At 53.9% G+C, this 104,972-nt stretch carries 100 protein-coding genes, 1 other RNA gene and 2 pseudogenes; 42 read left to right on the top strand and 61 right to left on the bottom strand.

Translation table 11 applies throughout. From position 1 onward, the window contains the following. Positions 1-284: 284 nt before the first annotated feature. Positions 285-527, bottom strand: coding sequence for a helix-turn-helix domain-containing protein (locus OB87_RS19745; protein ID WP_072025439.1), 243 nt, complete (start codon positions 525-527; stop codon positions 285-287). A gap of 105 nt (positions 528-632) precedes the next feature. Between OB87_RS19745 and OB87_RS06200 the strand changes: the two genes are divergently transcribed. Both OB87_RS06200 and OB87_RS06195 read left to right on the top strand, forming a co-directional pair. Next, positions 633-887, top strand: a complete 255-nt coding sequence (locus OB87_RS06200; RefSeq protein WP_033568574.1) for a helix-turn-helix domain-containing protein — start codon at positions 633-635, stop codon at positions 885-887. 84 nt (positions 888-971) lie between these two features. Beyond that, entirely contained in the window at positions 972-1,220 is a 249-nt protein-coding gene (locus tag OB87_RS06195) for a helix-turn-helix domain-containing protein (protein ID WP_033568564.1), read from the top strand. 504 nt (positions 1,221-1,724) lie between these two features. Here the strand turns inward: OB87_RS06195 and OB87_RS06185 are convergent. The 17 genes from OB87_RS06185 to OB87_RS06105 all read right to left on the bottom strand — a co-directional run bounded on the left by OB87_RS06185 (position 1,725) and on the right by OB87_RS06105 (position 19,337). After that, the gene (locus OB87_RS06185) at positions 1,725-2,195 is read right to left on the bottom strand and encodes a hypothetical protein (RefSeq protein ID WP_033568563.1); all 471 of its coding nucleotides are present in this window, start codon (positions 2,193-2,195) and stop codon (positions 1,725-1,727) included. A gap of 1 nt (position 2,196) precedes the next feature. Continuing rightward, on the bottom strand, positions 2,197-2,685 hold the full coding sequence (locus OB87_RS06180; protein WP_033568562.1) for a hypothetical protein: 489 nt from the start codon (positions 2,683-2,685) through the stop codon (positions 2,197-2,199). Between the two features lie 250 nt (positions 2,686-2,935). Next, positions 2,936-3,433, bottom strand: coding sequence for a GNAT family N-acetyltransferase (locus tag OB87_RS06175; RefSeq protein WP_033568561.1), 498 nt, complete (start codon positions 3,431-3,433; stop codon positions 2,936-2,938). Then, entirely contained in the window at positions 3,430-3,723 is a 294-nt protein-coding gene (locus tag OB87_RS06170) for a type II toxin-antitoxin system TacA family antitoxin (protein ID WP_033568560.1), read from the bottom strand. Before OB87_RS06170 ends, OB87_RS06175 begins: the two co-directional genes overlap by 4 nt. A gap of 326 nt (positions 3,724-4,049) precedes the next feature. Beyond that, entirely contained in the window at positions 4,050-4,550 is a 501-nt protein-coding gene (locus OB87_RS06165; protein WP_033568559.1) for a serine acetyltransferase, read from the bottom strand. Positions 4,551-4,576: 26 nt separating this feature from the next. Then, positions 4,577-5,971, bottom strand: a complete 1,395-nt coding sequence (locus OB87_RS06160) for a DUF4832 domain-containing protein (protein WP_033568558.1) — start codon at positions 5,969-5,971, stop codon at positions 4,577-4,579. 38 nt (positions 5,972-6,009) lie between these two features. Continuing rightward, positions 6,010-6,417 (bottom strand): hypothetical protein, encoded by a 408-nt coding sequence (locus tag OB87_RS06155; RefSeq protein ID WP_033568557.1) that lies wholly within the window; start codon positions 6,415-6,417, stop codon positions 6,010-6,012. A gap of 18 nt (positions 6,418-6,435) precedes the next feature. Then, positions 6,436-7,548, bottom strand: a complete 1,113-nt coding sequence (locus tag OB87_RS06150) for a glycosyltransferase family 4 protein (RefSeq protein WP_033568556.1) — start codon at positions 7,546-7,548, stop codon at positions 6,436-6,438. A 2-nt stretch (positions 7,549-7,550) separates the two neighbouring features. Beyond that, the gene (locus OB87_RS06145; RefSeq protein WP_033568573.1) at positions 7,551-8,762 is read right to left on the bottom strand and encodes a glycosyltransferase family 4 protein; all 1,212 of its coding nucleotides are present in this window, start codon (positions 8,760-8,762) and stop codon (positions 7,551-7,553) included. A gap of 9 nt (positions 8,763-8,771) precedes the next feature. Next, the gene (locus OB87_RS06140; protein ID WP_033568555.1) at positions 8,772-9,761 is read right to left on the bottom strand and encodes a glycosyltransferase family 2 protein; all 990 of its coding nucleotides are present in this window, start codon (positions 9,759-9,761) and stop codon (positions 8,772-8,774) included. Next, positions 9,754-11,136 (bottom strand): hypothetical protein, encoded by a 1,383-nt coding sequence (locus tag OB87_RS06135; RefSeq protein ID WP_033568554.1) that lies wholly within the window; start codon positions 11,134-11,136, stop codon positions 9,754-9,756. Before OB87_RS06135 ends, OB87_RS06140 begins: the two co-directional genes overlap by 8 nt. Continuing rightward, positions 11,133-12,344 carry a lipopolysaccharide biosynthesis protein gene (locus tag OB87_RS06130; protein ID WP_033568553.1) on the bottom strand — a complete coding sequence of 404 codons (1,212 nt, stop codon included), beginning with the start codon at positions 12,342-12,344 and terminating at the stop codon, positions 11,133-11,135. Before OB87_RS06130 ends, OB87_RS06135 begins: the two co-directional genes overlap by 4 nt. After that, the gene (locus OB87_RS06125) at positions 12,341-14,473 is read right to left on the bottom strand and encodes a GumC family protein (protein ID WP_033568552.1); all 2,133 of its coding nucleotides are present in this window, start codon (positions 14,471-14,473) and stop codon (positions 12,341-12,343) included. Before OB87_RS06125 ends, OB87_RS06130 begins: the two co-directional genes overlap by 4 nt. Positions 14,474-14,475: 2 nt before the next feature. Continuing rightward, a complete protein-coding gene (locus tag OB87_RS06120; RefSeq protein ID WP_033568551.1) occupies positions 14,476-15,033 on the bottom strand; it encodes a polysaccharide biosynthesis/export family protein in 558 nt (185 codons plus the stop codon). Position 15,034: 1 nt separating this feature from the next. After that, a complete protein-coding gene (locus tag OB87_RS06115) occupies positions 15,035-16,321 on the bottom strand; it encodes an outer membrane beta-barrel protein (protein ID WP_033568550.1) in 1,287 nt (428 codons plus the stop codon). After that, positions 16,311-17,717, bottom strand: a complete 1,407-nt coding sequence (locus tag OB87_RS06110) for an undecaprenyl-phosphate glucose phosphotransferase (RefSeq protein ID WP_081977354.1) — start codon at positions 17,715-17,717, stop codon at positions 16,311-16,313. Before OB87_RS06110 ends, OB87_RS06115 begins: the two co-directional genes overlap by 11 nt. A 420-nt stretch (positions 17,718-18,137) precedes the next feature. Then, on the bottom strand, positions 18,138-19,337 hold the full coding sequence (locus OB87_RS06105; protein WP_033568549.1) for an L-talarate/galactarate dehydratase: 1,200 nt from the start codon (positions 19,335-19,337) through the stop codon (positions 18,138-18,140). A gap of 270 nt (positions 19,338-19,607) precedes the next feature. Between OB87_RS06105 and OB87_RS06100 the strand changes: the two genes are divergently transcribed. After that, positions 19,608-20,630: a LacI family DNA-binding transcriptional regulator gene (locus OB87_RS06100; RefSeq protein WP_033568571.1), complete on the top strand. Its 1,023-nt coding sequence runs from the start codon at positions 19,608-19,610 to the stop codon at positions 20,628-20,630. Positions 20,631-20,659: 29 nt separating this feature from the next. On the opposite strand, the gene cadR is transcribed toward OB87_RS06100, so the two are convergent. Next, positions 20,660-21,091 (bottom strand): Cd(II)/Pb(II)-responsive transcriptional regulator, encoded by a 432-nt coding sequence (gene cadR, locus OB87_RS06095; protein WP_033568548.1) that lies wholly within the window; start codon positions 21,089-21,091, stop codon positions 20,660-20,662. A gap of 70 nt (positions 21,092-21,161) precedes the next feature. Here cadR and OB87_RS06090 point away from each other — a divergent pair, with 70 nt between their 5' ends. Then, positions 21,162-23,516, top strand: coding sequence for a heavy metal translocating P-type ATPase (locus tag OB87_RS06090; RefSeq protein WP_033568547.1), 2,355 nt, complete (start codon positions 21,162-21,164; stop codon positions 23,514-23,516). 33 nt (positions 23,517-23,549) lie between these two features. On the opposite strand, the gene hpxO is transcribed toward OB87_RS06090, so the two are convergent. From hpxO to OB87_RS06075, 3 genes are all read right to left on the bottom strand, one after another. Continuing rightward, positions 23,550-24,704, bottom strand: coding sequence for an FAD-dependent urate hydroxylase HpxO (hpxO, locus tag OB87_RS06085; protein ID WP_033568546.1), 1,155 nt, complete (start codon positions 24,702-24,704; stop codon positions 23,550-23,552). Positions 24,705-24,770: 66 nt separating this feature from the next. Beyond that, entirely contained in the window at positions 24,771-25,739 is a 969-nt protein-coding gene (locus tag OB87_RS06080; RefSeq protein ID WP_033568570.1) for a PDR/VanB family oxidoreductase, read from the bottom strand. 53 nt (positions 25,740-25,792) lie between these two features. Then, a complete protein-coding gene (locus OB87_RS06075) occupies positions 25,793-26,827 on the bottom strand; it encodes an aromatic ring-hydroxylating oxygenase subunit alpha (RefSeq protein WP_033568545.1) in 1,035 nt (344 codons plus the stop codon). A gap of 136 nt (positions 26,828-26,963) precedes the next feature. Here OB87_RS06075 and OB87_RS06070 point away from each other — a divergent pair, with 136 nt between their 5' ends. From OB87_RS06070 to uraH, 3 genes are all read left to right on the top strand, one after another. Continuing rightward, entirely contained in the window at positions 26,964-27,902 is a 939-nt protein-coding gene (locus tag OB87_RS06070) for a LysR family transcriptional regulator (protein WP_033568544.1), read from the top strand. A 271-nt stretch (positions 27,903-28,173) separates the two neighbouring features. Next, on the top strand, positions 28,174-28,674 hold the full coding sequence (uraD, locus tag OB87_RS06065) for a 2-oxo-4-hydroxy-4-carboxy-5-ureidoimidazoline decarboxylase (protein ID WP_033568543.1): 501 nt from the start codon (positions 28,174-28,176) through the stop codon (positions 28,672-28,674). After that, entirely contained in the window at positions 28,671-29,003 is a 333-nt protein-coding gene (uraH, locus tag OB87_RS06060; protein ID WP_033568542.1) for a hydroxyisourate hydrolase, read from the top strand. Before uraD ends, uraH begins: the two co-directional genes overlap by 4 nt. On the opposite strand, the gene OB87_RS06055 is transcribed toward uraH, so the two are convergent. Continuing rightward, a complete protein-coding gene (locus tag OB87_RS06055; protein WP_033568541.1) occupies positions 28,988-29,668 on the bottom strand; it encodes a DapH/DapD/GlmU-related protein in 681 nt (226 codons plus the stop codon). The two genes, uraH and OB87_RS06055, sit on opposite strands and share 16 nt — an antisense overlap. Before the next feature lie 291 nt (positions 29,669-29,959). Here OB87_RS06055 and OB87_RS06050 point away from each other — a divergent pair, with 291 nt between their 5' ends. After that, on the top strand, positions 29,960-30,790 hold the full coding sequence (locus OB87_RS06050; protein WP_033568540.1) for a DUF1868 domain-containing protein: 831 nt from the start codon (positions 29,960-29,962) through the stop codon (positions 30,788-30,790). A gap of 209 nt (positions 30,791-30,999) precedes the next feature. On the opposite strand, the gene ahpF is transcribed toward OB87_RS06050, so the two are convergent. The 5 genes from ahpF to OB87_RS06025 all read right to left on the bottom strand — a co-directional run bounded on the left by ahpF (position 31,000) and on the right by OB87_RS06025 (position 36,118). Then, complete coding sequence (gene ahpF, locus OB87_RS06045) at positions 31,000-32,562, bottom strand: alkyl hydroperoxide reductase subunit F (protein ID WP_033568539.1); 1,563 nt, start codon at positions 32,560-32,562, stop codon at positions 31,000-31,002. 73 nt (positions 32,563-32,635) lie between these two features. Next, the gene (ahpC, locus tag OB87_RS06040; protein ID WP_033568538.1) at positions 32,636-33,199 is read right to left on the bottom strand and encodes an alkyl hydroperoxide reductase subunit C; all 564 of its coding nucleotides are present in this window, start codon (positions 33,197-33,199) and stop codon (positions 32,636-32,638) included. Between the two features lie 104 nt (positions 33,200-33,303). Continuing rightward, entirely contained in the window at positions 33,304-34,302 is a 999-nt protein-coding gene (locus OB87_RS06035) for a FecCD family ABC transporter permease (protein WP_033568537.1), read from the bottom strand. Next, positions 34,299-35,240: an ABC transporter substrate-binding protein gene (locus OB87_RS06030; protein ID WP_033568569.1), complete on the bottom strand. Its 942-nt coding sequence runs from the start codon at positions 35,238-35,240 to the stop codon at positions 34,299-34,301. Before OB87_RS06030 ends, OB87_RS06035 begins: the two co-directional genes overlap by 4 nt. A 47-nt stretch (positions 35,241-35,287) precedes the next feature. Further along, on the bottom strand, positions 35,288-36,118 hold the full coding sequence (locus OB87_RS06025) for an ABC transporter ATP-binding protein (RefSeq protein WP_033568536.1): 831 nt from the start codon (positions 36,116-36,118) through the stop codon (positions 35,288-35,290). 240 nt (positions 36,119-36,358) lie between these two features. Here OB87_RS06025 and OB87_RS06020 point away from each other — a divergent pair, with 240 nt between their 5' ends. After that, positions 36,359-36,589: a hypothetical protein gene (locus OB87_RS06020; protein ID WP_033568535.1), complete on the top strand. Its 231-nt coding sequence runs from the start codon at positions 36,359-36,361 to the stop codon at positions 36,587-36,589. Positions 36,590-36,730: 141 nt separating this feature from the next. Here the strand turns inward: OB87_RS06020 and OB87_RS06015 are convergent, their stop codons facing one another. From OB87_RS06015 to OB87_RS05975, 10 genes are all read right to left on the bottom strand, one after another. Then, a complete protein-coding gene (locus OB87_RS06015) occupies positions 36,731-37,354 on the bottom strand; it encodes an HD domain-containing protein (protein ID WP_033568534.1) in 624 nt (207 codons plus the stop codon). A gap of 421 nt (positions 37,355-37,775) precedes the next feature. Then, a complete protein-coding gene (locus tag OB87_RS06010) occupies positions 37,776-39,500 on the bottom strand; it encodes a methyl-accepting chemotaxis protein (protein ID WP_033568533.1) in 1,725 nt (574 codons plus the stop codon). 370 nt (positions 39,501-39,870) lie between these two features. Then, a complete protein-coding gene (locus OB87_RS06005; protein WP_033568532.1) occupies positions 39,871-40,629 on the bottom strand; it encodes an SDR family oxidoreductase in 759 nt (252 codons plus the stop codon). Positions 40,630-40,671: 42 nt separating this feature from the next. After that, positions 40,672-41,391 carry a 4'-phosphopantetheinyl transferase family protein gene (locus tag OB87_RS06000; protein ID WP_033568531.1) on the bottom strand — a complete coding sequence of 240 codons (720 nt, stop codon included), beginning with the start codon at positions 41,389-41,391 and terminating at the stop codon, positions 40,672-40,674. A 98-nt stretch (positions 41,392-41,489) separates the two neighbouring features. Then, complete coding sequence (locus tag OB87_RS05995; RefSeq protein WP_033568530.1) at positions 41,490-42,317, bottom strand: TatD family hydrolase; 828 nt, start codon at positions 42,315-42,317, stop codon at positions 41,490-41,492. A gap of 40 nt (positions 42,318-42,357) precedes the next feature. Next, positions 42,358-42,546, bottom strand: coding sequence for a CsbD family protein (locus tag OB87_RS05990; protein WP_023637579.1), 189 nt, complete (start codon positions 42,544-42,546; stop codon positions 42,358-42,360). A gap of 133 nt (positions 42,547-42,679) precedes the next feature. After that, a complete protein-coding gene (locus OB87_RS19740) occupies positions 42,680-42,841 on the bottom strand; it encodes a DUF1328 domain-containing protein (protein ID WP_072025438.1) in 162 nt (53 codons plus the stop codon). A gap of 130 nt (positions 42,842-42,971) precedes the next feature. Continuing rightward, complete coding sequence (osmY, locus tag OB87_RS05985; protein ID WP_033568529.1) at positions 42,972-43,592, bottom strand: molecular chaperone OsmY; 621 nt, start codon at positions 43,590-43,592, stop codon at positions 42,972-42,974. Between the two features lie 338 nt (positions 43,593-43,930). Next, positions 43,931-45,520 (bottom strand): peptide chain release factor 3, encoded by a 1,590-nt coding sequence (gene prfC / locus OB87_RS05980; RefSeq protein WP_033568528.1) that lies wholly within the window; start codon positions 45,518-45,520, stop codon positions 43,931-43,933. A 386-nt stretch (positions 45,521-45,906) separates the two neighbouring features. Beyond that, positions 45,907-46,605, bottom strand: coding sequence for a YtjB family periplasmic protein (locus OB87_RS05975; protein ID WP_033568527.1), 699 nt, complete (start codon positions 46,603-46,605; stop codon positions 45,907-45,909). Positions 46,606-46,733: 128 nt separating this feature from the next. Between OB87_RS05975 and serB the strand changes: the two genes are divergently transcribed. The 3 genes from serB (at position 46,734) to nadR (ending at position 50,495) form a co-directional block, all read left to right on the top strand. Further along, entirely contained in the window at positions 46,734-47,711 is a 978-nt protein-coding gene (serB, locus tag OB87_RS05970; protein ID WP_033568526.1) for a phosphoserine phosphatase, read from the top strand. 62 nt (positions 47,712-47,773) lie between these two features. Continuing rightward, a complete protein-coding gene (gene radA, locus OB87_RS05965) occupies positions 47,774-49,159 on the top strand; it encodes a DNA repair protein RadA (RefSeq protein WP_033568525.1) in 1,386 nt (461 codons plus the stop codon). Positions 49,160-49,262: 103 nt separating this feature from the next. Continuing rightward, on the top strand, positions 49,263-50,495 hold the full coding sequence (nadR, locus tag OB87_RS05960) for a multifunctional transcriptional regulator/nicotinamide-nucleotide adenylyltransferase/ribosylnicotinamide kinase NadR (protein WP_033568524.1): 1,233 nt from the start codon (positions 49,263-49,265) through the stop codon (positions 50,493-50,495). Positions 50,496-50,532: 37 nt separating this feature from the next. Here the strand turns inward: nadR and OB87_RS05955 are convergent, their stop codons facing one another. From OB87_RS05955 to zapA, 3 genes are all read right to left on the bottom strand, one after another. Then, positions 50,533-51,147 (bottom strand): 5-formyltetrahydrofolate cyclo-ligase, encoded by a 615-nt coding sequence (locus tag OB87_RS05955; protein ID WP_033568523.1) that lies wholly within the window; start codon positions 51,145-51,147, stop codon positions 50,533-50,535. A gap of 52 nt (positions 51,148-51,199) precedes the next feature. Then, positions 51,200-51,382: non-coding RNA, 6S RNA (gene ssrS, locus OB87_RS19735), on the bottom strand. Positions 51,383-51,464: 82 nt separating this feature from the next. Continuing rightward, positions 51,465-51,794, bottom strand: a complete 330-nt coding sequence (gene zapA, locus OB87_RS05950; protein WP_012883229.1) for a cell division protein ZapA — start codon at positions 51,792-51,794, stop codon at positions 51,465-51,467. A gap of 318 nt (positions 51,795-52,112) precedes the next feature. Between zapA and OB87_RS05940 the strand changes: the two genes are divergently transcribed. Genes OB87_RS05940 through ubiI form a run of 4 tightly spaced genes read left to right on the top strand, consistent with a single transcriptional unit; the run spans position 52,113 to position 56,475 of the window. Further along, the gene (locus tag OB87_RS05940; RefSeq protein WP_033568521.1) at positions 52,113-52,697 is read left to right on the top strand and encodes a YecA/YgfB family protein; all 585 of its coding nucleotides are present in this window, start codon (positions 52,113-52,115) and stop codon (positions 52,695-52,697) included. 40 nt (positions 52,698-52,737) lie between these two features. Continuing rightward, on the top strand, positions 52,738-54,066 hold the full coding sequence (gene pepP, locus OB87_RS05935; protein ID WP_033568520.1) for a Xaa-Pro aminopeptidase: 1,329 nt from the start codon (positions 52,738-52,740) through the stop codon (positions 54,064-54,066). Beyond that, positions 54,063-55,241: a 2-octaprenyl-6-methoxyphenyl hydroxylase gene (gene ubiH / locus OB87_RS05930; protein WP_033568519.1), complete on the top strand. Its 1,179-nt coding sequence runs from the start codon at positions 54,063-54,065 to the stop codon at positions 55,239-55,241. The genes pepP and ubiH overlap by 4 nt, the downstream gene beginning before the upstream one ends. A gap of 22 nt (positions 55,242-55,263) precedes the next feature. Beyond that, complete coding sequence (ubiI, locus tag OB87_RS05925) at positions 55,264-56,475, top strand: FAD-dependent 2-octaprenylphenol hydroxylase (protein WP_033568518.1); 1,212 nt, start codon at positions 55,264-55,266, stop codon at positions 56,473-56,475. A 38-nt stretch (positions 56,476-56,513) separates the two neighbouring features. On the opposite strand, the gene OB87_RS05920 is transcribed toward ubiI, so the two are convergent. Further along, positions 56,514-57,548 carry a hypothetical protein gene (locus OB87_RS05920; protein WP_033568517.1) on the bottom strand — a complete coding sequence of 345 codons (1,035 nt, stop codon included), beginning with the start codon at positions 57,546-57,548 and terminating at the stop codon, positions 56,514-56,516. A 409-nt stretch (positions 57,549-57,957) separates the two neighbouring features. On the opposite strand from OB87_RS05920, the gene OB87_RS05915 reads away from it, so the two are divergent. From OB87_RS05915 to OB87_RS20995, 8 genes are all read left to right on the top strand, one after another. Then, the gene (locus tag OB87_RS05915) at positions 57,958-58,500 is read left to right on the top strand and encodes a YagU family protein (RefSeq protein WP_033568516.1); all 543 of its coding nucleotides are present in this window, start codon (positions 57,958-57,960) and stop codon (positions 58,498-58,500) included. A 205-nt stretch (positions 58,501-58,705) separates the two neighbouring features. Further along, a complete protein-coding gene (locus OB87_RS05910) occupies positions 58,706-60,346 on the top strand; it encodes an ABC transporter substrate-binding protein (RefSeq protein WP_050515643.1) in 1,641 nt (546 codons plus the stop codon). After that, the gene (locus OB87_RS05905) at positions 60,324-61,289 is read left to right on the top strand and encodes an ABC transporter permease (RefSeq protein ID WP_033568515.1); all 966 of its coding nucleotides are present in this window, start codon (positions 60,324-60,326) and stop codon (positions 61,287-61,289) included. Before OB87_RS05910 ends, OB87_RS05905 begins: the two co-directional genes overlap by 23 nt. Beyond that, complete coding sequence (locus tag OB87_RS05900) at positions 61,279-62,160, top strand: ABC transporter permease (protein ID WP_033568514.1); 882 nt, start codon at positions 61,279-61,281, stop codon at positions 62,158-62,160. The genes OB87_RS05905 and OB87_RS05900 overlap by 11 nt, the downstream gene beginning before the upstream one ends. Next, positions 62,157-63,857, top strand: a complete 1,701-nt coding sequence (locus OB87_RS05895; protein WP_033568513.1) for a dipeptide ABC transporter ATP-binding protein — start codon at positions 62,157-62,159, stop codon at positions 63,855-63,857. Before OB87_RS05900 ends, OB87_RS05895 begins: the two co-directional genes overlap by 4 nt. Positions 63,858-64,065: 208 nt before the next feature. Beyond that, positions 64,066-64,545, top strand: a complete 480-nt coding sequence (locus OB87_RS05890; protein WP_033568512.1) for an Hcp family type VI secretion system effector — start codon at positions 64,066-64,068, stop codon at positions 64,543-64,545. A gap of 64 nt (positions 64,546-64,609) precedes the next feature. Next, on the top strand, positions 64,610-65,128 hold the full coding sequence (locus OB87_RS19730) for a DUF2778 domain-containing protein (protein ID WP_072025437.1): 519 nt from the start codon (positions 64,610-64,612) through the stop codon (positions 65,126-65,128). A gap of 85 nt (positions 65,129-65,213) precedes the next feature. Continuing rightward, complete coding sequence (locus OB87_RS20995) at positions 65,214-65,372, top strand: hypothetical protein (RefSeq protein ID WP_235425245.1); 159 nt, start codon at positions 65,214-65,216, stop codon at positions 65,370-65,372. A 651-nt stretch (positions 65,373-66,023) separates the two neighbouring features. Here the strand turns inward: OB87_RS20995 and rhaR are convergent. Further along, positions 66,024-66,878 (bottom strand): HTH-type transcriptional activator RhaR, encoded by an 855-nt coding sequence (rhaR, locus tag OB87_RS05875; protein WP_033568509.1) that lies wholly within the window; start codon positions 66,876-66,878, stop codon positions 66,024-66,026. 37 nt (positions 66,879-66,915) lie between these two features. Continuing rightward, entirely contained in the window at positions 66,916-67,752 is an 837-nt protein-coding gene (rhaS, locus tag OB87_RS05870) for an HTH-type transcriptional activator RhaS (RefSeq protein WP_033568508.1), read from the bottom strand. A gap of 313 nt (positions 67,753-68,065) precedes the next feature. Here rhaS and rhaB point away from each other — a divergent pair, with 313 nt between their 5' ends. The 5 genes from rhaB to OB87_RS05845 all read left to right on the top strand — a co-directional run bounded on the left by rhaB (position 68,066) and on the right by OB87_RS05845 (position 74,069). Further along, complete coding sequence (gene rhaB / locus OB87_RS05865; protein WP_033568507.1) at positions 68,066-69,538, top strand: rhamnulokinase; 1,473 nt, start codon at positions 68,066-68,068, stop codon at positions 69,536-69,538. Then, complete coding sequence (locus OB87_RS05860; protein ID WP_033568506.1) at positions 69,535-70,791, top strand: L-rhamnose isomerase; 1,257 nt, start codon at positions 69,535-69,537, stop codon at positions 70,789-70,791. The genes rhaB and OB87_RS05860 overlap by 4 nt, the downstream gene beginning before the upstream one ends. Positions 70,792-70,800: 9 nt before the next feature. Further along, the gene (gene rhaD / locus OB87_RS05855; protein WP_033568505.1) at positions 70,801-71,628 is read left to right on the top strand and encodes a rhamnulose-1-phosphate aldolase; all 828 of its coding nucleotides are present in this window, start codon (positions 70,801-70,803) and stop codon (positions 71,626-71,628) included. A gap of 181 nt (positions 71,629-71,809) precedes the next feature. Further along, positions 71,810-72,124 (top strand): L-rhamnose mutarotase, encoded by a 315-nt coding sequence (gene rhaM, locus OB87_RS05850; protein ID WP_033568504.1) that lies wholly within the window; start codon positions 71,810-71,812, stop codon positions 72,122-72,124. 355 nt (positions 72,125-72,479) lie between these two features. Continuing rightward, positions 72,480-74,069 carry a methyl-accepting chemotaxis protein gene (locus OB87_RS05845; protein WP_033568503.1) on the top strand — a complete coding sequence of 530 codons (1,590 nt, stop codon included), beginning with the start codon at positions 72,480-72,482 and terminating at the stop codon, positions 74,067-74,069. A 109-nt stretch (positions 74,070-74,178) separates the two neighbouring features. Here the strand turns inward: OB87_RS05845 and OB87_RS05840 are convergent, their stop codons facing one another. Together OB87_RS05840 and OB87_RS05835 are read right to left on the bottom strand one after the other, a co-directional pair. Next, positions 74,179-74,985: an IclR family transcriptional regulator gene (locus OB87_RS05840; RefSeq protein ID WP_033568502.1), complete on the bottom strand. Its 807-nt coding sequence runs from the start codon at positions 74,983-74,985 to the stop codon at positions 74,179-74,181. A gap of 217 nt (positions 74,986-75,202) precedes the next feature. After that, a complete protein-coding gene (locus OB87_RS05835; RefSeq protein WP_033568501.1) occupies positions 75,203-75,913 on the bottom strand; it encodes an HD domain-containing protein in 711 nt (236 codons plus the stop codon). A 382-nt stretch (positions 75,914-76,295) separates the two neighbouring features. On the opposite strand from OB87_RS05835, the gene OB87_RS05830 reads away from it, so the two are divergent. The 3 genes from OB87_RS05830 (at position 76,296) to OB87_RS05820 (ending at position 79,124) form a co-directional block, all read left to right on the top strand. Next, positions 76,296-77,528: an MFS transporter gene (locus tag OB87_RS05830; protein WP_033568500.1), complete on the top strand. Its 1,233-nt coding sequence runs from the start codon at positions 76,296-76,298 to the stop codon at positions 77,526-77,528. 389 nt (positions 77,529-77,917) lie between these two features. Beyond that, positions 77,918-78,448, top strand: a complete 531-nt coding sequence (locus OB87_RS05825) for a chorismate mutase (RefSeq protein WP_033568567.1) — start codon at positions 77,918-77,920, stop codon at positions 78,446-78,448. Positions 78,449-78,620: 172 nt separating this feature from the next. Then, entirely contained in the window at positions 78,621-79,124 is a 504-nt protein-coding gene (locus tag OB87_RS05820; protein WP_033568499.1) for an Lrp/AsnC family transcriptional regulator, read from the top strand. Between the two features lie 60 nt (positions 79,125-79,184). Here OB87_RS05820 and OB87_RS05815 read toward each other — a convergent pair whose 3' ends face one another. The 8 genes from OB87_RS05815 to OB87_RS05780 form a co-directional block, all read right to left on the bottom strand. Then, entirely contained in the window at positions 79,185-80,201 is a 1,017-nt protein-coding gene (locus OB87_RS05815) for a 1-aminocyclopropane-1-carboxylate deaminase (protein WP_033568498.1), read from the bottom strand. Between the two features lie 245 nt (positions 80,202-80,446). Beyond that, positions 80,447-81,379, bottom strand: coding sequence for a LysR family transcriptional regulator (locus tag OB87_RS05810; protein ID WP_033568497.1), 933 nt, complete (start codon positions 81,377-81,379; stop codon positions 80,447-80,449). Positions 81,380-81,771: 392 nt separating this feature from the next. Continuing rightward, positions 81,772-83,190, bottom strand: coding sequence for a M20 family metallopeptidase (locus OB87_RS05805; RefSeq protein WP_033568496.1), 1,419 nt, complete (start codon positions 83,188-83,190; stop codon positions 81,772-81,774). A gap of 83 nt (positions 83,191-83,273) precedes the next feature. Then, the gene (locus OB87_RS05800) at positions 83,274-84,137 is read right to left on the bottom strand and encodes an ATP-binding cassette domain-containing protein (RefSeq protein ID WP_033568495.1); all 864 of its coding nucleotides are present in this window, start codon (positions 84,135-84,137) and stop codon (positions 83,274-83,276) included. Continuing rightward, on the bottom strand, positions 84,134-85,159 hold the full coding sequence (locus OB87_RS05795) for an ABC transporter ATP-binding protein (protein ID WP_033568494.1): 1,026 nt from the start codon (positions 85,157-85,159) through the stop codon (positions 84,134-84,136). Before OB87_RS05795 ends, OB87_RS05800 begins: the two co-directional genes overlap by 4 nt. A gap of 31 nt (positions 85,160-85,190) precedes the next feature. Further along, the gene (locus tag OB87_RS05790; RefSeq protein WP_033568493.1) at positions 85,191-86,117 is read right to left on the bottom strand and encodes an ABC transporter permease; all 927 of its coding nucleotides are present in this window, start codon (positions 86,115-86,117) and stop codon (positions 85,191-85,193) included. A gap of 9 nt (positions 86,118-86,126) precedes the next feature. Then, positions 86,127-87,044: an ABC transporter permease gene (locus OB87_RS05785; RefSeq protein WP_033568492.1), complete on the bottom strand. Its 918-nt coding sequence runs from the start codon at positions 87,042-87,044 to the stop codon at positions 86,127-86,129. 46 nt (positions 87,045-87,090) lie between these two features. Next, positions 87,091-88,623, bottom strand: a complete 1,533-nt coding sequence (locus tag OB87_RS05780) for an ABC transporter substrate-binding protein (RefSeq protein ID WP_033568491.1) — start codon at positions 88,621-88,623, stop codon at positions 87,091-87,093. Between the two features lie 553 nt (positions 88,624-89,176). Between OB87_RS05780 and OB87_RS05775 the strand changes: the two genes are divergently transcribed. Together OB87_RS05775 and OB87_RS05770 are read left to right on the top strand one after the other, a co-directional pair. Next, positions 89,177-90,337: an AAA family ATPase gene (locus tag OB87_RS05775; RefSeq protein ID WP_033568490.1), complete on the top strand. Its 1,161-nt coding sequence runs from the start codon at positions 89,177-89,179 to the stop codon at positions 90,335-90,337. Continuing rightward, positions 90,334-90,957: a DUF4276 family protein gene (locus tag OB87_RS05770; RefSeq protein WP_081977353.1), complete on the top strand. Its 624-nt coding sequence runs from the start codon at positions 90,334-90,336 to the stop codon at positions 90,955-90,957. Before OB87_RS05775 ends, OB87_RS05770 begins: the two co-directional genes overlap by 4 nt. Before the next feature lie 59 nt (positions 90,958-91,016). Here OB87_RS05770 and OB87_RS05765 read toward each other — a convergent pair whose 3' ends face one another. Together OB87_RS05765 and OB87_RS05760 are read right to left on the bottom strand one after the other, a co-directional pair. Then, positions 91,017-92,408 carry an MFS transporter gene (locus OB87_RS05765; protein WP_033568566.1) on the bottom strand — a complete coding sequence of 464 codons (1,392 nt, stop codon included), beginning with the start codon at positions 92,406-92,408 and terminating at the stop codon, positions 91,017-91,019. Between the two features lie 140 nt (positions 92,409-92,548). Beyond that, positions 92,549-93,859, bottom strand: a complete 1,311-nt coding sequence (locus OB87_RS05760; RefSeq protein WP_033568488.1) for an MvaI/BcnI family restriction endonuclease — start codon at positions 93,857-93,859, stop codon at positions 92,549-92,551. A 238-nt stretch (positions 93,860-94,097) separates the two neighbouring features. Between OB87_RS05760 and OB87_RS05755 the strand changes: the two genes are divergently transcribed. The 3 genes from OB87_RS05755 (at position 94,098) to OB87_RS05750 (ending at position 96,842) form a co-directional block, all read left to right on the top strand. Continuing rightward, positions 94,098-95,525: a DNA cytosine methyltransferase gene (locus OB87_RS05755; RefSeq protein WP_033568487.1), complete on the top strand. Its 1,428-nt coding sequence runs from the start codon at positions 94,098-94,100 to the stop codon at positions 95,523-95,525. A gap of 7 nt (positions 95,526-95,532) precedes the next feature. Then, positions 95,533-96,012 (top strand): very short patch repair endonuclease, encoded by a 480-nt coding sequence (locus OB87_RS19720; protein ID WP_072025435.1) that lies wholly within the window; start codon positions 95,533-95,535, stop codon positions 96,010-96,012. Positions 96,013-96,215: 203 nt separating this feature from the next. Then, the gene (locus OB87_RS05750; RefSeq protein WP_033568486.1) at positions 96,216-96,842 is read left to right on the top strand and encodes a LysE/ArgO family amino acid transporter; all 627 of its coding nucleotides are present in this window, start codon (positions 96,216-96,218) and stop codon (positions 96,840-96,842) included. A 207-nt stretch (positions 96,843-97,049) separates the two neighbouring features. Here the strand turns inward: OB87_RS05750 and OB87_RS05745 are convergent, their stop codons facing one another. Further along, on the bottom strand, positions 97,050-97,850 hold the full coding sequence (locus OB87_RS05745; RefSeq protein ID WP_033568485.1) for a hypothetical protein: 801 nt from the start codon (positions 97,848-97,850) through the stop codon (positions 97,050-97,052). 133 nt (positions 97,851-97,983) lie between these two features. Then, positions 97,984-98,616 (bottom strand): hypothetical protein, encoded by a 633-nt coding sequence (locus tag OB87_RS05740; RefSeq protein ID WP_033568484.1) that lies wholly within the window; start codon positions 98,614-98,616, stop codon positions 97,984-97,986. Between the two features lie 571 nt (positions 98,617-99,187). On the opposite strand from OB87_RS05740, the gene OB87_RS05735 reads away from it, so the two are divergent. Next, positions 99,188-99,526 carry a hypothetical protein gene (locus tag OB87_RS05735; protein WP_033568483.1) on the top strand — a complete coding sequence of 113 codons (339 nt, stop codon included), beginning with the start codon at positions 99,188-99,190 and terminating at the stop codon, positions 99,524-99,526. Between the two features lie 172 nt (positions 99,527-99,698). Here OB87_RS05735 and OB87_RS05730 read toward each other — a convergent pair whose 3' ends face one another. Next, the gene (locus OB87_RS05730; RefSeq protein ID WP_033568482.1) at positions 99,699-101,087 is read right to left on the bottom strand and encodes a DUF6880 family protein; all 1,389 of its coding nucleotides are present in this window, start codon (positions 101,085-101,087) and stop codon (positions 99,699-99,701) included. A gap of 159 nt (positions 101,088-101,246) precedes the next feature. Continuing rightward, positions 101,247-101,771, bottom strand: a pseudogene (locus tag OB87_RS20990) (type II toxin-antitoxin system HipA family toxin); the annotation flags it as partial. A gap of 162 nt (positions 101,772-101,933) precedes the next feature. Between OB87_RS20990 and OB87_RS05720 the strand changes: the two are divergent. Continuing rightward, positions 101,934-102,254, top strand: coding sequence for a type II toxin-antitoxin system RelE/ParE family toxin (locus tag OB87_RS05720; protein WP_024104360.1), 321 nt, complete (start codon positions 101,934-101,936; stop codon positions 102,252-102,254). Next, positions 102,244-102,528, top strand: a complete 285-nt coding sequence (locus OB87_RS05715; RefSeq protein WP_033568481.1) for a helix-turn-helix domain-containing protein — start codon at positions 102,244-102,246, stop codon at positions 102,526-102,528. Before OB87_RS05720 ends, OB87_RS05715 begins: the two co-directional genes overlap by 11 nt. A 248-nt stretch (positions 102,529-102,776) precedes the next feature. On the opposite strand, the pseudogene OB87_RS05710 reads toward OB87_RS05715, so the two are convergent. Further along, positions 102,777-103,592: pseudogene (locus OB87_RS05710) on the bottom strand (tyrosine-type recombinase/integrase); the annotation flags it as partial. A gap of 541 nt (positions 103,593-104,133) precedes the next feature. Here OB87_RS05710 and OB87_RS05705 point away from each other — a divergent pair. Further along, complete coding sequence (locus OB87_RS05705; RefSeq protein WP_019843650.1) at positions 104,134-104,406, top strand: type II toxin-antitoxin system TacA family antitoxin; 273 nt, start codon at positions 104,134-104,136, stop codon at positions 104,404-104,406. Then, the gene (locus OB87_RS05700) at positions 104,397-104,876 is read left to right on the top strand and encodes a GNAT family N-acetyltransferase (RefSeq protein WP_033568480.1); all 480 of its coding nucleotides are present in this window, start codon (positions 104,397-104,399) and stop codon (positions 104,874-104,876) included. The genes OB87_RS05705 and OB87_RS05700 overlap by 10 nt, the downstream gene beginning before the upstream one ends. Positions 104,877-104,972: the final 96 nt, after the last annotated feature.

Raw genomic sequence — 104,972 nt, 5'->3', positions numbered from 1 at the left:
CAATTTTAATTACACCCTCCGTTTTTAGCGACGTTAACCGCTAAAACACCGATCCATCGTGACAACCATCACAAAAACAAAGCGATTTTTTATGGGGGCTTTCGTGGGGGCGCTGTTTACTATAAATAACAATAAAACCAATGATAAACAGCATTTTAATCGTGGATACGATTCCGAGTCCGGCACCACTAATTCAGAAAAACCAGCCTACGGGCTGGTTTTTTGCTTTTCAGCTTGCGGACTCTTCATCGAACTGTGTTCGATAACTCGCTTCTACGAAGGGACTATTGCGTCTCCCCTTCCCCATGATGTGGGCTCATACCCTGATAGCGTGACGGCCAGATATCTTCAGGCTGCTTTCCCAATGCACCAGCAATTAGTCTCTCACCTTTCGGCCAATGTCTTATCAATGCGTTAGCGAGTGTTGAAGACGCTAATCCAGATGCTCTTGATACCGCCGCCAGTGTTGTGCCTCGCTTTCTTAACCCGGCAATGATGTCTGCCGGATGCCAATCGTGCTTATCCATTTATCTAACCTCTCCCTCTAGGTGAATTAACCCAATTATCCCATTTTGGGATAAAAAAGAAAATGGTTGATATTCGATTTTGGGATATCACTCAAGGTCACCAAAATGGCATCGATTTATTCATTAGAATATCAATCAGTTATAAAAATTTTGCGGGAGGCCAGAATCAAACAAGGCATAACCCAAGAAAACTTAGCCAACGCTTTAGGTCGACCTCAGTCTTTTGTAGCCAAAATCGAGAGTGGGGAACGTAGGCTGGATGTTGTCGAGTTTGCCCACATAGCCCACCTGCTATCTGTAGATGCATCCACAGTTTTAGAAAAAATAGTGCATAAAATACAGGAAGATAACATTAAGTAATCAACGCAAACGTCTAATCATCCCATTTTGGGATAAAGCATTAAGCAACTGATATTTGATCCCAAATGTTATGGGGTTGAATCGATGGCTTCTATTTACTCTGATGAATATCAAATCGTTATCAAGGCATTGCGTGAAGCACGGATTGCCAAAGGCATCACACAGGGAAACTTGGCGCTCGCGCTGGATCGCCCTCAATCGTTCATCGCTAAAGTTGAGAATGGAGAGAGAAGGTTAGATATTGTGGAATTTATCCACATCGCCCGTTTGCTTTCTCTCGACCCCTCCGGCATTGTTGCCAAGATCCCTATAAAATATAAAGCGCTTGGATAAAAAGGGGTGCGGTAATGAAACACCGAATTAGCATTTCCGTAAGCAACGAAAATTATCAGTCTACTAATGATAAATCGGATCACCTGTCTGAGAAAGTGAATAAGACGTTGTTTCCGCAGATCCGCATCGACGGCGAAGATTATCGGCTGATGACCACTGAACTATCGAGCATTCCAGTGGGGTCATTAGCGAAACTATCGCGGATCATGGCGAGTATACCGATGAGATAAAGGATGCTATTAATCTGATTTTTGAGGGATTTGAGGGGCACTAATAGTACTCAGTGAGTCGAATTTTTCGTATAGCAATCTCGGAAAATATACTTTTGAAATATATCTCAAAAAATGGATGGTGTAGTTTATCAGAATACTTACATTACCACGGTTCAGAAGAGCGTTGGCTCTTACAGTACCCTCACAACAACCGCCCTTCAAGACGGCCCTTGTGTATCACAGATGACAGTCAAAAAACGTAATGTCAAAGACAATGTAGGTTTATCAACAATCATCCTCGCTTATTGCCCGCACTTAAGGTTTCAAAAACTGTCACATCTTCGGATTCAACTCTTGGCTTCTTATCTCCCCTTGTCATAGGAGAATAATCATTACTTGACTCTCTTTCTCCAAATGCAACATCAGATAATACATTAACCAATATTTGAATCTCATATCTGATCTCAGTCGCTTTTTTACCAGGCGTAAGGCAATAAACAGCTTTATGATGAGCATCCTTCATGCAAGACTTATAATCATCTAATTTCTTACAAAGTACTTCTTTCTCTTTCTTTAAAATATTTGATGTGGTTTTTCTATCAAGACCGCTAATAAAATCAGAGACAAACATATATATGAGTATGTAACACGCATACACACCACAAGCTAGTTTCAAATCAATGGCGTAGCTAGATATAATAAAAAAAATAAGTGTTGTAAGCATCGTATTCAATATAAATATTAGAGCCTTTGACCATGTCATGTCACGACTCCCTGATATCTGAGATGATCTCCCAGAAAGCATCAGGGGATGAGGATAATATATTCATACTCACCACAATTTTATCTTTTGTTATTTCTTCACCAACAGATATCATTTCTAATGAGAATTTTATTCTTGCAGATGAAGATTCAATTAAATCTATGGATGCCTTTATTCCAATCCTCGTTTCATTTAATTTATCCACTGCCTTGAACAACTTAAACTTTTCATATCCTCTATTTAACTTAAAATTAAAAACTGTTGATATTTGATGTAAGCCCATAACATCTGATGTACAATCCATGAAGCTATATTCATGTCCCTCAAAATCAAAATAACCATAAATGAATTTTGCATATTTAGTATTTTTAGAAAACTTAGCTCCCTTAATATTGGATATATCTTCATCCTTAACTTTTATATTTGAGAATGCTTTTGTTGCTTTTATAACTGGTGTTATTGAAGATATTTCTTTTTCTACTTTACTCATGATATGCCTTAGATAACCATTATTAATGACGTATTTATTTAAAATAATATTAGAGTCATTTAAGGTTACCACATACTTTAAGATTCTTCATCAATTTTAAAAAAGGTATCGATTAAATTAATATTCCACTGTCACCAGCCATCCTCATCAACCACAGAATCCACATTCTCCTACACATTTTTCAAAATGGGTATGTGTAAGTACCCCTGTAAAACAAACCATTCATTTTTTGAAACTCACGAACGCAATCTCAAATTACATACAGGCTCCCCACCAAATCCCCCAACGTCACCATCAGCATCATCGGGTCTATTGACGAAGGCTCAAACCCCACTCGCAGGTAAAATTCCCGCGCTTCATCAGACAGCGCATGAACCAACATCCCTCGAATGCCGATAGTATCCGCCACCTGAATCACCCGCAGCCCCGCATCACGCACCAGCGCTCGGCCAATGCCTTGACCATGCAATGATGTATCTACCGCCAAACGTCCCAGCACAACGACAGGAATCGGATCGGGCATATTGCGGCGAAAGCGTCCGGGAGCGGCATTCGTTGCCACGGCACTGGAAGCCAATGAGTAATACGCCAACACTTTTGGGCCATCGCAACTGACGAAAGTTCGTGATGCGCCAGTGACCTGATTTTTCATCGCCCGCTGTTTCAGCCAGTTGTCCATAGACTCCATGCCGCAACAGAATGAAGATAGTACATGTTCGGCGCGAAGGGGCTCAGGGGCGGAGATCATTTTTTCTGTTCCCACGGTGCAGGTGTCTGCATGGTTTTGCGCAGCGCGGCATTCGGTGCAGGAGCCTGATCTAGACGGGAAAGGAATTCCTGATAAGCATCGGGATCTGCCATGATGATGCGTTGATCGATCAACGCTTCCTCTGCGGCGGCGCGAGCAGCTTCGAGGACAAAATCAGTGCGATTTTTCCCCCTGGCCTTCGCGGCACGATCAATAAGGTCGCGATCGGCGGGCCTGATGCGTAAATTCAATGTTTCGCGTTTCGTAGAAACGCTGTTCGTCGCTGGCATGATGTTCCTCCGGCCTACACTCTGGATATTAATCATACAGGCATCGTAACGCTAATGTCATTACGATTTATCGACATCATAGGGAACCGAACCGAAGGAATGAGCCGGATGTTTGTCGCGCACATGAAAACTATCCTTTTGATATAACAATGAAAATATGATGCACACCACAGTACTGACAACAGTCGTGGTTAAAATTCATGCTACATTTCAACTTAATAGAAAACTGAATGTTCCCGAGTCCGTCATCATTATTTAGCCCATAGACGATCACTACCGTCTGTAACCTTCCGTCTCATTACACCCGCACAAAAATAAGCGCACACTCAATTCAATTCCCTAACCCCAGCCCCTACAACCACCTTTCCCGCAGCCAGGCTCTTGGTGACCACAGTTCCGGCCCCCACTTTTACGTTATCGCCTAATGTAATATCACCCAACAGAATAGCATTGGCCCCCAGCTCCACCTGATTACCCAGCACCGGACTTTTCGTGACCTGACCTTCACGGTTTATTACGCTGCCAATGGTTACCCCCTGGCGTAACGTACAGTTTTCCCCAATAACGACGTCAGCATTCACCACAATGCAGTGTGGATGATATATTTTTAGCCCAAAGCCGATTTTGGTTTTGTGCGGAATTTCCACACAAAACAGCCATTCATTCATCACTTTATTCAGGGCAACAAAAGGAATGCTGATAACTTTCAGCAGCGTATTTGATGACTGATAAAGGGTTGCAAGGCGGAACAGTAATATCACCAGTTTGGATTTAATACTGCCCGCCGTTTTTACTTCTCGCCATACATGGCTAATATTGTTCAGCATATCATTATCTGTTTATTATTCCGTGCTCAGTGCACCGTTACTGTGGAAATCCGATACCAACCGTCGGACTGTTTACCCTCGTTGGCGAGATTAATTCGTGATACGCCCTTTTTATCCAGCATTGCCACATCGATATTATATCGCCCGGCTGGCAGTGATTCCGGCATTGCCAATTGATAGACGGACGTATGCGTCCCCGGTAACCAGGCGCGAATATCATCAGAGGCTTTTCCCATGCTCATCACGCTGCTGTCGTCATTCACCACGCGATAGGCCACATCATATTTCCGATAAATAGGTGCTACGCCATCGTTCACCCACTGATTATTTAGTGTCAGACTCTGCCCTTGCATCAATTCGGACTCATGCGTCAACGAAGCCAGACGGAAGCGATAGCCGAGCCTGGTCAGCGCATTGTCTACAATATCCCGATACATCCTCGGCACGCTACGCGACTTAAGATTAATGGTACTGGCGTGTTGTGCCAACGCCCAATCAAAGGTTGCCTGCACTTGCACACGCGTATAGTGCTGAACGCTCCGCCACTCTGACATATAGCCACAAATTTCCAGGCTCACCGGCGCACGTTGCCACGCAGTAGTAAAGGCTGGATAAAGCGCTGCCGCATTTTGTAACCGCTGGGGATAATCATCCTGCATATGGCTCCACGTTGTCGAAAAATTATGCCAGTCGCCCAGGCAGTCAGCGCGCCATCCTGCTCCTTGCTTCACCGCGTTTGCCAGGGTATCACCACCATTAATCAGCATGACTTTGGGGCTGTTGGGAAAGGCCGCAAAATACATGTTTACGTACTGACCTAGCTGGGCTGAGGTATAACGCTCAAGCAGCGGCTTAATGGTCGGGAAATTACTGTTGTGCCATTCCCCCCATGACCCCACCAACCCAATATCGATATAAGCCAGATTTGAATTACCGTCATAGCGTTGACCAAAAGCATTGAGCAAACGCTGGCTGTATTCGATAAATACCGGGTCATCCCAATCCGGCACAAAGGTTTTTTTGTCCGGCGTCCATTCGCCTTTAATGCCTTTTTGTATCAGCCAGTCAGGAATTTTAGAGCCACTGGCTGGCTCATCAAGCGCCATAAAACGCAGCCCCACACTCATTGCCGGTTGATGCTGGCTCGCCAGTTCGAATATGGCATCCACCAGTTGAAAGTTATACTGGCCTTCTACCGGCTCCAGCTCACTCCAGTACAGGCGATCATATTCAATGCCGGTGTCGGGATAATCAGCCAGCGACAATGTTGCACCATTACCTTGGTTAAAACTGGCAATGCCATTGCCAGGGTTTGTTAACGGACCATTTAGTTCTTTGGGCGTGACAGTTGTCATCGTGCCACCAGCCACACCCACTACAGAAAATAATAAACCTCCTACCGCAACCATTTTAAGATTCATCTAAGACTCCTTATTTCCACGTCAGTAGAAACCGGAGGTCAGTGATCCTTCAGTCTGAGCCACCAATCCCAAATCCCTAAGTGGAAATGTGGGAAAATATCAATACCCAAGGCAGACTTAATCATGTACAGCGTTAATAGCGCCGCAAGCGTACAGAACAGGCAGGTAAACAGAATCAACGCCGTCATCAGTATGCAAAACAGCGTCGATTCTTTACGAGGACGTTTACGGTGATCCTGGCCAAATAAAAAGACGAAATAATAGCGTCGGCTAAAGAAAGGGAAACTCTTACGCACGTCGACCCAGTGCATTGACGCTGCTGTGATCGACAACACCGCCTGTTCAACCGCCTGCCGTTGTTCCAGGTTAAGTTCTGTGTCGATGTTCCCATCAAGGGCTTCATAGAAGCGTTCAATGACTAACGGACGTTGATTCGATTCGTTCACTATTTACCTATTGATTTATTAACTCATTGACCTATTGACTGAGGTATAAACCGCCATTGTTTGTTGCGCGATTTTTTTCCAATTATACCTTTGTAAATATTCAGAGTAATCAACAGCAAATGATTTAGAGCGCTGTGCAATTTTTTCGGATAAATCCGCCACGTCTCCAACATTAAAATAGGTGTCTGGTGCTAATTTCACCTCCAGATTAGCGGGAATATTGCTGACCACGACAGGTAATGAAAACGACATGGCCTCCAGCAACGCAATGGGTAACCCTTCATGGTATGAAGGCATCACAAAGAGTTTAGCCTGTGAAAAGACAGTTTGCAGTTCATGACCTTGTAAAAATCCGGTTAAGACCACATTGGGGGTGTCATGAGCTAACTGTTTTAACCGCATACTATACGCGGTGGGGTGATCAGCATCGCCAACCAAAACCAAGGGCATCGAAATACCTGATTGCTTATAGGCTGCAATGAGATCGTGCAGGCCTTTTTCTTCCACGAAGCGGCTCACCGCAACCAAATAATTTTGTGGCTGAAGAGAAAAACGCACCAGTGTTTGAGTGATAACATCCGGTGTTAATCGCTGAGATAAATTCACACCGTTATAAATAAGATGAGCATCATTTCGGCCATATTTTTGTTTGATCATATTATTAATAACTTCGGAGATCACAATCACTTCATTGGCATATTTCACGGCCACCTTTTCACCCAGCAACAACACTTTCTTTGCCAGGAATCCCCACTTTTGGCGGTCATAGTCCGGGCCGTGATGCGTAAAAACCACTTTTTTACCCAGCAAACGCAGAAGCGGCACCACCAACCCTGGGCCAATCGCGTGGACATGCACTACCGTGGAATGATCAAAGCAGGTGATAAATGCCGCCAGTACCGAATGGACGATGGCTTCTAATGAACGTTTCTTCGGCGCTAATAACGCGCGCGTCATAACGCCCTGATACTGTGATGCTTTATAATTAACATAAGGTGAACGTGCGAGAACGCAAATATCCACGTCAAATTGCTGTTTAATAGTCGGGTATAAATTTTGGCAATGCGTTTCCACACCGCCTAACACGTTTGGAATGCCACGTGTTCCCAGAACGGTAATTTTCGTAGTCATAATTATTTTTCGGTTAATAATTCCTGATAGAGTGCCAATAAAGATGCTGTGTGTTTACGTAGTGAATATTTTTCGCTAAGACGCTGACGCGCATTTAATCCCATTTCTCTGGCTTTCAGCGGATTCAATGCCAGGTAATCCAGGACATCGGCTAATGCCTGCACGTTACCGGGTTCGAATAAAATGCCGTCTACATTATTGCGAATTTGTTCGGGAATGCCGCCAATACGCCCGCCAACGACGGGTTTAGCAAACGCCATCGCTTCCAGTACCGACATTGAGCAGTTCTCATAATATTCGGAAGGAACTACCACCGCGCGTGCACGTTTAATCAGCTGGTTGAGTTCTTCGCCCTGTTGTTTATAGCCGAGGAATTCTGCATTCGGAAATTGTGCGGCCAGCTCATCATACAGCGGCCCGCTGCCTGCAATTTTTAGCGGAACCTGATTGTGCATTTGCTGGTGCGCTCGGGCTAACGTTGCCACGCCTTTTTCCCGGCTCAGGCGACCAATAAAAAGAAAATAGCCATCGTCTTCAACATCCGTCACTGGCAGGCTGTCATCAATGCCGTTCACCATCACGTCGATACGGGCATTCGGCAGCTTGCGAATTAATTGGCTACGCAAAAATTCGCTGGGTGAAATGATCGCATCCAACACCGGATAATTTTTGGCGACATTCTGCCAGGCCCCCTCTAGCGAAAGCAGCAGGCTTTTCGAGGCTGAGCCTTGCTGGCAACGATATTTAAAAGCGTTAAATACCGAGCCGGTTAAACAGGCGTCACAGACCTTGCCATCGCGCAGCATGGTGTACGACGGGCAGATAATCTTATAGTCATGAGCCGTTAACACAGTTTTACACCCAAACTGACGGGCAATTTTAATCAATGACGGTGTGAGCTGGTGATAGATATTATGGAAATGAACAATATCCGGCTTTTCTTTACGCAATAACGCCAGTAACTTCTTACCTGCTTCAGCGTTATGAATAAAGTTCACTGCCGTTTTTATTGCACCGACCACGCCGCTATTTTGATGATAATCCACCTTATCAACGAAATAGGATGAGTAGTCTGACGGGAAGTTATTTTCATGCTGCATTGAGAAATCAATCACCTCAACGCCAGCCTTTTTCAGCATATCGATTTCCTGAAAATAAACCGTCTCCGCGCCGCCCTTGATATAGAAGAATTTATTGACTAATAAAACTTTCATCATACCTGCCTATTCATGAATAACCTTGCTCGCTGGCGATGTCATCGGGTTACGCACAGGTCTGCTTAACCCTTTGATCAATCCGGCAGAAAATGCAGTCAGGTTCATCACGCTGTGTAATCCGTTCAGCAGTGAACGGTTCTTTATCGTTTTTAAGGCAATAAAAGCGAATAACGGCAGCAACGCTACGCCAATCATGCTGACATTGAACGTTAACAAACTCATCAACAGCACCAGCAGATAAACTGCAAACACGGCCTCGTTTTTAACGATGTGTAACGCTTCGCGAAAATAGGGCTTCCCCCATGTACTACGTAACAGCTCACCCGGTGCCCAGAGAAAACCGTTGGTCCAACGATAGCGCAGCATTTTATATGTCGGCATGGTGTACGAAGTGTGGCGAAAATAAGGCACATTAAGGCGATGCAATTTATATTGGGCATAACGAAGACGAATGCCTAATTCAGCCTCTTCATACCCATGTAAGCTGCGGTTGGTGAGATAACCTATTTTTTCAATTGCCGAACGGCGATATAACCCCCCACCGCCTAAATGACCACAGTCGCCCAGCGGGTATATTTTATGAAGGCGCTGCTTGCGGGATGTAAACTCATAGTTTGCTGCGCCATCCATCTCTACCGTTCCAGCCACACCGGCGTAGTCTGGATGCGCCGTTAAAAATGCAATACCCTGCTCAATAAAGCCATCTTCCAGCACCATATCGCCGTCCATCAGCAGGAGATAATCGCCCTGGCTGTACAGATAGCCGAGCTGATGCCCCACGCCGCAGCAGCGTTCAGACGGCTCCGTCAGCGACACCACGGTTACCCCTTTGGCGCTGGCCAGTTGCTGCGTGTTGTCGGTGGATAAACTATCAGCCACAATAATTTTATGGGGATAATCCGCAATATGGCGGCGAATACTATCGATAGTTTGTTCGATGCATTCCGCCTCATTGAATGTCTTAATACTCACTGAAATAAAAGGTTTATCACTCATACGATTTTCCGGTATAACGGCACACAGCATGGCGAATCACCAGACTTGAGCCCAGAGACAAATAAAACAGGAATTGCAGCATGGGAATAATCATCAGGATCTGGCTATAAGGCAGGCTCAGCAGGCACCCAACCGCAAAAACATTAAATGCTGGAGAAAAACTCAACAGTTGCAGGTCCTGTCGGTCTATTTCATGACGCGACAGCACCGGCGTTGGGCGCGCAATAATTAAGATATAAATAATTAACCCGATAAAAAACAGCGTACCGATCACGCCCACTTCCCATAGCAGTACACTGAGCGACGTCGAATCGATAATCAGGTTATAAATAATATTTAAAAAACCCGGAGAAACGGCGCTACCACTGTTGGTGGCATTTAACCCGTAACCAAATAGCGTACCGGAAAGCCCCCACATGTCGTGATTTTTCAGCCAGAAAAATATCGTCGTGAGACGGCCAAGCTCACCGGAATCCATAATGTAATTGGTATCAAAAATATAGCCTAGCGAATCCATAAATACGCTTAATGCGCTTTTCGTCGGGTCGCTACCAAATGCCGAGGAGTAACCCGAAGCCAGAATAGTAATCGCCACGGTAATGAGTAACGCCATGCCGATAAAAATCAGTAAAATCGCTTTCAGGTTTACGTTATTCATACCTTTGATGTAGCTCGGCATTAACCACACCCAGGCCAGCAATAACGGAGAAACCAGGATCACGAACTTCACTTCCCCCAGAATACACAGGCCAAATCCCAAAACGATATGTATCGCTGTGGATTTAAACGACGTCAAACCATGTTTAAATTCTGAAACTTTCAGCAGCATAATCAGCAGACAAAACAGCCCCATTGCTGCGGTATTGCCACCGCCCATTGGGTCGCCGCCAAACGTGCCGACCACGGAGTCCCATTTTTCGTCTTCACCACGCAGCGCTACACGCCGCGGCAACACAAACAACACCTGATAAATCACAACAGGAAACTGCGCGTAGAACACCCAATATAAGCAGCGGGTCACGCGATAAATTTGTGACTCGCGGCAAAACCCCAGCAACAGGCAAAATATTATCAACGACAAGGCAATTTCGTTTTTAAAACCAACAATCGTGACCGTTATTCCGCCCTGCAACAGGGTAGATACCCCCGCCATCGCCAAAAAAGAGAGGTACAGCGTGAGTACCACCCACTCCTGTGTATCCAAATGCAACGCATCGTAGCGGGTCTGCATAATCAGTAACCCCACCATGATCAGCGCCAAAATAAAAGGCAACCACAACACCGCCAGCAGACCGGTGAAATATTGCGTCAACCCGCAGAATGCCAGCGTGATAACGACATAAACCTGCAGGTAAAGCCCGGTATTCAGAATCATGACGCTACCGTCATACTGTTCAGCAAGCTGGCGCGTTTATTCACTTTGAGATAAATAAACGCATAGCGCACAAACGTCAGCACGGAAAACAGAATCATCGACGTGGCATAGTGATGATAAAAATAAGGCACAATCACAAAGGCGACGACCACCACCGCCAACTGCTCTAACTGAATACGTAGAAAATAGCGATGAGAGCCAAAGATGAGTTCAATCACCGTTAACGGGCACACCGCCAGCGCAGGGAATAAATAAGGAAGCATATAGCGAGACGTGGGAATGGAGTTAATCCACTCTTCGCTGAAAAACAAACGCATCACCAGCGGATAGAAAATAAATACCCCCAGCGTGCAGACAACCCCGGCCATCAATAATACCAGGCGAACTTTTTTAAACTCCGCATAGTTGAACTGCTTATTTCTGAAATCAGCCGACCACGTTGAAAAAATAGAGTTACGCACCGCATTACCGATGATCACCACCGGTGCCAGACAAAAGCGGCTCACCACCGAGAAATAACCCGCCGTCAACGCGGAAAACCAAAAGTTAATCAGCATCACCGGTAGATTGCTACTAACCATCGCCAGCACTTCGGCGCTGCCAACCCGGCTGAGGTGATGAACATGCTGATGAAAGAAAGCCACATTACGCTGCGGACTAAAATGTCTGAGCGTCACGGTGTGAATATCGAACGAATGTAAAATACAGCTGCTAATAAGCACCATCATGGCGCAGGCCCAGGACCAATAAAATGCGCTGGTATGTGACGAGAACACCACCGAAAGCACGACAACGACCGAGACAGCGAGCCGCTGAAAAGCCAGGAAACGGTAATTACCCTCGCGTAGCGATAAATTCTCCGCGATCAACACCCACGCATAGGCCAGTGTCAGCAGGTAGAGAAAGAATACATTTCGCTGGAACAGCCATGCGGTCAGCATCGCGTAAGGCACAGCGATAAGCAGACTTTGCAGCACGCTGAACACCACACTCTGCGCCAGCTCACTGTCTGGCTGTTTTGGAATCAGCAATTGCGATGCAAAGGTACAGACCTGCGCTCCCACCAACACGATGCTGTAACTCAGCGCGTAGATTCCCACCTCGGCCATATCGTATTTATGTGAAATCAGCCAGATAGACAGCGCGCCAATCAGTTGTGAAAGCACCGACGACCCCGCAATGGTAGAAACGCTTTTTAATAAACTCATAGGTGGCCCGTACTGTTGATTAGCGTATTCATGTGTTGGTTCAGGGAGCGAACGCCCTCTTTGGTTTCGAGGTTCTTATCCGCCACCCGATTGATGACCGCGCCGATCAACACCGCGCGGTGGTGCTGCACGTTTTCAATGGCATTCAGCACATCGCCTGCACGCCACGCACCCGCTTTCAGCACAAAAACCAGCCCGTCTATCACCCGGCTAATTAATTGAATATCCTGGGTTTGATTCACCGCGGCCACGTCAACGATAATTCGCTGATAGCGCGTTTTCAGCTCAGCCATCAACGTCGAAAAATGCGTGGACGACAGCATCAATAAAGAAGACGTCGAGGCATGACCCCGCGGCAGGAAGCTTAAATGTTCATTGATTGTCACCAGCGCGGCATCCAGCGGTGATTGACCTTGTAGTAGTTCCGCCACGCCAACCGCGGCCGGGTGTGCCAACTCTTGCGTTAGCCCGCCGTCGTTAAAGAAATCCAGATCGATAAGCAGCGTTTTTTGGTCAGCACTGAAGGAAGTCGCCAGCAGATGCGCCAGCAATGAACGCCCTTCACCGCGCTCGGTCGAGCTGACGGCAAGGGTTTGGCAGGAGGGATGCGATAACAAAATGTGGGTTCGCATACTGTGGACAATATCGACATCCAACGGCGATTCGGTGATCAAACGCACCACCTGAGCGCGCGTCACCCCTTGGGCAAAGGTGCGAATTTCACCCACTGGCACCACATTCAGGCGCTTTTTCATCTGGCTGATGCTGTTGATGGAATTATCCAGCGCGGCTTTCACGATGAAGTAAACCACGGAGAACATCAGGGTTAGCATGACAACCATCACCAGCAGCATCGTTTTATTGGGCTTTGAAGGGCGGTCTGCTGGCACCGCCGGGTCGTAAAGTATCGCGTCCGGCTCGAAATAGTTCCCCGCGAGCGTCTGCTCCTTCGTGCGTTGGTAAAGCGCCTTATACAGTTCTTTGGTTTTATCCAGCGCGGTGGTCAGGTTGTTGTATTCATCACGTTTAGACGCCAGCGTTTGAAAATCCGCTTTCTGTTGATTCAACAGCTGCTGATAGTATTTTTCATCCTTCAACGCCGCCTGATACTGCTTATTCAGCCCGTCCTCCAGTTCAAATAACACCGTGCGGGTCTGTTCCTCAATCGCCTGCACCTGGGCTTCGGCTTCGAGGATTTTGGTGTGTTTCAGCCCATAGCGCTTACGCAAATCATATAAAGAACGCCGGGCCTGAATCAGCGCGATACGCAAATCCTGAATCTGGGCATGATTAGAAATATCAGGCAGGGAAATCACGTTTTCCAGCGACTTACCCGCGTTCAAGCGCACGCTGTTGTAATTCGTTTCTGCTCTGATACGACGCTGGGTCGCATCCGCCAACTTCGTGGTGACGATCCCCAGCTGTTCAGTCTCAAAGCCATCCACACCACGAAACGTGAGCAGCCCTTCTTTCTTCAGAAACTGGTCGATAGCCGCCTGTTGCTCAACAACTTGCTGCCAGACTTCTTCCATCTGTTTTTGGTTCAACGCTTTGGCTTTCAGCGTTTTGAGGTGCTTTTGCTTCGCCGTATAGTCAATAAACGCCTGCGCCACACCGTTAGCGATGTCGGCCGAAAGCGCAGGCGATGCCGATTCGTAGGAGATCGTAGCGAGATGCGTGGTGCGAACACCGTTGATAGTGAGGTTTCTCGCTATCGCATTCAGCGCGTTATCGACCCGCTGCTGTTCATCGGCATGGTTATCTACGTTTTTGCCGGTATCACCATTAAACGCGGGGTTTTGGTCCAGCCGGATGTCCCGCACGGCTTGTTCCAGCACAATGCGTGACTGCATCAACGCATACTGGGTTTCGTAATAGCCGCTGCGGGTGGAGTCATAGCCATCAACCTGCGGCAAAGGCGATACGTTATCCTGCTGTGCTTTCAGCAGCACCGTTGCCGTCGAAACATATTTGGGCGTGATCATGCTGATCAGCGGGTAGGCCACCAGCGCGCTCATCAAGCCAGCCAGAATGATCTTCCAACCGTTCTGTTTGATCTTTTGAGCAAATCTGGAGAAATCGATCGTGCTTTCCAGTTTTCTGCCATTTTCCACTATAGATAGGCTCATGGTCAGAAAAAGCTCATACCGACAATCACGGTATCACCGGGGTGAACAGCGCGTCTTACATCAACATTTTCAATCAGTTGATTGCTGTTCGACAGGCGAACACTCACATCTTTACGGTCGGCACGATCGGTAAATCCGCCAGCCAGTGCCAGCGCTTTTTCAACGGTTAAGCCCGGCTCGTAGGCATATCCGTTCGGCTTCTCCACTTCACCGGTGATATAGAATTTCCGGAACTCGGCGATGCTGACCGTCACCATTGGGTTTTGCAGATAGTCACCACGCAGGCGATGGGCCAGCTCTTCACCGACCTGCCCCGGTGTTTTCCCTTTCAACACCAGTTGACCGATATAGGGGAAGTTAATCGCGCCACTTTTATCCAGCATAAAAGTCATTGTCATTTCCGGCTCGCCGTACACCAGAATATTGACAGAATCGCCCTCATCTAATTGATAACCAGTTGTTTCATTGTCGGTTTTTTCCAGTTGCTGCGGGGTAGACAGCGAACATCCCGCCAACCAGACGCTCAGGCACAGAAAAATGCACAGTTTTATGACTTTCACGTTAGATCTGTACCTTAGCTGTCAACATAATCAGGGAGTTATCGTGGCCCAGCGTTCTGACAACCTGGCGATTGCCATCAGGGCCAATGAAGAAAGAGTCGGTATCTTGATTGGAACGTTGCGTGTTCAGTTGATACCTGGCTTCAACGTTAATCGAGGGTCTGACGTTATAACTGACGGCAAAGGTGAACACCCTATTTCTGTCTTGGCGATCCTTCGGGTAATTCTTGTAACCCTCGCTCAGGTATGAATAGTCAAACCGGGTGGAGAAACGATCGGCAAGCCAAAAATGCTGATAGGAGATGCCGTATTTAGACGCCATGATATAGCCGCCGACTTCCGACGGATCTTTAATCTGCTGCGACGTATAGACCGTAAATACGGATTGTTCGAGCGGTTTCCACTCGGCCTGAATATCCCAGTTTACCCCGCTAAAATCCCTGGCATGTGGGTTATTATCGAACGTTTTATATAGCCAGGAGACGTTGGCATCTACGCGGGTTTTGCCCGTCAGCTGCGATTGAATACCGTATTCCAGGTAATACTCGTCCGTGTCTTTTTGCGCATCGACCTCATAACGCCGCTGATGATTCATAAAGCGGTAGCGAAAGCGTGTTGCTGACGAGTATTGATCAGATAATTCAGCGATCAGACCATTCTCGTGCCATTCCTGCCCACGGACATAGTTATAAAAATCAATATCCGTATTTTTAATATCGTCCGTATGGTTTAAACGCAGTTTTTTAAACAGCAAAGCGAGTTCGGCTTTACCACGCCCTTTCGGTGCGCCATAGCTGTAGCGTAATTCACTGTTCAACAGTTCGCTGTTCAACGGCGCATGAATACCGAAGTCATTGAACTGTTGTGGTCGAAAACCTTCGGTAATACCACGCCCACGCGTCTCATGCCCGAGAGTATCCTCCAGGCTGAGCGTAAGCCCATGCTTTAGCCCGTAGCGCCATGCACCATTAAAACGAAAAAAATGGTCGGTATAATTATCTGCCGAATCACGATCGTAACGACGATAATCACCGGAATACATCAGCAGATATTGGTCCTGATAACGCGCGCCAATGGCTTTCATCATCGGCCTGACGCTCTGAAAATCAGAATGCACCGCGTCTTGCTGATAAGCCTGATAGGTCACATTATTCTCATGCCCATAATCCAGACCGACCTGGCTTTGAAAATCAATACCTGCCATACCGATATGCGATTTCGGTATCAGGTCAGCCCAGGCGGGATAAGGCATGATCATTCCAGCGGCGATGATCAATTTAGTACGCATTTTCACCGATAAAGCCTTTGAAAATGGTTCTAAAGATAATCTTGATATCCAGCCAAAGGGACCAACTCTGAATATAGGCAATATCGTAGTGAACCCGTTTTTCCATTTTATCCAGGGTATCCACTTCGCCACGATAACCATTAACCTGCGCCAATCCTGAAATGCCAGGCTTCACTTTATGGCGAATCATGTAATTTTCGACCAGCTGGCGATATTGCTCGTTATGCACCACGGCATGAGGACGCGGGCCAATAATCGACATCGTGCCCTGCAACACATTGAAAAACTGCGGCAGTTCATCCAGCGAGGTGCGGCGTAAAAATGCGCCAAAAGGCGTAACACGAGGATCGTTTCTGGTCGCCTGTTTCACCACGTCGGCATTCTCCATGACGTGCATCGAGCGGAATTTCCATACTTTAATTTTGTTGCCGCTCAGACCGTAACGGTCCTGCTTGAATAACACCGGCCCAGGTGATGTGAGTTTGATGCCAATAGCAATCAGCAACAGCAGCGGTGAAATCATGAGTGTAATCACCCCACCGATGACTAAATCTTCAATACGCTTAATAACAGAACCAATACCATCAAACGGCGATCTAAAAATACTGATGGTCTGAATGTTATTGATAGAACGAAGTTGTGACACATATGAACTGTAAGCATAAAGGTCAGGAATGATGTAAGTATCAACCGTCGTATCTGACATCATCGACAAAAAATAGCGAATGCGTTTCAGCGCAATCATTGGCAGGGCAATATAAATCTCATCCACTCTGCCTGCTTTAGCTTCTTCAACCAGTTCACTGACTTTTCCTTTATAAGGGCTTTTAGTCAGATAACCACAACGGGACGGATTCCTGTCGTCATAAAAAGCCAATTCTAACTGCATATTGGCATACTCTTTGAGTAGTGCTTTTTCCGCCGCTAACCCACCCGGCGTTAAACCCACAATAGCAATCCGAATCCGTTTTTTAGCCGTAAATTTACAGGTAATAAAACGCGTAATATAAAGACCACATAGCGAAAGAATATACCAATATAATGTCGCAGAAAAATAGATGTTATCGAGATGATGCAATAACCCCAAAGAGTACAATGTACCGACATACTCTCTGACAACCTCAACAAATATAATGGAGAACAATGCACATCCCCACAGTCTTCGTTGACCGCGTAATTGCATATTTTTAAGTCTATTATGATATAAGCCAGTGTATTCTCCAATAAGTAAAAACGATGTGGAGAATAGCAAACTAATCATAATAACATCATCGAAGTCGCCCATTAAAAATAGCCTGGCGCTGACTATTAATGTTAAATTTATTGACAAGAAATCCATCAACTTAATAACAAAAAAGTCATTTCCATAGGAAATTTTTATCTGATTACTAGACACTTTTTAATCATAATCCATTAGGTTTTTATTATCGGAACCTCTCCGGCCGGGCATAATATAACACCTAAGTAAAATTTCAAATAGCAATCAGGATAATCTTAAAAAAATCATCAAAATACAAAATATAAAGTATTCCCAATGATGATTATTTATTTTAAAAATATAAATACGTAGTTAATAATTAAAATTAAATTATTATCGCAATAATTATATTCATAATTAATGCTTACACCAAAAATAATTCGAGTTGCAGGGCAAAATGTTTTGCGTTTTGAACAATGCGAAGCGTTGGCCCTTTAGGCTGAGGAATGGGCCGAGTAAAAAGCCAACGCCGCTGTAACCTGAATGATATAGGGTATATCCCCGTCACACTTCACGTTGCAGCGGCGCAGTAAACATCACAGGCAACCGTACCGGACGTCACCCGGTGTATTTGCCAAATTCACAGCTCAGTTTCGTCCATTTGCGAGCCTGCTCGCTCAGGGTGAAGCCCAGACCGTGACGGTCCGACACCCACATGCGTCCATCGCGCAGCTCAAGCTGTTCGTTAAACAGTGGGTTGAGCCATTCGAAATGTTCCAGCCAGGGTTCCAGCGGGTAGGCGGCGGCCAGATGCAAATGCACTTCCATCGCAAAATGCGGTGCCAGCTTACGGCCGTGTTTCGCTGCCAGATCCATGATTTTCAGGAACGGCGAGATCCCGCCCACGCGCGGCGCGTCCGGCTGCACAACATCGCTGGCGTTGCCCAAAATCAACTGCTCATGCTCCCGGAAACTGGTGAGCATTTCCCCAGTGGCGATTGGCGTATCAAGAGCCGCAGCCAGCTGCGCGTGGCCTTCCACGTCGTAGGCGTCCAGCGGCTCTTCAATCCAGATCAGGTTGAAGGCTTCCATTTTGCGCCCCATGCGGATCGCGGTTTCACGATCCCACTGCTGGTTGGCATCCACCATTAACGGGAAATCATCACCCAGCGCCTCGCGGACCGCAGTCAGACGGCGGACATCCTCTGCGGTGTTGGGCTGCCCGACTTTCAGCTTGATGCCGCCGATGCCGCTCTCCCGCGAGAAAGCCACGTTCTTCAGCACCTGTTCCAGTGGGGTATGCAGAAAGCCGCCGGAGGTGTTGTAGCACTGAACCGAATCCCGGTGCGCACCCAGTAATTTCGCCAGCGGCAGCCCCGCGCGCTTAGCCTTCATGTCCCAAAGCGCAATGTCGATAGGAGAAATGGCCTGTACAGCCATGCCGCTGCGCCCCACCGAGGCACCAGCCCACAGTAGTTTGCTGTAGATCTTATCGATATCGTTCGGGTCTTCTCCCAGTAGATTATCGGCAATCTCTTTCGCATGTGCGTAGATCCCCTGGCCGCCTGCGCGCTTGGAATAACTGAAGCCAATGCCCTCGAACCCGTCGCGCGTGCGAATCTCCGCAATAATAATCGCCACTTCGGTCAGGGGCTTCTGGCGTCCGGTGAGCACCTTGGCGTCACTCACCGGTGTCGCCAGCGGCAACAACGCCAGCGACAATTTAACCCACTCAATACGGTCGCCGGTTTCCGCTGCAGTTTTGACACCGGTAACGCTGGCATAGGAAACAGCATCTGAATTTGCACTTAACGACATGGCATGATCCTCATCGGCTAAAAATGTTTGCGCTAACATCAATAACTAAGAGCACAACAAATCACCACTATCTTGAATCTATTTTGTACAGATGATCACAATCCGAATATTTATGGCAAGTTGCACAATAAAATGATAGCGCCAACACCAAGCCTTACCGCGTAATATCAGGTACAGACGCGCGCCACCACGCCGTACTGGAAAACGCACACGGCTTCACCAATAATCCGCAAACGGATGCCACCGCATAACACAAGGGCCAACCTCACCGTGAGTACCCCAAAAACACCCCGACACACTGCGGCCACGCGCGCGCCAACACTGGATGACGTCGCCCGTGCGGCAGGGCTCTCTGCCATGACGGTCAGCCGCGCGCTGAACACACCCGCGCTGGTGCGCACCCAAACCATCGAAAAGGTGCAGGAAGCGGTGCGCATCACCGGGTATATTCCGAATGCGCTGGCGGGCGGGCTGGCTTCCCGACGCAGCAAACTGGTGGCCGTCGTGGTGCCGCAAATCAATAACAACATGTTTGTCGATACCATTCAGGCCATCAGCGACGCGTTGGCGCAACGCGGTTATCACATGCTGCTTTGTGTGGCGGGATACACGCAACAAGCCGAGGAGGAACTGGTGGCAACGCTGCTGTCGCGCCGCCCTGACGGCGTGGTGTTGACCGGCATCCACCACTCGCCCGCGCTCAGGAAAATCATGCTGAACGCCGCGGTTCCCGTGGTGGAAATTTGGGATCTCACGCCAACGCCGCTGGATATGCTGGTGGGGTTTTCTCATGAAAAAGTCGGGCTAGCGATCGGTGAGTATATTCGCGCGAAAGGGTATCAACGCCCTGGCCTGATCTGGACGGCAGACCCGCGCGCCGCAAGGCGAAAAACCGGTTTGTGCGACGCGCTGGCCCGCGACGGCATTCCCCAGCCCGCCTGTATCGACGCCCCGCTACCCGCTACGCTGGCATTTGGCCGCCACGGGGTCAGCCAGTTGCTGGCGCAAGGGCACCCCGACATTATCGTCTGTAGCTCAGACACGCTGGCGCAAGGCGCAATCATGGAAGCGGAAAGCCGTGGTCTGCGTGTCCCACAGGATCTGGCAGTGATGGGCTTCGGCGATCTGGATTTTGCCGCCAGCAACCGACCGTCGCTCACCACGGTCGGTATCGACAGACGAGAAATGGGCCGACGGGCAGCCACCTTACTGGCAGACAGCCTCGCAGGCGATGACCACAGCGGTGCGATTGTCGATATCGGCTTTCAGCTTATCGAGCGGGAGTCGGCGTAGCCCGACCAACGCGCGCGCAGCGGCTAGGTTCACCCCAAATGCGTATGACCGGTGCCGCTGTCTTCCGGTTCCAGCACAGCCAAACCGTGCAGGATGCCGCACCCGTCTACCGTCTGCGTGACCTGACAGCGCTGGCTGATGTGCATCAGTTGCGCTTTCAGTTGCTGCAACTCCGCGATGCGCGCTTCCACGTGCCCCAGATGTTCGTTCAGCAACACATTCACCCCTTCGCAACTGGCGGCCGGTTGCTCGCTTAGCGCAATCAGGGCACGAATTTCATCGTGGTTCATGTCCAGCGAACGGCAGTTGCGGATAAACCGCAGCCGGTCGACATGGAACTGGTGGTAGTAGCGGTAGTTCCCTTCGGTTCGTTCCGGTTCCGGTAGTAACCCTTTCTTCTCATAAAAACGAATGGTTTCCGGTGTGGTGTTGGTCACTTTTGCCAGATCGCCAATTTTCATGTGATTCCCCCTTGACCCTGTAGTTGCTACAGGGTTTTTACTACAACAAAACCACGAACAGGAATCAACCATGTCAGAGAAACATTCACCCACTTCTCCGCGTCAGTTCCAGCCTGTCGCGCCGGAAAAACCGGGCAAGGCCCTGTTCCGACCACATTCACACGCACAGGCCGAACAGGGTCAGGCGGCACGGAAGAACACAGCCAGCCCACGCAGGCCATCGTGCGCTAATCACTGCTGCGACCATCCGGCACCGGCCCAACCGACCGCCGCGCTGGCGGGGGCGGAGCGCATCGGCGACCAGCAGCGAACCCCCATCCGCATCATGCAGATGGACTGCCCGACCGAAGAAACCATGCTGCGTAAAAAACTCGATACCCTGCCGGAAGTGAGCGAGCTGGAGTTCAACCTGATGCAACGGGTGATGACCGTCACCCACCGCTACGACGCGCTGGATAAGGTGCTGGCCGCGATTCGCGCGTTAGGTTTTGAACCCGAAGTGCGCACCGGGGACGAGCGCTCACCGCTGCCACCGGAGCCGAAAAGGTCCTGGTGGCCGCTGGGGCTGGCGGTGGCCGCCGCCGCCGCTGCGGAAGCGGTGGAATGGAGCGGGCTGCCTGAATGGTGGGCCGCGGTGCTGGCGATTCTCGCCGTGGCAGCCAGCGGGCTGACCACCTATCGCAAAGGCTGGATTGCCCTTCGCACCGGCAACCTGAACATCAATGCGTTGATGAGTATCGCGGTAACCGGCGCACTCCTCCTGCAACAGTGGCCGGAAGCGGCGATGGTGATGGTACTGTTTACCGTTGCCGAGCACATTGAGGCGCGTTCGCTGGACAGAGCCCGCAACGCCATCGCCGGGCTGATGAATCTGGCCCCGGACACCGCCACCGTACAACAGCCGAATGGCGACTGGCGCGAAGTGGAAGCCAAAACCATCACACCAGGCGACATCGTGCGGGTGCGGCCCGGCGAGCGTATCGCGCTGGATGGCGAAGTCACCAGCGGCCATTCCGCCGTTAACCAAGCACCGATTACTGGGGAAAGTCTGCCGGTGGATAAACGCGTCGGCGACAGCGTGTTCGCTGGCACCATCAACACCAACGGCTCGCTTGAATATCGGGTAACGGCGGCAGCGGCCAATACCACGTTAGCGCGGATTATTCACGCGGTGGAGCAGGCGCAGGGAACCAAAGCGCCAACACAGCGGTTTGTCGACCAGTTTGCCCGCGTCTACACCCCGCTGGTCTTTCTCGGCGCGCTGCTGGTGGCGGTGCTGCCGCCATTGTTTACTGACGCAAGCTGGCTGGACTGGACTTACAAAGCGTTGGTGCTGTTGGTGATCGCCTGTCCGTGCGCGCTGGTGATTTCCACCCCGGTGACCATCGTCAGCGGACTGGCGGCGGCGGCACGACGCGGAATTCTCATCAAAGGCGGGGTATTTCTGGAAAAAGGCCACGCCCTCTCCTGGCTGGCGCTGGACAAGACCGGCACCCTGACCCACGGCAAACCGGTGCAGACCGGCTTTGAACTGGTCGCTAATATTGACGACGCCCGCTGCCGACAGCTGGCCGCCAGTCTGGCTAGCCGTTCTGACCACCCGGTATCGCAGGCGGTGGCCAATGCCGCGCAGGAAGCCAACACGCCGTTGCTTGATGTCGTTGATTTCAGCGCCGTCGCCGGGCAGGGCGTCACGGGATCGCTGGAAGGACAGCGCTATTTTCTTGGCAACCTGCGGCTAGCCAGACAGTGGTTGGGTGACGCCGCCGCCAGCATTACCGAACGGCTGAGCGCGCTGGAACAGGCGGGCAACACCGCGATCATCCTGGGCGACGAGCGGCAGGTTCTGGCACTGATGACGGTGGCCGACACGGTAAAACCCTCCAGTCAGGAAGCGATCAACAGTCTGCATCAGGTGGGTATCAAAACCCTGATGCTCACCGGCGACAACCAACACGTGGCGCAGGCTATCGCCCGTGATGTGGGGATCGATGAAGCGCGCGGCAATCTGTTGCCGGAAGACAAGCTCTCGCAGATTGAACGGCTGTCGGCACAGGGCGTAACCGGCATGGTGGGTGACGGCATCAACGACACCCCGGCGCTGGCGCGCGCGGATATCGGCTTTGCAATGGGGGCGATGGGCACCGACAGCGCGATTGAAACCGCCGATGTCGCGCTGATGAACGACGATTTGCGCAAGATCCCGGAGTTTGTGCGCATTTCTAAAGCCACCCGCGCCATCCTGATCCAGAACATCGTGCTGGCGCTCGGCATCAAAGCGCTGTTCCTGACGCTCACCCTGCTGGGCATGGGCACCATGTGGATGGCAGTGTTTGCTGATGTCGGTGCCAGCCTGCTGGTGGTGGGCAACGGCTTGCGGCTGCTGCGTCAGGCGTCGACCGCCAGCACCGCAGCGCACGCCTGACGCGGCAACACCGGGGCGGTCTGGCTACACGCCTTACCCCAGCGGGCCGCCCTGTACCGTGTCGCGTAATCCGGCGATGATGCGATCGCCAGTTTCCTGACGCAGTTCCTGATACCACGCTTGCGTCTGTTCCCACACCTTGCCGTGGGTCAGGTCGCAGCGTTTGCGCGCTTTCAGCACCAGATCGCGCACGCGATCGAGGCGTTGCTGCTGGTACTGCCGCAACGCCGTCTCTATCGGGTGCGGCCCCGCCAGGGCCTGTCCCAGCACCACCGCATCCTCCATCGCCGCGCAACCGCCCTGCCCGATATCCGGCGTCGTGCTGTGCCCGGCGTCGCCCAGCAACGCCACCCGGCCGCGCACCAGCCGTTCCAGCGGGTCCATGTCGTGGATCTCAATCCGGTTGATGGCGTCAGGTTCAAGCTGTGCAATCAGCCGCTGCACCGGCGCACACCAGCCGTCGAAATAACGCCGCAGATCCTGACCAGCACTGTGGCGATCCTCCGCCAGCCCGGCGGGCAACGGCACATCAAAGAAAAAATAGAAACGCCCGTTCGCCACCGGCATCAGCGACACCCGCTTGCCTTCGCCAACAAACGTGGTCCACTGGCGGGCCGGTGCGATACGTTCGTCGATTGCCACCAGTCCGTTCCAGTTAACGTACCCGGCGTAACGTCGCGCGGGCGTATGTCCCAGCACATACGGACGCACCGCAGAATGGGTGCCGTCGGCGGCAATCAGCAGGTCCCCCTGCGCCACCGTGCCATCGGTAAAGGTCGCCCAAACGCTGCTGCCCCGTTCCTCCACCTGGCACACTCGCTTGCCGAACTGCACCCGGTCACGTCCCCAGTGATCCAACATCTGCCCCTGTAATTCGGCGCGCGCCACCGGACAAGGGCGTTCTCCCACCTGGTCGACCAGCGGCTGCAAACTAAAGCGGGTCAGCGTGTCGCCCTGTCTGCCATCCTGATAGGCCATCTCGTGCATCGGGCCGCCGCTGAGATCCAGAATGTCACCCATGCCGAGCGACCGCATACACTTCACGCCGTTCGGCCACACCGAAATGGCCGCGCCCACCGGTTTGATGTCGGCAACCGCTTCGAACACCTCGCAATCCATACCGACTTTTTTCAGCGCCGCCGCCGCGCACAACCCACCCATCCCGGCCCCGATTATCAGCGCTTTCATTCGCGTTTCTCCTTACGACTGCGGTGAACGCACCGCCCTCGGCAGTCAATCGCTGCCTTGCAACCGCTACAATTCAATCACCAGATGTGCCGTTCGGCTGCGGGAGCAGCACAGCGCAATCTGTTGTTGCGGCGCATTTTTCTCCGCGTCCGACTGCACGCTGTCACGATGTTCTGGTCTGCCGTCGCGCACCGGCGTCAGGCACGCGCCGCAAATCCCCATCTCGCACGACAGCGGCACCGCCACATCATGCTCCAGCAGGACGCTGGCAATGGTTTTCTCCGGTGGCACGCTGAACGTGCGGCCACAGGACGCCAGCTCAACGGTAAACGTTCGCCCCTCGGCGTTATCAGCACGAGCTTGAACTGGCGCGCAAAAGGCTTCGGCATGAATGGCGGACGCGGGCCACTGGTGAGCCAACGCCTCGTTGGTGACATGGGTCATGAACCCGGCCGGGCCGCACAGATACAAGCGTCGGCCTTCAGCACCGTGGTACAGGCTATCCGGCAGGCGACTGCGTGGGCTGTGCCCTTCGTCAGCACACCAGACCTGACAGTGACCGTGGCGGAAGCCCTGACTGAGCCGTTCACGAAACGCCAGCTCACACCGGCGACGAACAAAATAGTGCAGCTCGAATGGCTGACCCGCCTTATCCAGCGCGTGCGCCATCGCCAGCAACGGCGTAATGCCGATCCCGCCTGCCAGCAACAAATAGCCACAAGCCGGTGCCAGGGCGAACGCGTTACGCGGCGGGGAGATTGTCAGTTGCTGTCCAACCCGCAACGCGGTGTGCACGTAACGGGAACCACCGCGCGACGCCGCATCATGCCGCACGCACAACAGGTAGTGGCGGCGGTCCGCCGGGTCCCCCGCCAACGAGTAAGGGCGCACCACGCCACCCGGCAGATGCACATCGACATGCGCCCCCGCTTCGAAAGCAGGCAACGGCTGGTCATCCGGTGACACCAGCCGTAGCGCCAGATTACCCTCGCCCTGACGAGACAGCGCATCAACCACTACGTTCAGGGTTTTTATCCCACCCAACGTGTTTATCTGGCTCGCTGTTTCCATCGTCTTTTCCCCCACACTCATACCAGAAAGAACTCGCCATACCCCTGTTTTTTCAGGCCGCGACGATAAGCTATCGAACTGCGATCCGCCGGGATATGCGCTTCCAATGTCAGGTCCAGCGGCAGATGTTCCGGTCGTTGGCTTTCCACCATCGCCCGATCTTCTTCAAACACCCGCAGGTTGAACGCGTGCACATCCTCCACCGGGATATGCAGGTCGAAGTTACGGGCAATCGGCACAAACAGGCGGGTTTTCCGCGCCGAAACCGGCGAAGCCGCATTCATGATCACCAGCCGCCCGTCATCCGGGAAATGGATGGTCAACGTGGCGGTAAACGGCAGGAACATCTCAAAATGGCGCAGCCAGGTGAACCCTTCCGGTGCCTGCCGTTCGGAACCACGGGCAAAATTGGACACCGAACTCACGTAGTCCACGCTGAAACCATACGGCGTTTCCACCGGCTGATAATCGGGAACCCGTTGATTGTCCGGGTCGGCGAAGGTGTCGGTGTGCACCCAGGCAAAATGGGCTACATCAAGAAAGCCTTCAATCTGACGACCGGCAAACCCGGCGATATCAAACGACGGGCAGACAATCTGCTGAAAACCGGCGTCATTCCAGTGCGGCATGAACGGCAGTTCCGGCAGGATGCCGTCCAGCGGAGCCAGGCACACCCACACCAGCCCATACTGTTCGCGCGCCGCAAACGTGTTCAGATGCAGTTTGGCGGGAATGGGCTGATCCGGACTGGCCGGTACGCGGTTGCAGCGGCCACCCGCGCCGAAACGCAGCCCGTGGTAGGGACAAACAATACCCTCACCATCGTGCGATCCCATACTGAGCGGTACGCCGCGGTGCGGGCAAATGTCGCGCGCCGCCACGATCTCGTCACCGATGCGGTACACCACCAGTTGCTCATCCAGCAGCGTGACCTGTGTCGGCGCGGGGCCGACGTCGCTCGCCAGCGCCACCGGGTGCCAGCAGCGCGCCAGACGGATCCAGTCATCCGCCTCGAAAGAACTGTGTGCAGGGGGGGTCAGTGAAAGTGTCATCGCATCACCTTTCGTGCCGTCGGCTGCCTATCGCCGTAAAAATCATCAGGTGAGGATATTGTGGATAACAAGAAGTGTTGCAGTCCATAATAGATTTTTAACATCTTCGCTGCAAAAATTCGTACAGGTGACGCCAATGGACCCCTTTTCCCGCTTTTCCCACTATTTTATGGCGGTCGCCCGCACCGGCAGCCTGCGCAAGGCGGCGGAAGTGCTGCACGTGTCCAGTTCCGCCATCAACCGACAGATTCTGCTGGCGGAAGCCATGATGGAAACGCCGCTGTTTGAACGGTTGCCCGCCGGACTGCGGCTGACCACCGCCGGTGAATTGCTCTACAGCGACCTGTGCCGCTGGAAAAAGGAGTATGCGCTCACTCGCCAGCGCTTCGACGACCTGCAAGGGCTGCGTCGCGGCCATGTATCAGTGGCGATGATCGCGGCGTTAAGCGACGGGCCGCTGATACAGGCGCTGGCAACAGTCAGCCACCAGTACCCTCACCTGACCTTCGATATTCACACCCATGAAAGCCACATTATTAACGGGCTGGTGGCGGACGCAGAGGTAGACATCGGCCTGTTGCTCGACCCGTTGGAAAGCCGGGGCATTGAAGTGCGCGCGTTCACCGAAATCCCCATCGGCGCGGTGATGCGCCCTGACCATCCGCTGGCGAGTGAGCGGGTGCTCACTGTCAGCCAACTGGCAACGGACCGGCAACTCCTGCCCGCTGCACCGCTGATGGTGCACGAGCGTACCGAAGGGCTGTACCACCGGCATAACCTGACCCCGGCGCAGCACATGGTGTGCAATGATCTACGGGTGATGACGTCACTGGTGCGTCAGGGCGTGGGCGTCGGCGTGCTGAGTCTGCTGGATGTTTATAGCGAAGTGCGCGAAGGGTCGCTGGCGTTCGTGCCCTTTACTCATCAGGCGGTGCGGCCGCTGACCCTGGCGCTGTGTGTAGCCCCCAGTCGCCAGTTGTCGCGCGCTGCACAATTAGTGATTACTCACTTTACTCAGGCGATCGAACAACTGGATGCAGAGGCAACCGGGCGGCATTCCCCTTCACCGAGGTAACGCCGAGGAGGAATGTCAGACCGATTACGCGGCAATACGCCACATTCACCATGACACCATACCGCCGTCGCACTAAAAAAGTGCAGTGCGTTGCGCCATCGTGGACCGCTTGTATGCATCAGACTACACCGGTTTCTGGGCCGTCGGTTACCTTGCGACTGGCACGGTAGTTGCAGGAGAGTTGCAAAAAGAAAACCCTATTCTGTGAAACCGGCGTGACAACAGGGAATTTGCGCCGTATTGCGTCAATACAACCGAACAAGGAGCGACGATGATCACGTTAGAACAGTTTAATCTGCTCAGTGTCAGCGAAGCGGTGGCGCTGCTAACGCCGTGCGTGACCCTGCCTGGCTGGGCAAAACAAGTCACCGCCGGACGACCCTACGGTAACCGTGCCGCGTTGCTGGCGGCCGGATTACAGGCCACCCAAGGCTGGCAGGAAGAAGAGCTGACTCAGGCGCTACGTACTCATCCACGTATCGGCGAGCCAACACGTAGCCCCACGCCGGAAGCCGGTCTGTCACGCCAGGAACAGGCCGCGGTACAGAGCAACGATAACACGCTGACCAACGCATTACGGGCGGGCAACGCCCGTTATGAATCCCACTTTGGTCGGGTGTTTCTGATTCGCGCCAAAGGCCGTAGCGGCACAGAAATCCTACAGATTCTGCACCGTCGACTGCAAAACACTCCCCAGCAGGAAACGGCGGAAGCGCTGGAACAGTTACGCCAGATTACCCTGCTCAGACTGGAAGGAACTATCGGCGAATGAGCACCCTCAGCACCCACATTCTGGATACCGCACTGGGCCAACCGGCGACAGGTGTCACTGTTCTGCTGGAGCGACGCGTGCACGACAGCTGGCAACCGGTGGCGCAGCATCAGACCAATGATGACGGCCGCATCGCCAGCTTCACGCCCGACCCGTTGCCCGCCGGTCACTACCGCCTGACCGCGGATATCGGCAGGTGGTTTGCCGCCAGCAACCGGGAAGCGCTGTACGTGAGCGCGCAGATTGACGTGCGACTGGGCGACGCCGGGCATTACCACCTGCCGTTTCTGATTTCGCCCTGGTCGTGGTCGACCTATCGCGGCAGTTGATCAGATGGCGTCGGAAACGACACATCGCGATAGAAATAATCGACAAACGTGGTCACATCCTGCTGGAACAGGTGGAGATGATCGCGGATTTTCTCATCCGGCCAATCCCACCAACGCAGTTGCTCCAGTTTTTCCGCCACCGCAGGGTCTTCGAAACGCGGGCGCAGTACCCGTGCCGGGTTACCCACCACCACCGTCCAGGCAGGCACCGGCTTGGTGACGATGCTGCCCGCGCCGACGATAGCCCCATTGCCAATGGTCACGCCCGGCAGCACGATGGCACCATGACCAATCCACACATCATGGCCGATCACGACGTTATCCTGTTGACGCCAGCTGAAAATGTCCTCGTCCACCGCAGCCGGGTTATCACTCAGGCGGTACTTGCCGGGGCGATAGGTGAAATGATGCAGCGTCGGACGCCACCACGGGTGGTTGCTGGGGTTGACCCGCACATGCGAGGCGATCGAGGTAAATTTGCCGATGTGGGTAAACATCAGGTCGCAGTCATTCATGATGTAGCTGTAATCACCCAGCGAGACATGGTTGAGCACGGTTCGTTCAGCCACTTCTGTCCAGCGCCCTAACTCGATATGGTGGGCTTTTACATCACTGGCAAGGCGGGGTTCCGGGCTGAGCACCGGCGATGGCGGTTGAGGTCGCATAATCGGTTTTCCTGGTGCGGTGACGTCAATAATGAAGAAAGCGCGTCAGCAAGCGTGACGCAGCAAAATGCATCCTGTCACTGGCCGATGACAGCAACATGTCAGGCCCGGCACGATTAAGATCCGCTTACAACTTCATGCCCGAGTGAAATTTACCCGTCATCAAAGTGAACCTAACCTAGGTGAACATCACCTTGATGCCCGTCGTACTTCACGTTACAGGCGCATTGGCTGCCCTCGCGCCACTGAAGTGTGCAAGGGATATCTCTCACTACCCCGCCAGGAGGAATCATGAACCTGTTACGCCGCCGCTTTGTCTTACAACTGCCGCTGCTGGCTTACGGTATGTCGTTGTTCGCCAACGCCAGAGCCGACGACACGTTCAGCACCATGCGCCCATCCGGTTCTCTGGTGCCCACGCCGCGCGACATCGGCGGTAAATTCAATCCCGACGGTAGCGTCAGGCACTTCCCCGGCAACACCATTATTTCCCACATCCCGCTGGGTTCCACCGCGTCGGATGCCTTTACCGCGGTGCGCGATACGCTCAAACAACAGGATTTCAGCCACTGCCTGACCTTCACCCCGCCCTCCAGTTACCACATGACGGTGTTTGAAGGCGTGACCGAATCCAAACGCAGACCGCCATTCTGGCCGACCGACCTGCCAATCGACGCGCCACTGCAAGCCTGCACCAGCCACCTGACTCGCAAGCTGGCGGGGTTCAGTCTGCAAGCCACCCTACCGTTTAAACTGCGCATCACCGACTTCAACGCCCGACAGGACTCCGGTGCCACGCTACGCCTGACGCCATTGGACGACAATGAAGAACGTAAATTGCGTACCCTGCGGGATCGGCTGTCCGAACGGCTGGCGATCCGCGCGCCGGACCACGATAACTATGGCTTTCACGTGACGCTGGCCTATCTGGTGCGCTGGATGACGGAAGAGGAATCGCAAGCGTATCTGCAAGCCCAGCAGGCGTGCCTGCGTTATTTGCAACAACAGGTGCCGGTGCTGGAACTGGGCGTGCCGGAATTCTGCGTCTTCAACGACATGTTCGCGTTCGATACGCAGTTTAAAGTCGGGCAACCGGTCACCACCGTGCCTTTGACCATCTGACCGGCGTTACTAACGAATTTTCGGGAGAAATGTTTGACGTTGTAGCACGACGCCCCACAGAGTCCTGGTCTGGCGCACGCCATAAAATAAAAAAACCCCTTCAGACTCGCTGAAGGGGGTCGGGTTGCCTGAATGTTCAGGTTAATGCATGAGGGTTGCAGCCCGGAAGTGGCCGGTTAGGCCACAGGATGGAACAAGGTTCGAACCGATCACGCCTGGGTTCTGATCAAGTAATCAAACGCGCTCAGAGAGGCTTTGGCCCCTTCGCCGGTGGCGATAATAATCTGCTTGTAAGGCACAGTAGTGCAGTCGCCCGCCGCAAACACGCCTTTCACGCTGGTTTCGCAGCGCGCATCGATCTCGATTTCACCGATACGGTTGCGGTCAACCGCGCCTTCCAGCCAGCCGGTGTTCGGCAGCAGGCCGATTTGCACGAAAATCCCTTCCAGCGCCAGCTTGTGAACGCTGTCAGTAACGCGATCTTTATATTGCAGACCGGTCACTTTCTGACCGTCGCCCAGCACTTCGGTGGTCTGAGCATTCACGATCACGTCTACGTTCGGCAGGCTACGCAGTTTGTCCTGCAACACCGAGTCGGCTTTCAGTTCCGGTGCGAACTCCAGCAGGGTCACGTGTTTCACCACGCCCGCCAGGTCGATGGCTGCTTCCACGCCGGAGTTACCACCGCCGATCACCGCCACATGCTTGCCTTTGAACAGCGGGCCGTCACAGTGCGGGCAGTAGGTCACGCCACGGGTACGGTACTGATCTTCGCCCGGCACGTTCATGTTGCGCCAGCGTGCGCCGGTGGCAATGATGATGCTGCGGGATTTCAGCACCGCGCCGGAAACGGTTTCAATCTGGTGCGGTTGACCCGGTTCGGAAGCCGGAATCAGTTTCTGCGCGCTTTGCAGATCGATAACGTCGACATCGTAGTCGTCTACGTGGGTTTTCAGCGCGGTCGCCAGTTTGGCACCTTCGGTCTTCGGCACCGAAATGTAGTTTTCAATATCAACAGTATCCAGAATCTGGCCGCCGAAACGCTCACCCACCAGACCGGTGCGGATCCCTTTACGGGCCGCGTACACGGCGGCGGCTGCGCCCGCCGGGCCGCTGCCGACGATCAGCACGTCATACACCGGGCGGCTATTCAGTTTGTCGACCACGCGGGCGTTGGCACCGGTATCGATCTTGCCGACGATTTCCCCCAGGCTCATGCGGCCCTGGCTGAAGTGTTCGCCGTTCAGGAATACCGTGGGCACGCCCATGATATTGCGGTCTTTGATCTCATCCTGAAACACGCCGCCGTCAATCGCGGTGTGGGTGACGTTCGGGTTCAGAACGGACATTAAATTTAGCGCCTGCACCACATCCGGACAGTTGTGGCAGGTCAGCGAGTAATAGGTTTCAAAGTGGAATTTGCCGTCCAGACTGCGAATTTGATCGAGTAATTCTTTCGCTTCTTTCGACGGGTGACCACCGGTCTGCAACAGCGCCAGCACCAGCGAAGTAAATTCATGCCCCATCGGCGCACCGGCAAAACGCGGCCCGTTAGCCGATCCCGGATTGGTTATCAGGAACGAAGGCTTACGCACCGGCAGATCGTTATTTTCAAAGAAACTGACTTTATCGGACAACCCGGCGATTTCGGTCAGCAGTTCCCGAACTTCAGCGGATTTGGCTGAGTCGTCCAGCGTCGCCACTAACTCAACAGGTTTGGTTAATTTTTCCAGATAGGCTTTCAACTGGAGCTGCATGTTATTGTCGAGCATAGATTATCCTTGGCGTTGGCGTAAAAAATCGGGTGCAGCGCACCCGATAAAAACATCAGAGGGAGAGTCGGACTTAGATTTTGCCAACCAGGTCCAAAGACGGTGCCAGCGTAGCATCACCTTCTTTCCATTTGGCCGGGCATACTTCACCTGGGTGAGACGCTACGTACTGGGCAGCTTTCACTTTGCGCAGCAGGTCAGACGCGTCACGGCCGATGCCTTCCGCTGTGATTTCTACTGCCTGGATGATACCTTCCGGGTCTACGATGAAGGTGCCGCGGTCAGCCAAACCCTGGTCTTCACGCAGGTTTTCGAAGTTGCGGGTCAGCTGGCAGGTTGGGTCGCCGATCATCGCGTATTTGATTTTGGCGATGGTGTCGGAGCTGCTGTGCCAGGCTTTGTGAGTAAAGTGGGTATCAGTGGACACGGAGTAGATGTCTACGCCGATTTTCTGGAACTCGTCATAGAAATCCGCTACGTCGCCCAGTTCGGTCGGGCAGACAAACGTAAAGTCAGCCGGATAGAAGAAGAACACGCTCCATTTGCCTTCGATGCTTTTCTCGGTCACTTCAATGAACTGGCCGTCTTTGAAAGCCTGATTTTTAAACGGTTTAACTTTAGTGTTGATAACGGACATCGGGTTTTCCTCATGTGTTCTAATGTGTTTGGCTTGGGATGTAAGGTACAAAAATGTGATGTATGTCGCTAATGCGTTGTCTGTATCAAATCGATAAGTAATACCTAACGTTTTGCCAGCAGAGCCATCACGAAGCAGCCGCCCAGCCCGGCGGTTACAATCCCCACCGGCAGTTCCTGCGACGGCAATAGCACCCGGCTGAGGGTATCGCCGCCACACAGCAGCGCCGCCCCCAGCAGGCCACACAGCGGCACTACCCGCCGGTGGCGCGCCCCGGCTAGCGGGCGGCACAAATGCGGCACCATCAGCCCGACAAACCCGATCACGCCGGTCAGCGACACCAGTAATGCCGTCGCCAGCGCACAACACAGAAACACCTCTACCCGCAAGCGGTTGACGTGAACCCCCAGCGACACCGCCGTCTGTTCCCCGGCCAGCAAGCTATCCAGCGCCCGCCAACGCGTCAGCAATAACCCGAGCAGCAATAGCAGGCTGCTCAACGCCACCGGCAAATTCTCCCAACGCGCCAGCCCCAGCCCACCCAATGACCAGAACAGTACCGAACTGGCGGCACGCTGGTCGCCAGAAAACACCAGATAGCTGGTAAGCGCGCCAAACAGAAATGAAATAGCCAACCCACCGATCACCAGGTGCTCCGCCTGCCGCCCCTGTCGCAGAAAAAACAGCGCCATCACCGCCAATGCCGAGCAAATTCCGCCGCCAAACGCCGCCACTGGCAGGGTGAACGTGCCAAACCATTCGCCGAAGCGGGTGATCACCAGCACCGCGCCCGCCGACGCGCCGGAGGACAAGCCGAACAGGAACGGATCCGCCAGATCGTTGCGGGTGGTGGTTTGCAGCAACGCGCCGACCATCGCCAGCCCCGCACCGGTGATAGCCGCCAGCAACGTGCGTGGCAAACGCAGCTCCATGACGATGCGGCGCACGCTGTCCGGCACGTCACCGTGAGTCGGCGTTAGCGCTGCCAGTACCTGCGCCAGTGGAATACGAATCGCGCCGACCGCGGTGCTGAACAGCATCATCGCCAGGAGTAGCGTGAAGGCCAGCAGGCAGATCAGCACATAGTGGCGGTGTACTCTCATTGCGCCGCGGCCGGATAAAGCGCGTGTGCGAGCTTTTCAATCGCGGTGATATTGGCTGGTCCCGGCGTCAGCTCGGCGTATTGCAGCTTCAGGTAACGCTGGTGCTCCACCGCCGGGGTGTGCTTCATCAGTGGGTGGGACGCCAGAAAATGCTGTAAGGCCGCCGCCCCGCCGCCGTTCTGGTAATCCAGCAGAATGATCAGATCCGGCTCCGCCGCCGACACCGTTTCCCAGGAGGTGGTGGCCCAGCTCGCGGCCATACCGTCCATCACATTACGACCACCGGCTGCCTCGATAATGGCGGTCGGCATGGCGTAAACGCCGCTGGTAAAGGGTTTATCCTCACCAGAGTCATAGACGAATACCTTGAGCGGTGCCTGACCCGACAGCGGTTTCGGCACCGCCGCCAGTCGCGCCTTCCACTGCTCTACCAGCGCCTGCGCCTGTTCCGCACGGCCGAAAATTTTCCCCAACGTCAACACATCGCCGTACAGCAAATCCATGCTGGCACGTGGACGGTGGTGGTCTTCAAAAATACAGCTTTCGCTCAGCACCAGCGTTTTGACGCCGTATTTCGCCAGCGTGTCCGGCGTGACTTCACCACCAACTTTCATGCCGTAGTTCCAGCCAGCGAAGAAGAAATCCGGGCTGGCTCCCAGCAGGGTTTCCAGTGATGGGTATTTCGGCGACAGCTCTGGAATCGTGCCCATTTGCTGGCGAAATGTCGGCGTCATCTTGTACCAGCCGCTGATACCGGTCAGGCCGACGATCTGCGGTTGCAGATGCAGCGCGAACGCCATTTCGGACATGTTGAGATCGTTGATGACGGCACGCTGCGGTGCCTGGGTGAAGGTTAGCGGCTTACCGCAACTCTGCACCGTCACCGGGAACCCCGATGCCTGCGCCGTCATGGCGCTGAATGCCAGCAGTAGGCTCATCAGCCCGACAGAACCGTTAAAGGGCGACACGCCGCCGAATGATATTTTCATAGACTTCCTCTGGTGGTGAATGCACTCGCGCCCGCAGGCACATCAAACAAGCGGAACGGGAGGCCGGTTTGCGGATGGGGAACCGTGAAGCTGCGAATGCCAAACACCGGATACAGGCAATCGCTGGCAAGTGCCCGTGATGGCACGTCCCAGCACACCTGCCGCCCCTGGCACAGCACCAGCACCCGATCAGCGAACGGTTCCACCAGCGACAGATCGTGTAATACCGCCACGACGGCGATGCCGCGCTGTCGTACCAGCGCCAGCAACGCCGCCCGCCCGAGCGGATCCAGATGGTTGGTCGGCTCGTCCAGCAGCAGCACATCCGGGCGCTGCGCCAGCGCACGCGCCAGAAACGCCCGTTGGCGTTCGCCGCCAGACAACACCGCCAGACGGCGCTGCCGTAATGGCAACAAGCCGGTTTCATCCAGCACCGGTTCCACCACGGCCTGTTGTGCCGACAGCGATAGCGTATCCGTATGTGGCAGGCAACCGAGCGATACATACTCCTCCACCGTTAACGTCAGGCAAGGGGCGTCATGCTGGCTCATCAACGCGATACGTCGCGCTCGTTGCGCACGGGACAACTGCGCCAACGGTTGATCATCCAGCCAAACACACCCACCTGCTGGCGGCGCGTCATGCAGCAAGGCGCGCAACAACGTGGATTTGCCACTGCCGTTGGGGCCGACAATCGCCAGGCATTCCCCACGCCCAACCGTAAAATGAATGTCGCTGAGCAGCGCTTGAGCGGCAGAATGCGCCACATTAAAATGCCCTACCCGCAGATGTTCTACCCGCAATAAAGGCGGCATGACCTGCCACATTGGAACATACCTCTCACTCTTAATTTTGATATGTTATAACATAACATTTGCGAATTAAAAAAGCCTACCCCCATGCCGTACCTGCTACCGGGCACGACAAACATTACCGTCATGAACGCTTACAAACTGTACGATTGTGGGATGTGAACGAGGGATGCGAAGCGATAAAGGTTATGTTATAACAGGCCGTCATTATTCCTTCGCAACATGATTTGCTTTGCAACCTACAGGCGGTCTGTCATGAAACTCAGAATGTCGTTGGTTTTTCTCTCATTTGCTGCTGCCAATGCGTCGGCATTCCAGGCCAAATTGACACCCGTCAACCCGAATGACGCCACAAGACTGGCGCAGTTGGAAACCGCGTTCAGCAACGGCCATGTCGCCACAGGCACATTGGGTATCTGTGATGCCACCTCAGTAAGTGGTTGCAACTGCCCGTTCTGCACCCAGTTGAGAAGTATCGGTCGTTAACCGCCTGGCAACCGGAATTGATTGGCACCGGACTGAATGCCTCCTGCAACCGCCGCAGAAAGCGGAAGCCTTGCTGCTGGCTTTCGGCAGTTAATATCGCCAGCTCGTTCGGCAATGTCTCGACACGAACAATCCGCACGCTCACGCCAGTTCCCGCGTTCGCGCCAGCACTACGCTCAGCGGCAGGTGGGCTTCGTATTGCTGCCATAACTGCTGATACCAGCTCTCGTCGCCCAACGAACGATGAATACACAATATAATGTGGTCACATTGCTGGGTTGCTGCGGCATACAAGCGCGGGTCACCTTGTGTCAGCACCACCAGCAAGCGGCGCATTTCCACCATGTACGCGCGGGTGAATACCGGGTCATGTTCCAGCACGCTACGGCTGTTATCGATCAGATCGCATAGCTTGATGCTCTGAGCCTCCGGGCAGGCGGCAGCGCTGTGCAGCAAATTGGCATTCTTGCGATGAATGCGCTCACCACCGGTTTGACGGGTGCGCACATCGGTCAGCATTTCCACATAGCGCGCTACCGATGGGCCAAATAATTCAGCCACCAGATCCAGCGTCACCCCCGTGTCTTCCACCGTATCGTGCAACCAGGCAGCAGCAATCATTTCCGGCGATGGCTCAATCTGCATCAACAGAGTGACCACCGCCGCTGGATGCACAATATAGGGCTCGCCGGTGTATTTCCGCTTCTGCTCGCAGGCGGCGTGTGCCGCGGTAGCGAAGATCCTGGCTCGTTCAGTGAGTGTCATTTTTCCGCTCCTTAAATGGAGTCAATACCTACCGTTATGCATTTGCAGCGTCACCACAGACATCATGTTGCAACGGGGCTCCGTGATCATGAGGCTGGAAAATGCCATCAGGCTACGGTCAGCATATTATTTAAGAATAAACTATTTTTATTGAAGAATAGACATACAGGATGTAGCCCTAAATATCGGCCAACAGGCGCAAGTCATCGTGAACTGGCAATAAGTCTTCAGACCGCAGGGGAGCACATTGCTTCCCTGCTTTATTCTCAATCGCCCTTAAATAACAGCCTATTTTGATAGCATCTCAAAAGAACAAATTAGGCGGCGAAAGAAGCAGACCGATATTCCCCGCCCCATCACCGCATTTCTCCTGTAATACGCGCTGACAACCGTCTGATTAATGGTTTTTCACCTTTGCAATTCAGAACGTTTCCCAATCATCGTTGCTACTTTTCGCTTTCTTCACACCGGGGAGCGTTTTGGGCAGCGCCGCCTGTGAAGCTGCCGGGCGGGCCGCGATGCGGTTGCTGGCCGGACGACGTTGCTCTGTGCCATCGATACGAAATGCCGATACGGCTTCATTCAGCCCCGCGGCCTGTTCAGCCAACGACGTGGCGGCAGCGGTAGCCTGCTCCACCAACGCGGCGTTCTGCTGGGTGACATTATCGATAGAGTTAATCGCCTGACCGACCTGATCGATGCCTTTGCTCTGCTCCTGCGACGCCACCGAAATCTCCGCCATGATATCCGTCACGCTGGTAACGGCACTGACGATATCCTGCATGGTTTCCCCGGCGCGACTAACCTGACCGGAGCCGGTTTCCACCAACGCCACGGATTCGGTGATCAGCCCCTCGATCTCTTTGGCCGCCTGGGCACTGCGCTGCGCCAGCGAACGGACTTCTCCGGCCACTACCGCGAAACCACGGCCCTGTTCACCGGCTCGCGCCGCTTCCACCGCAGCGTTAAGCGCCAGAATGTTGGTCTGGAAAGCGATGCCGTTGATGATATTGGTGATTTCGGAAATCTTCTTCGAGCTCTGGTGGATGTTGCCCATGGTTTTCACCACGCCTTCCACCAGTTCGCCACCCTGGCGCGCCTTACCGGAGGCATTACCAGCCAGTTGGCTGGCGTGGTTGGCGTTGTCGGCGTTATGACGCACGGTAGAGGTCAGCTCTTCCATGCTGGAGGCGGTTTGCTCCAGCGCAGACGCCTGCTGTTCAGTGCGGGAAGAAAGGTCACTGTTACCAGCGGAAATTTCGGTAATGCCTTGATAGATAGCTTCCACGCCGTGACGTACATTGCTGACAGTGCGTGCCAGTGACTGCTGCATGTTCTGTAAATAGTGCCCCAGTTGGCCGACTTCACCGCGCCCCCACTGCGCTGGTGGCATGGTGAGATCGCCCGTGGCGATATGTTCAATACGTTCAACCAGCGAACGCATCGGTTTGATGATCACCCGGCGCAGACACAAGTAGGTAAACAGCGATACCAGCACCGCCACCACAAAGCTGGCGGCCATTACGCTGTAACCCAATACCGACTCCTGCTGCGCTTCACTGTTTAACGCTTCTGCCCGCTGGGTGCGAATCGCCACCACTTTCAGCAACACTTCGTTATACGCCAGGTCGAGCTTACGGGTTTGCTTCCACTCGGTAGTCAGCACATCGTCGTAACGCCCCGCTTTCACCGCGTCCAGCATCGGCCTGACGCCATTATTCACGTAATCGTTGTAGCGCTGTTGCAGCGCGTCATCCAACGCCAGATCAGCCGGGGTTTTCACTTCGCGACTCTGGTAGGCCGCAAAGCTGTCCGCCGACTGCTTCAGGCGGCCTTCGGCCTGCTGGATACTGCTGCTGGCGGTGTCTTTATCGCCTTCTTTGGCAGCGGCGGCGGCCTGAATCAGCATCAAACGAGCGGCACGTAAATGGTTGGAACTGTTGGACACCCCCAGACGGACCTGAATTTCCGCCGTCACATCGTTCAGAGAGCTGTTGCTACGCATCAGAAAATGGACTGAAAAACCAATCGCCAGCGCAAACAGGATCAGGATAACGCCGATAATCGAACTGAACATCGGCATCAGCCGCCAGTTGTGCCAGAAACTCACACCGGACGACGAAGGAGGTAGAGTAGTTGTATTCATCATTTTTCCTTTAAGAGGGCACATGGTTGCTGAATTTATACAAAACATTACATTAGTTATCGGCGTGTTAACGTCGAAGATTAATCTGTTCAGCGGAAAAAAAACCGGAGAAAACCCGTATGCGTGGAATATCGTGATAAAAACAGGAAAAATAATAGATTGATTTAAAAGGAAAAATCAAGAAAACCACAAAAGATATGGAAAAACCACCCTCAAAAACCGATTAACATTGAGGCAGTTGCCCAACTCATAACACATCAGAAAACATGAAATGTTACATCAATATACCGTGTTCTCCTCAGATACCGCGTTACCTGAGAGATAACGGCTGGGGAAAAGACCGTCAGCCCTCCCCTTAACCGATGATGTGTTAATTACCGGCGTCCGCGTCAAGATTGAATGCCTGGAAACGCGCGCGGTAAGCCCCCTCTCGCTCAGCAAATCGCAACGCACGCGCACGTGCCACCACGATCTCGTCGGCCTGCGGCTGTTGCGACAACAGAGCCAGCGTTTCATCGATAAAGTCTGGTAACGGCATAGCACGTGGATCATAGCCCCATTCGCCCTGTAAGCCGGTCTGCACCCAGGGCGGGATAATTTCGATAACCTGCACCGACGTCTGGCGCAACTGACAGCGCAGCGCATCCGTATAACTATGCAGCGCCGCCTTGCTGGCGCAGTAAGTCGGGGTAATCGCCTGTGGCACAAATGCCAGTTCCGACGTCACATTCAGCACTGCCGCGTGTGGCTGACGCAGCAGATGGGGGATCAACGCGCCAGTCAGCCATAACGGCCCCAGCAAATTGGTTGCTATCGTCTCATGGATAATATGCTGATCCGGCTGGGTAAGATCTTCGCGCCGCTGAATACCGGCGTTATTGATCAACACATTGAGCGCTGGATAATCTCGCGTCAGTTGCTCAGCAAAAGCGCTGATAGCGGCAGGATCACGCTGATCCAGCACCCGCCAGGCCATACCAGGGAAGGCCGTGGCCGCCTGTTGCAGCGTCGCCTCGCGCCGCCCGGTGATGATCACCTGATTGCCGCGCTGGTGAAACGCGGCCGCCAGCCCCAGCCCAATGCCCGAGCCGCCGCCGGTAATCAGTATCGTGTTGCCGGTCATCTTCATGTTCGTCGCTCCCTGCTGTCGTTGTGGTCAGTGGCATCCGGTTTAGTCAAACACAAACGTGGTGATATCGCTTTCCCGCAACTGGTAGGTTCCCGAGAAACGGCGACCCGACAGATAATCTGGCGACAGGTCAGTCAGCAACTGCAATGTGAAGGTCTGCTGTACGGTATCCAGCCCGACCATGCGGGCATCCAGAAAATCGAAGTACCGTTTTACCTGCGGATACAATGCCTTGAACAAACTCTCTTTGGCGGAAAAACTCAGCGTCAGCATACTGGCAAAGCTGATGGGGTTGTGGGAATGCAGCCAGTCATACTCAATGCCATCCGCGATGCCGGGCCACAGACTATTGGCGCGCTCGGCGTTCATTCGGGTTTCGATATCTAAACCAACGCAGGACGCGTCGTGGCAACATTGATGCGCGGCACACAACACGCTATCGACGTTATGGCTGAGCGACCCGATGATACGTTCCGGCCACTGCGGCGAGCGATCAGCCGCGCTGGTGAGCACATAGCCATTCACCCCCAATCGGGACAACACCATTTGTGCCAGATAACGTCCGGCCAGATATTCTGCCCGGCGTTTCGGCACCGAGCGCGTGATTTCGGCCGGAACGGGGATCCCCGCCCGGAAAAACAGATCATCATGATACGCCGACAAGTCGAAATGACCGCGCGCGCAATGCCCAGGGTAAGTGGTTTCATGCCCGGCCGGATGGACGGTCAACCATTCGATATTTTTGATAAATGAAGAAAGCATGTTACTGCACTCTGAATAACCCGCCATCAATGCCGTCAAGGATACCGCAAGCCATTAATGCAATAAACGCCAGTCGCATAGCGGCGGCATCAGGCGGATTACTGTGGCTCCGGCAGCCGCAGCCCCGGAAACAGCCGCAGGGTATTAGCGAGAATGGCACCTGCAATAACCTGCGGCCATTCCGGGCGTAATTCGCACAACGTTTCAAACACCGACGTAATACGCTCCGGGCGATTCGGTTGCCCCTGGAACCCGCACACCGGCATATCCGGCGCATCGGTTTCCAACAGCAGCCGGTCGAGCGGCAGGCGCGCAATCGCCTGCCGAGTCTTGTTGGCGCGCGGATAGGTAATAGTGCCGCCCACGCCGATGTAGTAGCCAAGGCGGATAAACGTCATGGCCTGATCGTAGCTACCGGCAAAGCCGTGCACCACGCCAGTACAGGGAACCGGGTAACGACGCAGTATTTGCGCCAGTTGATCATGACTACGGCGGGAATGGAGGATAACAGGGAGATCTCGCTGGGCTGCCAGCTTAAGCTGCGCGCCCAGAAACGCTTTCTGCCGTTCGAATTGCGGTTCCGGCATGTAAAGATCCAGACCGATCTCACCCACCGCCACCAGACGGGGATGCGGCCGCGCCAGCAGGGACGCCAGTTCGGCCAGATGAGCGTCCTGATGGTCAGCGATATACAACGGGTGCAGCCCCAACGCGGCGTATAAGGCAGGCCAGCGCAGGCTGAGTTCCAGCACCCGCTCAAAATGTTTAGCGGCTACGGCTGGCACAATCAGATGGTGGACACCCGCCTGCGCCGCCCGTGTCAGGCTGCCCGCGTCATCCTCGGCGAACAGGGGAAAATCAAAGTGGCAATGAGTATCGATAAACCCGACGCTCGCTGCCTGCGCGCGCTCGGGCTCGGCCGCCATCGCGTCATCGGATAGAGAATGGGTGGGCAATGGTTATCCCTCAGTGCAAACTGTCATGCTCCGAGGATACCTTGTCCTGCTCTTTTCCGTAATATTCCTGCATCACACCCGCCAGAAAACCGTGATTTCCTGATACCCAGGCACCGTCACTGTCAAAGCACTCGGCCCACAGCTCCCACAGGCACCCTTTCCACTGCTTCCATCTGCCGATAGCGACATCCAGATTCATCATGATGACCCCCAGAACAGGACAAAAAAACAGCACGGACAGTGTGACGGAACAATATGACAGTCGTATGGAGGATAATTGTATGGGGGGTGAACGTATGAACGACAACCGTATAACGTCGGCATCAGACCAGCTATGGCCGACGCCGCCCCGTAAACAGGCTGAGCAGGAACAAAATAATCCCCACCACAAAAACGATTTTGGCCGCAGCGGCGGCAGTACCGGCAAGCCCACCGAACCCAAAAGCAGCGGCAATGACCGCAATAATCAAAAAGAGAATGCCCCAACGAAACATCAGACCTCCTTGCGAGCGGAAAGATGAGGGGAACCACCGACAGCAGGCACCTGGCGGTGTTCACCATCAATCAGAAAGGGAGTAACAGCAGTAGGGAGCACGCCGCCGGTGTTCCCGGCGGCGAAGCGCATCAGGATTTTACCGTCAGCGCGTTTTTAACACTTTTGACACCGTTCACGGCTTTAGCAATGGTTTCCGCCCGATCGGCCTGCGCCTGACTGGTCACCTGACCGGTCATCAGCACCACGCCGTCGTGGGTTTCAACCTTCACGTGACGGGAGGGAACTATGTCATCCGCCAGCAGTTTAGCCTTGATGGTGCTGGTGATGAGGGTATCGTCGGCATACGCGCCGACCGACTGCACGCCGCTATCATCCTTCACCTGCAACTTATCACTCACCGACTTAACCCCTTCGGTTTGAGCGGCAATTTTCACCGCACCGGTCGCCATCTGCTGGCTGCGGATAAAGCCGCTGAGCGTTACCACGCCGTCGCGGGTGGAAACGGAAATATCATTACTGTCGAGCGTTTCATCTTTCAGCAACGCGCTTTTCACCCTGGCGGTGAGGGTGCTGTCATCCACAAAGCTCTCAGCCTGCTGTACGGAACTATCGATTTTTTTACCCGCGGTGTCTGCGATACTCTGCGCCTGTTGTACCAGCGTTTGCTGTTCGGCCTGTGCCTGAGCGACCGCCAGTACCGAACCCAGAACCATCGTCGCCAGCGAAAATGCAAATTTGGTCTTTTTCATCGATACCTTCCTTATCGTTATTGCCTGTTTCACAACAGGTTTACCCATCAGACCGGAGCGGCTCTCCACGACTTGTCAGATTAAATCATTAAATAAACAAACAAAGCCAACACAACAAACCACAACCGAATCCAATGACAGTTAAATAAACTAAGCAAATCACACACCGCTAACTATAGCCAATGAGAACGAAAAGCCCAGCAAAGAGCGACCAACAGGCGATGATTTCAGATTTGTCCGTGATGGGAGAAAGGGCGAAAAAACAGCATTAATAGACTGATAATTAAAGAATAAATAAAAACCCACCCACTCCGGGCGGAGTGGGTGGTCGCCCGCGATTAATGCTCGCGAGTTTTATGGAACCGCACGTCAGGATAACGTTCCTGCGCCAGGTTGAGGTTAACCATAGTCGGTGCCACATAGGCAAGGTTGTCACCGCCATCAAGCGCCAGATGCTGTTCGTTCTTGCGCTTGAACTCCTCGAATTTCTTCACGTCATCGCACTCTACCCACCGGGCCGTGGAGACGTTCACCGACTCATACACCGCTTCCACGTTGTATTCGGTTTTCAGGCGCGCCACCACCACGTCAAACTGCAGCACCCCAACCGCACCCACGATCAGATCGTTGTTGATCAGCGGACGGAATACCTGCACCGCGCCCTCTTCGGAAAGCTGAACCAGCCCTTTAAGCAACTGCTTCTGCTTGAGCGGGTCACGCAGGCGGATACGACGGAACAGTTCCGGCGCAAAGTTGGGAATACCGGTGAATTTCAGCTCTTCGCCCTGAGTAAAGGTATCGCCGATCTGAATAGTGCCGTGGTTGTGCAAGCCGATGATGTCGCCCGGATAGGCTTCTTCCACGTGGGAACGGTCACCCGCCATGAAGGTCAGCGCGTCGGAAATCACCACGTCTTTGCCGGTGCGCACCTGACGCAGCTTCATGCCTTTATCGTAGCGGCCGGACACCACGCGCATGAACGCCACGCGGTCGCGGTGTTTCGGGTCCATATTGGCCTGAATCTTGAACACAAAACCGCTGAACTTCTCTTCGTCGGCGCTGACCACGCGCACGTCGGTCTTACGCGGCATCGGCGCAGGCGCCCATGACACCAATCCATCCAGCATGTGATCCACGCCGAAGTTGCCCAGCGCGGTGCCGAAGAACACCGGCGTCAGTTCGCCGTTCAGGAACGCGTCCTGCTCAAACTCGTGAGACGCGCCTTTTACCAGTTCCAGCTCATCGCGCAACTGCGCGGCCAGATCCTCGCCCACCGCCTGATCCAGTTCCGGATTATCCAGCCCTTTGACGATGCGCACGGCCTGAATGGTGTGACCCATGCCGCTCTGGTAAAGATAGGTTTCATCTTTGTAGAGGTGGTAAACACCTTTGAACAGCTTACCGCAGCCGATCGGCCAGGTAATCGGCGCACAGGCGATGTTCAGCTCGTTTTCCACTTCATCCAGCACTTCCATCGGGTCGCGGATGTCGCGGTCGAGCTTGTTCATGAAGGTCAGGATCGGCGTGTCGCGCAGACGGGTAACTTCCATCAGCTTACGGGTCCTGTCCTCAACGCCCTTGGCGGCGTCGATCACCATCAGGCAGCAGTCGACAGCGGTCAGTGTACGGTAGGTATCTTCGGAGAAGTCTTCGTGCCCCGGCGTATCCAGCAGGTTGACCAGACATTCACGGTAAGGGAACTGCATCACCGAGGTGGTAATCGAGATACCACGTTGCTTTTCCATTTCCATCCAGTCGGATTTAGCGTGCTGGCTGGAGCCGCGTCCTTTCACCGTACCGGCGACCTGAATCGCCTGTCCGAACAGCAGCACCTTTTCGGTGATGGTGGTTTTACCGGCATCGGGGTGAGAAATAATAGCGAATGTCCGACGTTTCGAGACTTCGCGTGCGTATTCACTTGGAGACATGTTATTCAGGCTTCTTAATAGTTAGCCGCCCGACACGCGCATCGCACGCCGCATCAGGCAAGGCGGGAAATACAGACATCAAGCTGTATAATGCCAATCAGTTAAGCCATCAGCACACGCAGTAAGCGCAGCCGTAGGCCGGGAGATTCCATTAAGCACTTTTACACGCGTTTTCCCCCACACAGGCTTAAGTGACAGGCATAAGTAGCGACAGACATAAATAAGCCGTCCATTTTCCCCGATTTGCCAGCCCGGCACAATCAATCATAACGTAAACACGATCGACCATAACGCAAACAGCGCAATCAGGACTCGGTAATCAAAGACCGATTGTGCTGCACGCCTCCAGGGTGGCGACACGTCGCCCGTGATGAAATAACCGTGCTTTAGGGTTTGCGGGTTTGATCGCCATCCTGCGTGGACGGCTCATCACGGTTAACAGGCTCATCGTCGTTAGCCGGGTCATCATCCTGTGACGACGCGTTGGCCGTTAACAGATAAGGAGATTGCTGCCAGCGGGAACGGCGATGTTGCAGCAAGGTGCGAGCCAGAATAATGCCGATAGCCAACGCCATCAGAATCATCAATCGCAGGATGTTGGTGGTGTTGTCCACCTGGCGAGCTTCCGTCGCCAGCACGTGGGTATCCAATGTGATGCGCAGAAAACCGATCGGCCCGTCCTTACTATTGACGGGCTCCACCAGTTGATGGTTGAAGTAGCTGCCAGCACGGCTGCCATCCAACGCCAGCCGGTCGCGCACCTCAATCTGTTCGCCCGCGCGCGCCACCAGCGTGCCGTCCTGCTGGTATAACGCGGCATCCAGAATACGGCTGTGATCGGTGAGTTGCCGCAGTGTTTCGCCAATTCTGCCGCTGTTGTCATTATTACTTTCCATCATCGGCGTCAGGCTGAACGCCACCTGCTTCACCAGCGTGCGCGCCAGCTCTTCCACCTGCTCGGAGCGGGCCATTTGATGACTGAGGCTGAAATAGGAGGCCCCCTGCAATAACACCACCAGCAGAGCCAGACAGATCAGCACAATGGCCGTACGATGTAAGCGAAATTTTATCCGGGCCCGAACCATGGGAATACCTGCGCGATTTGGATACTTTCATGTTGCCAGAAGCGTTGGCGATAGGATAGCTTGTTGCGTTGATTTGTGACCGTCCACCCCGTCAATCTTCACTACCCGCAGGAAAGGATATTTAACCCATGTCGAACCGTTTGACCTATAGCGATCTGCCCGATGAGATCAACTGCTGGCCAAATTTGCCGCTGTCGTTGAGTGACGACGAAGTGATGCCACTCGACTACCGTGCTGGCAATACCGGTTGGCTGATGTACGGCGACGTGCTCGACAAGTATCTGTTATCCCGCGTTCAACGCCGTCTGGACGATCCACTGGTTGTCGTCAGCGCCTGGAGCGTGGACGAGTATCAGGTGGTACGGCTGGCTGGCATCCTGACGCCACGTATCACCAAGGTAGCCCACGAACTGGGGCTGGATGTCACACCGATGGGCAACACCCCCAGCCTGCGTGCGCCCGGCCTGCTGGTCATGGACATGGACTCCACCGCAATCCAGATCGAATGTATCGATGAAATTGCCAAACTGGCGGGCACCGGCGAGCAAGTAGCCGAGGTAACCGAGCGCGCCATGCGCGGTGAGCTGGATTTCGCAGCCAGCCTGCGCCAACGTGTCGGCACCCTGAAAGACGCGGATGCCAACATTCTGCGTCAGGTGCGGGACGCCCTGCCGCTGATGCCGGGCCTGAAAAACATGGTCAAACAGTTGCAGGAGGCAGGCTGGCACCTGGCCATTGCTTCCGGCGGCTTCACCTATTTCGCCGATTATCTGCGTGAAGAGCTGGGGTTGGTAGCAGCGGTCGCCAACGAAATGGGGATGCGCGACGGCAAGCTGACCGGCGAGGTGGTAGGCCCGATCGTCGATGCGAAATATAAAGCCAATACACTACGTCAACTGGCGGAAAAGCTGTCAATCCCGCTGCACCAGACGGTCGCCATCGGCGACGGTGCTAACGACCTGCTGATGATCAAGGCGGCCGGGCTCGGTATCGCTTACCACGCCAAACCCAAGGTCAACGAACAAAGCGCGGTTAGCATCCGCCACGCCGACCTGACCGGGGTGTTGTGCATTCTCAGCGGCAGCCTGAGACATGAAAAAGGCTGAGCCACGCGAACCGATGCAGTAAAGAACCGATGCAGTAAAAAGCAGTAGTAAGGAGGGAATTCATGGCCAAAGCCGTCAAACGCGCCTTTGTCTGTAATGAATGCGGGGCCGAATATCCGCGTTGGCAGGGGCAGTGCAGCGCCTGTCACGCCTGGAACACCATCACCGAGGTGCGTCTGGCCGCCGCGTCCTCCTCGTCACGCAACGACCGTTTCTCCGGTTACGCCGGGGACAGCGGCAACGTCAGCCGGGTACAGAAACTGTCGGACATCAGCCTGGAAGCGCTGCCACGTTTCTCCACCGGCTTTCAGGAATTCGACCGGGTGCTAGGCGGTGGCGTCGTCCCCGGCAGCGCCATTCTGATCGGCGGTAACCCCGGTGCGGGCAAAAGTACCCTGTTACTGCAAACCCTGTGCAAACTGGCCGAACAGATGAAGACCCTGTATGTCACCGGCGAGGAATCCCTCCAGCAGGTGGCGATGCGCGCTCACCGTCTTGGCCTACCCGCTCAGCACATCAATATGCTGTCTGAAACCAGCATCGAGCAGATCTGCCTGATTGCCGAACAGGAACAGCCGAAACTGATGGTGATCGACTCCATTCAGGTGATGCATCTGGCGGATATTCAGTCGTCTCCCGGCAGCGTAGCGCAGGTGCGGGAAACCGCCGCCTACCTGACACGCTTCGCCAAAACCCGCGGTGTCGCCATCATCATGGTCGGCCACGTCACCAAAGACGGCTCGCTGGCCGGTCCGAAAGTGCTGGAGCACTGTATCGACTGTTCGGTGCTGCTGGACGGCGACGCCGACTCCCGTTTCCGCACCCTGCGCAGCCACAAAAACCGCTTCGGTGCCGTCAACGAACTGGGCGTCTTTGCCATGACCGAACAGGGGCTGCGGGAAGTCAGCAACCCGTCTGCCATCTTCCTGAGCCGGGGCGATGAAATCACCTCCGGCAGTTCGGTGATGGTGGTCTGGGAAGGCACCCGGCCGCTGCTGGTAGAAATTCAGGCGCTGGTGGATCACTCGATGATGGCGAACCCACGGCGGGTAGCCGTCGGGCTGGAGCAAAACCGGCTGGCAATCTTGCTGGCGGTGCTGCACCGTCACGGCGGGCTGCAAATGTCGGATCAGGACGTATTCGTCAACGTGGTGGGCGGCGTCAAGGTAACGGAAACCAGCGCCGACCTGGCGCTGCTGCTGTCGCTGGTGTCCAGCTTCCGCGATCGGCCGTTACCGCAGGACTTGGTGGTGTTCGGCGAAGTCGGTCTGGCCGGAGAAATCCGCCCGGTGCCGAGCGGTCAGGAACGCATCACCGAAGCTGCCAAGCACGGCTTTAAGCGCGCTATCGTGCCGTTTGCCAACATGCCGAAAAAACCGCCCGCCAACATGCAGGTGATGGGCGTGAAAAAATTGTCGGACGCGCTGGCGATCCTCGATGATCTGTAATGTCCATTAGGCTTTACTCATCAGAGCCTTAATATGGCAGAGCGTTAACACCGTAACGCGTTAATATAGCAAAGCGTTATCCGCCACATCGGAGTATCAGACCATGTCTCCCTACGATTACCTGAAAACAGCCATCAGACAAAAAGGCTGTACCCTGCAACAGGTCGCCGATGCCGCAGGTATGACCAAAGGCTACTTAAGCCAGTTGCTCAACGCCAAAATCAAAAGCCCCAGTGCTCAGAAGCTGGAGTCGTTGCACCGTTTTCTCGGGCTGGAATTTCCTTATCAGCAAAAAAGTATCGGCGTGGTGTTCGGCAAGTTTTATCCGCTGCACACCGGTCACATTTACCTGATTCAGCGCGCGTGCAGCCAGATAGACGAACTGCACGTGATTCTGGGCTACGACGAGCCGCGCGACCGCCAGCTGTTCGAGCACAGTTCTATGTCGCAGCAGCCGACCGTCAGCGACCGCCTGCGCTGGCTGTTGCAAACCTTCAAGTATCAGAAAAACATTCACATTCACGCCTTCAACGAGCAGGGCATGGAACCCTATCCGCACGGCTGGGATGTGTGGAGCCGCGGCATTAAGCAATTCATGTCGGAAAAAGGCATCGACCCCCGCTACGTCTACACCAGCGAAGAGCAGGACGCGCAGCAGTACAAAGAACATCTCGGCATCGAAACCGTGCTGATCGACCCCAAACGCTCTTTTATGAGCATCAGCGGCGCACAGATCCGTCAAGATCCATTCCGCTACTGGGAATATATCCCCACCGAGGTGAAACCGTTTTTCGTGCGCACCGTGGCGGTTTTGGGCGGCGAGTCCAGCGGCAAGTCCACGCTGGTCAACAAGCTGGCTAATATTTTCAATACCACCAGCGCCTGGGAATACGGCCGCGATTACGTGTTCTCTCACCTGGGCGGTGACGAAATGGCGCTACAGTATTCAGACTACGACAAAATCGCGCTCGGCCAGGCTCAGTACATTGATTTCGCCGTAAAATATGCCAACAAAGTGGCGTTTATCGACACCGACTTCATCACCACACAAGCGTTTTGCAAAAAGTACGAAGGCCGTGAACACCCGTTTGTGCAGGCGCTGGTTGAGGAGTACCGCTTTGATCTGGTGATTCTGCTGGAGAACAACACTCCCTGGGTGGCGGACGGCCTGCGCAGTCTGGGCAGCGCGGCGGATCGCCAGGCGTTTCAGGACGTGCTCAAGAGTATGCTGGCGGAAAATAACGTGCCGTATGTCCACGTTACCGAATCAGACTACGACAGCCGCTTTCTACGCTGCGTGGAGCTGGTGCAGCAAATGCTGGGGCACGACCGGTAAACACCGATGCCGACGGCGAGTTAATCTCGCCGCGTTTTCACCAGCGCCAACTGCGGGATGGGGTGATAATTTCCGGCAACGGCACATCCCAGCTTTCCGTGGGCAGCACCTCCACCTGCTGGCAGTCGTGCGCCAGCCCGATGGGATACGGGCCGCGCAAGCGCCAATGCTGCAACGTGCGGTCATAAAACCCGCCACCCATGCCAAGCCGCTGCCCGGCGGCATCGAACGCCACCAGCGGCGTCAGCAACACATCCAGTTGCTCAACCGGCAACACCTGGCCCACATCCAGCCGTGGTTCCTGAATCTTCAGCCGGTTCCACACCAGTTCGGTATCCGGCGCATAGCGCAAAAACAGCAGATGCCCGTTACAGAACGGGTGCAGCACCGGCAGGTAAACCTGTTTTTGCTGCTGCCACAACGCCTCGATCAACGGCTGGGTATCCAGCTCGCCATCAAACGACAGAAACAACGCCACCCGGCTGGCGTCGCCAAGACGCGGATGAGCCATCGCCCGAGCGGCGGCCTGAACGGCAAAAACGCTTTGCTGTTCACGACTTAACGCACGACGGCGCTGGCGAACCTGCTGACGGATTTGCTGGCGTAATGCCGCGATGGAAGACTGGTCGGAAGAAGCACTGGCTGGATTCATGCGCAGTCACATTCATGTAGTTAACATGCAAACAAAGGGGAATAAACGAGAGGGAATCTCCGAGATGCCGCCGCAGGCCGTAACCCTTGAACCCTTGGTTCAAGGTGAACGCAACGTCGCAGTCTTAAGGCTTCTCGGCCGAACCGAGCGTGCTCACCAACCACGGATCGTTACATTCTGTTGGTTGAAATATCGGCTCAGGGGACTTGCCCGCTGACGAACATCTCAGAGAAATTTTGTTCTTTCAACGCTACCTTATCATGTCTGGCAGCGATGTGTTACCCAAAAAAACCGTACTTTTGTCAAAACGAGACGCGCTACTCAAATTGCGCGCCCTGACGCTCGGTAATACGGCCCTGCTCCAGCAACGCCTGTTCAATCGTCTGCTGCAACATGCGAATACGCTGTTCCATATTGGCGGCATAATCGCGGGTTTTCAAGCGCTCTTGCGCCAGCTCGTGGCACACATTGAGTGCCGCGATGAACACCAGTTGCTCCGTGTTCGTCACCCGGGTACGAACCTTGAGGTCCTGCAACCGCTGGTTAAGATCCTCCGCAGCCTGATTCAGCGCATCCTGCTGTTCTGGCGGACAATTGACTCTTAACGAACGGCCAAAAATCTGAATATCTACCGGTTGTGCAGACATGTCACCTTCCTGCCTTATTTCGTTTCACGCCCGCATGAGGGACATCCGCTGCGCGGCCCGTGACGGGGCCTGGAAAAAGCGGGCGCTACTATATATATCCAAAATAAAAGATACAAGCCCATATATCCAAAATAGAAGATACAAGCCCTTTATTATACCCATAAGATTGTCAGTGGCAGGGACATTGCTCAAAAAGAAAGTCGGCTGTCCTGCCGCGTGAATCCATTGGGTGTACATCTGCCGACGGAGCTTGCTGGTATAGCAGCGGAGCTTGGTGGTAGCATAACACGAACGACCTGCCAACGACGATGAAAGCTCATGTCTATACAGAATACACTCCCCGGTTACGACACTATCGACCAGTTATTGCAACAACATCAGGTGGCCCTGACCGCCGCCGAAATGCACGGACTGATAAGCGGTATGTTATGCGGTGGTAACCATGACGATAGCTGGAAAACGCTGACGTTTGAACTGACCAACGACGGCATGGCCTTCCCACAGACACTGGCCCAGCCGCTGCAACACCTGTATCAGGTGACCCGCGACGCACTGGAGGATGACAGCTTTCTGTTCCAGCTGTTCCTGCCGGACGATGCGCTGGAGCACGTTAGTGTATTCGACCGCGCCGATGCGCTAGCCGGTTGGGTCAACCATTTTCTGCTCGGCCTCGGTGTCGTCCAGCCTCGCCTTGGTAAAACGCAGGGCGAGCTGAAAGAAGCGATTGACGATCTGCGCAACATCGCCCAGCTCGGTTACGACGAAGACGAAGATAAAGATGAACTGGAGCAGTCGCTGGAAGAAGTGATCGAATATGTACGGGTGGCGGCCATCATGTGCCATAACGAGTTCACCCGTCCGGTAGTTACTGCGCCGGAGCAGAAAAAACCGACACTGCATTAATACACATTCTGCATTTGATGCCCTTTTTCAGGAGCAGGTAATGAATCAACAAGAATACCTCCGCCGCCGTCTGGCCCTGCTGGACAAGATGGTGCCCGGCAGTGCGGCTATCCTGTTCGCCGCACCGGAAGCACAACGTAACGCAGACAGTGACTACCCCTACCGTCAGAGTAGCGACTTCTGGTATTTCACTGGTTTCAACGAGCCGGAAGCCGCGTTACTGCTAATCAAGAGCGACGAGAATCACCATCACAGCGTACTGTTTAACCGGGTACGCGACGTCACCGCTGAAATCTGGTTCGGTCGTCGTCTCGGCCAGGAAGCGGCACCGGCCAAACTGGGCGTAGACCGTGCGTTGCCGTTCAACGAGATCGGCGAACAATTGCACCTGCTGCTCAACGGCCTGGATGTGGTCTACCACGCACAGGGTGAATATGCCTATGCCGACAAGCTGGTGTTCGCTGCGTTGGAAACTCTGCGTACCGGCGGTAAACGCAAAGGTTTCAACGCACCGACAACGCTGACCGACTGGCGTCCGTGGGTGCACGATATGCGCCTGTTTAAATCGGCGGCGGAAATCGACATCCTGCGCCGCGCCGGTGAAATCAGTGCACTGGCCCACACCCGTGCTATGGAAAAATGTCGCCCCGGCATGTTCGAATACCAGTTGGAAGGGGAAATCCACCACGAATTCACCCGCCACGGCGCGCGCTATCCGTCCTATAACACCATTGTCGGCAGTGGCGAAAACGCCTGCATTCTGCACTACACCGAAAATGAATCTCAGATGCGCGACGGCGATCTGGTGTTGATCGACGCCGGTTGCGAATATCAGGGCTACGCGGGCGACATTACCCGCACCTTCCCGGTCAACGGCAAATTCACCCCGGCACAGCGGGCCATTTACGACATCGTGCTGGAATCAGAAGTACGCGCTATCGAGATGTTCGCACCGGGTCGCAGCATCCGTGAAGTGAACGAAGAGGTGGTGCGTATCATGCTGCGCGGTCTGATCAAACTCGGCCTTCTGCAAGGCGATGTCGACACCTTGTTCGCCGAGCAGGCGCACCGTCAGTTCTTCATGCACGGCCTGAGCCACTGGCTGGGCATGGACGTGCATGACGTCGGCGACTACGGCACCGCCGATCGCGGCCGTATTCTGGAGCCGGGCATGGTGCTGACGGTCGAGCCGGGCCTGTACATCGCGCCGGATGCCGATGTGCCGCCGGAGTACCGCGGCATCGGTATTCGTATCGAAGACGATATCGTCATCACCGCAAACGGCAACGAGGTGCTGACCAGCGGCGTGGTGAAAGATCCGAACGAGATTGAAGCATTGATGACAAGGGCGGCAGGACAAGCCTCATGACCATCATGATTGTCGGCGGTGGAATGGCAGGCGCAACGCTGGCATTAGCGATCTCCCGTCTGTCAGGCGGCCAGATCCCGGTGGATCTGATCGAAGCTCGCTCGCCGCAGGAAAACCACCACCCCGGCTTTGACGCCCGCGCCATCGCGCTGGCACAAGGCACCTGTACACAGCTGGATGCCATCGGCATCTGGCAGACACTCGCCCCAGTCGCAACCCCTATCGCCAGCGTGCACGTTAGCGATCAGGGCCATGCGGGACGGGTACGGTTACAGGCCAGTGATTATCAGGTATCCACACTGGGCCACGTGGTCGAGCTGCACGACGTCGGCAAGCGGCTGTTTTCACTGCTACAGAATGCCCCCGGCGTGCGACTGCACTGCCCGGCCAGGGTGGTGGAGGTCGACCGGGAAGCGGACAGCGCATCACTGCTGCTGGATAACGGCACCCGTCTCAGTGGGCAGTTGCTGGTGGCGGCCGACGGCTCCCGCTCCCAACTGGCGCAGCACGCCGGTATTCAGTGGCAGCAGTCGCCGTATGAACAGGTGGCGATCATCGCCAACGTCGCGACCGCCGAAGCCCATCGGGGCCGCGCCTATGAACGCTTCACCAGGCATGGCCCACTGGCACTGTTACCGATGAGCAAAGGCCGCAGTTCGCTGGTGTGGTGCCACCCACTGTCACAACAAGCCGAGGTGGATAACTGGAGCGACGCACAGTTTCGCCAGCAGTTGCAGCGGGCTTTTGGCTGGCGTCTGGGCGCCATCACGCAAGTCGGCGAGCGTCACAGCTACCCGCTGGCGCTGGTCACTGCCCGTCAGCATATCAGCCATCGTCTGGCGTTGGTGGGTAACGCCGCGCAAACCCTGCACCCTATTGCCGGGCAAGGATTCAACCTCGGTCTGCGCGATGTAATGACATTGGCAGAAACGCTGACAGCCGCCGTTAAACAGGGTGAAGACCCAGGCAGTCTGCGGGTATTGCAACGCTATCAGCGCCGCCGCCAGCCGGATCAGCACACCACAGTAGCCTTGACTGACGGGCTGGTGCGCGTCTTCTCCAATCACCTGTTCCCGATGGAAGTCGGGCGGAATCTGGGGTTGATGGCGATGAACAGCCTGCCGCGGCTGCGGGATGTGCTGGCGCGGCGCACGCTGGGTTGGGTGGAACGTTAACACAGACAGGAATTCATGCTCTATGCAATCATTTGATGTGGTCATCGCAGGCGGGGGAATGGTTGGACTGGCGCTGGCCTGCGGTCTGCAAGGCAGCGGCCTGAGCGTCGCCGTGTTGGAAAAACAGACCGCGACCGAACCGCTGACAAACGGCCCGCACGCGCTGCGCGTTTCCGCCATTAATGCCGCCAGCGAGGCGCTGCTGCGCAAGCTCAACGTCTGGCCGGGTATTGCTGCGCAGCGGATTAGCCCTTACAACGAAATGTATGTCTGGGATAAAGACAGCTTCGGCAATATCCGTTTTTGCGGTGAAGAGTTCGGCTTCTCCCGGCTCGGCCACATTATTGAAAACGACGTCATCCAGTGGGCGCTGTGGCAACAGGCCGCCCAATCAAGGGATATCACCCTGCTGGCACCCGCCACGTTGCGGCAGGTCGCCTGGGGCGAAAACGAAGCCTTTATTACGCTGGAAGACGGCAACATGCTCACCGCCCGGCTGGTCGTCGGGGCAGACGGCGCACACTCCTGGCTGCGCCAGCACGCCGACATTCCACTAACTTTCTGGGATTACGGCCATCACGCGCTGGTCGCCACTATCCGCACCGAGCAGCCACACAACGCCATCGCCAGCCAGGTGTTCCACGGCGACGGCATTCTGGCGTTTCTGCCGCTTGGCGATCCGCATCTCAGCTCGATCGTCTGGTCGCTGCCACCGGAACGTGCCCAACAGATGCGCGAGCTGCCCGCCGACGAGTTCGCCAGGCAGTTAGCGATGACCTTCGATATGCGGCTGGGGCTGTGCCAGTTGGAGGGCGACCGTCAAACGTTCCCACTTACCGCCCGTTATGCCCGCAGCTTTGCCGCCCATCGGTTGGTGCTGATTGGCGATGCCGCACACACCATCCATCCGCTGGCCGGACAAGGCGTCAACCTGGGTTTTATGGACGTAGCGGAGCTGATTGCCGAACTCAAGCGGTTGCAGACTCAAGGTAAAGACATCGGCCAGCACCTGTATTTGCGGCGCTACGAACGACGCCGCAAGCACAGCGCCGCACTGATGCTGGCGAGTATGCAAGGCTTTCGCACCTTGTTCGCTGCGTCCCATCCGGTCGGCGGCTTGCTGCGCGACATCGGCCTGAAACTGGCGGACACACTGCCAGGCATCAAACCAACGCTGGTACGCCAGGCAATGGGGCTTAACGATCTACCGGACTGGCTGAAAAATGCGGGCTAAACGTTGCCGCATTCTCTGAGCGTTTCGGGCCGCGTGCGTTACAGCGTGGCCCGTAAATCCTGCAATACCACTTGTTCGTCAGCAAAGAAATAAGTGTATTCAAACACATGCTGTTTGCCATCGCCGTTTTTCCAGTCGGTATATTCCACAATACCTCGCACAACGTTCCGACCGTTCAGTTGATCCAATAGTGAAAAAGAAAAATAAGGTCGGGTCCCCAATTTTTCCTGAATGCGTTCGCGGATAACCGAATCATTCAGATAAAAACCAAGCGGTGAAATATAGACGCCATAGGTGCGATAAAAATAGTTTTCACTAATCTGCCGGGCAATAACCTGATAGCAGCGATCATAGAGCGGGGTCTTTTTTTCTTCGACAATGCCGGGCGCGGGAGAAACGATATTATCGATACCATAAGCGACCGCCCCGCCATCCGCCAGACTGACGCGGTAGGTATAACGCTCACCGCCGATCGGCTCATTAATACCGTGATAGTGCTTTTTCAATACATCAGCGTACCTGGCTTTCAGGCTGACGTCGTAAATCCGGATCGTCGGTTTGGGATCGCGGTTTTGCGCCAGCGCGGCAGCCAGCGCTTTCAGACTGGCGTCTGACATAAAAAACCGATCCTGACCAAGCTGTGAAAGATCGGCGAAATACGCCACCAGCCACTCGTCCCGATCCTGCAAATCTTCGCCCGCCAGCGAGAAAAAATCCCCCGTCAGATTCAGTTTCAGCAACCGTTCAAGGTACGCTTGCTGCCGTTTGACGAACGCGGTCTTCTCTGCCCGATCCGCCTGTACCCGCGCCAGAAACTGTGCGGGAGAATCGGTTTCGGTAAAGCGAACCATGAAGGTCTGGTTATCACTGCGATCGAGCAAATAGAGCGCATACACGCCTTGCCAGGATTTAAACGGTTCCGAGGGCGAAAGCCGGGTCATATCGAGGTACTGCAACTGTTCGCCGAACTCAGCACGCAGCATCTTTTTATAAGGGGCAGGATTGGAAAAACGGATACAGGACACCAGCAACGGCACGACCAGCAACATCGCCAGCCACATCACTTTTCTCATCGATCATCCTTGTCAGGCGCACATGTTATTTTCGTCTGAATAATGTCCAGGCCGTTACGCAACATTCAGATTTCATCATAACAGTAAAATAAGCACCACCAATTATTTTCGCCACATTCGATAACGTATTAATATTTACTGACGGAATTATCCATTCCTCAGATAAATCACAATACATTTTTATCACAAGAAGCCACAGCCTTTAATATTTTGCACATTAAAAGAACATCTATTATGGCTGGAAAAAATAATTAACACATCAGATAGATAGCCTTGATAACGAATGCTCGAACATCGTGATTTAAAGGCGTATGCTATCAGCAAAGACGATCGTAACTATTTAAAGGAGAGTGAATTATTCACTGTTCGTCTTTTCTTTTTTTATTTTTTGTCCCCAAGGAGAAATACCATGCAAGCTCGTACCGTTAAGGAAAAAATCATATTGGCGGTGATGATTGGCATTATTGCCGGCATCATTTGCGCGATCGCCAAATTCGGCTGGGAAATTCCTTTTCCGCCACGTACCCCGGAAAGGGATCTGACCAACCCGCCTCAGCAATTATTGCAACAGCTTGGCATGTCGTTTGATCTCTCGCATCTGACCTATCTGTTCAACGGCAATCCGCGGCCGATCATGAGCTTCATCATGCATTTCGGCTTCTCGATTACCTTTACTGTGCTTTACTGCGTAGCAGCGGAATTCTGGCCACGCATCAAGCTTTGGCAAGGGGCGTTTTACGGTTTAGTACTGTGGGCCGTTTTCCATGTCGTACTGCTGCCGCTGTTCGGTACTGTACCTGCGCCGTGGGACCAGCCATTCGCTGAGCACTTCTCAGAAATCTTCGGCCACATGTTCTGCTTCTGGGTTGCCGAACTGGCACGGCGCGATCTGCGCAACCGCATCACCCACCAGTCAGAAGACAACACGCTGACAACACAGCACGTGCACTGAGTTTCCTGCCTTATCAGGCCATCTTTTCATGGATGGCCTTTATTCTGATGCCTTATCAAAAAAGTCTTATAAAAATAGCGTTCTTTTATATCATTTCAGGAATTAAAAATAATTTTTTATACTTTTACACGTCTATGGCAACCCCCTAGAGTAGGTCATCAAGACTACACTCCTTATTACTATGCTAATTTTGAGGATTCAGGGAATGGCGACACACTCTCCAGCAAGAGCTTCGGCAAGCAAAGCATCACGGATTTCCTTACTCACCGCAGGGTTGCTGTCTCTGGCGGTGGGGGCATCGCCTTTCGCCCACTCGGCGGATGCCGCCATCACACCCGTGCAAGGTGGCACGCTGAATATCGGTCTGGGTAGCGATACCCCGGTCATCGATCCCTCCATCACCGCGTATTCCGTAGCCGCGCTGGTGGCTCGCAACGTGGTAGATTCGCTGGTAGGTCAGGCGGAAGATAACCGGTTTACCCCCTGGCTGGCCGAACGCTGGGAAATCAGCGACAACAACACCCGTTATACTTTCCACTTGCGTAAAGACGTGACGTTCAGCGACGGCACCAAACTGGACGCCGCCGCCGTGAAATACAATCTGGACCGTATTCTCGACCCGAAAACCACCTCCAGCTACGCCAAATCCCTGCTGGGCCCCATCGACAGCATTACCACGCCGGACGACTACACGCTGGTGATCAGCTATAAGAGCCCGTTCGCCGCGTTGCTGCAGGGGCTGAGCCTGCCGTATTTGGGCATTCAGTCGCCGACGTACCTGAAAAACACCCCGAACACCAGCAACACCATCGTCGGCTCCGGTCCGTTCATTCTGGAATCCTTCGTGAAAGGCAGCGGCAGCCGCCTGAAAAAACGCCCGGATTATCACTGGGGACCGGGCTATGCCGCCCACACCGGTCCGGCCTATCTGGATAAAATCGAATTCAAATACCTGCCGGAATCCTCAGTGCGCCTTGGCGCGTTGAGCAGCGGTCAGGTACAGGCGATCGACGCCGTGCCACCCGCCAACGCCGCCGCGCTGAAAAGAGACAGTCGTCTGGAACTGATCGCCCGTGAGAACCCTGGTGTTAACCGCGTGCTGTACCTGAACACCTCCAAAGGCCCGTTCCAGGACGTCAATGTGCGCCGCGCCTTCCTGCACGCGGTGGATGCCGCGTCAGCGACGAAAGTGGCGTTCTTCGGCACCCTGAAAGCCGCGGATAATATTCTTGGCCCTTCCACGCTGTATTACGACAAGTCAGCCGCATCACTGGGCGGCTTTGATCTGAAGAAAGCCAACCAGTTGCTGGATGAGGCAGGCTGGAAAACCAAAGACGGCGAAGGCTACCGCACCAAAGACGGCAAACGCCTGACCGTACATTTCGTCTACAGCACCGGTTCGTCGGAAGCAGCGGAAATCACCCTGTTCCAGGCGGTGCAATTCCAGGTGAAACAGGCCGGTATCGATGTCCAACTTAATCCGGTGGACAGCGGGGGCTTCATCAGCCGTACCAACGATAACGACTACGACATCGCGTCCAACTACTTTGTGCGTGCCGAGCCGGATATCCTGCGCACCGTGTTTGATTCCAACTATATTCCGCCCAACGGCAACAACTTCAGCCGCACCCACTCGCTGGATGACAAGCTGAGAAAAGCCATCGGTGCCAGCGACGCCGAACGTCAGCAGCTCTACAGCCAGATCCAGCATGAACTGCTCGACCAGGCTTATGCCGTGCCGCTGTTCGTCCCGGCCTACCAACTGGGCCTGTCGAAGAAAGTACAGGGCATTAGCTGGGCCACCAACGCTAAACCGAACTTCTATGATGTCTGGATTAAACCGTAACCTGGCCGTCACGGCCTTACAACGACTGTTCACCATCGTGGCTGTGCTCTGGGGCGCAGCCACGCTGACGTTTATTGCCGTCAAACTGATCCCCGGCGATCCGGTGGCGATCCTGAGCGGCGGCGATAACGTGGTGGATGAGGCGTTCCGGGCAGCGCTGATCAAGCAATTCGGGCTCGATCAGCCGCTGTGGATGCAATACCTGCGCTACTGCGGACAGGCGCTACAAGGCGATTTCGGCATCAGTTATCAGTACCGGCAGCCGGTGGTGGCGTTGATTGGCGACGCCATGCGGGAAACCGTCCAGCTGGCGCTCAGCGCGCTGGTGCTGGCGTTGCTGCTGTCGATCCTCAACGCCTTGCTGACCGCCGGACGCCATGCCCGGCTACGGGCGCTGATGTCCTGGCTGGAACTGACGCTGCTCAGCACGCCGGTCTACTGGGTCGGCATCGTGTTGCTCAGCGTTTTCAGCTTCCACCTGCAATGGTTCCCGGTGATGGGCAACGACGGGTTGATCTCGCTGGTGCTGCCGGTCGTCACCCTGAGCCTGCCGCTGGCGGCTCTGCTGAGCCAGGTGCTGCGCGACGGGCTGGAAGAGGCGCTGTCGCAGCCGTTCGCGCTGACGGTGCGTACCCGCGGCGTCAGCGAAACCTGGCTGCGCGTTCGGCACGGCCTGCGCCACGGCGCGCTGGCGGCGTCCACCCTCACCGGCACCCTGCTGGCAGGCGTGCTGAGCGGTTCGGTGCTGACCGAAACCGTGTTTGGTCGTGCAGGCATCGGCCAGATTACCTTGCACGCCATCGAAAGCCGTGACATGCCGCTGGTGCTGGGGTTAGTGATGCTCTCCGCCCTGTTGTTTGTGGTCATCAACCTGCTGGTGGATGCGTTGTATCTGATTATCGACCCCCGTTTGAGAAAAAAGGCCAGCGCCCATGAGCAGTGAACCGTTACCCCGTCGTGAGCCTCTGACACTGATGCATACTCCTTATCGCACGGCTTATCGCAGCCCCTGGCTGGCACCCGCAACCCTGCTTCCCGCCACCGCCGTACTGTTATTGTTGCTGGCGGTGTTTTTCCCCGCGCTGTTCACCCATCGTCTGCCGGATGAGATGGATATCGAAGCGGTGCTCCAGCCGCCCAGTGCGGACCACTGGTTCGGCACCGATCCGCTCGGGCGCGACGTGTTCACCCGCGTCATCTATGGCACGTCGTTGTCGCTGAGTATCGGCGTCGGCGCGATGTTAATCGCCTGCCTCGGCGGCGTGCTGCTGGGCACCTTGTCGGCGCTGGCCCCCTTGCCGATACGTCGTGTACTGGTGCGGCTGTTGGATATCATGCTGGCGTTTCCGGAAATGCTGCTGGCGCTGCTGGTCATCGCGGTGCTGGGACGCGGCCCGGAAAACACGCTGCTGGCGGTAGGGCTGGCCGGTGTCGCCAGCTATGCGCGGCTGGTGCGTTCGCAGGTGTTGCAGGTGAAACTGTCCGGTTACGTGGAACACGCTGTCGCGCTGGGCGAGCATCCGCTGTATATCGTGGTGCGTCATATCATTCCCAACACATTACGGCCGTTGCTGATTCTGGCGACCATCGGCGTCGGTAACGCGGTGCTGTCCGCCTCTGCGCTGAGCTTCCTCGGGCTTGGCGTGGTGCCACCCACGGCGGAATGGGGCGCGTTGTTGGCCGACGGCCGCAACTTTTTGGATATCGCCCCCTGGGTTAGCCTGTTTCCCGCCAGCGTCGTCGCGCTGTCGGTGATCGTTATCACCCTGTTGGGGCGGCGTTTGCAGGCCATTTTGGCTAAGGGGGCAGCATGAGTCAGTCTGCTTTGCAGCCGTTGCTGCGCGTTGACGGATTAAACGTGACCTTCCCCAGCCAGCACGGGCCGGTGGAATCGGTGCGCGACCTGTCGTTTCAGGTCAATCCGGGGGAAATTCTGGCGCTGGTGGGCGAATCCGGCTCTGGCAAATCGGTCACCGCTCGAACACTGGTCGGGCTGGCGGGTGAACGGGCGCAGATTCAGGCCAACGCCATCGAACTGGTGCGCCATGACGGCAGCCGGTGTGACCTGCAAACACTCAGCGATCGGCAGTGGCAACAGGTGCGCGGCCGGGAGATCGGTTTCATATTGCAAGACGCGCTGGTGTCGCTCGACCCGCTGCGGCGCATCGGGCAGGAGGTAGCGGAACCGCTGCTGACCCATAAACTGGCGTCGCGTAACGATGTGGCAGCACGCGTCGCCGAGTTACTGGCCCAGGTCGGAATTCCCGACCCGGCCAACCGCGCGGCGCAGTACCCGCATGAGCTGTCCGGCGGGCTGCGCCAGCGGGCGCTGATTGCCTCGGCGCTGGCGGCCGGGCCAAAACTATTGATCGCCGACGAACCCACCACCGCGCTGGATGCCACCGTCCAGCAGCAGGTGCTAAAACTGTTCACCGCGCTGGCGCAGGCCGGGTACGGCGTGCTGCTGATCACCCACGATCTGGCGGTGGTGTCGCAGGTCGCCGATCAGGTGATGGTGATGCAGAAAGGCACGCTGGTGGAGCGCGGCCCGGCGCGGCAGGTGCTGTCCGCGCCTCAACATCCTTACACCCGCAGGCTGCTGGCCGCTATCCCGACCGCCGCCACTCGCGGCAACTGGCTGGCGGGAGAAAACCCGCTTAGCCCACAGGCATCAACCCTGCTCTCTTCCGTCGGCGAGTCAGGTGAAAAGAGCGGGCTAGCGTTGCAGGTAGACGGCGTATCCGTCTCGTTCAAACGCCCGGATGGCAGCCGAATGACGGCGGTGAACAACATTTCGCTGACGGTAGAGCGAGGGGAAACGCTGGGCATTGTCGGCGAATCCGGCTCCGGCAAGACCACGCTGGGGAAAGTGATTCTGGCATTGCAGCAACCGGACAGCGGTGAAGTACGCCTGTCCGGCCAACCGTGGAGCGCGCTGGCTGAGCGAGAGCGCCGCCCGTTACGCGCCCGTATTCAAACCATCACGCAGGATCCGCTCAGTTCGTTCGATCCGCAGTTCACCATTGAGCAGATCCTACAGCAACCGTTGCGCCTACGCCGCGATCTCAGCCCACAAGTCCGCCAACAGCGTATTCTTGCGTTGCTGGAACTGGTGGGGCTGTCGCCAACGCTGCTTTCCAGACGGCCACAGTCGTTATCCGGCGGGCAGCGCCAGCGCATCTCCATCGCGCAGGCGCTGGCGGCGGAGCCGGAAGTGCTGATTTGCGACGAACCAGTATCGGCGCTGGATGTCACCACCCAGGCGCAGGTGCTGGACCTGCTGGTAGCGTTGCAGCAACGTTTGCAACTGTCGATGGTGTTTATCTCCCACGATCTGGGGGTGGTGCAACACATGAGTCACCGGATTGCGGTGATGAAAGACGGCGACGTGGTGGAACGCGGCACCGTGGAGCAGATTTTTAATCAACCGCAACACCCCTACACCCGGCAATTACTTTCCACTGTCGCCCCGGTAGCGATTAACCGACAAAATAACGATATTTACGCCTGACGTTATTTCAGCGCACCATCATGCACGTTACGTTTTCAATTAAAATGAAAATGTAGTGCATGATGGTGCATCTCATCCATTAATGAACAAAATTAATTAATTTATAATAAATAATTTCAAACATGAAATAATAAATCTGTTGATATTAAAACCAATCTTCTGATATAAATGCAAAAAATGGAATTCTGATACACTCGATGGAATACGCATGGCTAATATTATTTATCTAACACTAAATGGAAAGCAACAAGGTTTAATCTCTGCCGGATGTTCCACATTTTCATCAATAGGCAATAAATATCAGTCTGGCCATGAAGATGAAATTTTTATTTATGAATTCTTCGGTCATTTAAACCGGGCCGATAATGTATCCTTTCTGCCTATACAGATAAAAAAGCCGATTGATAAATCCACACCGTTAATTGCACAGGCACTCAATGACAATGAGACACTAACCTGTGAATTTTCATTCTATCGAACCAGTACCACGGGTGGTAACGAACTGTATTTCAAAATAAAACTACTCGGTGCCATTATTACCGATATCAGTTATGTTTACCCGAATTCATTAACAGACAACGGTGAACAACCACACGAAAGTGTACACTTCAAATTCCATACCATTGAATGGGAACATGTTGTCGCCAGAACTAACTCATACCTGTTCTGGAAAGACGCCGCGAGTTAACGGCCAGCAATGATAAGTTATCTGGTATCTCATCAATGGGCAGATCTTCCTAAAAAGGAACTCTATGACATTACAAGGAAAGTTCATCGTCAATAATGCTGACTACTCACCACTGACGCTGTTGGGCGTTGGCACGTTTATGGCGTTTTCTGGTAACAAAGTTTATCGTAATCGCGGTGGATGTACTGATATTCCAGAAAATGGTCCTATTCCGGCTGGTCGGTATTGGATTGTGGACCGCCCCACAGGAGGAATGCGTTCACAGGTTATCACCTGGTCTAAGGACAAGTTAAACTCTATATTAGGGAATCCATCAGATCATTCTGAGTGGTTTGCACTATATAGAGATGATGAAAAAATTGATGATTACACTTGGATTAATGGTGTGGAACGAGGTAACTTCCGGTTGCATCCAGTCGGAGGGAGGGGAATCTCTCAAGGATGTATCACGTTACGACATTACTCTGACTTTTCTGCTATTCGAGCTGCGTTGTTAAGAACAAGAAAGCAGCCTGTTCGTAATACTGGTTTGGAGTCCTACGGAACAATTGAGGTAGTCACTTATGGCAACACTTGCCCGTAGAGTGTTTAAGACTCTATTATTTTTCACCCTTTATTACCTATCACTACGGTATATCCATCCCTACCCGATAACATTCACGCGGAACATGACCGACTGGCTCGTCACGGTTGCTAACAGTCTGGGGTTCCGTGATCCGGAGTGGTTTTACCTGCTAGCAGTACTGCTGATTAATATGGTTATCACCGTGGTGTTGTACGGGTTAGGTATGCGAGCATGGAAATACTATCAATCCATGAAACGTTAACCAGAAAAATAAAAATATAATCACTAATGACCACATTTATCCGCAAAGCACTAAAGTCGATTTTATTTATTATTTTATTTTTCTTATCGGTACGTTATGTTCATACCTACCCGATCCCTATGCCAAAAGAGCAAGTTACGCTACTTTTTAAGCTATCTGCAGCATTAGGTATTCGTGACCCAGACGATCTTTATATCTCGTCAATGCTGGTTATTGAGCTGATAACTACAATATTTTCTTATATACTCATAATGAAAATATGGCGAGCATACAAAAAGTAGTAATTATATATTCGGTAATGATTCATTAAGATTATCTTATTTAAGAAAATTATCAGCATGAAAAATAAGTCAAGATTATTTATCCGTCATATTTTCAGCGTGCTATTATTTATTTCCTTATTCCTTCTGTCTATTCGTTATGTTCATACTTACCCCGTTCCACTGACTCGAAAGCAAACTGATTTGTTAGTGACACTATCGGAAAAAGCTGGCTGGAAAGACCCAGAGCTGTTCTATATCACAGTGATGTCAATCATCGATCTTATCGTCACCATTCTCGTTTATTTAGCAATCATAAAACTCTGGCGTTATTATCACACCTCACGCTCAACACGTCGGCCGTTATCGAAATAACGCTCGCCCCGCCGCCTCACACTTTGCTGCCGACCTGAAAACGCTGCCGGTAACCGCTTGGCGTGACGCCGAACGCCTGATGGAACACCACGGAAAAATAGTTGCTGTCGTCAAAGCCGCATTCGGCCGCCACTTCGCTGATGGTCTGGCGATTGTGGCGCAGCAGCTCCATCGCCCGGCACAGCCGCAACTGGCGCAGATACTGCGCAACACTCATGCCGGTCTGCTGTTTGAAGCGACTGCGCAGGCTGCGCATACTGATGTCGTGCAACTGGCAGAAATCCTCCAGCCGGAACGGTCGGGCGATGCTGGCGCGTAGCGAATTCATCAGCAAGTCCAGTTGTTGAGCATCCGCCAGTTGCGTGCTGTCCGGCGCATAGCGATAACGCAGCGCCAGCAACGCAATCTGCAACAACAACACTTCGCTGAGTTGTAACGACAGCGGGTCCGATTTCATGCACTCCTGCATCAGACTTTCCACTTTGTCGCGCAAGGCATCCATACTCTGGGTCGCCAGCCGCCAGTAGCGCTGTTGCTGCGGCACCTCGCCGCCTGGCAGCAGGTTTTGCCAGTCGGTCGGCAGCGTCAGACGGTCACGGATATAAAGGATGTTGTCCAGCTCCAGATCATGCACCGATTCGTAGCTGTGGCGGTCGCGGGCGGTGACATAAAACAGGTCGCCGCAGGTAATACGGTAGGGAACGTCATTCCACAGGTGCAGGCCATTGCCGCGCCAGACGATCACCAGTTCGTCGAAGTCGTGATGATGCAACGGAAACGCTGGCTGAGGGCTGCGCTCCGCCACCGTGACCGTATTCTTGTCGGTAAGAAAGTAATCTTCCGTTCGTAACTTCAACCCGCGGGATGGCACAGCCTGTCGCCCCTATAACGCCTACTGGGATAGGCTCTCAGTCCTCACACAGCGCCTGATGGCGCAACGTTTTGGGGGCCAGCGAAAAGGCTTTGCGAAACTGCGTGGAAAAATGATTGCTGTCGCTGAAGCCGCAATCATGGGCGATGGTGGTGATGGAGTCATCGCTGTGCTGCAACCGACGCCGGGCTTCCAGCAGCCGCAACCTATTCAAATAGCGCTGCGGCGTCATGCCGGTGTGCTGCTTCAGTTGCCGATGCAGCGTACGCAGCGACAGCGAAAAGCGGTCCGCCAACGTTTCCCAATCCACCTCGTCATAAAAATTGTGCTGCAACCAGCCCAGCAACGCCTGAATGCCCTGTTGTGCGCTGCCGTCGCCCTGCGTCTGGAAACGCTTTTGCTGCAACAGCACCAGAATTTGCAGGAACAGGCTTTCGCTGGCGGCGATATCCTCCGGCTGGTCATGATGCGCCAGTGCTGCCAGTTGCAGGATCAACTGCTTGATCTGCTGCTGAGCGGCGGCGTTCACCTGCCACTGCCCCAACCATTCGCCATTGGCACCATACGGCAGAAACGGCGCGATGTCAGACAGGAATCGAAACCCGCGTGGCGATCGATACAGCACATTGGTCAGGTGCAGTTCCTCCACCTGTTCAAACAGATGGCGATCGTTGTCGCGCACGAAAAACACCGCCCCGCTGCACAGCGCAAAAGGCTGGTCGTTGAACACGTGCACACCGGCCCCCTGCTCTACCAGCACGATTTCCCAGAAGTCGTGATAATGCTCAGGAAAGGCGCATTGCGGCATACGAGGTTCCACCGCCACCGTCGTCGCTTGTGAAGCAAAAAACTCTTCGCCATGAAGTTGTGTCATGTCGCGTTCCTCCCCTCATCCTGACGCATCCACATGTCTGGATAGTAGTCAGAAGGCAGGCCCCCGCGCCTTAAAATAGCGCCGCGACATCGCCGTCGCGAGGTCATTTTTTCAAGATCCGACGGTTAAATCACTGAACTGTGTGCAGGATCACAAGCCGACTATCGCCATAAACTGTGAACCAATTCACAGTCAACTTTGCCATTTTGCCAACCCGATTTTTCAGATGGCACTCACCCAAAGGTGCCACCGCTCCAACTCTCCTACACTGCCGAACACAATCACACACCATAACGACAACGGAGAGCACGGCATGGCGGTTAAGCATTACGTAGCGGTCGATCTCGGCGCGTCCAGCGGACGGGTGATGTTGGCGTCGCTGGAGGTCGAAACCCAGCGGTTGACGTTGACGGAGATTCACCGTTTCAACAATCCGCTGCGGTTCTGGCAGGGGCATCATCTGTGGGATCTGGACGAACTGGAGCGCCAGATTCGCCACGGGCTTGCAACCGTTGATGCGCGTGGCATTCACCCTGTCAGCATCGGTATCGATAGCTGGGGTGTGGACATGGTGCCGCTGGACCAGCAAGGCAACCGGCTGGGCCTGTCTTACGCCTATCGCGACCACCGCACCGACGGCCAGATGGCGCAAGTCATCGCCGAACTGGGCCGCGAGCGCCTCTACCGGCAAACCGGCATCCAGTTTCTGCCGTTCAATGCCCTCTATCAATTGCGGGCGCTGCGCCAGCAGGATCCGGACGTCTGGGGGCAGGTGGCGCACCTGTTGATGATCCCGGACTACTTCCACTACCGGCTGACCGGGCAGATGGCCTGCGAATACACCAACGCCAGCACCACACAGTTGCTGAACCTGGAAAGCGGCGACTGGGACCGCTGCCTGCTGGATTATCTGGGCGTGCCGCCCAACTGGCTCACCACGCCACGCCAGCCGGGTCACCGGGTAGGCGACTGGGTAGCCCCCAGCGGCCGTGCCATACCGGTTGTGACGGTCGCTACCCACGACACCGCCAGCGCGGTGGTCGCCACCCCGTTGACCGACGCAGACAGCGCCTACCTCAGCTCCGGCACCTGGTCGCTGATCGGTATTGAAAGCCGTGAACCGTTAACCGGCCCGGCCGCGCTGGCCGCCAACATTACCAATGAAGGCGGCGTCGGCGGCCGTTACCGGGTGCTGAAAAATATTATGGGGCTTTGGCTGTTGCAGCGGGTGTGTCAGGAACAACAGGTGACCGACCTGCCAGCGTTACTCGACGCCGCAGCCGCGCAGCCAGGCTTCGTCAGCCTGATCAATCCGAACGACCAGCGGCTGATTAATCCGCCGTCGATGAGCGACGCGCTGTATGAACTCTGCCGCGAACACGGCCAGCCGCGGCCTGCCAATACCGCCGCGCTGGTGCGCTGCATTCTGGACAGCCTGGCGCTGTCTTATCGTCAGGGGTTACTGACACTGGGTGAGCTGCGCGGTGCGCCGCTGCGTCATCTGCATGTGGTGGGCGGTGGCAGCCGTAATCGCCTGCTGAACCAACTGTGCGCCGATGTCTGTCAGGTGCCGGTGCTCGCCGGTCCGGCTGAAGCCTCGACCCTTGGCAACATCGGCTGTCAGTTGATGGCGCAGGGCGACGTGGCGGATCTGGATGCCTTTCGCCGTCTGCTCACCGACAACATTCCGCTGCAACCGTTTACCCCCCGACAGGACTGTGATTTTGCTGGTCACTGGCGCCGTTTTCAGGCGCTGAGCCAGGTTAACGAGGAGCTTACCGTATGAATACCGCGATAGAAACCGCCTGGCGGCTGGCCAGAGAACGTTACGCCCGACTGAATATTGATGTGGATGCCGCGTTGCGCCAGTTGGATCAGATTCCCGTTTCCATCCACTGCTGGCAGGGTGACGACGTGGCTGGCTTCGAGCACGACAGCGGCGCGCTGACCGGTGGAATTCAGGCTACCGGCAACTATCCCGGCAAAGCACGCAACGCCACCGAACTGCGCGCCGATCTGGAGCAGGCGTTCCGCCAAATCCCCGGCCCGAAGCGGTTGAATCTGCACGCCATCTATCTGGAGTCGGATACGCCGGTGGCGCGCAACGCCATCGAACCGCACCACTTCAGCCACTGGGTCGCCTGGGCTAAAGAGCATCAACTGGGGCTGGACTTCAACCCCACCTGTTTTTCGCACCCGCTGAGCAGTGACGGTTTCACCCTGTCGCACCCGGATGAAAACGTGCGCCGTTTCTGGATTGAGCACTGTCAGGCCAGCCGCCGTATTTCCGCCTGGTTCGGCCAGGAATTAGGCACCGCGTCGGTGATGAACATCTGGGTTCCGGACGGCATGAAAGACCTGACCATCGACCGGCTGGCGTTCCGTCAGCGGCTGCTGGCGTCGTTAGACGAGGTGATCGCCGAAAAACTGGACCCGGCGCACCACATCGACGCGGTGGAGAGCAAACTGTTCGGACTGGGGGCGGAAAGTTTTACCGTAGGCTCCAGCGAGTTTTATCTGGGCTACGCCACCAGCCGCCAGACCGCGCTGTGTCTGGACGCTGGTCACTTCCACCCCACCGAAGTGATTTCCGACAAAATCTCCAGCGCCAGCCTATTCGTACCGCGCCTGTTGCTGCACGTCAGCCGCCCGGTGCGCTGGGACAGCGACCACGTGGTGCTGCTGGACGACGAAACCCAGGCCATCGCCCATGAAATCGTGCGGCATAAGCTGTTTGATCGGGTGCACATCGGGCTGGATTTCTTTGATGCTTCCATCAACCGTATCGCCGCCTGGGTTATCGGCACCCGCAACATGAAAAAAGCGCTGCTGCGCGCGCTGCTGGAACCCACCGAAACCCTGCGCACGCTGGAGCAAAACGGCGACTACACCGCCCGGCTGGCGCTGCTGGAAGAGCAGAAATCGCTACCCTGGCAGGCGGTGTGGGAGCACTACTGCCAGCAGCATGACGTCACGCCCGGCAGCGACTGGTTGCAGTCCGTGCGTCACTATGAAAACACCGTTCTCTGTCAACGTTAAGGATTTGCCATGCAATCACTACTCACCTCCTGGTTTGTACAGGGAATGATCAAGGCCACCGGCGACATGTGGCTCAAAGGCTGGGATGAACGCAACGGCGGCAACATCAGCCTGCGCCTGACCGAGGACGACGTGACGCCATTCGAAAGCGACTTCTCTCCACAGCCACGGCACGAAGTGCTATCCCAGCCGATGCCGGAACTGGCAGGCTGCTGGTTTATCGTCACCGGCTCCGGCAAATTCTTTCGTAATGTTCAGCTGGACCCAGCCGACAATCTGGTGCTGTTACAGGTGGACAGCGATGGCGGTGGCTACCGGATCTTCTGGGGGTTGAGTCACGGTGGCCTGCCAACCTCGGAGCTGGCGGCGCATTTTCAGTCGCACATCGTGCGCATGAACGTCAGCGGCGGGCGGGATCGGGTCATCATGCACTGCCACGCCACCAACCTGATCGCCCTGAGTTATGTGCTGGAACTGAACAGCGCAGCGTTTACCCGCGAGCTGTGGGAAGGCAGTACCGAATGTCTGGTGGTATTCCCGGACGGCGTTGGCATTGTGCCGTGGATGGTGCCAGGCACCGACGCCATCGGCAGCGCCACCGCCGAACAGATGCAACATCATTCGCTGGTGCTGTGGCCGTTTCACGGCATCTTCGGCACCGGCCCGTCGCTAGATGACGCCTTCGGTCTGATCGATACCGCCGAAAAATCGGCAGAAGTGATGGTCAAGGTGCGCGCGATGGGCGGGAAGAAGCAGACGATCTCGACTGAAGAATTGATCGCGCTCGGCGAGCGGTTTGGGGTCACGCCGATGGCGTCCGCCTTACGTATTGGGTAAAGCTGCTAAGTAGCGCTATGCCGGATAAATATCACCATCAGGATACCATGCGGGCAGAAACGTCGTCGGGGTTCACCGGTAATGGTGAAAAACAGGCAGAACCCTGACGTCGTGCACTGTTGGCATGGCTCACAAGGATGTTTCCCGCTGAATGCGGGTCACTGTCTACAGGATGACGACTATGTTGAAAAAAGCATTTGTGATGCAGGTCTTCCCGGATTGCCACGAGGAATACCAGCGTCGCCACAACCCCATCTGGCCGGAACTGGAAGCGGAGCTGAAAGCACACGGCGCGCACCACTACAGCATCTTCCTCGACCCGGAACGCAACCTGTTGTTCGCGTATGTGGAAATCGAATCGGAAGAGCGCTGGAACGCTGTCTCGCAAACCGATGCCTGCCAGCGTTGGTGGAAATACATGAAAGAGGTGATGCCCGCCAACCCGAATAATAGCCCGGTTAGCGCCGAGCTCAAGGCGGTTTTTTATCTGGAGTAGTTCGCGCCAGCACGACAGCCGCTAAATTAATAGCACCAAATCATACGATTAATTATTTTGTATGAAGTTGTCTTACAAATAGAAAACATCCCTTTCCCCCAATACTTTTCCCCCAATAAGTTGAGGCGCAGGACAACAACACCTGCGCCTTGCACAGCGTGACGCGCAGCACCTGCACTTGCCTTATTTTGGGCATATTCACAAAAAGCCCCAAAAATCATCATTCGGCATCACAAAATCAGCATTAAAAAATAAAAAACAATTCGCCAAAATGACGACTCCGCCCTATGAAGAGAATAAATTTTTGAATTACCCTGCCGTTATTAAAGATACTTTCCCTTGCCAAGAAAAAACTATGAAAAAATTCTCGCAATTAACCGTCTTTTCCAAGTTGCTGTTCGGTTTTTCCGTGCTGATCGTGATGATGCTGTTGATTGGTGCGGTATCCATCTACCAGCTCAGCGCCAACAATGACCGCATCAGTGCCTACCGTGACAGCCGCCTGCCGGGCGTGCGTTATACGCTGGAAATGCGTGGTGTGCTGTCTGAGTTGCGGCTGCAGCAGATACAGTACATCTCCTCCAAAACGCCCGCCGAACGAGAAGGCCATCGCAAGGAACTGTTGCAGAATCAGGACATATTTCTGAACGCCCAGGCCAATTACGCCAAACTGGTGAAAAATGACACGCAGGACAAACAGACGCTATTCGGCCAGGTAACGGATAATTTCAAGAATTTCGTGGACGTCAACACCAAGGTGATTGATGCGGTCAACAGTGAGAAGCTGGATGACGCCAGCAAAATCAGCGGCGCGGTGTCGGCGAAATATCGCACCCAGTTGATGAAGGACCTGGCAACGCTGGTGGATATGGAGACTGCCAGCGGCGATCAGGCCGCGGTTGAGGCTGCCGCCGGTTATCGCACCGCGCTTTATATTCTGTCCGGCTTGTTACTGCTGGCGCTGATCGCCACCGGCATTATCGCCACGCTGATCGCCCGTAACCTGTCTCGTCAGCTTGGCGGTGAACCGACTTACGCGGTATCAATCATGAACCAGATCGCCGCCGGGAATCTCAATACCACAATCAACCTGCGGGCGGGTGACACCCAGAGCCTGCTGGCAACAATAAAAAATATGAATGAAAAGCTGGCTGACATCATTCATAACATTGTGAACGGCAGCGAATCTATCTCGCTGGCGGCCAGTGAAATCGCTCAGGGCAACAGTGACCTGTCGCAGCGTACCGAGGAACAGGCGGCGTCGCTGGTGCAAACCTCCTCCAACATGCAGCAGATCACCGAAACCGTGAAACGCAACGCCGACAACGCCCATCAGGCCAGCGAACTGGCGCGCCAGACCTCGCAAACTGCGGCACACGGCGGCGATGTCGTAGATGACATGTTCAAACGGATGCATGAAATCTCCGGCAGTTCACAGAAGATTGTCGATATTATTTCGGTCATTGAAGGCATTGCCTTCCAGACCAACATCCTGGCGCTTAACGCCGCGGTGGAAGCAGCGCGTGCCGGTGAACAAGGCAAAGGGTTCGCCGTCGTCGCCGGGGAAGTGCGTAACCTGGCACAAAAGAGCGCGAACGCCGCTAAAGAGATCAAAACGCTGATCGAAGGTACGGTGGAGAAAATCACCGACGGTTCCCGTCATGCTGATACCGCCAGCCACGCCATGGAAGAGATCGTCAACTCGATCAACAAAGTTACCGAGATCGTCGCAGAAATCTCGATGGCGTCCAACGAACAGCATCAGGGGATCAAGGAAATCGGCATCGCCATTGACCAAATGGACCGTGTGACCCAGCAAAACGCCGCGCTGGTCGAGCAGGCCGCCACCGCCGCCCAGTCCATGACGGAACAAGGCGAGCAGTTACGCGACTCTGTCCGCTTCTTCCATCTGGAAACACAGCCGTCTACGCTGCGCCTGTACTGATTCACCTCGCCGGGTCGTCGCGTCGACGGCCCGGTTTGCCAACTCGCACTCTGCTCCTCTCGTCTTGCGGTACGGATTCGCGTCTATTTATGCCTTCTGAGATGTCTTCTTATATATCTTCAGGCAGGGTTTTCAGCGCCTGAGAGAGCGCATCAGCGGTCTGGCGCAACGGCGTCAGCAGCGTTTCCTCATCGATTTGGCGCAGCTTGGCCGAAGAAAGCGATAACGAAATGGCGTATTTCACACGCTGGTGCGCATCAAATACCGGTGCAGCCATGCAGGACACCCCGACTTCGTGTTCTTCCCGATCAAAAGCCACCTTGCGCTGGCGCACGTCCTCCAGCTCACGCTGCATGTGACCCGGATCGATGATGGTATACGGGGTCAACTTGCGGATACAAGGTTGATGGCGGCCCCAGTAGGAGAAGAGCGCGTCTTTGGTATCGTCCGCCAGAAACAGCTTCCCCATTGCCGAGCTGAATAAGGTCATCTGCTGCCCGAGGTAAGCGCGGGTGCGCAACATGCCGGTGGTCGGCTCCAGCTTGTGGAGCAGAATGCAGTAGTCGCCATCGCGTCGGGAAAAATTGACGGTTTCGCCGGTTGCAGTATTCAGCGCCTGTAGCGGTGGTGCAATCAGTTGGATGACTTCCGGCGGTGCCAGCGATGTCAGCCCAACAGTAATGAACCTGGTGGTTAAACGATAGCTGCCCGCAGCAGGGGCCGGGGTGACGTAGCCACACGCCTGCAATCCCTGCAATAGCCGATGCACGGTGCTCTTGTTGAGCTGGGCCAACCCCGCCAAATGCGCCAGTGGGCATCCGTTCGGATAATTGCTTAAAATTTCAAGCAGCAGAAATCCCCGCAGCAGGCTTTGGTTCCCCGCGGGTTTGTCATGACCGCGCGACATCGTTTCCATGCATCGTTCCCTCTGGCTAAACATTAGCGTCTATCGATAGCACGATTCGTCACCACATGACGTGATCCCAATCCGCTCTGCTTCATGTCATCAGAAAAATAGGGGATGCGGGCGATGCCGGAAATCCTCGGTAACCTGAGATGCATCGTGTTGCCGGTATGAGATAAGCGCCGTATCAGCAATAGCCGGTACGGCAGTGCGGAATAGCCAGGGTGTTTCAGCTCAGCCAGGGATGCCAGGTGCTAAATTGCGCACGAACCTGCGGATCCGGCAGCGTTGGCGTGCCCTTGACTTCCCCGGCCAGCTTGGACAGAAAATCCACCAGCCAGGATGCATTGGCTTCGGCGATGCGTTTGCCTTCCGCCGTATTCATAGTTTCTGGCAAGCGCATCAGTTTGACGCGGAAGTGATCCAGCGTATAGAGGCGATCGTCCAACTCGCGATCACAGGCGAACAGATCCTGTGGATCAAACAATGGCCGCCCCATCATGCCTGCCACATAAAACACCCGCGCCAGCCCCAGCGCGCCAAGCGAATCCAGCCGGTCGGCATCCTGCACGATTTGGGCTTCCAGCGTTTTTGCCGTAATGCCAGCGCTGAAGCTGTGCGCTTCAACCGCATGAAACAGGGCGGGATATAGCTCAGGGGGAAAATCGGGGAAATCCCGCGACAGAATACGCACCGCTTCTTCCGCCGCCATGCGCGAAGCCCGGCTGCGATCCGGATGATTCTTCGGAACCAGTACAATGTCATGCAAATAAGCCGCGGCGATAATCACCCGCAGATCACCCCCTTCGGTCTGCTGAATGTGCCGGGCGCTGTTTGCCACCCGCACCAAATGATGGTGATCATGCGCGCTATCCACGGAGTCCGCCAGATGCCGGGCGACGTACTGACTAAGCTCCTGCTCAAAACCAAGTAATTCCATGCCGTTCTCCTGCATCAACCCATTTACGTCATCACAGAATAGCCAAAAAGTAATGACAGCAACATGACTATGCAGGCAGCGCATTTTTCAAAATTGATAATAAGCGGTAAAATTATTTAAACAAAAAATGTTTATTCCCCGTTTTGTCAATAAATAAACATTTACTTTCCCGACAACACATTATTATATTGGAAGACTTATACGGTGCCGTGGCGTTTATTTTTTTCATTTCCGCTTACGTCATTTTTTTAATTTACAAAACATGACCTGATATACCCTAAATAATTCGAGTAGCAGGACGGCACTGACGCCGGGGTGGCGAGAAAACCAAGTCCCGCAACTTGCAGTAATGGAGGGTTACACTGTCAGGGGTATTTATCCCATGAGTCCGGTTTTGCTGTTTTTTCTTGCATTGGTGTTTATCGCCGATGGTTTAATGGTGTTCCTAATCCCAGTGCTGGTCTATGCCGAAACCCAAAGCCTGACCTACTCCGGTTTGTCTTATACGCTATGGTGGCTGCCGCGCCTTGTACTGATCCCGGCGCTGGGTGCGTTGATTGATCGCGTTGGTGTGCGCCCGGTGTCTATCGCCTCCGACGCCACCAAAGCCTTTGGTTGCCTGCTGCTCTGCCTGGTGCTGAATTTTGCCGAACAACCGCTGACGCTGGCTATCGCCGCCGGTTTGCTGGGTGCGTGTGTTTCCATCGGCAATGCCCAGACGCTCACCGCCGTGGAAAAGCTGATTGCCGCCCGTAGTCGCCACATTGATCGAGACGCCAACCTGTTGACCCGGCTGGATTTGCTCGGCATGGTGCTGGGTCCGTTGATTGGCATACTGTTGTATGAATATGGTTTTCTGACACTGTTGTATATCGCCGCGACATTCTACGTCTGCAACGCTTATTATTTCCTCACTTCACGCTTGTTTTCTTTCACCCCAGATCTGTCGTCGGAAAATAAAATCGACATACCTCCCCCGGTGCCTAAAAAATTATTCCCGTTACTGATGATAATCAGAAACCCATTTATTATTTTGATGATCGTACTGGCGATCGGAAATAACATGTTCGATGGGTTGGTAGAGTCCGGTGGCGCGGCATTAATTGAAAATCAGATGGGGTTATCAGTGAAATATTTCGGTTTCATTGATATCTGTGCCGGTGCGGCAGGATTTTTATCCACTCTCGTCTACGGTGCGCTGCTCAATCGCCTGAGCCGGGAGGCGCTGCTGGTGGCCGGGCTCAGCCTGATTGTCGTCACCTCGTTGCTGCTGACCACCACGCTCGATCGCCTGGGGCCGTTTCTCACGTTCTACGCGCTGGGTATCGTCGGGAAAGTCTTCACGGGCAATATCATGCGCACCCTGCGCCTGACGCTGATTCCCTACGAGCGGCTGGCTAGCGTTTCCTCGCTGATTCTGATGCTGAACCAGTCGGTGTTGCCGCTCATGGGCGTGTTCCTGTTTCTGTCCGAACACTACAACTGGCCGCTAACCTGGTTCATGCATATCGCTATCGTGCTCTCGCTACTGGCCGGTATCGGGTTGCTGATCGGTCTGCGGCGCAAACTGGCGGACACATCGCTACCCTCACCCCGTCCCGACCACTCGGGATGATGCCACGTTCCACCTTGTCCGCAGGTGGAACGTATCAATATATGTCTAACGGTATGAAAATATTATAGAAATGAAGCGGCATCCACGGCCGTTTCCCTTTCCTGTGCCAACGCTACAAGCGAAATAAACAGCGGTAGCACGCGCAGAATCAGGGTAGCGGCATCGGGGAATAACACGAATTCATACAATCACTTTCAGTAATCACCGCACAGAATGCAAAAATCATGTACGTCTGGTTACGAATCCACCATCACCCTATTGATCACAACACGATGCGATGCACTTAAGATGATGATGCGATGATTGCCGTGTTCGCCGCTGGCGGCCGTGGCGACGGTAAGGCCGATATGGCGGTTTTGCCTTCTTACTTTCAACCATCTGGAGACTATATGTTACGGACAATGTGTCTGGTCGCTTGCCTGATCAGTACCAGTGCGCTGGCAGCAGAAAGTGCCGATCTGGCCTCACTGGTTAACCAACGTCTCGGCTACATGAAGGATGTGGCAGGCTATAAAGCCGCTCATCATCTGGCGATTGAGGATCTGCAACAAGAAGACAATGTACTGAAAGCCAGCCGACAACAGGCAACACAGTACGGGCTGGATGCCGACTCGGTTACGCCGTTTATTCAGGCGCAGATGGATGCCGCCAAGGCTATCCAGTATCGCTATCGCGCCGACTGGTTGGCCGTACCGGAGAAAGACTGGCAGCCACGCTCGCTGGACGAAGTACGTACCCAAATCGCCAAACTGAACGGTGTGCTGCTACAGCAACTCGCCGATACCCTGCACAAGCAGGGTGGCAGCCTGAGCCAGTTGAATCACGCTGCATTTATGCACGCCGTGACTCAGAAGAACCTCAGCGAGCACGACAAGGCGCGGTTATACACCACGCTGAAACAAGCCAAATTACAGAAATAGCCTTCTCCGACGGCGCGCCAGCCCGACGCGCCGCTTTCCGTTCCCCCTCTTATTCCACCATCCGGTACGCCATTCTGGAATAATCCGTACTATGTTGAAGGAAATTGCGTCATACTCATCTCATGCGCAATTTTGCTGCGTCAATGCGACTTCCCGTGGAGATTAAACCGCCATGAAAACCAAAACTGCCGCCGCCGATAGCCCGGACGAAAAAAGCCTCAATCTGGATCGTTTTGATCTCGCCATTCTGCGTTATCTCCAGTCCGACGCGTCCATCTCCAACGTGGCGCTGGCAGAAAAGGTCAAGCTCAGTGCGCCAGCCTGCCTGCGCCGGGTGGAACGATTAAAACAGATCGGGTTGATCAAAGGTTATGTCGCCCTGCTGAACCCACAGGCGCTGAATGTCGGCATGGTGGTGTTAATCGGCGTAGTGCTTGACCGCTCTACCCCAAAAAGCTTTGAAGACTTTGAAGCAGCAGTGCAGAAAATCAGCGGCTGCATGGAGTGCCACGTGGTCACCGGCGAATTCGACTACATCCTGATGATCCGCACCAAAGACAACCAGAGCTTCAACAAACTGCACGCCGAGCAGTTACTGTTCCTGCCGGGTGTGCGCCAGATCCGTTCTTTTATCGGCCTGCGGGAAGTGCTGTCGACAACACAGTTGGTGTTTTAAAGGCGAGCATACAAGACAACAACGCCGGGATATTCCCGGCGTTGTACGTCGCAACGACAATCACCCATTGCGGAAAATATAGCTGTAAGCGTTCAGCGCCGGTGCACCGCCGAGGTGGGCGTAGAGTACTTTAGAGCCTTTCGGGAATTCGCCGTTACGTACCATGTCGATCATACCGTGCATCGATTTGCCTTCGTACACTGGGTCGGTCAGCACCCCTTCCAGACGCGCGCACAGGCGAATGGCTTCCAGCGTGCCGTCGTTCGGCAAACCGTATTCCGGGCCGCCGTAGCGGGTATCCAGCACCACGTCTTCTTCGGTGATCTCGCGGCCCAGCTCTACCAGATTGGCGGTGTTCTGCGCGATGCGCAGGATCTGCGCCTTGGTTTTTTCCGGCTTGGCGGAAGCATCAATGCCGATCACGTTACGGGCACGGCCGTCGGCAGCAAACCCAACCACCATGCCTGCCTGGGTACTGCCAGTAACCGAGCACACCACAATGTAGTCAAATTTGAAGCCCAACGCTTTTTCCTGCTGGCGCACTTCTTCCGCGAAGCCAACAAAGCCCAGACCGCCGTAAGGGTGCTCGGAGCAACCAGCCGGGATCGGGAACGGTTTACCGCCATTCTGCGCCGCTTCGTCCATCGCCTGTTTCCAGCTTTCGCGGATGCCGATGTCGAAACCGGCCGGATCGAGACGCACGTCGGCACCCATAATGCGCGACAGCTCGATATTACCCACCCGGTCGTACACCGCGTCGGCGTAATTCACCCAGTTTTCCTGCACCAGAATACATTTCATGCCCAGATGCGCAGCGACGGCAGCCACCTGACGGGTCTGGTTCGACTGCACGCCGCCAATCGACACCAGCGTGTCACAGCCCTGCGCCAGCGCTTCCGGAATCAGGTACTCCAGCTTGCGGGTCTTGTTGCCGCCGAACGCCAGGCCGCTGTTGCAGTCTTCACGCTTGGCGTAGATCTCCACATCACCGCCCAGGTATTCACTCAGGCGTTTCATCGGGGTAATCGGTGACGGTCCGAAGGTTAAGGGGTAACGCGGAAATTTTTCCAGGTTCATAGTCAGGCTCCGGGGTAGCTAACGTAGGTCAATCAGGCATCAGATGATGCGCTTTCCGGCAGGAAAACCGCGTCATCGCTTACCCCTGATACTACACAAAACCAACTTGATTTAAATTGCGTTTTTATCCATTAATTTTTTATAAAATTAACCATTTTTTATGTTTAAAAAATCAAAAATAAAAATAAACACTAAAAATAGAAATAAAATTAAATCACAATTCAATGCAGTAAAACCGGTCACGCTCACCGCAGCGGCAGCCCGAAAGCCTGCCGACATTGCAGGTCATATTGCTGCAACGCCTGCTTCAGGAAGGTAAAAAAGCTGTTGAGAATGGCGCTACGCGGTTTACCCATTTCGGTTTGCAGTTGCAGCGTGCGCTGGCTCAGTTGATCCAGATTGACGGTCTTCATCGTCAGGCCGTCGCGCTGGGCGCTACACAAGATGGAGAAATGACTACACACGCTGACCGCCGTAGGCGTGTTGCGCACATACTCATACAACGACGAAAAGTGATTACAGGTGAACACCGGTTCGATAAACACGTTGTTCATCCGGCAGGAGAGGTCAAACAGTTGCCGAATAGTGGCGGACTGATCCGGCAGCACCACCGGCCAGGCGTTGAGATCCGCCAGTTGGAAATCGCGGCTGGCTAGCGGGTGATCCGCCGCCATAAACACCAGTACCGGTGCCGGAAACGACGCCAACACCTCCACGCCATGCTCTGGTGCCAGGCTGAACTTGATGGCGACATCGCATTCGCCGTTACGCAGCAGCTCCGGCACCTGCCGGGCGCTGCCGACCGTCAGGTAAAAATTAACGTGCGGGTGCTGCTCGCGAAAGCGCGACATCAGGGACGGCAACAGGTTGAGCGCCAGACCGTCGGTGCACACCACCCGCAGGGTCGTCTGGCGCGCCGACTTCATGCCTTCGATTTCCGCCATCGCCAGTTCCATGTCGGCCATACTACGCCGCACATGATTCGCCAGAATGTGCCCGGCGTCGTTCAATACCATGCCACGAGTCGTGCGCTCAAACAGCGGCATACCCAGCCGGGTTTCCAGCCGCTGGATCTGTCGGCTGATGGCAGACACCGCCACAAACAGCTGCTGACTGGCGGCGCTGATGGAGCCGGTATTCACCACCGCCATAAAGTAACGAATTTCGCTATTGTGCATGGTTACCCTCCCCATACGATGGGCGTGGATTATTCTCTGTGGTCGGTAGCGGCTTATTGGGGTATTAGGGTGGGCTTATAAAAGTACAGTGCGTAATTTCGTGCGGAATAAACCAAATTATTCCTTTGCTATATCATCGCACGCACGACAAGGAGAGGCTCAAACGCCGCCTCTCCTTGACCACTGGCTGGAGGCTAAACTGTGCCGCTATGCGGTCCCTTCGGCGTTCGTCTTCGCTGTTCGGGCCGCCCGTGACGTGCTCCCGGCACGGCACGGGCTTTCGCGGCATCCGTGCCGCTCACCCGGCGAAGTCGCCCGCCTCAGCACAGTTTTTGACGCCCGAAAACCACCCTAATCCTGTACTTAACGAGTTTGTCGCTGACCTAAGAAACTTAAATTTCTGCAACTTGCCTTCGGGAGTGCTTCACCTTGCTGCCCTCTTCCGCCAGATCCCAAAACAGGCCGGTCATGATTTGCAGCGCTTCGCGCGCCACGTCTGCCAGCAGGTGTTCGTTGGGAGCGTGCTGGGAGCAGGCGGGATAGGAGTGCGGCACCCACAGCGTCGGCAGGCCGAGCGTGCGCAGGAAGCAGGCGTTGGGCAGGCCGCCGCCGAAGTTGGGTAGCACCGCCGCCTGCTTGCCGACCGAGCGTTCGATAGAATCCACGCCCCAACGCACCCAGGGGTCGTCCGGGTCGATGCGGGTGGCTTCAAAGCAGTTATCCGGTTTGACGATCACCACATCCTCGAACCCGCAGGCATCAAGACGGCGGCGAATATGCCCGGCAAAATTATCGACATCGCTGCCCGGCACGTAACGCATATGACAGTGCGCGCGGGCACTGGGCGGAATGGCGTGTTCCGGTTTGTCCGGGTTGCCGGTAACGAACGCCAGCACATCCAGCGTGTTCCAGCCGTATACCTTCTCCGCCGCGTTCAGCCCCGGCTCGCCCCAGTGCGGGTCGATAGCCGGGTCGCCCGGCGCGCCGCCGAGCGCCAGATCCGACAGCGCGTGGCGAATCGACGCCGACAGCGGTGGCGGCAGTAATTCCGGCACCAGAATGCGGCCGTTGGCGTCCACCAGACTGCCGATGGCGTGCGCCAGCCGGATACCGGGGTTGCTTAACAATCCGCCCCAGTTGCCGGAATGGTGCGCGCCGTCGCGCAGCGTCAGTTGCAGGCTGAAGTTGAACACCCCGCGCGAGCCGAGAAATAACGTCGGCCGCTCGGCGGATACACGCGGGCCGTCCGAGGCGATAAACAAATCCGCCGCCAGCCAGTCGCGGTACTGCTGACACACCGTATCCAGGCCCGGAGAACCGCACTCCTCGCCCATTTCCAGAATCAGCTTCACGTTGTAGCCCAGCCGACCACCACGCGCCTCCAGCACCAACGCCAGCGCTGACAGATTAATGCTGTGCTGGCCTTTGTTGTCGGCGGTGCCGCGTCCGTACCAGCGGTTGCCGTCCGGCGTCAATTCCCACGGCGACAACCCGCTGCGCCAGCGCGATGCATCCCCCATCACCACATCGCCGTGACCGTAGCTCAGCACCGTCAGCGCCGCGTCCGGCTCGATGCGCCGTGCCAGCAGGAATGGCCCTTTCCCTGCCTCCGGGTTCGGCACCGTCAGGCATTCAAACCCCATCTCTTGCAACAGCGGCGTTATTTCGTCGGTCAGATACCCCATTAGCTCAGGCGCACGCTCTGCGTTCTGGCTTTCCGTTGGGTAAGCCACCCGGCGCGCCAGCGTTTCACGAAAGTCACCGGAATCGAAATAGTCTGCCGCCGCCTGTATTGCCTGCTCACGCGTCATCGTGTCGTCGTCCTTAATTGTCTGTGCCATCATGAATTGTTCGTATCATCATGAATGTCTGTGCCATCGTGCCGTTTCTCCCGTCACACCGTCTCGATGGCCGGAATGCCCAGCCCCGGTTCCGGCGTCATTACCGATGCCAGCAGCGCGCGGGTATAAGGATGCTGCGGCGCGCCGAAGACCTGCTCGCGGGTGCCTTGTTCCACAATCGTGCCTTTGCGCATCACCGCCACGTGATCCACCAGATGTTCCACCACCGACAGGTTGTGGCTGATGAACAGGTAGGTCAGGCCGAACTCTTTTTTCAGCGCCAGCAACAGATTGAGGATCTGCGCCTGCACCGACACATCCAGCGCCGAAGTCGGCTCGTCACAAATCAGGATCGCCGGTTGCAGGATCAGCGCGCGGGCGATCGCCACCCGCTGGCGTTGTCCACCGGAGAGCTGGCCGGGGTACTGGCCGTGGGTACGTTCCGGCATTCCTACCACGTCCAGCATCTCGCGCACCCGTTGTTTGCGCTCCGCCGGCGTGCCGATATCGTGCAGTCGCAGCGCCACCTCGACGATATCCGCCACCGTGCGACGCGGATTAAGCGAGGAATAAGGATCCTGAAAGATCGGTTGAATACGCGTAGCCTGCTCGCGGCGATCGGCCGCGTCGATCTCGCGCCCTTCGATCAACACGTTGCCGGAGGTCGGCGGCAGCAGGCCGAGCAACATTTTCGCTAGCGTGCTCTTGCCACAGCCGGACTCGCCCACCAGCCCCAGCGTTTCGCCCCGGCGAATGCGCAGCGATACGTTGTCCACCGCACGAATTTCACCAGGCCGGGAAAACAACCCGCGATTGAGGCGAAACACCCGACTTAACGCGCACAGCTCCAGCGCGATATCGTCGTTGCCGGGAATGTGCGGCAGCGAGCGGCCGCGTTCTTCTGCTATCTGGCTCATACCGGCTCCCCCGTCATCAGCGCATCGACACAGCGCACCGCGTGCTGTTCCGTCACCGACACATAAGGTGTTTCCTGTGCGCAGCGATCGCGGCACTGGCTGCAACGGTTGCGAAACGCGCAGCCGTGCTGCGGACCGATCAAACTCGGCACCACGCCAGGAATGGCGTGCAGCGGCTCACCCGGCACGGTGCGCCCGGCCACCGGAATGCATTCCAGTAGCCCGCGGGTATAGGGGTGACACGGCTGGTGAAACAGCTCCATCACCGGTGCGGTTTCCACCACCTGCCCGGCGTACATCACCGCTACCCGGTCGGCGATGCGCGCCACCACGCCCAGGTCGTGAGTAATGAAGATAACCGCGGTGCCGAACTCCTGTTGCAGTTCACGCAGCATCCGCAGGATTTGCGCCTGAATGGTGACGTCCAGCGCAGTGGTGGGTTCGTCGGCGATGATCAGTTCCGGGCCGCACATCAGCGCCATGGCGATCATAATGCGCTGGCGCAACCCGCCGGAGAGCTGATGCGGGTACTGCCGCAGTCGCTCCGCCGCCATCGGGATACCGACGCGCTCCATCAGGTACACCGCCCGTTCGCGCGCCTCGGCTTTAGACACCTTGCGGTGCGCCAGCAGGGTTTCGCACAGTTGCTCCCCCAGCGTGAACGACGGGTTGAGCGAGGTCATCGGCTCCTGAAAGATCATCGCCATCTGGTTGCCGCGCAGCGCCGTCCGTTCACGCGGACGCAGCGACAGCAGGTCGGTATCCCGAAAACGCAGCGTATCGGCGGTGCGCACCGCGTTGCGCGGCAGCAGGTCCATCAACGCCAGTGAAGTCATCGACTTGCCACAGCCCGACTCCCCGACCAGGCACAGCATTTCGCCGCGTCGTACCGAAAAATCGATGCCGCGCACCGCGTGCAACGTGCCGCGCGGCGTCGTCAGGTCGACCCGCAGGTTCTTCACTTCCAGCACCACCTCGTCCGCACGGCTGGCGGACGGGGTTATCTCAACAGCAGAATGCATAGCGACCTCCTGCACCTATCTCAATAGGCTGTTAGTTGCGCCCATCCAGCGCGGTAATATCGCGCAGGCCGTCACCCACCAGATTGATGCTCAGCACCAGCAGCGCCAGCACCACGCCTGGAATCACAATCACCCACGGTTGGAAGAACATGTAGGCTTTGCCTTCCGCCACCATCAGCCCCCAGGACGGCATCGGCGGCTGCACCCCAAGGCCGAGGAACGATAGCGTTGCCTCCAGCAAAATGGCGTGGGCGATCTCCAGCGTTGCCACCACGGTGAGCGGCCCCAGCAGGTTGGGCAGAATTTCGCGCAACATGATGAACAGCGACGAGGCACCAAGCGTGCGGGCGGCGGCGATAAATTCCGCCTCACGCAGTTGGCGCGTCACCGAACGGGAGACGATCAGAAAGCGGTCCCACAGCAGCAGGCCCAGCAGCATGATCACCACCTTGACCGAACCGCCCACCAGCGAGGCCAGCGCCAGCGCTACCAGAATCACCGGCATCGACAGGCGCACGGTAAGGAGATAGCTCACCGCCGCGTCCACCCGTCCGCCGAAATAGCCCGCCAGCACCCCAAGCGCAATGCCGATGGTGCCCGCCAGCATCACCGACACCAACCCGATGGTCAGCGACACCCGTGCGCCGTACAGCAGGCGGCTTAAGTAATCCCGCCCCAGCTTGTCGGTGCCGAGCCAATGTGCCCAACTGCCTTTTTCATGCCACACCGGCGGGATCAACCGGCGGCTGACCTCCTGCGCGTAAGGGTCGTGCGGGCTGATGAACGGTGCCAGTATTGCCAGCAGCACAATCGCCCCCAGGATCACCAGCCCCAGCGTCATGCCGTGGTGGCCCAGCACCTTACGCTGCCAGCGCTGCCACGGACTCGGCTCGGGCAGCAGGCCCGGCTGTGGCGCGGTTTTTATCATCACGGCCAGTCGTGCCATTGCAGTTCTCATCACGGCTCCTTATTTGCTGCGCAGTCGTGGATCCAACGCGGCGTTGAGCACATCCGCCAGAAACGTCAGCCCGATATAAAACACGGCGATAATCAATACGATGGCCTGTACTACCGGAAAGTCGTTGCGCGAGATGGAGTCCCATGCCAGTTGCCCCAGCCCCTGCAACGAAAACACCGATTCGATCACCACCGAGCCGCCGAGCATGAACCCCAGTTCCACCGTCGCCAGCGCCACTACCGGGATAATGGCGTTGCGCAGGCCGTGTTTGACCACCACCTTAAAGGCGCTCAACCCTTTGGCGCGCGCGGTACGGATGTAATCGGAACCGAGCACATCCAACATGCCGGAACGGGTCAGGCGCATCAGCGACGGCATGGCGTAGTAACCGAGCGCCACCGCGGGCAGCACGAAGTTCTGCCAGCTGGCGTTGCCCGCCACCGGCAGCCATTTCAGCCCAACGGCGAAGATAAGGATCAGCACCAGCGCGAACCAGAAATTAGGCATCGCCTGGCCTATCACCGACACCAGCATGGCGAGACGGTCGACCCAGGTGTCACGGAACACCGCCGCCAGCACCCCGAGCGGGATCGCCACCGTCAGCGCCAGCAACAACGACACCCCACCCAATTTGAGGGTGACCGGCATCCGCTGACCGACCAGCTCCATCACCGTGTTTTCAAAGTAGAACGAGCGACCGAAATCCAGATGCAACGCCGACCACATCCAACTGGAAAACTGGCTCAGCAGCGGCTTATCCAGCCCGTTCTGCACCCGAATCTGGGCGATGGTTTCAGCGGTGGCGTCCGGCCCGGCGATGGCAGTCGCCAAATCGCCGGACAGGTGCAGCAGCGAAAAGCTGACCGCCGCCACGGTGAACAACACCGCCAGCGCCACCAGTAACCGATGAAACATGTACTTCACCATAAGCGAACTCCTTACAACTCAAGCGCAGCCGGTTTCCCGGCGGCGGTTACTTCCAGCTCGCTTCGGCGAAGCGCGGCAGTTCGTCCGGCCAGTCCTGGAAGTTCAGGTCAGACGTAAAGGCGTAATGGGTGGAATAGGAGAACAGCGGTGCCATGTACGCCTGCGACGAAATACGGCCCAGCAGTGCGGCGTACAGCGCGCTGCGCTGCTGCGGGTCTACCACAGCATCCGCTTTCGCCAGTTCGGCAATGACGCCAGGGTCTTTCCAGATATCGCTGCCTTTACCGCCGAAATAGGGGGTCACGAACGCGGTGGCGTCATTGATGGAGAAGGAACCCCAGGTGCTGAACGCCAGCGGTGCCTGACCGGACGCCAGCGCGTTGGCCATCACCGGGTATTGCACGAAGTGCAGACGGGCGCGAATACCGACTTTGCGCAAATCGCCGATAATCGCTTCAGCATAATCACGCTCGCGGTAAGCCCACAGATCGGTGTCGAAACCGTTGGCGTAGCCCGCCTCCGCCAGCAGCTGTTTGGCTTTGGCCGGGTCGTAGGGGTATTGGATAACCTGGCTGGTGTCGCAGGCGGTCTGGGTACGGAAGCAGGCGGAATACACCGGTTTGCTGCCACCACGCACCAGGTTATCCACCATCGCCTGGCGGTTAACGGCGTAGTTGATGGCCTGACGCACGCGCACGTCTTTGAACGGCGCGCCCTCCGGGCCGCTGGCGTTGGTGTTCAGCGCCAGAAAGCCGACGCGCATGGTTTCACCGCTTTTCACCGCAATGTTCGGCATGGCGGACAGCGCTTCCACCTGATCCGACGCCACACGCCAGATCCAGTCCACCTGGCCGGTCATCAACTGGGCCACACGTGCTTCCGGGTCGCGGATCACCACAAACTGTAGCTTGCCAATTTTCGGCTGCCCGATGGGGCTGTCTTTGAAATAGTTCGGGTTTTTCACCATCGATACGCCCTGCCCCGGCGTCACCTTGACGATTTTGTACGGGCCGGTGCCGACAGGCGCTTTGCTAAAACCCTCCAGCTTCACCTGCTGGAAATAGTTGGCGGGGTAGATAGGCGTCGGGCCGGAGAGGTATTCCAGCGCCGCCGGGAACGGTTTTTTCAGATGCAAACGCACGCTGTAGTCATCAACTTTTTCCACGTGGTCAATCCAATCAACGCTTTGTGGGATCACCGAAGCGGTATTCGGCCCAGCGATACTCTGAAAGGTATACACCACATCATCGGCGCTAAAGGCATCGCCATTATGGAAGGTCACGCCTTTACGCAGATGCAGCAGCAACACCGTCGGCGACTCCCATTTCCAGTCGGTCGCCAGTTCACCTTTGTATTCCCCGGTTTTCGGATCGCGATAGATCAGCGTATCCCAGACGAGATGCGCCAGGATCACCCCTTCGCGCATGTTATTGTGGTACGGGCTGACGTTTTCCACCTCGCTGTCGGAGGCGTAAACCAGCGTGTCATTTTGTTTACCGGCATAACTGGCGCAGGCAAAACCTGCCAGTAACGCGGTTAATGCATATTGACGGATATGTCTTGCCAGATTACGAGCCATGCTGTTCTCCACCACAATAAAGGACGAATAAAAATGGTCACCAACAAAAACATTCGTCCGTTACGTTGCAAGAGCAAAGCCAGATAGGGATGATTACCGTTACCGATTTTCGACACGCGCTTTCTCAAAAAGAGAAATCACCGATAACAGCGGGATTTATTCATCCAGACAATAATAAAAATGAATGGTATTGATAACGCGGCAAACCGCTGCCGACGCCACATTGATAACGCTGGGTGCTATTTCAGTGCAAAAATCAAACAACCTGCACCATTTGCGTGATTATCAATAAGAAGAGGTTATTTCTTGTTTTTAGAAGGACACATTCATTAAAAACAGATGAGCAAAGATGCCAATATCTCTTCAGTCAGCATCATACGTCTACGCTCTTGTAACAACTTCCGATAAAGGTGTTTGAACCTATGGGCGTGATCGTGAGGGTACGTAATGATCTCCTACAAACCGGTACAATAAAAAGCACCCGCCTCAATGTTTTGAATCGATCAGACTGGTACGTTACCATGCAGAGAAACGCATTCTGGAAAAAATTGAAATGATTCATTCCATCCAGCTAACCAACTTTCTGAGTTTTGGCACGACAACTCAGCCTATCGAACTCAAATCGCTCAATGTCATTGTTGGCCCTAATGGCTCAGGTAAATCCAATTTACTGGAGGCCATCGAATTATTGCGTAATGCGCCCGATAAACTGATTACGCCGATAAGAGATGGTGGTGGGGTCAGTGACTGGCTATGGAAAGGCGGTCAAGTCAAGCCGACTGCCACATTGAATGCTGTTTTCACCAATCCCAAAGGGCCACAATCTTTGCGCTACCAGCTTTCTTTTACTGAAGTTGCCCAGCGTTTTGAAATGGTAGATGAGCGGATTGAAAACGAACATCCCGCCGATGGACATCCAGAACCCTATTTTTACTATCATTTCAACAAAGCACGCCCCACATTGAACGTGAAAAATAAAAAAAGGGCACTGCAACTGGAAGATATTGATCTGGAAAAATCGATTCTGGCCCAACGCCGGGATCCAGACCAATACCCAGAAATTACCTATCTTGCTCGGGAGCTTGCCCGAATTCGCCTGTATCGGGAATGGAGCTTCGGACGCTATACCCCACCACGTCAGCCACAAAAAGCCGATCTACCCAATGATCATCTTGAATCTACTTGCACCAACCTAGGGTTGGTACTTAACCGTCTGCGTCGTGATCCCCAAGTCAAACAGCGCTTATTGAAAGCACTACAGGCGCTTTATGACGGTATCGACGATTATGACGTACAGATAGAAGGCGGGACAGTTCAAGTCTTTTTCCACGAAGGCACATTCATCGTTCCAGCCACGCGTCTGTCTGACGGCACATTGCGCTATTTATGTTTACTGGCCGTGTTGTGTCACCCAAACCCTCCACCATTGATTTGCCTTGAAGAGCCCGAGCTGGGTTTACACCCGGATGTACTCCCCACTTTGGGAGAACTGTTGAAAGAAGCAAGCTGCCGTACACAGGTGATCGTCACCACTCACTCCGATGTACTGGTTGATGCCATGAGCGACCAACCAGATGTAGTACTGGTTGCAGAAAAAACGCCAGAAGGCACCACAATGACGAGGCTGGATGCAGAAAACCTCAAGCCCTGGCTAGAAAACTATCGGCTGGGGCAACTGTGGACACGTGGTGATATCGGAGGGACACGCTGGTGAATGTTTATGTCGAAGGCGGAGGTGATACTAGTAGTCTGAGAGCAGAATGCCGTAGAGGGTTTGCCGAATTTCTGAAAAAAGCGGGGCTGGCAGGCTCTATGCCTAGAATCATCGCGTGCGGTAGCCGACGCGATGCTTACAACTCGTTCTGTACCGCCATCAGTCAGGGAACCCCCGCCATGTTGCTGGTGGATAGTGAAGACCCCGTCACCGCAGCAGCGCAGCAGAATGCCGACCCAAACCAGTGGCAACCTTGGCTACATCTCAGACAGCGGCAGGGCGATGGCTGGGAAAAACCGACTGGTTCGGATGACCAACAATGTCATCTGATGACACAATGTATGGAAAGCTGGCTGATTGCTGACAGTATCACGTTGGCGTCCTTTTTTGGTCAGGGCTTTCGAACAACTCTCTTACCTCAAGGGAATGTCGAACGCATCGCTAAACAGCAGGTCTACGACATGCTTGAAAACGCGACCCGCAACACAACCAAAGGCCGCTACGGCAAAGGCGCACACTCGTTCACCTTACTGGCGCTGGTTGATCCTGCCAAAGTACAGCAAGCTTCTCCCTGGGCTCAGCGGTTTATTACCCAATTACACGCTCATATGTCATCGTGATTCCGCTTATGTAGCAACATCAGGCCATTTCAGTATCACGGTAACGCCCCTATTCTTCGTTAGGGCTGAGATAACCGTGAAATCCGCTGACCGCTAACCACCGCGGCCAACGCAGCAAACACGCCTGCGGTCAACAAGGCCGCATGAGTACCTAACCCGCCAAACAGGTTGAACATCAGCGCGACCAGTGCCGCGCCGGTGGTCTGCCCCACCAGCCGGGCGGTGCCCAGCATACCGCTGGCACCACCGCTGCGATGACGGGGTGCCGCACTAATAATGGTGTGATTGTTCGGCGACTGAAATAGCCCGAAGCCAATGCCACACAGCATCATGCGCAGGCAGATATCCAGATAGCCCGGCGAAGTCGGCAACCAGGCCAACGAGAATAATCCCAGGGCGAACAACGACAGCCCGATGGTGCACAATACCCCGGCGTTGACGCGCTCAAGCCAGCGCCCCGCCAGCGGTGCCGTCGCCATGATCGCCAGCGGCCAGGGGGTGAGCAGCAGGCCGGTTTCGATTTCATTCATCCCCAGCGCGCTTTGGAAATAGAACGGCAGCGACACCATCGCCAGCATCTGGGCACAGAACGAACCGATCGACGTCCCCATCGACAGCGCAAACACCGGGATGCGCAGCAGATCTACCGGCAACAGCGGGTAAGGCTGGTTCAATTGTCGCCGGAAAAAATAGCCGCCCACCAGCAATGTCAGCGCCAGTTCACCCAATACCAGCCACACGCTTTGACCGTGAGCAAACCCGCCCAGCGCAATGAAAAACAACCCAAAGGTCAGTGCGTTCAGCAACGCGCTCGGGGTATCGAAGCGCTGCGCCGTCACACCATCATTACGCGGCAGGAAGCGCCAGCCCAGCAGCAGCGCCACAATACCGAACGGCACATTGATGGCGAACAACCACTGCCATGACGCCACGCCCAGAATCCCCGCCGCGACAGTCGGCCCGGCGGCAGTGGACACCGCCACCACCAGCGAGTTGATCGCCATGCCGCGCCCAAGCCGAATTTTGGGATAAATCAGCCGGATCAGCGCGGTGTTGACGCTCATCAGCGACGCCGCCGCCAGCCCTTGAAGAATACGCGCCAGCGTCAGTGCCGGCAGCGAATCTGCCAGCGCACACACCACCGACATCAGCGTAAACAGCACCAGCCCCACCAGATAGACACGGCGATAGCCAACGATGTCGCCCAGCGACGACAACGACAGCAACGTCATGGTGATCGCCAATTGATAGGCGTTGACGATCCAGATCGACGACGCTGGGCTGGTGTTGAAGTCGGCAGCGATAGTAGGCAGCGCCACGTTGACAAGTGCCCCGTCCAGCACCGCCATCGCGATGCCGAAGGCAATAGCAAAAATGGCACCGATACGCGCCGGCATCGGTAAACCGTCGACAGCGGGCACCGAGCCCTGAGAGGTAACAGCTGAGTTCAAGATAACATCCGAAAATGAAAGGCGTGGAGTGCGCGGCAGGCCACCGTCGCACATATTTCGTACCCGTTACCCTACTGGGTTTAACTGGACGGCGCAATTGATGCGCCCGGCAATTCGTGCTTCATTACAACAATAATTTATTAAATATCAGCAATTATTAAATTCTCGATATGGTCATAAACTTCCCCAACATCCTTCCATTTCATTCTGAACTGATTTCGCTTTTTAGGTTTTGCTTTTTCATTACTATATTTAATATTAACACCCGGATCATAATAAATTTTGCTTGCAGATAATGCTGACATGAATTTTTTTATATCACTTCCATCTGCAAGAGTTATTTGTGGCCCAAAAAGATATGAAGGATGTTCATCTTTTCTCACCCGGTAATGGACAAAACATGTTTTACTATGTTTTCTTTTCCAGTGGTCAAGAATTTTACTAAAGCTCCATCCCGCAGCAACCTCTCCATCACTATCCCGAAGGAATAATCCACCTTCAGGATCTGTTATTTCTTGTCTCTTAAAGTCATATCCTTCCAGACTTAACATAAGGCCCGTTTTCTCATTATAAACAGACATTCTATGTATACTTGCAAAATCAACACGATCTGGTTTCCGGCTACTACTATAATTATTCATGAAGCCATGAATATCTGCTACATACAATCCAGCATCAGGTTCTGGTGTCATTAACGTCACAACACTACCACTATGAGTCTTAAGCTCCCATCCCATAAAATCTGGCTCCGAGCTACCATTCGGCTTTATATTAAATAAGCTCTCCAGTGTGAATCCGGCACCATTCTTTGCTTTATAAGCAATAACCTCTCCTTTTTTATTTAAACGCTGAGATGCGACAAACCCAAATGAATAAATTTCCTTCAACTTTGCCAGAAGAACTGCTTTACTATTTTTTAGCTCATAGTAATACTCGTAGAAAACAGAAAAAACAGGATAAATATCATTATTACCTATGAGAGCTTCTATTTCACAGGATAGCTCATCCCCCCATGAGCTAACATAAGAAAAAACAGCACCATCACTAATCCCTATAATTAAATAACGACTAGTATTCATTCTTTCTGCTCTCTCTTCTCTCGTTGGAGGCTGAAGAAGATGAGAAGGTGCTATCGAACAACCTTTTATTAGACCGGATAATCTAATCTCGGGGTATTTTGGATATAAAATAACCTGAGCTCCATTAGCTCTCTCTTTATTACCTTCAAGAGAAAGCCAAAACCAATTAATTGGAGCTTTAAATATTGCACCTTTTTTAGACATGCCGCAACTGGCTATATTACCAACAGGAAGGCTCTTTATGACACTAAAATCAGACCCCAAATATACTTGTTGTTTTGAGTTATCGTTATTAGACAAGCGTTTTATAATAATTCTTTTAGCACCATTTTTTATCATCAGATCAGATAACTTATCTATATTTTTATCCATAAACATCTCCTTTTTAAAATAATTCAATTGATTCATTATGTGATTATTTTTTATCTAATACATTGACTTTTTTTAAAATGCGAACGATTTCACACAATTTTATCATTACTACATATGTTTCAGCATTTTTCCATAACAACCTTCATAACTGTATATTTATACATCAAACAATCTTTCCTCTGGGTCAATTGAGTGATAAGCTATCACTTAAAATTCCCTTTTAAAGTGGCATAATGTTATGAGTCAGTTGGAATTAGTCCCACAAGAACTACTTGAACAACATAAACAAGATCAGATACAAAAACTTAAAGAAGATAAAACACTTATAAATCATCTTGTTGAGATCTATGACCAGAAGTACATCGCTGCTGTTTTACGCTCTGTTGGACAAAACGACTGGACCAGAGAAACATTGAATCGGTGGTTGAATGGCAAAGCAGCTCCGAAACCGTTTACAAATGCAGAGGTCATAAAGCTCAGGGGATTACTGCCATCTCCTCCGGCATGTCACCCACACTATCGTTTTCGTTTCATTGATCTTTTCGCTGGTATTGGTGGTATCAGAAAAGGATTTGAAGAGATCGGGGGTGAATGTGTTTTTACCAGCGAGTGGAACAAAGACGCAGTAAAAACTTACAAAGCAAACTGGTTCTGCAACCCCAATAAACATATATTTAATAAGGATATTCGGGATATCACACTGAGTAATGAGCAAACGGTAAGCGAGCAACAAGCTTACAAAAATATTGATCAGGAAATACCCGACCATGACGTTCTGCTGGCTGGATTTCCATGTCAGCCATTCTCTCTTGCGGGCGTATCTAAGAAAAACTCCCTGGGAAGAGCACATGGGTTTGAATGTGAAACTCAGGGCACTCTATTTTTTGATGTTGCACGAATTATTGCATCTAAGAAACCGGCTATTTTCCTTCTTGAAAATGTAAAAAATTTGAAAAGTCATGACAAAGGGAAAACATTCCGCATTATCATGGAAACTCTGGATGAGCTTGGTTATATTGTAGCTGACTCAGAACATACAGGATCAGATGATCCTAAAATTATTGATGGGAAAAACTTTCTTCCTCAGCATAGAGAGCGTATTGTATTAGTTGGATTCAGAAAAGATCTGAACATTCATCAGAACTTCACATTAAAAGACATTAAAAAATACATACCAGAGAACAGGCCAACACTATCAGAATTACTAGATGACAATATAGATAAAAAATACATATTAACACCATTGTTATGGAAATATCTTTATAATTATGCAAAAAAGCATCAGGCTAAAGGAAATGGATTTGGTTTTGGCCTCGTCAACCCGCATGACAAAAACAGTACGGCCCGAACGTTATCAGCACGCTATCATAAAGATGGCTCAGAAATTTTGATAGACAGAGGCTGGGATAAAGGCTTGGGTGAAAAAGACTTCGATAATAGTCTTAACCAGGAAAAACGCCCTCGTCGTTTAACCCCCAGAGAGTGCGCTCGTCTCATGGGTTTTGAGAAACCGGGGCAGTCTGAGTTTAAAATTCCCGTATCGGATACACAAGCATACCGTCAATTTGGAAATTCTGTTGTAGTACCTGTATTTTCTGCCGTGGCTAAATTACTAAAACCATATATAGAAAAAGCGGTCGAAAATAAAGAAAAAAAGGAGAATTGATAGAATCATGGCTGATGTACATAAACCAGAAATTCGCAGAAAAAATATGAAAGCGATTCGCAATCATGACACAGCCATTGAATTAAAAATATCCGATATACTCGTTCAACTTGGGTTCGAATTTCGAACCCAGGTTAAAGATATGCCGGGAAGGCCTGATTTCGTCATCGATAAATACCACAAAATCATCTTCACTCATGGTTGTTTCTGGCATCATCATGACTGTTATTTATTCAAAGTCCCCACAACACGAACTGAGTTCTGGTTAGAAAAAATAGGCCAGAATGTCGCCAGAGACAGAAAAAATAATGAAGAATTAACTTCTGATGGATGGAACATTTTGCTTATCTGGGAATGTGCTATTCGTGGCAGGCATAAACTTTCAGATCAGAGTATTTCTGAACGTATAGAAGAATGGATCTGCGCAGGAGATTATTCGGCTGAAATAAAAACATCAGGATTACATCATCTTAAAAATTCGCCTTAATGCCAAAAAACCATTCTTATCAACACATTACCATCACTATAAAACATTATTATTAAAAGTTTTGATTGCCGATTAAATCTATTCATTGGCCTTAGCGCCGTAATTTATCAATGATGCACGCCGAGCGCCGGAGGCGGGAAATAAATGCCCTCTCCGACCTCATTCTTCACGTTATTGATTCATTAGGGATTAAAAGAGAAACCATGCCAATGCCTGTTTTTATCACCGGTTTTATGACCAGTGCCGGTTTGATCGTCGCGATCGGCGCACAGAACTCCTTCGTGTTGCGTCAGGGGATGCGCCGGGAGCACGTGTTCTGGGTCAGCTCGGTGTGTTTTTTATGCGATATGGCGCTGATGACGCTCGGCGTGCTGGGTGTCGGCAAAATCATCAACGACAGCAAACCGGCGATCACCACGTTGACGCTGGCCGGGGTGCTGTTTCTGCTGTGGTACGGCTACAATGCGCTGAAAAGTGCCTGGCGTGGCAACAACCAACTGACGCTTACGTCACAGGGCGATGGCCTGCGCCGACGGCGCTCGGTGATCGGCAACTGTCTGGCGGTCAGCCTGCTGAATCCACATGTCTATCTGGACACAGTGGCGATCATCGGAGGCATTTCCTCCGGCATCGCCCCTGACCTGAAACTGTTCTATCTGGCTGGCTCCATCAGCGCGTCGTTGATCTGGTTCTACACCATCGGCTACACCGCCGCCGCTTGCTCGCGTTATTTCGCCAACCCGCTCACCTGGCGCGTCATCGACAGCCTGATCGGCTGCTACATGATTTTTATGGCGTTTCAGCTGTGTCGTTTTCTGTATCAGGTATGAACATCAAGCGGGAGGTCACTCCCGCTCTGATATCCCGAAAACGTGGCCCCCACTTCCTACATGGTGACACTTACAGCGTCTTCCATATCATTCCCAGCGAGGCGATCATCGCCGCTGACGCGACGAGCCAGCCGCGCTGTCGTCCCTGGGCCGGGAATAGGACAACCTGAATCATGATAAGAGGCTGGGAGAACGCGGAAACGCGCGTTACTGTGGATAAGCGGTATTGGTGCCCATGCCGCTGACATACACATTGTGCGCCAGCCCGGTTTCCTTCATCGCTTCCCAGAAATGAACGTCTTTCACTAACGACGCCAGGCTTTGCCACTGTAATACACTGCCCGCGCCATTCTTACGCTGATATAAACCAAACCAACCGGAAAAACCGTGCGCCTCCGCCACCGGCGCCAACACCACCATCGTCGAAGACGGATGACCGTGCGCCTGCCGCATCCGCTCAAGCCAGCCCAACAATTGCGGCGGCGACAGAGCTTGACCATGATGACCATGCAATACCCCCGCATAGAGACAGGTCGGCCGTGGTTTCAATTCCAGAAACTCGCTTGCCGACATATCTTTCCCCGTCAGATGATTATCGCCCCACCCCTGCGGCGAGAGGCAGATCTCCCCTTGCTCAACGGCAGCAAACAAATCCAGCCCCAGCAGCAGGTAATGTTTATCTGGTAATACGTGGTCTTCCTGGGCGATCACCGGTAGCGCCAAATCAGCACCGGGCACCCACTCCGGCGTAAATTCTTCTTTTACTGAGAAAACCTTCTCAATCTGGTGGATGTTTTGCCGGGCGTTGAAATCACACCGGTAGAGAATATCGAAAAAAGTTTCCCCCTCAATGTCGCGGGTAATCACCGACGGCGGCACCGGCATCGCCAACCCCAGTGCGTTTAGCAATTCAGGCAGATAGTTAAGCGACAATGCTTCCGCATCAGTGTTGGTATCACGCACCCAGGATTTCCGGCGATGCTGATCTTTCAAATGGTAGCCTTTCATGGTGTTTCCCCGACAGATAAATGTCTTCACACCATAATTCGGCGCGGAAAAATCCCCACCGCGGCAAATAGGGAAAAATAGGGAGGAATGGGGATTTCGGTAAGATTTGCTATGCCAAATTAATCACCCTGCCTTATTTATTTACGGCAGATTTAGCAGCCGGATGATACGATGACTGTAGCTCTAACATCGATTCATCAAAGGAACCTGCACCATTAATCACTCGACCTTTTTCTACGGTTACATTCCTTGCAATACCGTATCCTTTGAGAAGCCCGCCTCTGTTATCTGGATTCGGCTCACGCCATCCCCCTCCATTCTGGAGATGGCAACTGTCAACGGTGATCTGCCCCAAAATTTGACTCCCTGACTCAAGTAAACAAGTACCGAAGATGGATGCGCCACCCAAATAGCGGCCATAACTCCCTATTTCTATACTTGCCCCCGCCCGGTTTGCTTTAATAGTAACGCCACCTTCACCAAACTGATTTTCAGAACCTACAAAAATATCCCCTGCCGATGCTTCAATTACCGTATTACTGTAAAAAACATTTTTATCACCAATCTTAAGGGTATGTCCGTTTGAAACAGAAACAATAACATTCGAATAGAATATATTTCCCGTACCGATTTTTGTATTTTCAGATATTAAAACAGAGAACAGATCATAGATTATGTTCCCTTTATCGCAAAGTTCAACAAGTTTACTGATGGTTAAAAAACCATTCTGTATGCGAACCCGGTCAAATACATCAACATTAATCATGCTATTTCCTCAATCAATTAACACCTAAGATTATTTTTAATTATTTATTACACCACAATAGAATATCAATAAAGACAAAAAATAGCAGACGACTGAAATTAATAAAAAATTCATCCATGATTAATCGAATTGAAAAAAAGCGCTCTATTTTTGTAGCAATTTCACCTTAACGTTAAGTTAAATTCTCTACTGTGTCATTAAATTGATACCAAAGCATAAATAGAAATAAATTTTTCAGGGATATCACCACCCGTTTTGCGAGGTGCATTCCAAAATGCATCGCAAATTCACTGTAAATCCATCCAGTCTCTTTCACCCGGTTGGCCGCTGGCATAGAGTGTCTGTGCTGCGGCAACATCCGCAGCCGGGCGTGGAACCCCGAATATCTAGAACTGGAAAACGCTTTGTTTTTTCAGGAGCTGCGTGCACACTCATTATCCGTGGCTCAGGCAGGGCAACCGCAAGGTTGGCCGGTCGCTAGATCCGGTGTTCCAACCCTGTCTGGGTCACACCTTTAGTTTGGAACCTGAAGGCGTGATGACATAACTATCTAGCAATGGAAGACTTAACCATGACGGACACCCACGCCACACCCACTGACAACAGCATCACTATTTTCCGCGACCTGATCGCCAGCCTGCCGTTCTATCAGCTTGATGAAGGTCAACTGTGTGACCTCGGCGCTATCGCTGCGGAATCCGTCGCCGGGCTATGCCACGGGCTTAACGAACTTGGCGACCGATTACAAAGCGGTGCCAACATCGAACCCGAACAACGCTACCAGTTGGGTGCCAGCCTGAATGCCGCCGCGCACCTGATCCCGGCGCTGCTGGAAATCTGCGAACAGGCGGAACGCCATACACGAACGGTGCCTCATGCAGATGAAGCAATACCGCTGTATGTGATTTAAAACGATATGATTTAACGCTGTGTGATTTAACAAACCAGCTGTTCAGCATCATGGCTTGCCGCCGTGCGCCGCATGTCACAGCGGTGTCTTGGTGATATGCCACGCCGTCGAGCCAGGATACGCGGGTGAGACTCCAGACGGGAGCCTCACCCTGCATCATCGCTCCGGCAATTTACCCCGCCAGCGTGACGCCTTGCTTCGTCACCTGTAAACCGCCGATCTTCTCCTGCATGACCTTCCACAGCGCGTATTTGCGAAAATGTTCGCGGTGCAGCGCCTGCAACCAGCCCAGCGTTTCTTCCCGCCAGCCTGCTTCACCAGCCGCACGAGCGTAGTCAATCGCCTGTTTAGCATCCGATGCAGCTGACGAATAATACCGGCTGCTTGCAGTGCTGATAGACGACTCCGCCAGCCGACGCCGCAAGAGAATCGCACCAGAATAAAAACCGTGTTTTTTCAACGTGGACGACAGCGTGCGCCAGAAAGAGCCCTGAATACCATCCGGTAATACAAGAGAATATTCACTTTTCCCGGTAATCAGAGCATTCACCAGCGCATACCGTTCAAGGTCCGACAGAAACTGCACGGTATGTTCAAACCCAAACGCAATGGCCGTGGTCAGAAAACGTGAAAAGTCCCGTTCAGCATCACCGCCTGATTTCAGGAACAACCGCCAGAAGCAGGCATCCGGCACTTTTCGGAATGTGTCTTCCGCCACCTGACGCGCCTCCTCTTTCCGCCCTTCTTCCAGTAACGCATTGACCAGCAAGGTAGCCCACTCTTTTTTAGGCAGCATCCACTCCCGCGTGTCTCGCTGCAATGCCTGAAGAATGGTGATCGCCTCCGGTGTGCGAAGTTCATCCATCAACAGCGAGCACAGTTGCAGCACAGCATTCACATCATTGATGCCGCCTCGCTCGAACAGCGCCTTGGCCCCCGCCACATCGCGGATAGCCAGGCAGAGGGTAAAGGCTTCACCAACATGCCCATCGTTTAGCAGTAAATCGCGCAAGGCTCGTAACGTTTCAGTGCCCAGTTCGCTGCGCCAGTCAGCCAACCGCTCGAACACAAACCACTGATCTTCCATCGCTACCGCGTAGATCTTCCCGGCGATCACCGCTGGCGACGCCTCTTTTTGCTGCGCCAGCGACGCCATCCACACCTCAAACAACGCGGAAAGATACGCCATCCAGCTCCCGCTGGAGGTATCCACCTGCTGCGACAGGTGTTCAAAATCGAGAATCATGCGTGCGGCCAACGCTTCAACACGCAAAAAATGGTTAGGAATCAGTTTGCCGAGCGGCAGCACGATATCCCGTTCCAGAGAGGCAAAAAAACCATCAGCTTCGTAGTAATCATAAAAATGCCGACCATTCGCCTCACGATCATAGGCTTTTTCAAGGCGTTTTAGCACATCATCCGGCGCAGACAACCAGCCGTTGACCAGCGTATCGCGCGCCGGTTTATATTCGCGGACCAACGTCTGCACAATATCCAGCAGTGTGTCTCGGCTGAGATCGTTCAACGCAGCAAGCTGCTTTTTCGTTAACTCACTGGCCATACAGGGTTATCCTCATCAACAGCTCCCCACGTGCTAACTCACTGCCACATGTTAAATGCCTTCACACGTATTCATTTTGTCATCGATTTGATGACAACTATGCCACCGCTATTATGCGTTTTCACCCAGCGACAACACACAACAAAAGAACCCGGAACGTTACGGTAACCGACCACACTGTTGCCGTATACCAGCAAAAATATATTCCGCAAGCGCTGGTGGAAATGACGCTGGCAGCAGCGCAGATACACGTTCAATAACCTCAGGTGTTTGGGATATAATTCATCCATCATGGATTCAACCTGTAGTCTGCCCAGACCGGTTAATTCCCCTTGTTTGATCCAATGCCGCCGCTGAATTTTGTACAGGTGGTAATAATGACTGCTACCGCGAACGGCCATTGCCAGTTTGCACTTCTGCCAAGGGATCTGGTTTATCCGCTTGCATATTACCCACTAGCCCAAGTGGTAACTTGAAAATATGCGTCGTTGGGGTACTACCTTCTGGCAAGCACCATTGTCCTTCATGCCAGAGTAAAGCCGTTTTTTCCTGCGCACCGGCAATCGATAAACGCAAATCGTCAGTATCATCCTGCCGACCTGGCAACAATGCCGCTGTTGTATTACGCAATATAGCGGCGATTTCAGCTTCAGAAAGCGGGCGATAATTTAATTGTAAGTATCCCGCTAAGTCAGTGGCTTAACTGACTGGCATTAGGGAAAGGTCGGGGCTTGTTTACTCATGACTTACTCCGGCAGAGGATGTTTTGGTCTTTCCCACACCCAATATAACATTTGAGTTATTATAATCCATAGGTTATAATTTTCCAAGGATAAGGGGACTGACATGTATGAATTGATTTTTCACCCCGAAGCTGCAAGCGAAATTTATGACCTCGAACCTGTTATGCAGGCAAAGGCGCTTAAAGGGCTGGAAAAGCTTGAAGCTAAAGGGCCCGAGCTAAGATATCCAGACACGGACATCATTGAAGATGGATTGTTTGAGCTGCGGGTTGGTAGAAAAGACATCAGCAGAACGTTTTTTGCTTACGCCAAAGGACGTAAGATCTATATTTTAAGGACATTCATCAAGAAAACCCCTAAGACCCCGAAAGCTGAAATAGCGCTGGCAAAGTCAAGATGGGAGGAATTGAAAGATGGCAGTTAAAGGTATCCGATTTTCTGATGTTAAAGCGAAAGCGCTTTCTCATCCTGAAGTTAAAAAAGCGTATGAGGACGAAACTCAAGAAGAAGCGCTTCGCGCTGTTCTGATCGAAATGAAGTCCAGGTCAGGTCTGACAAGTACAGAGATCGCCGCTCGCATGGGTGTGAGCCAACCCGCCGTAAGCCGCCTTGAGAGAAATGTTTCCAGTGCCAGTATCTCAACCTTACAACGATATGCCGCTGCTTGCGGAATGCAACTTAAGCTGTCACTGGGTTAAGATTGGCGCAGTGTTCATAAGCCGGATTTTGCACTGGCTTGTCGGTTGGCATCGGTACTACACATCCAAGCTTATTATTTCTGACTAACTGGCAGAAATAATACTTGAGTATAGAGATCCTCAGAAAAAATCATCACATAAGAAAAATGAGCACCAGCCCCCACAAAAAGGGGGCTGGTGCGGAACTTAATAGACACACCTTCGACGCAGGATACGCCCAGCATCAACATCGCCAACTCTCTAATGAATCAAATATTCTTAAACTCATACGGCACAACATGCTCTTCCCGGTTGGCATCCAGATAATCCGTCCACCATTGCAGCATCAGCTTGCGCTCTTCAAGATGTTCGGCGTTGTGAATATACGCAGCACGGACGCCATTGCGCTCCTGATGGCTCATTTGCCGCTCTACGGCATCCCGCGACCACTGACCAGACTCAACTAACGCGCTACAGGCCATAGTACGGAAGCCGTGTCCGCATACTTCGGTGGTGGTGTCATAGCCCATTGTTCGCAATGCACTGTTGATGGTGTTTTCACTCATCGGTTTGGTTGGTCGATGGTCGCCGGGGAAGATCAGTTCGTGAACGCCACTGATGGCCTTAATCTCTTCCAGCAGTGCTAAAGCCTGTCGGGATAACGGCACCAAATGTTCAGAGCGCATCTTTGCGCCACGCTGTGAGTGTTTCACGCCGGGAATGGCTTCACGTTCGGGTGGTATCGTCCACATCGCGCGTTTAAAGTCGATTTCCGGCCAACGGGCAAAGCGTAGCTCACTGGAACGGATGAAAACGCACAAGGTAAGTTTTAAAGCCAGTCGGGTTAACGCTCGCCCTTTGTAGCGTTCAATCCGTGCCAGAAAGTCAGGCAGTTTATCGAGCTTCAAGGCTGGCCGATGCGTCGCCTTTGGCGCGGCTATCGCCCCGGTGAGATCTTGCGCCGGGTTACGCTCGATCAGGTCATTTTGTACCGCGTAACGCATGATGTCGGTAACGCGCTGGCGTAGCCGCGACGCCAAATCAAGATGGCCGTTTTGCTCCACGGCTTTAAGCGGTACGAGCAACAACGTGAGTCAGAGCCATAATTGGGGGTCAACTCATAATCGAAGCGAATTGACCCTTATCTTGACCCCCAAATAATCTGGATGTCAACGGATGCAAAAAGACCGTTGTGGAAAAAATGCACAATCCACACAGACAATAAAATTAGATTAAATCTTTATTTAACAACTATATATGGAAGTCAGTGGACGATAGCGGACACAAAAAAAGCCACCCGAAGGTGGCTTGATTTTTGAATTTTGGTGCGAAGGCCGGACACGCAAAATAATGTAATTGATTGAATAATAAGATTTAATACTCACCAATCTAATTTAGGTGCCCCCTTTTATGCCCCCACTTCATTTTTAGCCCATGTTTTCAATGAGCTATATCACGTCATTTTCTCAATAAGATTAATTCTTATCCGTTCCGGTTCGATTCCGGGCAACAGATCCTAACCCAACCCCGCGATGACGAAAATGTTGTTCATAAATGGCGTATGGCTATTTTCTGTACCGTTCACTATACTGGATGTATAGCTATTCGCTACACAGAGAGGTCACGATGCGAACAGAGACAAAAGAAATGCCGATTAATATTCGTGCTAAAGCATCACAGCGGGAGCTGATTGATGTCGCCGCTAAATTGCTGTCGAAATCAAGAACAGAGTTTATCCTTGATGCTGCCTGCCGTGAGGCTGAGGATGTGTTGTTGGATCAACGGCTGTTTCTGGTCAATGATGAACAATATGATGCTTTCATTCAGGTGCTGGAATCACCTGTCACAGATAATCCGCGTGTGAATGCATTACTGAACAGGAAATCTCCGTGGGAATAACGGCACCTGAATTATTGCTGCCTCAACATGCGGTTGTGGATTTTCATTGTTCCGAGCCGTCATTGAATGAATGGCTGAAACGCAAGGCGTTAAAAAATCAGACGCTGGGCGCTTCACGCACCTTCGTGGTGTGTGAAGCCGGTACACAGCGTGTAGTGGGGTTCTATGCCCTCGCTTCGGGTAGCATCCAACGTCAGGTTGCGCCGGGTGCATTCCGGCGCAATATGCCTGACCCTATTCCTGTTCTGGTGCTTGGCCGATTGGCCGTTGATGAACGTTATCAACGCATGGGGATCGGTGCCGGGCTTCTGAAAGATGCGGTACTCCGCTCCCGCAATGTGGCAGAACAAGTAGGCAACAAAGCGTTATTGGTACATGCGTTATCTGATGAGGCAAAAGCGTTCTACCAATACTGGGGTTTTATCCCGTCAGAAATACAGGAACACACCTTATTATTATCGTTATGGTAATAAATGCTTATCAAAATAAAGAGGATTTATGTAACGCCTTAATCACTGATAAAGAAGAGAGTAACATGCTAAAAATGGCTTTGTTGAATAAATCGA

This window comes from Dickeya undicola (genome assembly GCF_000784735.1).
Classification (GTDB): Bacteria; Pseudomonadota; Gammaproteobacteria; order Enterobacterales; family Enterobacteriaceae; genus Dickeya; species Dickeya undicola.
This window is presented reverse-complemented; position numbering and strand designations above follow the sequence as displayed.

Bases quoted from the DNA above. Each gene is read 5' to 3' on its own strand.
- OB87_RS19720 (WP_072025435.1), top strand. From the start codon at position 95,533: ATGGCTGATGTACATAAACCAGAAATTCGCAGAAAAAATATGAAAGCG.
- OB87_RS06055 (WP_033568541.1), bottom strand. From the start codon at position 29,668: ATGCGACCTCAACCGCCATCGCCGGTGCTCAGCCCGGAACCCCGCCTT.
- OB87_RS05780 (WP_033568491.1), bottom strand. From the start codon at position 88,623: ATGGCTCGTAATCTGGCAAGACATATCCGTCAATATGCATTAACCGCG.
- OB87_RS05785 (WP_033568492.1), bottom strand. From the start codon at position 87,044: ATGGTGAAGTACATGTTTCATCGGTTACTGGTGGCGCTGGCGGTGTTG.
- OB87_RS05910 (WP_050515643.1), top strand. From the start codon at position 58,706: ATGGCGACACACTCTCCAGCAAGAGCTTCGGCAAGCAAAGCATCACGG.
- OB87_RS05740 (WP_033568484.1), bottom strand. From the start codon at position 98,616: ATGATTAATGTTGATGTATTTGACCGGGTTCGCATACAGAATGGTTTT.
- OB87_RS06115 (WP_033568550.1), bottom strand. From the start codon at position 16,321: ATGCGTACTAAATTGATCATCGCCGCTGGAATGATCATGCCTTATCCC.
- OB87_RS06135 (WP_033568554.1), bottom strand. From the start codon at position 11,136: ATGATTCTGAATACCGGGCTTTACCTGCAGGTTTATGTCGTTATCACG.
- OB87_RS05735 (WP_033568483.1), top strand. From the start codon at position 99,188: ATGACGGACACCCACGCCACACCCACTGACAACAGCATCACTATTTTC.
- OB87_RS06030 (WP_033568569.1), bottom strand. From the start codon at position 35,240: ATGAGCCTACTGCTGGCATTCAGCGCCATGACGGCGCAGGCATCGGGG.
- OB87_RS05760 (WP_033568488.1), bottom strand. From the start codon at position 93,859: ATGGATAAAAATATAGATAAGTTATCTGATCTGATGATAAAAAATGGT.
- OB87_RS06170 (WP_033568560.1), bottom strand. From the start codon at position 3,723: ATGCCAGCGACGAACAGCGTTTCTACGAAACGCGAAACATTGAATTTA.
- OB87_RS05810 (WP_033568497.1), bottom strand. From the start codon at position 81,379: ATGCACAATAGCGAAATTCGTTACTTTATGGCGGTGGTGAATACCGGC.
- OB87_RS05915 (WP_033568516.1), top strand. From the start codon at position 57,958: ATGCAAGCTCGTACCGTTAAGGAAAAAATCATATTGGCGGTGATGATT.
- prfC (WP_033568528.1), bottom strand. From the start codon at position 45,520: ATGTCTCCAAGTGAATACGCACGCGAAGTCTCGAAACGTCGGACATTC.
- OB87_RS05755 (WP_033568487.1), top strand. From the start codon at position 94,098: ATGAGTCAGTTGGAATTAGTCCCACAAGAACTACTTGAACAACATAAA.
- OB87_RS05815 (WP_033568498.1), bottom strand. From the start codon at position 80,201: ATGAACCTGGAAAAATTTCCGCGTTACCCCTTAACCTTCGGACCGTCA.
- OB87_RS06105 (WP_033568549.1), bottom strand. From the start codon at position 19,337: ATGTCGTTAAGTGCAAATTCAGATGCTGTTTCCTATGCCAGCGTTACC.
- rhaB (WP_033568507.1), top strand. From the start codon at position 68,066: ATGGCGGTTAAGCATTACGTAGCGGTCGATCTCGGCGCGTCCAGCGGA.
- uraD (WP_033568543.1), top strand. From the start codon at position 28,174: ATGATCACGTTAGAACAGTTTAATCTGCTCAGTGTCAGCGAAGCGGTG.
- OB87_RS05730 (WP_033568482.1), bottom strand. From the start codon at position 101,087: ATGGCCAGTGAGTTAACGAAAAAGCAGCTTGCTGCGTTGAACGATCTC.
- OB87_RS05905 (WP_033568515.1), top strand. From the start codon at position 60,324: ATGATGTCTGGATTAAACCGTAACCTGGCCGTCACGGCCTTACAACGA.
- OB87_RS05830 (WP_033568500.1), top strand. From the start codon at position 76,296: ATGAGTCCGGTTTTGCTGTTTTTTCTTGCATTGGTGTTTATCGCCGAT.
- hpxO (WP_033568546.1), bottom strand. From the start codon at position 24,704: ATGAAAGCGCTGATAATCGGGGCCGGGATGGGTGGGTTGTGCGCGGCG.
- ubiH (WP_033568519.1), top strand. From the start codon at position 54,063: ATGACCATCATGATTGTCGGCGGTGGAATGGCAGGCGCAACGCTGGCA.
- cadR (WP_033568548.1), bottom strand. From the start codon at position 21,091: ATGAAAATTGGCGATCTGGCAAAAGTGACCAACACCACACCGGAAACC.
- OB87_RS05920 (WP_033568517.1), bottom strand. From the start codon at position 57,548: ATGAGAAAAGTGATGTGGCTGGCGATGTTGCTGGTCGTGCCGTTGCTG.
- OB87_RS05775 (WP_033568490.1), top strand. From the start codon at position 89,177: ATGATTCATTCCATCCAGCTAACCAACTTTCTGAGTTTTGGCACGACA.
- OB87_RS19740 (WP_072025438.1), bottom strand. From the start codon at position 42,841: ATGTTTCGTTGGGGCATTCTCTTTTTGATTATTGCGGTCATTGCCGCT.
- rhaS (WP_033568508.1), bottom strand. From the start codon at position 67,752: ATGACACAACTTCATGGCGAAGAGTTTTTTGCTTCACAAGCGACGACG.
- radA (WP_033568525.1), top strand. From the start codon at position 47,774: ATGGCCAAAGCCGTCAAACGCGCCTTTGTCTGTAATGAATGCGGGGCC.
- OB87_RS20995 (WP_235425245.1), top strand. From the start codon at position 65,214: ATGACCGACTGGCTCGTCACGGTTGCTAACAGTCTGGGGTTCCGTGAT.
- OB87_RS05895 (WP_033568513.1), top strand. From the start codon at position 62,157: ATGAGTCAGTCTGCTTTGCAGCCGTTGCTGCGCGTTGACGGATTAAAC.
- OB87_RS19745 (WP_072025439.1), bottom strand. From the start codon at position 527: ATGGATAAGCACGATTGGCATCCGGCAGACATCATTGCCGGGTTAAGA.
- OB87_RS06175 (WP_033568561.1), bottom strand. From the start codon at position 3,433: ATGATCTCCGCCCCTGAGCCCCTTCGCGCCGAACATGTACTATCTTCA.
- OB87_RS06195 (WP_033568564.1), top strand. From the start codon at position 972: ATGGCTTCTATTTACTCTGATGAATATCAAATCGTTATCAAGGCATTG.
- OB87_RS06015 (WP_033568534.1), bottom strand. From the start codon at position 37,354: ATGACACTCACTGAACGAGCCAGGATCTTCGCTACCGCGGCACACGCC.
- OB87_RS06150 (WP_033568556.1), bottom strand. From the start codon at position 7,548: ATGACTACGAAAATTACCGTTCTGGGAACACGTGGCATTCCAAACGTG.
- OB87_RS05840 (WP_033568502.1), bottom strand. From the start codon at position 74,985: ATGGAAACGATGTCGCGCGGTCATGACAAACCCGCGGGGAACCAAAGC.
- OB87_RS19730 (WP_072025437.1), top strand. From the start codon at position 64,610: ATGACATTACAAGGAAAGTTCATCGTCAATAATGCTGACTACTCACCA.
- OB87_RS05900 (WP_033568514.1), top strand. From the start codon at position 61,279: ATGAGCAGTGAACCGTTACCCCGTCGTGAGCCTCTGACACTGATGCAT.
- OB87_RS05975 (WP_033568527.1), bottom strand. From the start codon at position 46,605: ATGGTTCGGGCCCGGATAAAATTTCGCTTACATCGTACGGCCATTGTG.
- pepP (WP_033568520.1), top strand. From the start codon at position 52,738: ATGAATCAACAAGAATACCTCCGCCGCCGTCTGGCCCTGCTGGACAAG.
- nadR (WP_033568524.1), top strand. From the start codon at position 49,263: ATGTCTCCCTACGATTACCTGAAAACAGCCATCAGACAAAAAGGCTGT.
- OB87_RS05790 (WP_033568493.1), bottom strand. From the start codon at position 86,117: ATGAGAACTGCAATGGCACGACTGGCCGTGATGATAAAAACCGCGCCA.
- OB87_RS06160 (WP_033568558.1), bottom strand. From the start codon at position 5,971: ATGAATCTTAAAATGGTTGCGGTAGGAGGTTTATTATTTTCTGTAGTG.
- OB87_RS06145 (WP_033568573.1), bottom strand. From the start codon at position 8,762: ATGAAAGTTTTATTAGTCAATAAATTCTTCTATATCAAGGGCGGCGCG.
- OB87_RS05940 (WP_033568521.1), top strand. From the start codon at position 52,113: ATGTCTATACAGAATACACTCCCCGGTTACGACACTATCGACCAGTTA.
- OB87_RS05995 (WP_033568530.1), bottom strand. From the start codon at position 42,317: ATGGCGGCCGAGCCCGAGCGCGCGCAGGCAGCGAGCGTCGGGTTTATC.
- rhaD (WP_033568505.1), top strand. From the start codon at position 70,801: ATGCAATCACTACTCACCTCCTGGTTTGTACAGGGAATGATCAAGGCC.
- OB87_RS06200 (WP_033568574.1), top strand. From the start codon at position 633: ATGGCATCGATTTATTCATTAGAATATCAATCAGTTATAAAAATTTTG.
- OB87_RS05745 (WP_033568485.1), bottom strand. From the start codon at position 97,850: ATGAAAGGCTACCATTTGAAAGATCAGCATCGCCGGAAATCCTGGGTG.
- OB87_RS05860 (WP_033568506.1), top strand. From the start codon at position 69,535: ATGAATACCGCGATAGAAACCGCCTGGCGGCTGGCCAGAGAACGTTAC.
- rhaM (WP_033568504.1), top strand. From the start codon at position 71,810: ATGTTGAAAAAAGCATTTGTGATGCAGGTCTTCCCGGATTGCCACGAG.
- ahpF (WP_033568539.1), bottom strand. From the start codon at position 32,562: ATGCTCGACAATAACATGCAGCTCCAGTTGAAAGCCTATCTGGAAAAA.
- OB87_RS05990 (WP_023637579.1), bottom strand. From the start codon at position 42,546: ATGAATCTGGATGTCGCTATCGGCAGATGGAAGCAGTGGAAAGGGTGC.
- OB87_RS06035 (WP_033568537.1), bottom strand. From the start codon at position 34,302: ATGAGAGTACACCGCCACTATGTGCTGATCTGCCTGCTGGCCTTCACG.
- OB87_RS06025 (WP_033568536.1), bottom strand. From the start codon at position 36,118: ATGTGGCAGGTCATGCCGCCTTTATTGCGGGTAGAACATCTGCGGGTA.
- OB87_RS06010 (WP_033568533.1), bottom strand. From the start codon at position 39,500: ATGAATACAACTACTCTACCTCCTTCGTCGTCCGGTGTGAGTTTCTGG.
- OB87_RS05750 (WP_033568486.1), top strand. From the start codon at position 96,216: ATGCCAATGCCTGTTTTTATCACCGGTTTTATGACCAGTGCCGGTTTG.
- OB87_RS06185 (WP_033568563.1), bottom strand. From the start codon at position 2,195: ATGACATGGTCAAAGGCTCTAATATTTATATTGAATACGATGCTTACA.
- OB87_RS05800 (WP_033568495.1), bottom strand. From the start codon at position 84,137: ATGAGCCAGATAGCAGAAGAACGCGGCCGCTCGCTGCCGCACATTCCC.
- uraH (WP_033568542.1), top strand. From the start codon at position 28,671: ATGAGCACCCTCAGCACCCACATTCTGGATACCGCACTGGGCCAACCG.
- OB87_RS05720 (WP_024104360.1), top strand. From the start codon at position 101,934: ATGTATGAATTGATTTTTCACCCCGAAGCTGCAAGCGAAATTTATGAC.
- osmY (WP_033568529.1), bottom strand. From the start codon at position 43,592: ATGAAAAAGACCAAATTTGCATTTTCGCTGGCGACGATGGTTCTGGGT.
- OB87_RS05845 (WP_033568503.1), top strand. From the start codon at position 72,480: ATGAAAAAATTCTCGCAATTAACCGTCTTTTCCAAGTTGCTGTTCGGT.
- OB87_RS05825 (WP_033568567.1), top strand. From the start codon at position 77,918: ATGTTACGGACAATGTGTCTGGTCGCTTGCCTGATCAGTACCAGTGCG.
- OB87_RS06165 (WP_033568559.1), bottom strand. From the start codon at position 4,550: ATGCTGAACAATATTAGCCATGTATGGCGAGAAGTAAAAACGGCGGGC.
- OB87_RS05835 (WP_033568501.1), bottom strand. From the start codon at position 75,913: ATGGAATTACTTGGTTTTGAGCAGGAGCTTAGTCAGTACGTCGCCCGG.
- OB87_RS06020 (WP_033568535.1), top strand. From the start codon at position 36,359: ATGAAACTCAGAATGTCGTTGGTTTTTCTCTCATTTGCTGCTGCCAAT.
- OB87_RS06140 (WP_033568555.1), bottom strand. From the start codon at position 9,761: ATGAGTGATAAACCTTTTATTTCAGTGAGTATTAAGACATTCAATGAG.
- OB87_RS06090 (WP_033568547.1), top strand. From the start codon at position 21,162: ATGTCAGAGAAACATTCACCCACTTCTCCGCGTCAGTTCCAGCCTGTC.
- serB (WP_033568526.1), top strand. From the start codon at position 46,734: ATGTCGAACCGTTTGACCTATAGCGATCTGCCCGATGAGATCAACTGC.
- zapA (WP_012883229.1), bottom strand. From the start codon at position 51,794: ATGTCTGCACAACCGGTAGATATTCAGATTTTTGGCCGTTCGTTAAGA.
- OB87_RS05715 (WP_033568481.1), top strand. From the start codon at position 102,244: ATGGCAGTTAAAGGTATCCGATTTTCTGATGTTAAAGCGAAAGCGCTT.
- OB87_RS06050 (WP_033568540.1), top strand. From the start codon at position 29,960: ATGAACCTGTTACGCCGCCGCTTTGTCTTACAACTGCCGCTGCTGGCT.
- OB87_RS05705 (WP_019843650.1), top strand. From the start codon at position 104,134: ATGCGAACAGAGACAAAAGAAATGCCGATTAATATTCGTGCTAAAGCA.
- ubiI (WP_033568518.1), top strand. From the start codon at position 55,264: ATGCAATCATTTGATGTGGTCATCGCAGGCGGGGGAATGGTTGGACTG.
- OB87_RS05890 (WP_033568512.1), top strand. From the start codon at position 64,066: ATGGCTAATATTATTTATCTAACACTAAATGGAAAGCAACAAGGTTTA.
- OB87_RS05820 (WP_033568499.1), top strand. From the start codon at position 78,621: ATGAAAACCAAAACTGCCGCCGCCGATAGCCCGGACGAAAAAAGCCTC.
- OB87_RS06000 (WP_033568531.1), bottom strand. From the start codon at position 41,391: ATGCTTTCTTCATTTATCAAAAATATCGAATGGTTGACCGTCCATCCG.
- OB87_RS06075 (WP_033568545.1), bottom strand. From the start codon at position 26,827: ATGACACTTTCACTGACCCCCCCTGCACACAGTTCTTTCGAGGCGGAT.
- OB87_RS06130 (WP_033568553.1), bottom strand. From the start codon at position 12,344: ATGAGTTTATTAAAAAGCGTTTCTACCATTGCGGGGTCGTCGGTGCTT.
- OB87_RS06125 (WP_033568552.1), bottom strand. From the start codon at position 14,473: ATGAGCCTATCTATAGTGGAAAATGGCAGAAAACTGGAAAGCACGATC.
- OB87_RS06005 (WP_033568532.1), bottom strand. From the start codon at position 40,629: ATGAAGATGACCGGCAACACGATACTGATTACCGGCGGCGGCTCGGGC.
- OB87_RS05805 (WP_033568496.1), bottom strand. From the start codon at position 83,190: ATGACGCGTGAGCAGGCAATACAGGCGGCGGCAGACTATTTCGATTCC.
- OB87_RS05955 (WP_033568523.1), bottom strand. From the start codon at position 51,147: ATGAATCCAGCCAGTGCTTCTTCCGACCAGTCTTCCATCGCGGCATTA.
- ahpC (WP_033568538.1), bottom strand. From the start codon at position 33,199: ATGTCCGTTATCAACACTAAAGTTAAACCGTTTAAAAATCAGGCTTTC.
- OB87_RS05795 (WP_033568494.1), bottom strand. From the start codon at position 85,159: ATGCATTCTGCTGTTGAGATAACCCCGTCCGCCAGCCGTGCGGACGAG.
- OB87_RS06180 (WP_033568562.1), bottom strand. From the start codon at position 2,685: ATGAGTAAAGTAGAAAAAGAAATATCTTCAATAACACCAGTTATAAAA.
- OB87_RS06070 (WP_033568544.1), top strand. From the start codon at position 26,964: ATGGACCCCTTTTCCCGCTTTTCCCACTATTTTATGGCGGTCGCCCGC.